Source organism: Geomonas agri (assembly GCF_020179605.1).
Classification (GTDB): Bacteria; Desulfobacterota; Desulfuromonadia; order Geobacterales; family Geobacteraceae; genus Geomonas; species Geomonas agri.
In genome coordinates this window covers 1-114454 of record NZ_JAINZO010000003.1, presented here as the reverse complement: position 1 = coordinate 114454, position 114454 = coordinate 1, and the positions used below count along the sequence as shown (strand labels likewise).

Genomic DNA, 114454 nt, shown 5'->3' with positions numbered 1-114454 from the left:
GGGGCGCTGGACGCAGGTAACGTCGACCTGGAGCGGATCACGCGGCAGATGGTGGACCAGCATCCGGTCCGTTGCGGCAACCCCGCCATGAGCCAAGCCATGGCCGACCTGATCGCCCAGGTGAAAAGCCGGGACGATTCAGTCGGGGGGACCGTCTGCTGCGTCTGCCGCAACATTCCCGCCGGGCTGGGCGAGCCCGCTTTCGACAAGATGGAGGCCCTCCTCGCGCACGCCATGCTCTCCATTCCCGCCAGCAAGGGGTTCGAGATCGGCTCCGGCTTCAGTGGCAGCCGCATGCTGGGCAGCGCCCACAATGACCCCTTCGTGGACAAGGGGGGACGACTCGGGACGGCGACCAATTACTCCGGAGGGGTACAGGGGGGGATTTCCAACGGGGAGCCGGCTTACTTCCGGGTGGCCTTCAAGCCGCCGGCGACGGTGGCCCTACCGCAGAAGACGGCGCGCTTCGACGGCAGCGAGACGGTGCTGGAGGCGAAAGGACGCCACGACCCGTGTATCGTGCCGCGGGCGGTACCGGTCGTGGAGTCGATGGCAGCGCTGGTCGTGATGGACTTGTTGTTGAGGCAGGAGTACCGCAAGAGGTAGCTGCGGCTAGGGCTGGCAGGCCTGCTGCAGGACCAGTCCCATGCGCGTGTCGGGTGGCAGGTATTGCCACTGGGTGGCGGCGGCGAGGTCGCTAGTCTTGAGAATGTTGCCGTTGCTATCGAGGTGGCTGACGCCGAGCAGGTGCCCCTCGTGTTCTTCGCAGTTGATCTCGTAGCTGTACAGGGTTTCGTGCAAGACCGCCGACTGCGGCAGCCCTTTCACCATCTTGAGGGCTTCCTGCCGCCCCTGTTCGCTGTAGACCACCCGCGTTCTGACCTCGATCACCCCTTCCCGGACCTTGTTGTTGCCGTTTCGGTCGTAGTAGAAGCTGGAGTCCTGGTTCTGGTCCAGGAGAAACCAGTCCGGCGCCGCGCACCAAGCAGCGGAAGAGTAGAGGGCTCCGGCGCATAACGGGGCAAGAAAGATCCTTCGCATCTGCTCACCCCCTCGAGTCCGATTCCTCCGCCCTCATCTTCACCTTCTGCATCTCCGTTTCCAGGTCGGTGAGGATTTCCTCTTCCCCCCGGACCACGCCCTGCACCTTCAGGGACTTGCGCAGCAGGTCCAGGTCGTACTCAAGATACAGCGGAGCGACCGGGCTCTGCCGGGCTGATTTCACGATCTTCCTGACGATGAAGCCGGTGAACTGCGGGTGCTCGATCAGTTCGTGGCGCAACTCCCCGTCGTAGGGGCGCGCCAGCACCCGTTCTTTGACCCTTTCGCCGTGGAGCGTCATCTCGGAGATGAAGACATCGCGGCTCTCTTCGGTGAGCCGTGCCTCGGCCACCCCCTGCATGTAGCGCTCCGGGTGCTGCAGCCTGTCCATCAGCATGTTCCACAGCGTCTTGTGCTCGCAATGTACCACCACCTGCAGGGTGCGGACCAGCATGGGAGCCTCCTGATGTCTGTTGCGCTGCTGCCTGGAAATGACCGTGCTAATTATAAAACGCTCTATTACGTGGTCAAGCGGCCGGTAGTAAGGAAAAGCCCAGAGTTGTGGCCCCTTCCACCTAAATTGACAGTGGGACGGCGGGGGCTACAATGGGGAAATTGCCCGGACCGGCGGCAAAATCAAACAATTATGCAGGCTCGAAGGAGGCTGCCATGTTCAGGGAGCGCCAAGGAGTTGGGAAACCATGTCGCCTGGACGGCGGCGGCCGAACTGGTACACCGGGTGGCGGGAGAGAGATCGTGAAGGACTCCGTCTCGAGCGTACGGCGCCAGGCGGTGAAAGGGGAGTAAAGTATGTCCTGTCGAAGAGATCGTCTGAGGGGGGAGCTCCCCGGGTGGCTGAACGCGGCATTGATAGTCGGAACGGTTGCCGTGGTGGCGGCCATGGAGATGAGGCGCCCGCTCCGGAAGGAAAGGGACGACAAGCTGCGGCGCAACACGCGTAACGCCACTTTTGCGGTCGTAGCTGCCGCCACGGTGGGGCTCGCCGAGAAGCCGGTGGTGGGGCCGCTCGCCCTGCGGGTGCACTCCAAGCGCCTGGGACTGTTGAAGCTTTTGGGCCTCCCCGCCTGGGCGGAGGTGGCGCTGTCGGTCTTGCTCCTGGACTACACGCTCTTCATCTGGCACGTGCTGACCCACAAGGTCCCCCTGCTCTGGCGCTTCCACAGACCGCACCACGTCGATCGCGACCTCGATGCCAGCACCGCGCTTCGCTTCCATTTCGGGGAGCTGCTCCTCTCGGTCCCGTGGCGCGCGGCCCAGATCCGCCTGATCGGCGTATCCCCCTTCGCCCTTGCCCTGTGGCAGACTCTGACCCTGGTGGAGATCCTGTTCCATCACTCCAACCTGAGGCTCCCGCACCGGGTCGAGCGGCGTCTGTGCCGCGTCATCGTCACCCCGCGCATGCATGGAATCCACCATTCCGTGGTGAAGGAGGAAACCGACTCCAACTGGTCCACCATCTTCTCCTGGCCCGATTACCTGCACGGCACCATTCGCCTTAACGTGCTGCAAGACTCTATCGACATCGGGGTTGCCGGTTACCAGGACCCGGAGCAGTTGACCCTCGGCAGGGTGCTGGCGATGCCGTTCACCCCACAGGAAGAAGCGCAAGCCCCCAAGCGCGAACCGCTGCCGGTGCCGCCGACGGTGCTGGCGGTCTGACTGTCTCCTCCCGAAACGCAAGAGACCCACCGGGATTTTCCGGTGGGTCTCTTTTTTTGTCCGGCGCCCGGAGACGCTTCAGGCCAACGGTCCCCGCGGCGGGTCTTTGGGACGGGTCTTCACCACGCCGGTCAGGATGCCGATGCCGAGCAGGATGATGGAAACGATGGCGATCTTGAACATGGCCACACCTGCCGTGACCAAGGCCCAGGCGATGCCGGAAATGACCAGAATGAATCCGATGATGTAGAGCGCGAACGACATGGGATCCTCCTTGTGCCAGGTTGGGTAGGTGGTGATTTGTTGGCATGTGTTAATTTTTAACAGTGTTAAATGCTAGCGGCAGGGGGGGCGTTGTCAATGGCGGGGAGGCGCTGCTCAGGCTTCCTGATACAGCGGGCCGAAGGCGTCCAGGTGGGTCAGGTACACCCTCATGTCGAACTCGAGCTGGTGGTAGCCCGGTTCCATGTACTCGCAGAGCTGGTAGAAGGCCTTGTTGTGCTCCTTCTCCTTGAGGTGGGCCAGCTCGTGCACCACGATCATGCGCAGGAACTCCACCGGGGCGGTCTTGAACACAGTGGCAATGCGGATCTCGTGCTTGGCGGTGAGCTTTACCCCCTGGACGCGGGACACGAAGGAGTGCAGGCCGAGGGCGTGGTTGATGACGCTGATCTTCGGGTCGTAGCTCACCTTGCTGAGCGGCTGGGACTTGCGCAGGAATTCATTCTTGAGGTTGACGGTGAAATCGTAGAGCGCCCGGTCAGTCCTGACCTGGTGCGGGGTAGGGTACTTGGCCAGCAAAACGCCCCCCAGCTCGTTGTTCGCCAGGAGGCGCTCCACCTTCGAGGTGATTTGTTCGGAGTATCCAGCCAGGTATTTCAATCCGCGCATTTCTTTTTCCCGAGACGACGTGATACGAGCAACCGCGAAAGTAGCATAACGCCGCGGGAAGTGCAAACCGCGAACCGGCGTCACAACCGCAAGGGCATCCGGCTGGAGTGCTCGGCCACCCGCTGCATCATACCGCCCAGGTAGCGCGAACCGAGCTCGCTGGCCGCGAGCTTCTGTTTCACCGCCGGGAGCCTGAGGATGGCCCCGACCAGTGCCGCCATGGCGCGATGGTTGAACATGGCCCGGTTGTCCCAGATCAAGTGCTGCAGCTTGCCGCGTTCCAGCGCCATCAGCACCAAGCGGTGCGCGTTGTCGACCGGCGTCACCACCCGCTTCGCCCTGGGGATGAGCACCAGCGAGTTGGTACGGCACACCCTGACGCAGATGCCGCAGCCGAGGCAGCGCTCCTGGTCCTGCACGCACCTGCGCTGCCAGGGATGCTGCGGGTCGTTGGCGGAGACCAGCCGCATCGCTTCGGCGGGGCAGGCATCGACGCAGCGGCCGCAACCGCTGCAGCGCTGCGGCTTGAGTTCGGCCACGTAGTTGGTGCTGCAGACCGGCTGCAGGTTGCAGAACTTGCGGGCCCTGATCAGGGTTTCGCAGCAGCAACTGCAGCAGTTGCAGATGGAGCTGACGCCGAACTGGGCGTTATCCGCTACCTGGACCAGGTTCTGATCCCTGCTTTGCTGCAACAGTTCCAGGCATTGCTCGATGCTGCTTTCCCGTGCGTGGCCGTGCCGGATCAGCGAATCGGCCAGGTCGTCGAAGACCATGCAGGTCTCCAGGGCTGCCGAGCACGCCCTGCCGATGTGCCTCATCTTGTGGCGGCAGCTGCAGGTGCCGATGCCGATGCGCTTGGCCCCCTGGATCACTTCGCTGGCCCGCTCGTAGTTGAACAATCGCGCCAGGTTGGAGGAGGGGACTTGTTCCTCGTCCACCATGATCCTGGTGCTGGGGGTGCTGCCGCCGGTGTACAGGTCGCGGATGGACTCCTCTTCCTGGTTCAGATACTGGTCGAGCAGCCGGCTCAGGGCCGGTTGGTCCACATCCTTTCTCACCCGCATCAGCACGAAATCGAGGAACCCCGCCATAGGAGGGGGCAGGATGTAGAGCTTTTCCCCCTCGTGCTCCGTGTCCAGCAGCAAGCCCCGCTCCGCGAGCCCTTCCAGGGTGCGGTATGCCTCGACCTCCCTCACTCCCCAGACGTGGGCCGCCCGCGCCGGCGAAAACGGGTGCATGGGGAGTTGCCCAACGAGCTTCGCCTCCTTTTCGGTGAAGAGCAGGGCGAGTATCTTGGCGAACAATTCTGAGGGGGGAGCTCCCTGCGGGAATCTTTCCAGGCGCTCCATCAAGGAAGTGTATCCGTTGCGGTTTTGGAGATGCGGCATGGCGGCTCTCCTGCTGGTCTTACCGGTGGTTGTAGCAGTTGAAACAGGGTTTGCAGATTAGAAAAAACTTTAAGAGTATATCCCGCTTCGGGAGGCGCGCAAATTCGGGTGGGGGATGCATGGTGCCTGCCGCTTGGAGTTTTCTCTTTGCAGATCAAATGCATAGGTTAAGGTGTATGTAATTGTCAACCGTTGCTGGTTCACCGGTTGACGAACCAGGGCGGCTGTGCTAATAACAAGGGCTCCGCTATCATCCCGGCATGGAAAGGAGAAGCTGTGCAGACATTCGCAGAAGAACTGGACCAGTTGCGATCCCAAGGGCTTTACCGCAGCATGAGGGAAATAGAAGGGGCGCAGGGGAGCCACGTTGATCTGGACGGCAAACGGGTGCTCCTGCTTTGTTCCAACAATTATCTCGGACTGGCCGATCACCCCGCTCTGCGCCGGGCCGCCGTGTTTGGAGCGGCTTTGGGGACCGGGAGCGGTGCCTCCCGCCTGGTCTCCGGCACTATGTCGCTGCATGTTGAGCTGGAGGAGCGTATCGCCCGCTTCAAGGGGACGGAAAACGCCCTCGTCTTCAACTCCGGCTATGCCGCCAATACCGGGATCATCTCCGCCATTGTGGGACGTGGCGATGCCATCTTTTCGGACAAGTTGAACCATGCCAGCATCGTCGACGGCGCCCTGTTGTCGCGGGCGAATTTCCACCGCTACCCGCATCGGGACATGGCGGCCCTGGAGCGAATGCTGCAGGACAAACCGGGCAGCGGGCGGCGCCTGATCGTCACCGACGGTGTCTTCAGCATGGACGGCGACATCGCTCCTTTGCGGCAGATGGTGCAGCTGGCCCGTCAGTACGATGCCCTGCTCATGGTCGACGATGCCCACGGCACCGGTGTCCTGGGGGCGACTGGGCGCGGTACGGCTGAACTCTTGGGGGTGATGGACGGCGTGGACATCCACATGGGGACGCTGGGCAAGGGGCTGGGGAGCTTTGGCGCCTATGCGGCGGCTTCGGCAGAGATCTGCCAGTACCTCGTGAACAAGGCGCGCAGCTTCATCTTTTCCACCTCGCTGCCTCCGGCGGTTTTGGCTCCGTCGGTCGCGGCGCTGGACTTGGTCGATTCCCAGGAGGGAAAGGAGTTGCGGGAGCGGCTGGCGGCGAACGTGGCACTGTTCAAGGACAAGTTGGCCGCCGCCGGCTTCGATACCATGGGGAGCGAGACCCAGATCGTACCGATCTTCGTTGGGCCAGCCGAGGCGACCATGCAGTTCAGCCAGGAGCTTTTGGAAGAAGGGATCTTCGTGCAGGGGATCAGGCCTCCCACCGTTCCGGCTGGGAGCTGTCGTCTGCGCTGTACCATCATGGCCACCCACGACCCCGCTGATCTCGAAGCCGCAGCGGATACCATCGCGCGGGTCGGCAGGAAGCTCGGGGTAGTTTAAACAGAAAAGCGGAACACAGAGTACACGGAGGAAAAGCCGGAGCGGAGCACAGAGGACTTCTCTTTGAAGTAAAAACCTTGTCCTGTTCTCTGTGCCCTCTGTGGACCTCCGAGACCTCTGTGTTCGACTTTTGAGGTTTTTTATGACTTTGCATTTTCAGGAAACAGGTGCCGGGAGGCCGGTTGTTTTCGTCCACGGCTGGGCCATGTCCGGCCGTGCCTGGCGTTTCCAGCAGGATATGCAGGACGCGGGGCGGCTCATATTTGTGGACATGCGTGGCCACGGCCATTCGCCGCCGGCCATGTCCTACACCATCAACGACTATGCCTCGGACCTGGCCGCTTTCTTCGAGGAGCTGGCCTTGCACGACGCGGTACTGGTGGGGTGGTCGATGGGAGTGCAGGTGGCACTGCAGGCTTTCCCGGCCCTGCGCTCGCCTCTGGCTGGCATGGTGCTGGTGGGGGGCAACGCCCGGTACGCCAGCTGTGACGACTATCCGCACGGCAAGGCGCCGGTCGAGGTAAAGGGGATGGGGCTGCGCCTGCGGCGTGACCACCAGAAGACGATGGGCGATTTCTTCAAGGGGATGTTCGCGGAAGGGGAGCTGGATCATGATCTCTACCAGCGCATCGTGCACGAGATCGTGCTGGGGGGGCGCTCCGCGGACCGCGAGGCGGTCATGCAATCGCTGAACATCCTTTCCACTGCCGACCTGCGCGAGGGGCTGCCGCAGGTGGACCGACCGGTGCTGGTCATCCACGGCGAACAGGATACCGTCTGCCCCGTCGCCGCCTCGCAGTACCTGGCGCAACACCTCCCGATGGCGCAGCTGGAGATATTCCAGGGGTGCGGTCACGCCCCCTTTATGACCAGGCCCGAGCGGTTCAACGCGGTGCTGCGCGAGTTCCTGGCAGAACTTTAGCTTCAGGCGCACTATTCAAGTTCCTCCCCCCGGAGGGGGGAGGCTAGGAGGGGGCAAGTGCATCCTTTTCCCCCTCCCTAACCCTCCCCCTCCGGGGGAGGGGGAAATTACGGGTAAGGTATCGATGGCGGCAGAGATAAACAGAGACAAGGTGCGCGAGTCGTTTCACCGGCAGGCGACCGATTACGACCGGCACGCCGTGGTGCAGGGGCGCGTGGTGGACAAGGTGCTCGGCCTGCTGCAGGCGGAGCGGGTGGTGCCGGCGTCCCTGATCGACATCGGTGCCGGGACTGGAAGGCTGCTGGCGCGCTTGACCGAGCTCTACCCGGAGATGGATGCCGTTGGCGTCGATCTCGCGCCGGGCATGTGCGAGACCGCGGCCCGCACTCTTGCCGGCAGGCGGGTGCGCATGGTGAACGCGGACGCCGAGTCGCTCCCCTTTGAGTCAGAGAGCTTCGACGTTGTGCTCTCGACTTCGACCTACCAGTGGCTTGCCACGCTCGATACGGCGTTCGCGGAGGCGTGGCGCGTGCTGAAGCCGGGCGGCGTGTTCTGCTTCGCCCTCTTCGGCGAGCGCACCCTCTACGAGCTGCGCGAGTCCTACCGGGCGGTGCTGGAGGGCGGCGATGACCGCACCCATAGTTTTTTCACCAATGGCGAGGTGGCGGCCGCGCTGGAGCGGGCCGAGTTTGCAGCGCCACGGGTCTGCTCGGAGCTCGAGGTGGAAATGCACTCGGACGTGCCGGAACTGCTCCGCTCGCTGAAGAGGATAGGGGCGGGGAGCACGGCGCCGGCCAGCGGCAAGGGGCTCTCCGAGCGGCGGGTGATGCTGGAGATGATGGCGAGCTACCGCAAGTGCTTTGGCAGGGAGGACGGCGTGCCCGCCACCTACGAGGTGGTGTACGGCGTGGCCCGCAAGAAGACGCGGCCGGAGTCGGACTAGTCGGACGAAAAGCGGGAACTGAAAACAAGAAGGGGGCGGCCGATTTTCGGCCGCCCCCTTTTTACTTGCTGCCTGCGCCGTTAGGCGCGGGTCAGCTGACGGTACCTGATGCGGTGCGGCTGGTCGGCCGCGGTGCCCAGACGGGCGTGGCGGTCTTCCTCGTACTCTGAGTAGTTCCCCTCGAACCAGACCACCTTGCTGTCCCCCTCGAAGGCGAGGATGTGGGTGGCAATCCTGTCCAGGAACCAACGGTCGTGGGAGATGACCACGGCGCAACCGGCAAAGTTCTCCAGCGCTTCTTCCAGTGCACGCATGGTGTTGACGTCGAGGTCGTTGGTCGGTTCGTCAAGCAGGATGACGTTGCCGCCTTCCTTGAGCATCTTGGCCAGGTGCACGCGGTTACGCTCACCGCCCGAGAGCATGCCCACCTTCTTCTGCTGGTCGGCGCCGGAGAAGTTGAACCGGGCCACGTACGCGCGGGAATTCACCAGCTGCTTGCCGAGCTGCAACTGTTCCTGCCCGTCCGAGATCACCTCCCAGATGGTCTTGTCGGGATCGAGGGCATCCCTGCTCTGGTCCACATAGGAAAGCTTCACGGTCTCGCCGGTCTTGAAGCTGCCGGAATCCGGTTTCTCCTCGCCGGTGATCATACGGAACAGGGTGGTTTTGCCGGCGCCGTTGGGGCCGATTACGCCGACGATACCGCCCGGCGGGAGCCGGAACTCCATCCCCTCGATGAGGAGCTTGTCGCCGTACCCCTTGCTGACGTTGTCCGCCTCGACCACCACTCCACCCAGACGCGGCCCGGGCGGAATGAAGATCTCCAGGTCCTTGGCGCGCTGCTCGCTCTCAGTGTTCAGCATCTCCTCGTAGGAATTGATGCGCGCCTTGCCCTTGGCGTGACGCCCCTTGGGCGACATCCTGATCCACTCCAGCTCGCGCTTCAAAGTCTTCTGGCGCTCGCTCTCGGTCTTCTCCTCCTGGGCCAGGCGCTTCTCCTTCTGCTCTAGCCAAGAAGAGTAGTTCCCCTGCCACGGAATCCCCTGGCCGCGGTCGAGCTCCAGGATCCAGCCTGCCACGTTGTCCAGGAAGTAGCGGTCGTGGGTCACGGCGATGATGGTGCCGGCGTAGCGCTGCAGGTGCTGCTCCAGCCAGGCGACGCTCTCGGCGTCCAGGTGGTTGGTCGGCTCGTCCAAAAGGAGGATGTCCGGCTTCTGCAGCAGCAGGCGGCACAGGGCCACGCGGCGCTTTTCACCGCCGGAGAGGTTGGCGACGTTGGTCTCGGGCGGCGGGCAGCGCAGCGCGTCCATGGCGAGTTCGAGGCGACTGTCCAGGTCCCAGGCGTCCAGATGGTCCAGCTTCTCCTGCACCTTGGCCTGGCGGTCGCACAGCTTCTCCATCTCGGCGTCGGTCATCTCCTCGCCGAACTTCATGTTTATCTCATTGAACTCGTTGACCAGGTCGACCACTTCCTGCACGCCTTCCTCGACGCACTGGCGCACAGTCTTACTCGGGTCGAGATTCGGCTCCTGCTCCAGGTAGCCGACGGTGTAGCCCGGGGAGAGGATGGTCTTGCCGTTGAATTCCTTGTCCACGCCAGCGAGGATCTTCAACAGGGAGCTCTTGCCGGAGCCGTTCAGGCCGAGCACGCCGATCTTGGCGCCGTAGAAATAGGAGAGGTAGATGTCTTTCAGCACCGGTTTCTTGTCGTAAAACTTGCTCACACCAATCATCGAGTAGATGACCTTATTCGGCTCGATAGCCATGACTGCCTCCGTATTGTTTTATTAAGCTTTGTATCGTTTTGTAAAAGGGCCATTATTACATGCAACTACCGCGGCATGTCAACTGCCATCCCCCGGAGTCCGTCCTTGACATTCCCTTTTATGTATAGTTAAATCCGCCGGATTGAATTAACCATCAAGGGGTCTCTCATATGCAAAATTGCAGGCGTTTCAGGCTTTTGATCTGCGCCGGGCTTCTTACTGCCGCCCTCTCCGGTTGCGGCGGCTCCTCTACCAACGACCACATCCCTTCTACAGTTACCATCTTCTACAGCCACAGTGTGGTCTTCAGGAACCACAGTACCTTCACCATGGGGTACAACGGTTTTGGCCAGCTCGGTGACGGCACCCTCACCAAGCGCGAGATTGCGGTCCACGTGCCGGGGATGGACAACATGGTTCTGCCGGGTGCCAAGGCCGCAGCGGGCAACGAGCACACCATGGTGTTCGGCAACATGTCGAGCCTCATCTCCACCTGGGGGTACAACCTGTTCGGCCAACTCGGCGTGGGGAGCCAGGTTTCCACGAACTATCCCGATGCCTACAGCCCGAAGCCGGTATCGGTATGGATGCACGCGACCGTCTCCGACATCGCTGCAGGGGGGTACCATTCCCTCGCCGTCGCCGGCGACAGGCTCTACGCCTGGGGCTACAACGGCTACCACCAGGTTGGCGACGACACCACGACCAACGCGACGTCCCCGGTTCTGATAATTACCGGCCGTGACGGAGAAGACCTCACCCAGTTTCAGGCAAAGCAGGTCGCCGCTGGGGGGCTGCATTCGCTGGCGCTGTTGACGACAGGAGGAGCCACCCCCGTCAACTACGTCTACGCCTGGGGCGGCAACGCCTATGGCCAGGTCGGGTTCGGCAAAACCAGCTTCGACACGTACTCCGCGAGCAGCACCCGTCCTAAAAGGATGACCTTCTCTGAGGCGACCGGCACTATCGAGCAGATTGCAGCCCTGGGCAACGCGAGCCTCGCCCTCGAAGTGCAACGCGATATCCTCGGCACCATCACCTCCGAGACCCTGTGGGGCTGGGGCTACAATGATGCCGGCGAACTCGGCACTGGTATCGCTGCGTTAAAGAGCAGTTCCGTGCCGGTGAAAGTGACAACCTTTTCCGCCGTTGACGGCAACAGCCTCGTCATCAAGAAGATTGCCACCGGGACCAACCACATTCTCCTGCTCCTCGGACCGCGCGACAGCGTCGCGAGTGACGGACGCTGGACGGTTCAGGCAATAGGTAACAACTTCTACGGGCAGCTCGGCGACGATACCTTCACCAACTCCAGCACCCTCGTGCAGCTCCTCGGCCTATCCGGGCTGGTTCAACCGCCGGTGATCACCGACATCGCCGCATTCGGCACGAGCTCGTTCGCCCTCATCAACGGCACTTGGTATGCCTGGGGCAACAACAACATGGGACAGCTCGGCAATACGGTGGACACGACGTCGGGAGTCCCCTACTTCAAGACGCCGGTCACCGTCAAGTTCTAGTAGCACATTTTGTCAGAAGGGATACGGCTTTAGCCTTGCATCACCAGGCTCAGCCGTACCCCTTTTCCCTTGACTTGATTGACGCAAATAGTTTAGTTTGACGGATTGTTTCACAGCCCAACGCGGTAAAGAAAGGTTGCAGATAACATGGAAGAGTTGAGCGAACTGCTGCTGCAGAGAAGACGCAAGGTAGATGCATTGTGGGAGGCGGGGATCAACCCGTACCCGAACGATTATAAGCCTCAGCATACCTCGGCCGATGTGCGCGACGCCTACGGCGACAAGGAAGTGATCGAGGACGATCCGCAGACCTTCGTGGTCGCCGGGCGTATCATCATGCGTCGCTCCTTCGGCAAGGCCGCTTTCGTGCAGGTGCAGGACCGCAAGGGTCGCATGCAGCTGTACCTGAAGAAGGACAGCCTGGGCGAGGAACTCTTCGCCGAGTTCGAAAACTACGACATCGGTGACATCATCGGCGCCACCGGCACCCCGTTCCGCACCAAGACCGGCGAGCTTTCCCTGGCCGTCTCCACCGTCCGTCTCTTGACCAAGTCGCTGCTGCCGCTGCCGGAGAAGTTCCACGGTCTGACCGATGTGGAAACCCGCTACCGCCAGCGCTACGTCGACCTGATCGTCTCCCCCGAGGTGCGCGAGGTCTTCTACAAGCGCTCCAAGGTCGTGCATCTTATCCGCGAGTTCATGACCAAGAACGACTTCCTGGAAGTCGAGACCCCGATGATGCACCCGATCCCCGGCGGCGCCACCGCGAAGCCGTTCGTGACCCACCACAACGCGCTGGACATGGAACTGTTCCTGCGCATCGCTCCGGAGCTCTACCTGAAGCGCCTGGTGGTGGGCGGCTTCGAGCGCGTCTTCGAGATCAACCGCAACTTCCGTAACGAAGGTATCTCGGTGCGCCACAATCCCGAGTTCACCATGATGGAGTTCTACCAGGCCTACGCGACCTTCGAGGACCTGATGAACTTCACCGAGGAGCTCCTCTGCCACGTGGCCCAGGAACTCCTGGGGACGCTCGACTTCACCTACGGCGGCGAGCCGATCAGCTTCCAGCGCCCCTGGAAGCGGTTCACCGTGAAAGAGGCAATCCTCGAGTACGGCGACATCGACGCCAAGTCCCTCGAGGACCGCGACCTCGCCTACGCCTACGCCCAGAAAATCGGGCTGGAGCTTCCCGAGGACATCGGCTACGGCAAGCTGATCACCGAGATCTTCGAGGAGGTCGCCGAGACCAAGCTGATCCAGCCGACCTTCATCACCAACTACCCGACCGAGGTGTCGCCGCTGTCCAGGAAGAACGACCACGATCCGGAGTACGTGGATCGTTTCGAGTTCTTCTGCGCCGGCCGCGAGATGGCCAACGCCTTCTCCGAGCTGAACGACCCGCGCGACCAGAAGGAGCGCTTCCTGGCCCAGGTGGCCGCCAAGGACAAGGGCGACGAAGAGGCGCACTACATGGACGAGGACTACATCCGCGCCCTCGAGTACGGCCTGCCGCCGACTGCGGGCGAGGGGATCGGCATCGACCGCCTGGTCATGCTCCTCACCGACTCGCCGTCGATCCGCGACGTCATCCTGTTCCCGCAGCTGCGCAAAGAGGGGAAATAATGCCCTTTGAGCTCTTCATAGGGCTGCGCTACCTGAAGGCGAAGCGCAAATCGACCTTCATCTCGCTGATCACGCTGATCTCGGTCGCGGGGGTGGCGCTGGGGGTAATGGCCCTCATCATCGTGCTGGCCGTGATGACCGGTTTCGAGGAGGACCTCAAGGACAAGATCCTGGGGACCAACGCGCATATCGTGGTCCTTAACAGCATTGGTGCGGTGCAGGACTACCCGCAGGTAATGAAGAAACTGGAAGGCATAGACGGCGTGGTCGCGTCGACCCCGTTCATCTACAACCAGGTCATGCTCTCCACCGGCAAGAACGTTTCCGGGGTCGTGCTGCGCGGCATCGACGTTGACACCGACGCCAAGGTCACCAACCTGCACAAGTCGATGGTGGAAGGGGACCTGAAATCGCTGGATAGCGAGGTGGGCAAGACTCCCGGCGTCGTCATCGGCAAGGAGTTGGCCAAGAACCTGGGGCTCTTCCTGGGTGACACGGTGGACGTGATCTCCCCGATGGGGAACATCACCCCCTTGGGGATGATGCCCAAGCTGAACCGGTTCCGCATCACCGGCATCTTCAACACCGGCATGTTCGAGTACGACTCGACTCTCGCCTACGTCTCCCTCAAGGAAGCCCAGCAGTTCCTGGGACTTGGGGACGTGGTGACCGGAATCCAGTTGAAGGTGCGCGATGTCTACAAGACCGGCGAGTTGGCCCGCCACATCGACCGCGAACTGGGTCCCCCGTACCATGCCCGCGACTGGATGCAGATGAACAAGAACATCCTGTTCGCGCTGAAGACCGAGAAGAGCGTCATGTTCATTATCCTGACCCTGATCGTGTTGGTGGCCGCCTTCGGCATCGCCTCCACGCTGTTCATGGTGGTCATGGAGAAGACCCGCGACATCGCCATCCTCAAGTCGATGGGGGCGACCAGCCGCAGCATCATGCGCATCTTCGTCTTCGAGGGGCTCATCATCGGCGTGCTGGGCACCGTCATCGGGGTCCTGGGGGGACTGCTGATCGCCCTCAACCTGGAGCCGATCGTCTCGGTGATCCAGAAGGTGACCGGCTTCGAACTGTTCAGCAAGGACATCTACTACCTGGACCACTTCCCGTCCCAGGTGGTGGCTTCCGACGTGGTGCTGATCAGCGTCACCGCCGTGCTCATCTCCTTTGCCGCGACGCTGTACCCCTCCTGGGCCGCTTCGCGCATGGCCCCGGCCGAGGCGCTGCGCTATGAGTAGCCTGCTCGAGGTTAAAAACCTGTTTAAGTCCTACGGGACTGGCGAGGCCAAAGTTGATGTGCTCAAGGGGATCGACCTCACCGTGGCGGCGGGCGACACCATCGCGCTGGTAGGGCCGTCCGGCGCCGGCAAGAGTACGCTGTTGCACGTGATGGGAACCATTGACCGTCCCACCTCCGGCGAGGTGCTCTTTGACGGCGAGAAGATCTTCAACCTTGCCGACCAGCCGCTGGCTGCCTTTCGCAACCGTTGCATCGGCTTCGTGTTCCAGTTTCACCACCTGCTGCCGGAGTTCTCGGCGCTGGAAAACGTGATGATGCCGCTGCTCATCGGCGGGGAGAAGCGCTCCCGCTGCGAGGGACGGGCGCTCAAGCTTTTGAAGGACGTGGGGCTTTCCCACCGCGTCACCCATCGCCCGGGGGAGCTTTCCGGCGGCGAACAGCAGAGGGTGGCCATCGCGCGTGCCCTCGTGCGCGAACCGAAGCTCCTTCTGGCCGACGAGCCGACAGGTAACCTGGACATGAAGACCAGCGAAGAGGTGCACGCGCTCCTGTACGAGATCCAGCGCAACACCGGCATCTCGCTTGTGATTGTGACCCACAACGAACAACTCGCGGCCGGCATGGCGCGCACCGTCAGGATGGTCGACGGTAAGGTAGTCGAGGCGGTCTGAGCACGCCTCCCTTTTCATTGATGATTATTTTCTTTGGCTTTTTCGGGGGACCCTTTGCTGCGTAAATCGTTATCTACCCTGCTTGCCGCACAGCTGATGCTTTGTCTTACGGTTTCCGCCCAGGCCAAGCAGGCTGCTGCCGGGAAGGCCACCGATACCACCTCCGCGGACAAGGCCGCAGCGGACAAGGCTGCCGCCACTAAGGCTGCCGGCACCAAGGCTGCCACTGAGCAGGCGGCCAGCGACAAGATCGTGGCGATCAAGATCAGTGGCAATCACCGCATCGAGACGGCAGCCATCCTCCCGGCGGTGCGTTTGAAGGCCGGAGATGTGGTCACGCCCGACAAGGTCGACGCCGACATCAAGGCCATCTACAAGCTGGGCCACTTCACCGACGTCAAGGCGCAGAGCGAGGCCAAGGACGGGGGCGTCGTCCTCGAATACGTGGTCACCGAAAAGCCCATCGTGCGCGAGGTGAAGATTGAGGGGGCCAAGGAGCTTTCCGCAGACAAGGTGCGCGAGGCGATCGAGATCAAGCCGAACACCGTCTTCTCCGCCAAGGACCTGCAAAAGAGCATCAAGAAGGTGAAGAAGCTCTACTCCGACGAGGGATACTACCTCGCCGAGGTCTCCGGCGACCTGAGCATGCGCTCCGATACCGACGTTCACGTCATCTTCCGCATCAAGGAAGGGGACAAGGTTCTGATCCAGAAAATCGAGTTCGAGGGCAACCACGCCTTCCCGGACAAGAAGCTGAAGAAGACCATGGAAACCGGGGAAAAGTGGTTCCTGTCCTGGCTCACCGGCGCCGGGACCTACAAGGAAGAGGTGCTGAAGAACGACGTCAACCTCCTCACCGAACACTACATGAATAACGGCTACGTCAACGTGAAGGTTGGCGAGCCCAAGGTGGAACTGCTCCCCGACCGCAAGGGGCTCAAGGTGAGCATCGGTATTACCGAAGGCGAGCAGTACCGCATCGGCAAACTTGGCTTCAAGGGCGACCTGTTGGAAACTGAGACGGTGCTCAACGACAAGCTCAAGGAGAAGCCGGGCCAACTCTTCAGTCGCGCCGACCTGCGCAGCGACGTCTTCGGCCTGACCGACTTGTACGCTGACCAGGGGTACGCCTTTGCCAACGCGAACCCGCTCACCAAACTGAACCAGGACAGCCACACCATCGACATCACCTTCGACATGGAGAAGGGACAGAAGGTCACCATCGACCGGGTCAACATCTCCGGCAACGTGAAGACCCGTGACAAGGTGGTGCGCCGCGAGCTGAGGCTCGACGAGGGTGACCAGTACAGCTCTACCGCACTGAAAAAGAGCAAGCAGAACCTGATGAACACCGGGTTCTTCGAGGAAGCCAACCTGGCCACCGCCAAGGGGAGTGCTGCCGACAAGCTCGACCTGAACGTCGAGGTCAAGGAGAAGCCGACGGGCACCTTCAGCATCGGTGCCGGCTATAGCTCGCTGGACGGCATCATCGGCCAAGGCTCCGTACAGCAGGCGAACTTCCTGGGTCTGGGCCTCAAGATGACCGCTGCCGCATCGCTGGGTAGTAAGTCGCAGACCTACAACCTCGGCCTCACCGATCCGTACTTCATGGACACCAAGTGGACCCTGGGCGGTGACATCTACCGCAACGAGCGCAAGTACCTCGACTATACCCGCAGGGCCACCGGCGCCGATATCAAGGCGGGCTACCCCCTTTCCGATACGGTGAGCACCTTCTGGTTGTACAAGTACGAGATTAAGGACATCTTCGACGAGTCCGAAGACCTGCGCTTGAACATCCTGAACGGGACGGTGCTGGCGCCGGACACCAAGTCCACCACCAGCGCCATCGTCGGCAGTATCTCCAGGAACACCACCGATTACCGGCTGGACCCCTCCACCGGCATGCTGAACACCCTTTCCGTCGAGTTCGCCGGCGTGGGTGGCGATAACCGCTATATCAAGTACATCACCGAGCACACCCTGTTCCACCCGCTGTTCTACGGCGTTGGTTCCGTGCGTGGCACCGTGGGCTACGTCCAGTCCTACGGCGGCAAGGAAATTCCCATAGACGAAAAGTTCTACCTTGGCGGCATCAGCTCGCTGCGCGGCTACTCCTCCAGGACCGTCAGCCCCAACAGGACCACCCCGGTCCCCGTCTCCGGCATCGGTGGTCTTACCGGCACCCAGGACAACCGCGTCTACCTGGGCGGCGACGTCGAGGCTGTGGCCAACGTGGAATGGAACTTCCCGCTGTTGAAGGAGGCCGGGCTCAAAGGGGTGCTCTTCTTCGACGCAGGCAACTGCGACAACAGTTTCAACAAGACCTTCAGCAATGTGCTCACCAGCTACGGTGGAGGCTTCAGGTGGTACTCCCCCATCGGACCGCTGAGGCTGGAATACGGGGTGCCCATCAACCCCAGGGAAGGGATTGACAGCAAAAGTGGCAAATTCGAATTCTCGATCGGCAGCATTTTCTAAATCCATGCACTGCAAGGAGCAAGTCATGAAACGTTTCATCGTGGCAATTTCGCTGGTTCTGGCACTTCCGCTTTCGGTACTGGCCGCCGACGGTTCCAAGATCGGTTCCGTTGACATCCAGAAGGTGCTGTCGCAGTCCGACGCAGGTAAAGAGGCGAAGGACCAACTGATGCAGAAGGCTACCAAGTACGAGGCCGAAAAAGCCGCCAAGGAAGCTGAGCTGCTCAAACTGAAGGGCGAACTGGAGAGCCAGGGGACGGCGCTGCTCAACGAGTCCGCCCGCAGCGCGAAGGATCGTGACTACCAGAAGGGAATGAAGGATTACCAGCGTTTCCTGAAGGATGCCCAGGACGACCTGCAGCTGAAGAACGCCGAGTACACCAACAAGATCCTGGACGAGATCGGCAAGGTGGTGCAGGAGTTCGGTCGCAAAAGCGGCTACACCGCCATCTTCGGCAGGGAGACCATGGTCTACATCGATCCCTCTGCCGATGTCACCGACGCGGTGCTGAAGGCTTTCAACGAGAGCAGGAAAAAATAACACCCGTTCAACGTTCGATGTTTGACGTTAAGACCCTCCCCCCTTGCCAAAGGGGGGCAGAGGGGACTGCAACCCGCAACGGCGCGGCGCACTCTTCCTGCCCTCTCGAGCTCGGGGGAGTTGTCGTTTTTGAGAGGGAGACGTCACGCGGCACGCTCCCTTACGGCAAGCGCGTTGTCACCGTCGAAGGTGGAGCGTTGAACGTTTTTTGAGGTTTCCATGAAAAAGACACTTCGCGAGATCGCAGAATACCTGGGCGGCACCGTCTCCGGGGACGGCGAGACCCTGATCGGCGGGCTGGCCACCCTGGATGATGCAGGGGAGGGGCAGCTCACCTTCCTCGCCAACCCCAAGTACGCCGGCAAGGTGGCCACCACCAACGCTTCGGCCGTGCTCATGGGTACCGGCGGGAACACCCACGGCAAGAACGCCATCTTCCACGCCAACCCCTACCTGGCCTTCGCCAAGCTGCTGACCCTCTTCTACACGGCGCCTCCCCCGCGGCTGGGCGCGTTGCCCGGGTCCTTCGTGGCTCCCGGCGCCAAGATCGGGGCGGACGTCACCATCTATCCCGGCGCCAGCGTGGGCCCCGGCGTGACCGTCGGCGATCGTGTCACCCTGTACCCGGGCGTGGTGCTCTACCCCGGCGCTAGCGTGGGCGACGACGTCACGCTCTACGCCAACGTCAGCATCCGTGAGCGCTGCCGCATCGGTAACCGGGTTACCATCCACGACGGCACCGTCGTCGGTTCCGACGGCTTCGGCTACGCCCCCGACGGCAGCGCCTGGTACAAGATCCCGCAGATTGGCATCGTGGTGATCGAGGACGACGTCGAGATCGGTTCCAACGCGGTCATCGACCGCGCCGCCCTCGAGGTCACCCGCATCAAGCGCGGCACCAAGATCGACAACCTGGTGCAGATCGCTCACAACTGCGTCATTGGCGAGGACTGCATGATCGTGTCCCAGGTCGGCATCTCTGGCAGCACCCAACTCGGCAAACACGTCGTCCTCGGCGGCCAGGTCGGGGTGGCGGGCCACCTGAAGATTGGCGACAACGTCATGATCGGCGCCCAGTCCGGCGTGCCGGGTAACGTGGAGCCGAACCAGGTCCTTTCCGGGACCCCGGTTATGCCGCACCGCGAATGGCTCAAGAGTTCCACCCTGGTCCCCAAGCTCCCCGAGTTCAGGAAGACCCTGTCGGCCCTGGAGAAGCGCGTGGCCGAGCTGGAAGAGAAGCTGGCGCAGACGAAAAACGACTAGAATGCAATTACTTCGGCTCAAGCCTGCAGGGCTTTACGCCGATGCGAGGAGAGAATCAACATGCTCGACATAGTCCAGATTATGGAAATCCTGCCCCACCGTTACCCGTTCCTCCTGATCGACAAGGTGCTCGAACTCGAGCCGGGCAAGCGCGTGGTCGCCATCAAGAACGTCACCATGAACGAGCCCTTCTTCCAGGGGCACTTCCCGGGCTTCCCGGTCATGCCGGGGGTCCTCATCATCGAGGCCATGGCGCAGTCCGCGGCCATCCTGGCCTACACCGCCATGGGCGACGACGCCAAGGAGAAGGTCAGCTACTTCATGGCCATCGACAACGCGCGCTTCAGGAAACCGGTCAAGCCGGGCGACACCCTGAGGATCGAGGTGGAGACCCTGTTCAGCAAGCGCGGCATCTGGAGCTGCGCCGCCAAGGCGTACGTCGGCGACACCCTGATGACCGAGGCGGAACTGAAGGCAACGCTGGGCGACAAGTAGCACACGGAGAACGTTATGATCCACAGCACCGCAATAGTCCACCCGGGCGCCAAGATCGCCGAGGGTGTCGAAATCGGCCCGTACGCCGTCATCGGCGAAAACGTGAGTATCGGCAAGGGGACCAAGATCGGTCCGCACGCGGTCATCGACGGCTGGACCGAGATCGGCGAGGCCAACACCATCTTCCACATGGCGTCGGTGGGCGCTGTGCCGCAGGACCTCAAGTATCACGGCGAGAAGACCTGGCTCAGGATCGGCAACGGCAATACTATCCGCGAGTTTGCCAGCCTGCACCTGGGTACGGTCACCGGCGACGGCGAGACCACTGTCGGCGACAACAACCTGTTCATGGCCTATTCGCACGTGGCGCATGACTGCCACATCGGCAACAACGTGATCATGGCCAACTCCGCGACGCTTGCCGGCCACGTCACCATCGAGGACTACGCCATTCTGGGCGGGCTCTGCGCGGTGCTCCAGTTCATGCGCGTCGGTGCCCACGTTATGGTGGGTGGGATGACCTCGGTCCCGATGGACGTTCCGCCGTACACCATCATCACCGGCGACCGTTCCGAAAGCCGGCTGCGTGGCCTGAACCTGATCGGACTGAAGCGTCGCGGCTTTTCCGACGAGACCATCTCGAGCCTCAAGAAGGCTTACAAGCTCCTCTCCATGTCGGGGCTGAAGCTCTCGGAAGCGGTCGAGAAGATGAAGTCCGACGTGCCCAAGTCCCCCGAGGTGGACCACTTCATCGAGTTCATCGAGAGCTCCAAGCGCGGGGTCGCACGGTAAAAGGCAGGTTAAGGTTAAGGTTGAGGTTAAGGAAGACGCTTTTCTCAACCTTAACCTCAACCTCTGCCTGTCTTTAAGAGGTTCTTTTGCACGACAAGAAACAATCAGTGATGATCGTCGCCGGGGAGGCTTCCGGCGAGATGTACGGCGCGCAGATCGCTAACGCTATCCGCGCGCTGTCCCCCGAGACCCGCTTCTTCGGCATGGGGGGCAACTGCATGCGCGAGGCCGGGGTCGATACCCTGGTCGACGCCAACGTGATGGCCGTGATGGGACTGGTCGAGGTGGTGGCGCATCTGCCCACCATCGTGCGCGGCTTCACCACCCTGAAGAAAAAGCTCCACACCGATCCCCCCGACCTGTTGATCCTGATCGACTACCCCGACTTCAACCTGCGGCTCGCCAAGGTGGCCAAGAAGGCCGGCATCAAGGTTCTCTACTTCATCTCGCCGCAGGTCTGGGCCTGGAGAAGCCACCGCGTGCACGGCATCGGCCGGGTGGTGGACATGATGGCGGTGCTCTTCCCGTTCGAGGTCCCCTTCTACAAGAAGGCGAGCGTGCCGGTCACCTTCGTGGGGCATCCCCTGCTGGACCTGGTCAAGCCGACCATGAAGCGGGACGAGGCCCTCGCCTCGCTGGGGCTCGACCCGCAGCGGCGCTGCATCGGCCTCTTTCCGGGGAGCCGCCGCTCTGAACTCCAGAAACTCCTGCCCGTGATCCTGGAGTCGGCGCGGATCCTCAAGGAGCGCATGCCGGACCTGCAGTTCGTGCTGCCGCGGGCGACGTCGCTCAAGGACGAGGACCTGGCCCCGTACCTGGCCGGCACCCGGCTCGAGGTGAAGGTGGTGGCCGGGAGAAACCACGACGTGATGAGCGGCTGCGACGCGGTCATCGCCGCCTCGGGAACGGTGGTCATGGAGCTCGCCCTGGTGGGAGTCCCCCACGTGATCATCTACAAGATGTCCACCCTTACCTACGAGGTGGGCAAGCGGGTGATCAACGTGCCACACATCGGCATCAGCAATATCGTTGCGGAAAAGCGCATGGTGCAGGAACTGCTGCAGCACGAGGCGGAGCCGGTGCCGATCGCCGACGAGATCGACGCCCTGCTGAACCGGCCGGGGTATGCGGCGCAGATGCGTGAGGATTTCGCGGCCATGAGAGTAAAGCTTGGTAACGGCGGGGCCCTGGGCCGTGTGGCCCGACTCGCCTTGGAGATGATGAAATGAGCAGTGCAGCACCCGTGCAGAACAAAAATGTATTCAAAAGGCTCTTGGCCTACAGCCGCCCCTACTGGTGGCGCATCGTTCTGGCCGCAGTGGGATCGGTCGGCGTCGGCGGCATGGACGGCGCCATGGCCTACCTGGTGGAGCCGGTCCTCAGGAGGATCTTCTCCGGCAAGGACACCGCCATCTTCTACCTGCTCCCGATCGGCATCGTCTTGCTCTACGCCCTGCGCGGCGTCTGCCGCTATACCAACGACTTCTTCATCAGGAGCGCCGGTCAGCTCGCGGTGCAGGATGTGCGCAACGACCTGTACGAGAAGAACATGAGGCTCGGCATCGGCTATTTCCATCGCCACGAAACCGGCACCCTCATGTCGCGCGTCCTCTCCGACGTGAGCCTGATGCAGGAAGGGGTGGGGCAGGTCATAACCGGCCTGTTCCGCGACGGCCTCTCCGCCATCGCGCTTTTGGGGGTCATCTTCTACCGCGACTGGCAGCTGGCACTGATCTCCTTTGTGGTCATCCCGCTCACCGTGGTCCCGGCCCGCAGCATCGGTAACCGCATTAAGCGCGTGGCGCGCCAGGGGCAGGAGAAGATGGGGGATCTCGCCAGCATCCTCCAGGAGACCTACTCCGGCATCAAGGTGGTCAAGGCCTTCGGCCTGGAGGGGCGCGAGATCGAGCGCTTCAAGTCCCGCAACCGCGACTTCTACTACTTCACCCGCAAGAACATCAAGTACGAAGGGCTTTCCACCCCGATCATGGAGTTCATTACCTCCTTCGGCATCGCCGCCGTGATCTGGGTCGGCGGCAGCAACGTCATGCACGGCACTAAGAGCGCCTCGGAGTTCTTCTCTTTCATCACGGCCATGGTCCTGGTGTTCAACCCGGTCAAGAGGCTCCTTGCCGCCTTCAACAGCGTGCAGCGCTCCATGGGTGCCGCCGAGCGGGTCTTCGAGGTCATGGACGAGAAACCGGAGATCGTGGACGCCCCCGCTGCCCGCGACCTGGGCAAGGCGCGCGGCGAGGTGGAGTTCCGCAACGTCAGCTTCAAGTACGAGGACGACTACGTGCTGCAGGGGGTGAACCTGACCGCGAAGCGGGGCGAGGTGATCGCCCTCGTTGGTCCCTCCGGCGGCGGCAAGACCACCCTGGTCTCGCTGATCACCCGCTTTTACGACCCGACCGGCGGCCAGGTGCTCATGGACGGCGTGGACATTCGCGAGCGCACCGTGAAGAGCCTTCTGGAGCAGATCGCGCTGGTGGACCAGGAAACCATCCTGTTCAACGACACCATCGCCAACAACATCCGCTACGGCAGGATGATGGCGACCGATGCCGAGGTCGAGGCCGCGGCGCGGGCCGCCTTCGCCCACGACTTCATCCAGGAACTGCCCGAGGGGTACCTGACCAACATCGGTGACCGCGGCGTGCGCCTTTCCGGCGGCCAGCGCCAGAGGCTCTGCATCGCCCGCGCCATCCTCAAGGACGCGCCCATCCTGATCCTGGACGAGGCGACCAGTGCGCTCGACACCGAGAGCGAGCAGATGGTGCAGCAGGCCCTCAACAACCTGATGGAAAACCGCACCACCTTCGTCATCGCCCACCGTCTCTCCACCATCGCCCACGCCGACCGCATCGTCGTCCTGGAGAAGGGGACCGTGGCCGAGACGGGGACCCACGACGACCTGCTCAAGGCGGAAGGGATCTACAGCCGGCTGCACGGCATGCAGTTCCGGTCGTAGGAGAGGTGGCCGCATGTTGTTGAAGCTGCGCTGGCGTCTCGAAACGATATTTTTCTTGGTGATTTCTTCCACCGTCGCGCTCCTGCCTGGCGCTATCGCGCTGTCGCTGGGACGGCTCTTGGGGAGGATCGCCTTCGCGCTGATCGGGGGAAGGCGCCGCATCGCCATAGCCAACCTCGAGTTGTGCCTTCCCTACCTCGAGCGCCAGCCGGGATGGCAGGGGGGGAGCGCGCAGGACCTCGCCCGTGGCGTCTTCGAAAATCTCGGCTGCTGCATCGTCGAGGTCTGCAGGATCTACGGCGGCCGCGGCCGTCAGCTGATCGACTCGGTCGAATTCCGCGGTATCGAGAACTTCGACAGGGCCTTCGCCAAGGGGAAGGGGGTCGCGTTCATCACGGCTCACAGCGGCAACTGGGAGCTTTTGGCCCTCGCTTTCGGGGTGCGCCGCCACGAGATCTCGGTGGTGGCGAGACGGCAGGACAACCCGCACCTGAACCAGATGATCGAGCGCATCCGCAAGCGTTACGGCAACGGCGTCATCTACCGGGAAGGTGCGCTCAGGGCCATGTTCTCCGCGTTCAGGAAAAAGGAGGTCGTCGGGGTCCTGATCGACCAGGCGGGTGGTGAGGACACCGGCGTGCTGATCGACTTCCTGGGACGCCCGGCCTGGACCATCCTGATGCCCGCGGTGATCGCGCGCAAGAGCGGGACTCCGCTGCTCCCCGCCTTCATCCATCGCGAAGGGGACCGGAACATCATCACCATCCATCCCGAGTTCGAGGTATGCGCCGACCCCGACCCGGACGTGGCCGCGGTGGAAGACACCAAGGGGCTGACGCGCTACATCGAGCAGTACGTGGTCCAGCACCCGACCCAGTGGTACTGGATTCACAACCGGTGGAAGAACGTCCCGCCGGACGCCGCCAGCCGCTAGGCACGCTCCCCGCCCGCTTTCGGGGGAGCCATGTTCAAGGACTTTTTCTGCGATGATCGGTGTTATTTACAACCTGCTTTTGTGGCTCGCATTGCCATTGTTGCTACCCTACCATGCCTACCGCTCCCTGAGCCGCGGGCGCAGGACCGCTTTCCTGGAGCGCTTCGGCCGCATTCCGGCGCAGGAGCTGGACCTTGTCGGCAACGGGGGGACCATCCTGGTCCATGCCGTCTCGGTCGGCGAGACCAACGCGGCACTGCCGCTCCTGAAAGGGATCCGCAAGCGCTTCCCCGGCAAGAAGATCGTCATCTCCAACGTGACCGAGACCGGCCGCAGCGTGGCCCAGAAGAGCAACGCCGCCGACCTCTGCATCTACTTTCCCTTCGACTACCCCTTTGCCGTCCGCTCCATCCTCAAGAGCATCGACCCGGAACTCGTGGTGATCATGGAGACCGAGATCTGGCCCAACTTCATCGGGGTGGCGCGCGACATGGGTATCCCGGTGCTTCTTGCCAACGGGCGCATTTCGGATCGCTCCTTCGGCCGCTACCTGCGCCTGTCCTGGTTCTTCCGCCCGGTGCTGCAGCGCCTTGCCGCGCTGTGCATGCAGACCCCGGTGGACGCCGAGCGCATTTGCGCCATCGGTGCCCCCTCCAGCGCCGTGCATGTCGGCGGCAACCTCAAATACGACATCCCGGTCCTCAAGGCGGACCAGCAGCAGGTGGCAGCGATCAAGGAGAAGTACGGCATTCCCGCGGACTGCTTCGTCTTCGCGGCGGCGAGCACCCACGAGGGGGAGGAGGCGCAGGTCCTGGCCGCCTACCGCGAGCTGGTGCGGCAAACACCGCAGAGCTTCCTGATCCTGGCGCCACGCCACCCCGAGCGCGCCGCGGGTGTCGGCGAGCTGGTGAAAAAGGAGGGCTTCCCCTTCCGGTTCCGCTCCGCCCTGAAGGACTCTGAGCGCCTTGTCGCGGGGGGGATCCTGCTGCTGGACACGGTGGGGGAACTGGCCGGGCTCTACCGCGCCTGTGACCTCGTCTTCGTGGGGGGGAGCCTCGTTCCCACCGGAGGGCACAACCCGCTGGAGCCGGCCGCGTGCATGGTCCCGGTCCTGTTCGGACCGCACATGGAGAACTTCCGCGAGATCGAGGGGCTCTTCCTCAAACACGGCGGGCCCGAGGTTCAGGTCGCCGATGCCCAGGGGCTCACGACCGCATTGCTCCGCCTCGCCGCCGACCCTTCCGGCCGGGAAGAGGCCGGGCGCCGGGCCGCGGGCATCCTCCTGGAGAGCGCCGGAGCCACGGAGCGTCACCTCGACGTCATGGCCGGTTTACTGGGGGAGGGGAGGCAACGTGGCTGATCTTGAACGGTACTACCAGGACCTGCTGGCAGGCAAGTGCGCCCGCCTCCGCGACAAGGCACTGCTGGGGCTGTTGCGCCTCGCCTCCCGCCCCTACGCGCTGGTCATGAGGCAGCGGGCACTCTGTTACCGCCTGGGCATTTTCCGCTCGCACCAGTTGCCCCGGCCCGTCATCTCAGTGGGCAACATAGCTGTCGGCGGCACCGGCAAGACCCCGACCGTCGCCTGGATCGCGTCCTACCTGATGGCGCAGGGCAAGAAGGTCTGCGTCCTGAGCCGGGGCTACGGTGGGAGTGAGGAAGGGCGGGTCCGCATCGTGAGCGACGGCGCCAGCCTCCTGCTTACCCCGGAGCAGGCGGGGGACGAGCCGTGCCAGCTGGCGGGGATGCTGCCGGGGCTCATGGTGGTCATCGGCTCGGATCGGTACCGGGCCGGCCTGCACGCCCTGGAGCGGCTGAACCCGGACATCTTCATCATGGACGACGGGTACCAGCACCTGAAACTCAGGCGCGATCTCAACATCCTGCTCCTCGATGCTGTGAACCCGTTCGTGGATCTGAACCAAGGGTCCGGTGCCGCGCACGACGCTGGCTCAACATCCGGAACCTACGGGTCCGGCCTGACCCTGCCGGGGGGGCTGCTGCGCGAACCCCGCTGCGCTGCAGGGCGCGCCGACCTCGTAATCTGCACCCGCACGCCGCAGGGGAACGGACGGGTGGCGCCGGTGCCCGGAAAGCCTATCTGCTGGACAAAACACAAGCTTTCTGGCATAGTGCCGCTGCTCGGCGGGGCTCCTGCCGGCTTCGCAACGGCACAGAATGTTCGCGTCATGGCCTTTTCCGGCATAGCCGATCCCGAGGCGTTCTTTGCCGGTCTGGAGGCCGTCGGCGTCAGGCCGGTGACCACGCTCTCATTCCCGGACCACACCCGTTACGATGAGCCCGAGGTCGCGGCGATCCTGCGGCTCAAGACCGCCTCGCGCTCGACGGTGCTCCTGACGACGCAGAAGGACGCGGTGAAGCTGCTGCCCCATGCGGAACAGCTTCCCGGTTGCCACGCGGTTGTGCTGGAACTCGAGTTTGACGACGCCCGGCCGCTGGAGGAAGCCCTGGCCCGGCTGCTGTGACCCCCGCGGGCTACCCGCACGGCAAGAGGTAGTGTGACCCTTGGCGCCCATGGAAGGCGTTGCGAGTGAAACTTAGATGAGAGTACTGATCATAAAAGCCTCCGCGTTGGGAGACATCATTCACGCCCTCCCCGTCCTTGACTACCTGCACCAGGCAAAGCCCGGCATCGAGGTTGACTGGGTGGTCGAGGAGCCCTTCCGGCAGATCCTCGAGGGGAACCCCCTGATCAGCAAGCTGCACCTGGTGCGGACCAAGGTCTGGCGCAAGCGCCCCTTCGCCGCCCAGACCAGGCGCGAGATTGCCGAGCTGAAGGAGGCTCTGGGGGAGCGCCGTTACGACCTGGTCTTCGACATCCAGGGGAACCTGAAGAGCGGGCTGATCTGTGCCATCTCCGGGTGCCCGGACCGGATCGGCTTCGACCGCGCTGAACTGCAGGAGTCGGTGAATGCGCTGTTTACCCGCCGGCAGATCCCTTTGCGCCGTGAGGACTACCACATCACGGACAAGTACCTGCGCTTGGTGAGCGTCCCGTTCGCCAAGGACTTCCGCGCCATGCAGCTCACCACCAGTATCCAGACCACGCCCGAGGAGGATGCCAACGCCGAGGCGCTGCTGGCCACGCTTTCCGACGGTCTGGTCTTTTTGTTCCAGTATGGCACCACCTGGCAGACCAAGTTCTGGAGCGTCCAGCGCTGGATCGAGCTGGGCAAGGAGGTGCTGGACCGCTACCACGACGCCTCCATCCTCTTCCCCTGGGGCAACGACTCCGAGCGCGAGGCGGCCTTCACCATTGCCGCCGGCATCGGGCGCGGAGCCCGGGTGCTGGAGCGCATGACCCTTAAGGAGCTGACCGCCGTCCTCAAGAAGGTGGACCTCGTCGTGGGCGGGGATACCGGCCCGGTGCAGCTCGCGGCGGCGGTCGGGACGCCGACGGTCTCCTTTTACCGGGCCTCCGACGGCAAGCGCAGCGGCCCGCGCGGCGAGCACCACGTCGTGGTGCAGTCGCCGATGCACTGCACCCGCTGCTTCAGGACCAACTGCGACAAGGACGCCCAGTGCCGCGACAGCATCAAGCCGGAGATGATCCTCGCCGGGATAGAGCGCCTGATCCCCCGATAACAACAGTGAGAAGACATGAAAGTTACCGCAATAGTGCCGACCTACAACCGGCCCAAGGCTCTCGTGCTTTGCCTGCAGAGCCTTGCCCTGCAGTCAAGGCTCCCGGACGAGGTCGTCATCGCAGATGACGGTAGTGGCGCGGAGACCCGTGACACCATCGAAGCCTTTCGCACTGCACCGAACTGCCCCTTCGAGATACGTCACGTGTGGCAGGAAGACGACGGCTTCCGCAAGCCGCGCATCCTCAACGAATCGGTGCGCCAGGCCACCGGCGACTACCTGGCCTTCATCGATGGCGACTGTCTCGCCCATCGTGACTGGCTGCACCATCACGTACGCCTTGCCGAGCCGAACGCGATGCTGGGAGGGAAGCGGGTCGACCTGGGGCCGCGCCTGACCGAGGCATTCACCAGTCAAGGACGGCTGGTCAACACAGCCGGTCTCGGCCTCTTGCTGGATTCCCTGCGCAAAGGGGGCTCGCGCAAGGTCGAGGAGGGACTGGTCGTCTCGTCGCCTTTGCTGCGTTCCCTCGCCAAGATGGACCGGATCACCGACGACGGTATCTGGGGGTGCAACTTCAGCGTCCACAAGGAGCTCTTCTACCGGATCAACGGCTGTGACGAGGACTTCAAAGACGGCTCCATCGAGGACAACGACCTCGGCATTCGCGTGCTGAACAGCGGCGGCAAGCTGAAGTCGGTCCGCTTCCTCGCCAATGTCTTCCACCTCTGGCACAACTCCTCCTGGAGCTTCACCAGTGACAAGTACCTTGAGAACCGGCGCATCATGCAGCAACGGATCGAGCTCAAGGAACCGCGCTGCCGCAACGGCATCACCAAAGAGTAGGAGCGGCACGTGAAGATACTGTTGGTCAACAACGACAAGGGGTGGAGCGGAGGGCAGGAACACCTCTCCGACCTGTCCCGCGAGCTCACCCGCCTAGGCGTGGAGGTGCATTTTGTGGTCCGGGAAGGGGGGAAGTCGGAATCCCGCTTCCGTGCCATGGGGCACACGGTCCATGCCATGCCCCGGCACGGTGTTGCCGACGTCCTGGCTCCCTTTCAGCTCGCCTCGGTGATGAGGCGTGAGCGTTTCGACGTCGTCTCGGTGAACCGTGAACACGACCTGCTGCTCACCGCGCTCGCCTGGCACCTGGCTTTCCCCTTCAAGAAGAAAGGGCGCTTCATGATGAGCTACCACACCGCCACCAAGAGGCGGCAGCTCATGCTCAATACCGCGGACGCCGTTCTGTGCATCTCTGAGCACGTGAAGGTGGAACTTTTGAAGCAAAACCAGGAGTGCGCTGCCAAGCTCGAGGTGGTCCACTACGGCATCGCGCTCGGTGACGCACCCGGTGCCGCCAAGTTCGACCGCGACCGGCCCCGCCGTTTCTTCACCGGGGTGGGCTTCCCTCTCATCGGCATGGTGGGCGAGTTCTGGAAGAACCAGGAAGAGCTGGTGCGCATGATCCCGGCCCTGCGGGAGGCCTTTCCAGGCATCAAGGTCGCCTTCGTTGGCGACGATTCCGACCGCACCCTGGTCGACCCGCTGCAATCGCTCGCGCGCCAGCTCGGGGTGGATGACGCGCTTATCTTCACCGGCCGCATCCCCCGGGATCGCATCCCGGACGTCTTTTACGACTTTGACCTTTCGGTGACCACCCATCGCAACGAGGGATTCGGCATCGTGCACCTGGAAAGCCTCGCCGCAGGCACCCCCGTCGTGACCTATGACGAGGGGGGGATGGTGGACATCTTCCGGGGCGAGGACGCCGGCGTTGTTGTCACTGGCGCGGAGCGGGAGTTCGCCGCGGCAGTCATCGCCCTCTTGCACGACGACCAGCGGCGCTTCGCCATGGGGAGCGAGGGGTACCGCCTGGTTCAGCGCAAGTATTCCCTTCAGGCGATGGGGCAGCGTTACCTCGATTATTACCACAGGCTCCTGGCCGGCAGGAGTTGACGCGCAACGTCCGTACCCGCCTTTTTGCCGCGGGACGGGCATCGGTACCGGAAACACCCCGGCAGGAACGAGGAGAGCTATGTCTGCAAACCGCAGCGGTAAGAGGATCCTGGTATTGCGTTACCGGTTCATCGGGGACACCATCCTCACCGTGCCGTTTCTGCGCAACCTGCGCTACGCGGAACCGGATGCCCACATCGCCTGGGTGGTCGCGCCGGGTTCCACCGACGTGGTCCGTGACATTCCCTACGTGGACGAGTTCATCGACTGGGACCCGGTGACCAGCTTCGCGGACTGCCGCGGCAAGCACCGCACCTGGGCCGACAAGTACGGCTTCATCCAGGAGCTGCGCGCCCAGCACTTCGACAAGGTGTACGTGCTGAAACGCTCCTTTTCCAGCGCCGTCATCGCCTGGCTCACCGGGGCGCGGGCACGCATCGGGTTCAACACCGAGGCCCGGGGCTTCCTGCTCACCCGGCGCGTCCCTTACCGGAACGACCAGCACGAGGTGCAGAATTTCCTGGACGTCTTGCGCGCGGACGGGGTGCCGGTCCTGGACGACTACCTGGAGGCGTGGCTCAGCGATGAGGAGCAGGCCTTCGCGGAGCAGTTTTTCGCCGCCAACGGCATTGCCGCCGGCGAGCCCGTGATAGGCATCCACCCCTTCGCGGCCAACCAGAGCCGGGCCTGGCACCACGATAACTTTGCTGAGGCGGCCAATGAGCTGCAGCGACGCTACGGCGCCCGCATCATCGTCTTCGGCGGGCGCGGTGACGTCGAGTTGGGGCAGACCCTCAGGGAGCGCATCACACCGGAGCCGGTGCTCGCGGTCGGCACCACCTCGCTGCGCCAGACCATGGCCATCATCGCGCGCTGCAACGTGATGCTGTGCAACGACAGCGGCATCATGCACGTGACCGCGGCGCTGAACACCCCGCTGGTGGCGCTGTTCGGCCCCCAGTCGCCGGTCAAGTTCGGCCCATGGGGCAAGCGGTGCAAGGTTCTCTACAGCGCCTTCCCGTGCAGTCCCTGCAAGCAGAAGTTCTTCGAGGAGTGCTCCCCGTCGCCGCGCATGAAGCCCCAGTGCATGGAGTCCATTTCCGTCCAGCAGGTCCTGGACGCGGTAGAACAGTTTGAAGGAGTTTCCTCACTTGAGCGCAGAGCATAAGATATCTCCCTTTGTCATCACCAAGAACAACGAACAGAAGATAGGGGGGCTGCTCGCCTCGCTTTCCTGGGCCGACGAGGTCGTGGTGGTGGACGATTTCAGCTCCGACGCCACGCCCGAGATCTGCCGCAGTTTTGCCAACGTCAGGTTCTTCCAGAACAAGTTCGAGGGGTTCCAGGAGCAGAAGGTGCACGCCATGAACCTGACCCGCAACGACTGGGTGCTGAAGATGGACGCCGACGAGGAGGTCTCGCCGCTGATGCGCGAGAGCATCCAAGCCTTAAGCGACGAGGACTTCGCCACCTACTCCTGCTTCGAGTTCAAGCGCCTCACCTGCTTTTGGGGCAAGTGGATCCGGCACGGTTCCTTCTACCCGGATTACAACCCGCGCCTGTTCCACAAGGGGCAGGGGGCCTGGGGGGGGATCAACCCCCACGACAAGTTCATGACCAACGGGCGCACCAAAAAGGTGGACGGCGACATCCTGCACTTCCAGAACTGGGACCTGTTCACCTACGCCTACCGGACCATCCTCTACTCCAGCATCTCGGCCGAGGAGTACTTCAAGCGGGGACGGCGCGCCAAGTGGCACAACTACACCGTGCGCCCGCTCTGGACCACCTTCTACCGCTACGTAATCCGCCTGGGTTTCCTGGAGGGGGTGCGCGGTCTGGTGATTGCACTCATGGGGGGGCTGGGCACCTTCGTGAAGTACGCGAAGCTCCTCGAACTGGAGAAAAAGTACGCATCGGCGCAGCACATAGGTGAGATCAAGTGACGGGGGGGCACGGCTCCGCAGCGGCACCGGCACCCGCCAACATACTGATCATCAAGCCCGGCGCCATCGGCGACCTGCTGCACATGACGCCGGTGATCCGGGCGCTCAAGGGTATCTACCCGCACGCCTCCATAACCATCATGGTCAGCGCGCGCGTCACGGCGCAGTTGTTCGCGGATAACCCCCTGGTGGACGAGGTGGTCATCTTCGACAAGAAGGGGGAGCAGCGCACCTGGGGCGGGGTGTTTAAGCTGTGGAAGCGGCTGCGCCCCAAGCGCTTCGACCTGGTGCTCAACTACCAGCGCAGCAACCTGAAGGCGTGGGCCCTGGTGGCAGCCGCCATTCCGTGCCGGGTGCTCGTCTACCACAAGACCCGCACCAGGACCATCCACGCCATTTTGGATCACCTGCGCCCCCTGAAGGCACTGGGCATCGACCCGGAGACCGCGGATCGGACCCTCGATTTCTTCCCTTCGGAGGCGGACCACGCTTTCGCAGCCCGCTTCATAGCGGACAACGTCCTTGCCGGAAAGCGCATCGTCGCCTTCAACCCCGGCACGAGCAGCGCCAACAAGTGCTGGCCCATCGAGCGCTTCGCCGAGCTCGGGGACCGGCTGGTGGCGCAGCACGGCGCCGCGGTGGTAGTCGTGGGGAGCAGGGACGAGGCCCCGCTGGCCGATGCCATCCGCGCGGGGATGCAGCGGGAGATGTACGACCTGTGCGGCTGTTCGCTGGGCGAGCTGGCCGCCCTGCTCGGGCACTGCGAGCTCATGGTGACCGGGGACACCGGGCCGATGCACATCGCGGCCGCGGTAGGCACCCCCGTCCTCGCCCTGTACGGGCCGATCTCGCCGGTGCGCAGCGCTCCCTTGGGGGAGAAACACCGGATCGTGATGCACGACGAATTGGAGTGCTGCCCCTGCAACAGCTTCAAATGCAAGATCCAGAGCTTCCGGCTCTGCATGGAGATGATAACCGTGGACGAGGTGGCCCGGACCGCGGCGGAAATGCTCTCAGACAACACGAGGTGAATCGAAGATGCATGCAAAGGAACTGAAACTGGCGGGGCTCGCCGAGACGTTTGACCGGCTGATCTCCTTCTGGCACACCGACCCCGCTGATCATGCGGCCGAGACTGGTGGGCTCAACCCCACCGCCCTGGAGCTTGGCTGGCAGAACTATTCGCTGTGGCACGAAGAGGACAAGGCGCGCAGAACGGACGTCGAGGACAGCGCCATCGCCCAGGTGAAGCGCAACATCGACCGCTTCAACCAGCGGCGCAACGACCTCATCGAGAAGCTGGACGAGGAGATCCTGGCCTGGCTCACCCCGCAGGTTGATTTCACCCGGGAACTGCCGATCAACTCGGAGACCCCCGGTTCCATCGTGGACAGGATCTTCATCATGTCGCTCAAGGTGTACCACATGAACGAGGACACCGAGCGCACCGACATCGACGACGAGCACCGCAGGCGCTCGCTGCACCGGCTCGCGGTCCTCAGGGAGCAGCGCTGCGACCTCGAGCGGGCCTTCAACCTTCTCCTTGACGACTACCTCGCCGGTGTTAGAAAGATGAAGGTGTATCGCCAGTACAAGATGTACAACGACCCCACCCTCAATCCCGAGCTGTACCGGCAGAAGGGGTAGGACACGTGCCGCGAGACGGCGCTCCGGCACACGCCTGAAAAACCCAAATTCCAACGGAGGTAGGCATGGCTAAGATACTGGTTACCGGCGCAGCTGGCTTCATCGGATACCACCTCTCGGAAAAGCTTTTGGCAAAGGGGCACGAGGTGGTGGGCCTGGACAACGTCAACGATTACTACGACGTGGGGCTCAAGGAGGCGAGGCTGGCCAGGCTGGAAGGAAAGCCCGGATTCAGGTTCGTGCGCATGAGTCTCGAGGACCGTGATGGCTGCGCGGCGCTGTTCGCCGCGGAACGCTTCGACAGCGTGGTCAACCTGGCCGCCCAGGCGGGGGTCAGGTACTCCATCCAGAACCCCTACGCCTACATCGACAGCAACATAAGCGGTTTCATCAACATCCTGGAAGGGTGCAGGCACAACAAGGTCGGCCACCTGGTGTACGCCTCGTCCAGCTCGGTTTACGGCGCCAACACCTCGATGCCCTTCTCGGTGCACCACAACGTGGACCACCCGGTGTCGCTCTACGCGGCGACCAAGAAGGCCAACGAGCTCATGGCGCACACCTACTCGAGCCTGTACGGCCTTCCCACCACGGGACTGCGCTTTTTCACTGTCTATGGCCCTTGGGGGCGTCCGGATATGGCGCTGTTCCTGTTCACCAGGGCCATCCTGGAAGGGCGCCCCATCGACGTGTTCAACCACGGCAAGATGCAGCGCGACTTCACCTACGTCGACGACATCGTCGAGGGGGTGACCAGGGTGGTGGACCGGGTGCCGGCCGGCGACCCGGCGTGGCAGGGGAGCCACCCCGACCCCGGCACCAGCTACGCACCCTACCGCATCTACAACATCGGCAACAACAACCCCGTCGAGCTGCTGCGTTTCATCGAGGTGCTGGAGCAGGCGCTGGGCAGGGAGGCCAAGAAGAACTTCCTCCCTATCCAGGCCGGCGACGTGCCCGCCACCTACGCCGACGTGGACGACCTGATCCGGGACGTCGACTTCCGTCCCGCCACCTCGATCGAGGAGGGGATCGGGCGCTTTGTCTCCTGGTACCGTGAGTTTTATAGGATCTGAGGCGGCCCGCAGGGCCGCCGGCACCACATCCAGGCAGTGGAAAGGATCACCGTGAAGCACCGTCCTCTCGATTTTTCTGGCGTCAGCACGTACCCCATCGCCAACAGGAAGAACAAGATGAACGTCCGGGAGCACCTGGCCGGTCCGGTGCGCCCCGGCATGACCGTGGCCGAGCTCCTCGCGTCCCTCCCCGACCAGCTGGGCGCCCAGGCGCTGAACCGGATCATCGACGCCGTGGTCGCGGCCCGTGCCAAGGGGAAACCCGTGGTCATGGCCATGGGGGGGCACGTCATCAAGTGCGGCCTGCAGCCGGTCATCAAGTCCCTGATCGACGCCGATGTGGTCACCGCCGTGGCCTTGAACGGCTCGGGCTCCATCCATGACTTCGAGATCGCCCTGATCGGGGCCACCAGCGAGGACGTCGGCGCCGTTCTCCATGCCGGCAACTTCGGCATGGCGGAAGAAACCGGCGCCCAGATCAACGACGCGCTCAAGCGCGGCGTCGCCCAGGGGCTCGGGCATGGCGAAGCGCTGGGGCGCATGATCCTCGAGCGCGAGCTCCCCTACCGGGAGCGGAGCCTGATGGCCGCCTGCGTGGCGAAGGGGATCCCGGTAACGGTGCACGTTGCCATCGGTACCGATATCACCCATCAGCATCCCTCCGCCGATGGCGCTGTCCTGGGCGCTGCCAGCTTCACCGATTTCCGGATCTTCACCTCGGTCGTTTCAGGACTCGGCGACGGCGGGGTTTACCTGAACATCGGCAGCGCCGTGCTCCTGCCCGAGGTTTTCCTGAAGGCCCTTTCCATCGCCCAGAATCTCGGGCACCACGTCGATCGCTTCACCACCGCCAACTTCGACATGCAGCAGCACTACCGGCCGCTCACCAACGTCGTCAGGCGTCCCACCACGGGCGACAGCCAGGGTTTCACCGTCACCGGGCACCACGAGATCATGATCCCGCTCCTCGCCGCGGGCATCCTGGACCGGATCGCCTGAACCGCGGCGCACTTTTCCGACCTGCCTGGCCCAGCAGCGCGGCCGCAGGCGCAGCACCTTCTACATCGCAACAGCTTGGAGATATTGAATGGAAAGACGTGAAATAGAATCCCTTTTTGAACGCGCTACCTCGGTGCGGGCCCTCGTGGTCGGCGACCTCATGCTGGACGAGTACCTGCTCGGCAAGGCGGAGCGGATCTCGCCGGAGGCCCCGGTGCAGGTGGTCGAGGTCTCCCGGGAAGAGTTGCGCCTGGGAGGCGCGGGGAACGTGGTCAACAACCTGGTTGCGCTTGGCTGCCAGGTGGCGGTCTGCTCGGTGATCGGGACTGACGAGAACGGCGACGTGCTGCGCCGGACCCTGGACGAGAAGGGGGTCGTTCTCGCCGGGCTGATCCAGGACCCGCAGCGCAGGACCAGCAAGAAAACCAGGGTTCTCGCGGCGCACCAGCAGATCGTGCGCATCGACCGGGAAACCAAGGCGCCCATCGGTGGCGTCAGTGAACAGGCGCTGCTGGTCTACCTCGACGCGCACCTGGGCGAGTTCGACGTCATCGTGGTCTCCGATTACCTGAAGGGGGTGCTGACCCCGGCACTCCTCGCCGCGCTCTGCCGTAAGGGGCGGGAACTCGGTATTCCGGTTGTGGTCGATCCCAAGGGAGACGACTTCTCCAAGTACCGGGGCGCCACGGTGCTCACCCCCAACCGGAAGGAGGCCGAAGTCGCCTCGGGAGTAGCCATCACCGACCAGGAGTCGCTGGAGCAGGCGGCCGGCCGGATGCTCGCCACCCTGGAGCTCGACGCCTTGCTCATAACCCGCAGCGAGGCGGGTATGTCGCTCTTCCCGGTGCGTGGGGAGGCGGTGCACATCCCGACCGTGGCCCGCGAGGTCTTCGACGTGACCGGTGCCGGCGATACCGTCATCTCGGTCCTGTCGGTAGGACTTGCCTGCGGCCTGTCGCTGGCGGACGCGGCCTGGGTCGCCAACATCGCCGCCGGCATCGTAGTTGGCAAGCTGGGTACCTCCACCGTGTCGCCGCGGGAGGTGATCGAGGAGGTCGGCCACGCCCTGCGCGACAGCGATGCCAAGATCAAGAACCTGGACGTCCTAGAGCATCTCATCGCCCGCGAGCGCAACCGTGGCAGGAAGGTGGTTTTCACCAACGGCTGCTTCGACCTGTTGCACGTCGGACACGTGAAGTACCTGCAGAAGGCGCGGGAACTGGGCGACCTCCTGGTGGTCGGTCTGAACACCGACGCATCGGTGAAACGGCTCAAGGGAGAGGGCCGGCCGCTCATCGAGGAGAAGGAGCGGGCGCATATCCTGGCCGCCCTGGGGTGCGTCGACTACGTGGTGCTCTTCGATGAGGATACGCCGCTCAGGCTGATCGAGGCGCTCTGCCCGTCCATCCTGGTCAAGGGGGGGGACTACAACATCGACCAGGTCGTGGGGCGTGAAGTGGTCGAATCGATGGGGGGACGGGTCGAATTGATTGAGTTCGTCGATGGCCGTTCCACCAGCCGCATCATCGACAAGATCCTCTCCACCAAATAAAGTTTCAGCGCTCCGGGTTGCCATACGGCCGCCGCATGTTATTCATTATTGGATCAAATTTAATGGAGGCCTCATGAAGAAGGCATTTATCACCGGCATCACCGGCCAGGACGGCTCCTACCTCGCCGAACTCCTGCTTTCCAAGGGGTACGAAGTGCACGGCATGATCCGCCGTTCCTCCTCCTTCAACACCGGCCGCATCGACCACATCTACCGTGACCCGCACGAAGCTGACACGCGGTTGTTCCTCCATTACGGCGACCTCAACGACGCGAGCTCTATCAACCGCCTGCTGCGCGAGATCCATCCCGACGAGATCTACAACCTGGGCGCCCAGAGCCACGTCCGCGTCTCCTTCGACGTCCCCGAGTACACCGGCGAGGTGGACGCCCTGGGGGCGGTGCGCATCCTGGAGGGGATCCAGGAAGCCGGCATCACCACCCGCTTCTACCAGGCCTCCTCTTCGGAACTGTACGGCAAGGTGCTGGAGACGCCGCAGAAGGAAACGACTCCCTTCTACCCCCGCTCGCCGTACGCCTGCGCTAAAGCCTATGCCTTTTACATCACGGTGAACTACCGGGAAAGCTACAACATGTTCGCCTGCAACGGCATCCTCTTCAACCACGAGTCGCCGCGCCGCGGCGAGACCTTCGTGACCAGGAAGATCACCCGTGCCGCCGCCCGCATCAAGCTGGGACTGCAGGACCGGCTCTACCTGGGCAACCTGGAGGCCAAGAGGGACTGGGGCTTCGCCGGCGACTACGTCGAGGCGATGTGGCGCATGCTCCAGGCGGACCGCGCCGACGACTACGTGGTGGCGACCGGCGAGACCCACAGCGTCCGCGAATTTGCCGAGCAGGTCTTCGGCAGCCTGGGTATGGAGCTCACCTGGAAAGGGGAGGGGGAGCAGGAACAGGGCATCGACGTCAAGACCGATAAGGTGCTGATCGAGATCGACCCGCGCTACTTCCGCCCGGCGGAGGTCGACCTGCTCCTGGGCGATGCCACCAAGGCCCGGCGTGAACTCGGCTGGGAGCCCAAGACCAGCTTCTCGCAGCTGGTGAAGATGATGACCGAATCCGACCTCGCCATCGCCGAGAGGGAACTGAGAGCCGATGGAAAGTGACGCCAGGATCTTCGTGGCCGGGCACCGCGGCCTGGTCGGTTCCGCCCTGGTGCGGCAGCTGGAGCGCGCGGGGTACCACAACCTGGTACTGCGCAAAAGCTCCGAGCTCGACCTGCGCGACCAGGCGGCGACGCGGGCGTTTTTCGAGGCGGAGCGCCCGGAGTACGTCTTCCTGGCGGCGGCCAAGGTCGGGGGCATCGTGGCCAACAACAGCTTCCCCGCCGACTTCATCTACGATAACCTGATGATCCAGAACAACGTGCTGCACTCTAGCTACCTCACCGGGGTCAAGAAACTGCTGCTTTTGGGTTCCACCTGCATCTATCCTAAGCTCGCGCCGCAGCCGATTAAGGAAGAGGCGCTGCTCACCGGCCCGCTGGAGCCGACCAACGAGCCCTACGCCATCGCCAAGATCGCCGGCATCAAGATGTGCCAGTCCTACAACCGCCAGTACGGGACCCGGTTCATCAGCGCCATGCCCACCAACCTCTACGGTCCCAACGACAACTTCGACCTCACCACCTCCCACGTCCTCCCCGCCCTGATTCGCAGGTTCCACGAAGCCAAGCAGTCCGGAGCGAAGAGCGTCACCATCTGGGGAACCGGGACCCCGTACCGCGAGTTTGTCCACGTGGACGACGTCGCCGGGGCCTCCCTGTTCCTGATGGAGCGTTACGAGGGGTGGGATCCGGTCAACGTCGGCAGCGGCGAGGAACTCACCATCGCCGACTTGGCCCGCAGGATAGCGGCGGTGGTGGGCTTTGCCGGCGAGATCCTCTTTGATATCTCCAAGCCGGACGGCACCCCGAGAAAGCTCAGCGACGTAAGCCGAATCCACGAGCTGGGGTGGCACCACAAGATCGAGCTTGACCAGGGGCTCAAAGACACCTACGCCTGGTACCTCGCCAACCGCTGCTGATCCCGTTTCCTTTCCCGACACTTCCCCGCGCTGCCGGTCCCGTTTACAGCCTGGACCGGAGGGTGCATTTAAGCTGCCGAATTCTCATGAATAACTCTGTCAACCACAATTTTGCGCCTTCTTCAATCTTTGTGCCAAAATTTTAGAGTTCCACTAAAATGCGCTTTACAGTGATTTTTTTAGATGCTATACTTCCTGCGAAATCATGCATAACTTCAATAATTTCAAGCGATTCCTAGGCGTCCTGGCAGTTGTTGCCTCCCTGTTGGTGATTGCCACCATAGTCTTCCGTATGCAGCAGGAAGTGGCCCCGAAGTTGTCGGTGCGCAAGCTTCCGCTCCAGGTGGATGTCTCCCTGCACAATTTCCATTACACGGAAACCAAACAGGGCATCAAGCACTGGGAGCTCAGTGCTACCCGGGCCGACTATAACAAAGCGGCCGACATCTCCTACCTCACCGGCGTGCGCATGGTGGTGCATGGGGCGGGGGGGCTGGGCGAGCTGGTGATCACGGCGGACACCGGGCAGTACCACAACGGGACCAGGGATATCGCCCTAGTTGGCAACGTGCGGGGGAAAAGCAGCAAGGGCTACGGCTTCTCGACCCATCGCGTCAACTACGTCGCGGCACGCAGCATGTTGCAGACCACGGAGCGGGTCGAGTTGACGGACATCGGAAGCCAGTTGGAAGGGACAGGTATGGAGTACTATACGCAGACTCGGAAGTTCAGGTTGTTGAAGGATGTAAGCGCCGTGTACCGGCAGGGGGGGGAGTGATGCGCCGAATCGTCTCCTGTCTCTCGCTGCTGCTTGCCCTGGCCACGACGGGCCACGCCGCGCAGGGCACCAGCAATAAAGAGCCTTTAAAGGTAAAGTCGGACACGCTCAATACCGATAACGAGAAGAAGACGGCAACCTTCGAGGGGAAGGTGGTCGCCCGCCAGGGTGACATGACCCTCTACACGGACCGTCTGGTGGTCAGCTACGGCGGCCCCAACAACGAGGTGTCGCAGGTCGAGGCATTCGGTAACGTGCGCATCGTGCAGGAAGAGCGCCAGGCGACCGGCGCCCACGGGGTCTACGACCCCAAGCTGGCGCGCATCGTCCTGGACGGCAACCCCAAGGTGGTTTCGGGCGAGGACGTGGTGACCGGCAAGATCATCACCTACTACGTCAACGAGCAGAAGAGCGTGGTTACCAGCGGCCCCAAGGAACGGGTGGAAGCGGTCATCCATCCGGGAGGAAAGAATGTCGGTGCCAAGCCGTAGCACCCTCTACACCAAGGGACTGCAAAAGGGTTTCAACAAGCGCATGGTGGTGAAGGGGGTGGACCTGGAGATCTCCTCGGGAGAGGTGATCGGGTTGCTGGGTCCCAACGGTGCCGGCAAGACCACTACCTTCTACATGGTGGTGGGGTTGACCCGTCCCGACCAGGGACAGGTCTTCCTGGACGGCGAACCGATCACCGGGCTCCCCATGTACCAGAGGGCGCGTCGCGGCATCAGCTACCTGCCGCAGGAGCCATCGGTGTTCCGCCGCCTCACCGTGCGGGACAACCTGATGGCCGTGCTGGAGACCATGGACCTGGAGCCGGTTCGGCGCAGGGAGCGGGTGGAAGAGTTGCTGGCGGAGTTCCGGGTCGAGCACATTGCAGGGAGCCGCGGCTACGCCCTTTCTGGCGGTGAGCGGCGCCGCGTCGAGATCGCCCGGGCCTTGGCCACCGATCCCAGCTTCATCCTGCTCGACGAGCCCTTCGCGGGTATCGACCCGATCGCGGTGATCGATATCCAGAACATCATCAGGGCGCTGAAGGAGAAGGGGCTGGGGGTGCTGATCTCCGACCACAACGTGCGCGAGACCCTCGGTGTCTGCGACAAGGCCTACATCATGAACGCCGGCGAGGTGCTCGAAGTGGGCGACCCGGTGCAGATTTCACAAAGCAAGAAGGCACGGGAAATCTATCTGGGTGACAAGTTCAGGCTGTAAAGAAAAATTACGTTCTATGTTCTTGTCGCTGCGCTCCACATTAAAATGCGAAATCAAGGTCGCCAAAGTTCGTTGCTCACGCTATAATGAGAACAAAGAGAACAGTTACTCCATGAACATCGGGACGTTCCATTCTCATACAGCTCGCATGATCATCAATTACACGGTTTATCAATAGGTTCCCGGTTTTTTATGTAGAACAACCAGGCAGAACGCAGAACGGTTTTCAAGGGTTTGTGAGGACTTATGGCAATAGAGATGCGCCAGCAGATGAAAATGAGTCAGCAACTGGTGATGACCCCCCAGTTGCAGCAGGCCATCAAGCTGCTTCAGCTCTCCCGGCTGGAGTTGCAGGACGTAGTGCGGCAGGAGCTTGAGGAAAATCCCATCCTGGACGAGGTAATCGAACAGGAGGAGATCCGCGAGCCCGAGCAGCTCGAACTGCGCGAGAAGGAAGCGGAGCCGGAGAGTGCCGCCAATGACTTCCAAGAGGTCCGTGCCGGTGAAGAGACCCGGGACACCGACTGGGACTCCTACATCGACGGCTACAACTACAGTTCCGGCGAGCAATACTACGACGACGAGGACCGCCCCTCTTTTGAAAACCTCCTGACCAAGAAATCTACCCTGTTCGACCACCTGATCTGGCAGCTGAGCCTCACCCGCCTCACTGAGCGCGAGATGGTGGTTGGCGCAGAGATCATCGGCAACATCGACGAGGACGGCTACCTGCGCGCGAGCCTCGAGGATATCGCGTCGGCCTGCGTCCAGGCGAGCCCCTTCCTCGAAGAGGCCCTGGAGTGGGCTGGGCTTCCCGCCGACGCCTCCGAGGATCAATCGACCGAGGCGGCGGACGGTTTCGCCGAGAGCGTGTTGACCCCGCTGGTCGAGGGGGTGCTGAAGCGGATCCAGGAGTTCGACCCGGTCGGCGTCGGCGCCCGCGACCTACGCGAGTGCCTGCTGATCCAGGTGGCGAGCCTGGGTATGGCGGGGAGCCTGGTCGAGGCGCTGTTGCGCGACCACCTGAAGGATCTGGAGAGCCACAAGTACAAGCAGGCGGCCAAGGTGCTCGGGGTGGACGTTAACGATATCCTGGCGGCGACCCGCATCATCGCCGAGCTCGACCCCAAGCCGGGCCGCGTTTTCGGCAGTGACGACGTGCAGTACATCTCCGCCGACATCTTCGTGCACAAGGTAGGCGACGAGTACGTGGTGATGCTCAACGACGAGGGGATGCCCAACCTCAGGATCAACCCGATCTACGCTCCCGAAGCCAAGTCAAGCCGCGCCGTGGACAAGGTGGCCGAAGACTACATCGGTGAGAAGATGCGCTCCGCCATCTGGCTCATCAAGAGCATCCAGCAGCGCCAGCGCACCATCTTCAAGGTGGCCAAGAGCATTGTCAAGTTCCAGCGCGACTTCCTTGACCGCGGCATCGAATACCTGCGCCCGTTGGTGCTGCGCGACATCGCGGAGGACATCGGCATGCACGAGTCCACTATCAGCCGCGTCACCACCAACAAGTATATGCAGACCCCACAGGGGCTCTTTGAGCTGAAGTACTTCTTCAACTCGGGGATCTCCACCGGCGAGGGGGACTTCATCGCCTCCGAGAGCGTCAAGAGCAAGATCAAGGAACTGGTGGACAACGAGGATCCCAAGCGCCCCTACTCGGACCAGCGCCTGGCGGAGATGTTGTCCGACCACAACATCGTCATTGCACGGCGCACCGTGACCAAGTACCGCGAGATGCTCCGCATCGGTTCGTCCTCGGAGCGCAAGAAGCATTTCTAAACGCGGACACCGCCGTGTGGCGGGCGCTTCGCGTGTATTGACAATAAAGGGAGGTACTTCGTATGCAGATAACCACGACTTTCAGGCACATGGAACCGAGCGAAGCGCTGAAAAGCTACGCAGAGGAGAAGCTGGACCGGGTTAAGAAATATATAGACGAGCCGATTGTCGTCCAGGTATTTTTGACCGTTGAGAAGATCCGTCACATGGCCGAGGTGACCATCAACGCCAAGGGGATCACCATCAAGGCCGCGGAAGAGACCAACGACATGTACGCCTCCATCGATGCAGTGTCCGACAAGATCGAGCGCCAGTTGCGCCGCTTCAAGGAGCGCATCAAGGCCCACAAGCCGGCTTCCGACGCGCGCGAGCGCCAGGTACAGAAGGCGATCGTGCAGGCCCAGGGGATCGAGGAAGGAACCCAGGCCCCGGTCATCATCAAGACCAAGAGCTTCACCATGAAACCGATGTCCGTCGAGGAAGCGGTGATGCAGATGGAACTTTTGCACAAGGACTTCCTGGTCTACACCGAGTCCTCCACCGAGACCATCAACGTGGTTTACCGCAGGAAAGACGGCAACTACGGCCTGATCTCCCCGGAGAACCCGTAGCGCTCTTTTGAGCTGAACAAAGGACCCGGAGCCCCAGTCCCGGGTTGAAAAATGCGGATGGGAGGCGTCCCCGTGGCGTCTCCCATCGCGATAACGGCCCCTTCTGGGGCTGTTCGCGTGCACGGGGGAAAGGTCGCAGCATTGACAAGCATGAGCCTCAGCATCAAGGACCTGTTGGAAGACAAGGCTTACGGCCTCGACCTGCAGCTTCTGGGCGGTGAAGCGGGCCTCAGTAACCGGCTCTACAGCTCCCGCATCCAAAAGCCGGGCCTGGCCCTCACCGGCTACACGGAACACCTGCATCCGGACCGGGTCCAGGTGCTGGGTAACACCGAGATCTCCTACCTGAGCCAGATACCCGAAGAAGTCGGTTCCCGGCACATCGAGAAGCTGTGCAGCTACCCCATCGCCTGCTTCATCGTCACCAAGGGGCTCGATCCCCCGGAGTTCCTGAAACGCAGCGCCGAGGCTGCCGGTATCCCGCTCCTGGTGACCCACCACCAGTCCTCCACCTTCATCAGCCTGATCACCAAGTTCCTCGAAGAGAGCCTGCTTCCCTCGACCCATATCCACGGCGTGCTGGTCGACGTCCTCGGTGTGGGCGTGCTCCTTCTGGGCAAGAGCGGCATCGGCAAGAGCGAGTGCGCACTCGACCTCGTCATCCGCGGCCATCGCCTGGTGGCGGACGACGTGATCCACATCAAGAAGAAGATGCCGGCGGCGCTGGTGGGACAGGCGGGCGAGACCATCCAGTACCACATGGAGATCCGCGGCCTGGGCATCATCAACATCAAGGACCTGTACGGGGTCTCCTCGATCCGCGAGAAGAAGATCATCGACATGGTCCTCGAACTCATGGAGTGGGACGCGAACCAGGAATACGAGCGGCTGGGGATCGACGAGCCGGTCAAGACCATCCTGGGCGTCGACCTGCCCCACGTGAAGATACCGGTCCGACCGGGCCGGAACCTGACCTCGATCATCGAGGTCGCCGCCAGGAACTTCCTCCTGAAGGGGATGGGGTACCATTCCGCCCGCGAGTTCCACGAGAAGCTCCTGGCCCGCCTGGAGTTCCGCCCCTTGGGCAACGAGGTGGAATAGCATGCGCATCGTCATCATAACCGGCCTCTCCGGCTCGGGAAAATCGACGGCGGTGAAGGCCTTGGAGGACGAAGGCTTCTTTTGCCTGGACAATCTGCCGGTCTCGCTGGTGAGCACCTTCATTGAGCTGGTGGAGCACTCCCGCGAGGACATCAAGGACGTGGCCCTGGTGATGGACATCAGGAGCCGCGACTTCATCAAGGGGTACGACCAGGTATTCCAGGCCATCGCCTCGGCCGGGCACAGCGTCAAGATCTTCTACTTCGACGCCACCGACGAAGTGCTGATCCGGCGCTTTTCCGAGACCCGTCGCCGCCACCCCGCCCTGGAAGGGGCGAGCGTCCCGGAGGGGATCCGCTTCGAGCGCGATCAGCTGGCGGGCCTTCGGCGCATCGCCACCGCCATCATCGACACCTCGGAGATGAACGTGCATCGCCTCAAGGAGGTGGTGATCGGGCTTGTCAAGGGGGGGGAGGGCGCCCTGGAGATGCAGGTGAACCTGCAGTCCTTCGGCTTCCGCTACGGGCTCCCCCTGGAGAGCGACCTGGTCATGGATGTGCGCTTTCTCCCCAACCCTTACTTCGTGCCCGAGTTGCGCCACTTCTCCGGCCTGGAGCCGGGGGTCCGCGAGTACGTCTTGAAGCAGAAGGAGACCGTCGTGTTCCTGGAGCGGTTCCGGGACATGCTGGAGTTCCTGCTGCCGGGGTACCGCAGGGAAGGGAAGTCCTACCTGTCGGTTTCCATCGGCTGCACCGGCGGCAGGCACCGCTCGGTGGCCATCGCAGAAGAGCTGTACCACTACTTCCGTCAGCGGAACGTGAACATAAAAATTTCCCACAGGGATATAGAGAAGGGGCTGGGATGATAGGACTGCTTTTGGTAGCACACGCCGGCGTGGCCAGTGAGCTTTTGACCGCGGCGGAGATGATAGTAGGGAAGCTGGAACTGGCCGAGGCGGTGGGCATTGCTCCCGATGCATCGGCCACCGATGTCATGAACGACATCAAGGAGGCCGTGGCGCGGGTTTCCGGCGACGGTGCCATCATCATGACCGACATGTTCGGCGGCACCCCGTCCAACATGAGCATCTCCTTTCTGCAGGAAGGAAAGGTCGAGGTGCTGACCGGGGTGAACCTCCCGATGCTGATCCGTTTCACCCAGGAGCGCAACCGCTGCAGCGTCTCGGAACTGGCGCTGAAGCTCAAGGAGAGCGCGCAGGAAGGGATCACGGTAGCCGGAGATTTCCTTAAAAAGTAAGCGAAAAGGATGGTTTACCCAGCGGAGCCTTAGCGCAGACTCTGGACAAGTAACATAAGGAGGGTTTATCCACCGAAGCCTTCGGCGTAGGAGGATGAGTGCACATATGATAGAAGGCGAATTCGTAATACCGAACAAGCTGGGGCTGCACGCCAGGGCGAGCGCGCTCCTGGTGAAGACCGCCAGCGGTTTCTCCTCCGAGATCAGGATCGAGCGCGAGGGGGTCGAGGTGAACGGCAAGAGCATCATGGGGATCATGATGCTGGCGGCGGCCAAGGGGAGCACCATTACCTTGAAGGTCGAGGGGACGGACGAGGTCGAGGCCTACGCCGCCATCGGGGAGCTGATCCGGAATGGATTCGGAGAAGAGTGAGTCGAGACAGTTGAAGGGGATCGGCGCCTCCGCCGGCATCGCCATCGGGCAGGTCCGCATCACCGACCGGCGCCGCGTAGCGGTCACCGAGGTGCTGGTGGCCAACGAGGAGATCCCGGGGGAACTGGACCGCTTCACCCGAGCCATCGAGCGCGCCAAGGGGGAGCTCTTCGACCTGCGCGAGCAGCTCTCCAGCACCCACGGTCCCGAGCACCTCTGCGTCATCGACGCCCACTTGATGCTGCTGGACGACACTATGCTGGTCGGGGAGACCACGCAGTACATCGAGCGGCTCGGCATCAACGCCGAGGGCGCTCTGAAGAGGACCCTCGGGCGCTTCAAGGCCTTCTTCGACGGCGTGGACGACGAGTACCTGCGCGAGCGCGGCAACGACGTGGAAACTGTAGTCGAACGCGTGCTGCGGCACATGGTGGGGCAGAAACAGGAGCCCCTGGACAGCATCGAGGGGAAGGTTATCGTGGTGGCCCACGACCTCTCCCCGGCCGACATCCTGCAGATCGACAAGAACAAAGTGATGGGCTTCATCACCGATCTCGGGGGGAAGACCTCCCACTCCTCCATCCTGGCGCGGGCCTTCGAGGTCCCCGCGGTGGTGGGGCTGGAGCGGGCCACCGGGGAAGTCTGTGAAGGGGACACCCTGATCATCGACGGCGCCGCCGGCGTGGTGATCATCAATCCCAGTGCTGAGGAATTCAAGGAGTACCTGCAGAAGAAGCAGCGCTACGAGTACGTGGAGCGGGAGCTGTTGAAGCTGCGCGACCTGCCGGCCCAGACCCTGGATGGGCATCGCATGCGCCTCAAGGGGAACGTGGAGTTCATCGAGGAGGTTGCCTCGGTGCACAAGCACGGCGGCGAGGGGATCGGCCTGTACCGCACCGAGATGCTCTTTTTCAACCGCAGCAAGCTCCCCACCGAGGAAGAGCAGTTCGAGGCTTACGCAGCTCTGGTGAAGAAAATGGCGCCGCAGCCGGTGACCATCAGGACGCTCGACATCGGCGGTGACAAGTGCCTCACCGATCTCGACCTCTCCGACGAGATGAACCCGGCGCTGGGGGTGCGGGCGATTCGCCTGTCGCTGCGTCAGCCCGAGGCCTTCAAGGCGCAGTTGCGGGCGATCCTGAGGGCGAGCGCTTTCGGCGAGGTGAAGCTCTTCTTCCCGATGGTATCCGGAGTGGCCGAGGTGCGGGCCGCCAAGGCCCTCTTGGAGCAGGTGAAAGAGGAACTGCGCGGCAAGCACCCCTTCGACGAGCAGGTGCAGGTCGGCATCATGATTGAGATCCCGTCAGCCGTGGTTATCGCCGATCTGCTGGCAGCGGAGGTCGACTTTTTCAGCGTCGGTACCAATGACCTGATCCAGTACACGCTGGCCATCGACCGCACCAATGAGCACCTCTCCTCGCTGTTCCAGCCGCTGCACCCGGCCGTGCTCCGGTCGCTGAAGACCATCGTCGACGCGGCCCACGCGGCGGGGATCGAGGCGTCCATCTGCGGCGAGATGGCGGGGGACCCCGAGTACCTCCCGATCCTGTTGGGGCTTGGCTACGACGAGTTGTCCATGAATGCAGTCTCTATCCCGCGGGTCAAGAAGATCCTGCGTCGCTGCACCGTGCAGGAGGCGCGCGAGGTGGCCTTGAAGGCGCTCAGCTTTGCCACCGCCGCCGAGGCGGACGCCTACCTGAAGGGGATGATTGCCGCCCGTTTCTCCGAGAGCTTCGACTAGGGCAGGGGTTACCGCGTCAGCGCCTGCAGCGCGAGCTCGACTGCCAGTGCCAGCCGTTTTCCCGCCCTGCGTGAATTCCCCGCCAGCCTGATCAGTTGTGGAATCAACAACGGCCGCTTTGCGATGGTCCACGCCACCCGCCAGGGGGTGAGGTGCAGATCGGCGTCGCAGAACTCCTCGATGGCAAACCCGAGCTCCTCGTCGGCCGCATCGCTCACTCCCCGGATCGCCACCAGCGGTATCCCTGCAGCCTGTGCCTGTTCGAGTACCGCCGCCGTTTCCATCTCGAGCAGCGGCAGCGGCGTGCTCCCGCCGAGCCGGCTCGCCATCTCGGTCTTGTTCCTGATGCCGCAGGCGGTGATGAAGCCACCGCGCCGTACCTGCAGCCCCACCTTGGCGCAGTAGTCCTGCACCAGGGACACCAGGGGGGCGTCGGGTTGCGGGAGTTCGCGCAACGTCCCCTGGTCCAGGTGAAAGACGCGGTCCGCCAGCACCAGCTCGCCGACTTCGAGGCCGGCCAGCACGGCGCCGCCGAAGCCGAAATTGAGGATGGCATCCGGGTTGGCGTGCCTGATCAGCGCCCTGGTCGCCGCCGCGGCCTGCGCCGGCCCCATGCCGGACTCGATGAGGTAGACCAGGCTGCCGTTGACGGGGAAGCGGTACAGGTTGCGCCCGTCGATGTTGCCCCGGGCATATCCTTTTATGCGCGCCAGCACCGGCGCGATCTCCTGGGGCATGGCAGCTACGACACCCAGGCTTTTGTTTTCCTTGGCCATTTTGGTTCTCCCTTTCGACCGGTCACTTTATCAGAGGGGAGCCGCCACCGCAACGCTTTCCCGGACTTGGGGGCGGTTCACCTTGACAAAAAGTGGCCGCCGTCTTATAGTCAGGATTCTTTTTTTAGTGTGACGCTATTAATCTGGAGGGGTGTATGAAGCCGTTGTTTTTGAACCCGCCGACCTTTGAGGATTTTGACGGGGGTGCTGGTGCCCGCTACCAGGCCTCGCGCGAGGTGACCTCTTTCTGGTTCCCCGGCTGGCTCACCTATCCGGCCGGGATGATAGAAGGCTCCCGCGTGGTCGACGCGCCGGTACAGCGCTTGGACCTCGATGCGTGCCTTGATATAGCCAAAGATTACGACATGGTGGTGATGTACACCTCCACCCCGACTCTGGCCATCGACGTGGAAACCGCGCGCCGGGTCAAGGCGCAGAAGCCGGGGACGGTGACGGTACTGACCGGCCCCCACGTGAGCATCCTCCCCGAGGAGAGCCTCCGCTTCGCCGCCGGTGCGGTTGACATCGTCTGCCGCGGCGAATTCGATTATTCCACCAAGGAACTGTGCGAAGGTAAGCCGTGGGAAGAGGTGGACGGCATCAGCTTCATGAAAGACGGCAAGGTGGTGCACACCAAGGACCGCCCCCCCATCGCCGACCTGGACGCGCTTCCCTTCGCCAGCAAGGTTTACCAGCGCGACCTCCCCATCGACGAGTACGTGATTCCGCATTTCCGGCATCCCTACGTCTCCATCTACGCCAGCCGCGGCTGCCCCTCGCGCTGCATCTACTGCCTCTGGCCGCAGACCTTCTCCGGGCGCACGCTCAGAAAGAGAAGTCCGCAGAACGTGTACGAAGAGGTGAAGTGGATCAAGGAGAACCTTCCCTACGTGAAGGACATCTCCTTCGACGACGACACCTTCACCGCCGATAAGCAGCACGCCATCGCCATCGCCAGGCTGATCAAGCCCCTGAACGTCTCCTGGGTGATCAACGCCCGCGCCAACTGCGACTACGAGACCCTGAAGGAACTGCGCGAGGCGGGGATGCACCACGTAGTGGTCGGCTACGAGTCCGGCAACGAGCAAATTCTCAAGAACATCAAGAAGGGGGTCACCAAGGCGCAGGCGATCGAGTTCACCAAGAACTGCAAGAAGCTCGGCATCACCGTGCACGGCGCCTTCGTGCTGGGGCTTCCCGGCGAGACCCGCGAGACCATCAAGGAAACCATCGCTTACGCCATCGACCTCGACCTCACCTCGATCCAGGTGTCCCTGGCTTCCCCGTACCCGGGGACCGAGTTCTACCAGATGGCCAAGGAGAACGGCTGGATCGCCTCCGACAGCTTCCTCGACGAGACCGGTCACCAGAAGTGCGTCATCAACTACCCCGATCTCACCAACCAGGAGATCTTCGATGCGGTGGAGCTGTTCTACAACAAGTTCTACTTCCGCCCCCGCTACATAGCGCGCAGCATCTTTAGCATGCTGGTCGACTCCCAGGTGCGCCGCAAGCTCCTCAAGGAAGGCGCCCAGTACCTGAGCTACATGAGAAAGCGCAAGCAGGCCGCCTGCTAGCCGCATTGCAATGAAAGAAGTCATCTTCAACGCCGACGATTTCGGACTGAGCGCCGGGGCGAACCGCGGCATCATCACGGCCTGGCAGGAGGGGATGCTCACCAGCACCTCGCTCATGGTTGGTGGCGACGCCTTCGAGGAAGCGGCGGCCTTCGCCCGCGCCAACCCCGCTCTGCAGGTGGGGCTGCACCTCACCTTGGTCCAGGGGAGCGCGGTCCTGGCGCAGGGGGGATTGCCCGCCCTGACCGATGCCGGGGGGGAGTTCACTGACGACCCGGTGCAGGCGGGGATGCGCTACTTCTTTCTCAAGGGCCTGAGGAAAAAGCTGCGCCTGGAGATCGACGCGCAACTGGCCAGGTGCCGCGATGCCGGCGTCGAGCTGTCCCACGTCGACGGCCACCTCAACATCCATATGCACCCGGTGGTGTTCGACATCCTCTGCGAGCTGATGCCCGGCTACGGCATCAAGAGCTTTCGCCTCACCAGGGAAAACCTTCCGGCGAACCTCGCGCTGGATAAGACGCGGCTGGTGGGCAAATGTGCCGATGCCTTCATCTTCGCGCGGTTGGCCGATCGCTGCCGCCCTCGGCTTGAGCGACTCGGCATCCGCTACGCGCACGAGGTGAAGGGGCTGTTGAGCTCCGGGCACATGACCGAGGCGTATCTGCTGCGGGCGCTGGACGGTCTGGGGGAAGGACTCACCGAGATCTACTTCCACCCAGGCTGTCATCCCTGCGCTACGCTCACGCGACGCATGCCCGATTACCAGCACGAGGCGGAACTGGCGGCGTTGACCAGCCCCCGCGTAAGGGAGAAACTGGCCGCAGCCGGCATCAGACTGAGAAACTATCGCGGAGAGGAAAAGGCGTATGTTTAAAACCGTAGTGGTCATGCTGGCGGCGGTCACGGCAGGAACCATCGGGGACCTGTTGTTGGCCAGCGGCATGAAGGAGCTGGGAGACATCTCGACCATGAACCTGAAAGGGATCATGCGGGTCGCCGTGCAGGCGCTTACCACCCCTAAGCTGGTGTTCGGCACCGCCATGCTGGCCGTCTTCTTCTTCCTGTGGCTGGCCGTCCTCTCCTGGGAGGATCTCTCCGTGGCCCTGCCGATGCAGGCTCTGAACTACATACTGGTTGCCTTCCTGTCCCAGTACTTCCTGCACGAGGTCGTAAGCCCGCTGCGCTGGGCGGGGACCGTGCTGGTTGCGATCGGCGTCATCATGATCACCAAGAGCAGCGGGGCTTGATAGATTGTTTGAAATGTCTAAGGTTAGGAAATGCCTAAGCTTTTTCCCTTGATAAAAAATATCGCCAGGGGCTAATCTGTGGACATGAAAATTTCAGCCATATTGTCTTTTTTCGCAGTACTCATAATCTCCGCACTCCCTGCCCACGCCATGAGTCCCAACGAGAAGCTGGTCTACGATGTCAGCTGGACCGGGATCAAGGCTGGGACCACCACCCAGGAAGTCAGCACCAAGGGCAACGAACTCCACATCGTCACCATAACCCGATCACTGCCATGGCTGGACACCTTCTTTCGAGTGGAGGACCGTGCCGAATCGGTTGTAGTGCGCGGCAGCGGTGACAGGTTCGGTTCCCCCAGGTTCTTCCGCAACAAGATCAATGAGGGAAAGCACAGGCGCCTTAAGGAGGCGATATTCGACCAGCAGCGGCTCAAGGTAGAGTCGAAGGACCTCCTGGGTAAGACCCAGCGCGTGGACGATATCAGTGCCGTCACCTATGACCCGCTTTCCATCGTCTATTACGTCCGTACCCTTGAACTCGTTCCCGGTCATTCGCTGTTCGTCGACATCTATGATTGCAACAAGCTCTGGAATACCGAGGTGAAGGTTCTTAGGCGTGAGGAGATCGAGACGCCGGTGGGGAGATTTAAGACCATCGTGGTGCAGCCTTTGATGAAAGCCGATGGATTCTTCGCCCGTACCGGCGAGGTCAAGGTCTGGCTTACCGACGACGCTCTCAAAATACCGGTTATGGTTTCGACCAAGGTGAAGATCGGCAAGATCAAGGCCGTGCTGAGCGGCGGCAGTTACTGGCCGCAGGCGGCGGCAAAAACAGATTAAGGTTGAGGTTGAGGAAACCCTGAAACAACAAAAGGCAAAGGCTATTACAGCCTTTGCCTTTGCTTTTTCTCAACCTTAACCTCAACCTGCTTCTACAAGCCTCTAGAACTCCGCGTGCCTCGGCGTCCTGGGGAAGGGGATGACGTCCCTGATGTTCTCCATGCCGGTGAGGTACATGATCAGCCGCTCGAAGCCGAGCCCGAAACCGGCGTGCGGCGTCGAGCCCCAGCGCCTGGTGTCGAGGTACCACGACAGCGACTCCGGTGCGATCCCCGTTTCCATCATGCGCTGTTCCAATAGCTCCAGGCGCTCCTCGCGCTGACTCCCGCCGATGATCTCGCCGACCTTGGGTACCAGGAGGTCCATAGCGGCGACCGTCTTGCCGTCCTCGTTCTGCCTCATGTAGAAGGCCTTGATGTCCTTCGGGTAATTGAGGATGAAGACCGGTCCCCCCACCACCTGCTCGGTCAGGTAGCGCTCGTGCTCGCTTTGCAGGTCAAGCCCCCATTCCACCGGGAACTGGAACGACACCGGCGCCTTTTTGAGCCGCTCAATGGCCTCGCCGTAGTCCATGCGTGCGAAAGACGCCTGGGCCACCGCTTCGATCCGTTGGATCAGCCCCTTGTCGATCTGCGTGTTGAAGAAGTTCATGTCTTCGCCGCAGTGGTCGAGGGCGAAGCGGCACAGTCGCTTGAAGAAGGCCTCGGCGAGGTCGGCGTCATCGGCCAGGTCGGCGAACGCCATCTCCGGTTCGATCATCCAGAACTCCGCGGCGTGGCGCGCGGTGTTCGAGTTCTCCGCCCGGAACGTCGGCCCGAAGGTGTAAATGTCGGAGAAGGCCTGGGCGAACAGTTCCCCCTCCAGCTGGCCGCTCACGGTGAGCCCGGTGGCGGTGGCGAAGAAGTCCTTGGAGAAGTCGATGGCACCGTTCTCCAGCGGCGGGTGGGCGAGGTCGAGCGTGGTGACCCGGAACAGCTCGCCGGCACCCTCGCAGTCGTTGGAGGTGATGATCGGGGTGTGCACGTAGAGGAAGCCGCGTTCCGCGAAGAAGCGGTGTACCTCCTGGGCCAGTGCCGAGCGCACACGGAACACGGCACCGAAGGTGTTACTGCGTACCCTCAAGTGGGCGATGGTGCGCAGGTACTCGAAGGTGTGCCGCTTCTTCTGCATCGGGTATTCTTGGTCGGCACCTCCGACCACGTCGATGTGCTGCGCCTTCAGCTCCAGTGCTTGGCCGGCGGCCGGTGAGTCCTGCAGCAGACCGGTGACCGCAAGCGCGCTGCCGGTGCCGATGCCGGTAATCTCCTCGTAATTCTCCAGATCCGGCTCGACAACCACCTGGATCCCGGAGAGGCACGAGCCGTCGTTCAAGGAGATGAAGGTGACCCCCTTGCTGTTTCGGACCGTGCGTGCCCACCCTTTGACGAGGATGGTGCTGCCGGCTTTACCTGTTTCCAGCGCCTGTTTCACTTTGGTTCTAGCAGTCATGTGAACACCCCAGTGGTGGATTTTAAAGCATCATTTATAACATAGAGGGGTTAGCACGGCAAAAGCATAGTTGACAGCCGGGGTGGCTCTCGTATAACTTCACTGGCCATGATCAAGACCCTGTTGGCCATACTGCTCTTCGTCCTGTTGCTCCTGCCGGCCTCCGGCCAGGCTGCCGCCGTTTTCGGTGGGGTCGGCATCGACGGCGTACCCAGGGCCGACGGTACCATCGTGGTGCGGCAATTGGTTGCCGGTGGACCGGCCCATCTGGCCGGGGTCAAGGCTGGTGACATCATCACCCAAGTCGACGGCACTCCGACCGCCGGCAGCGATTTCAAATTCATCGTGGAGCGGCGCCTGCGCGGACGGGCCGGTACCCCGGTCCTGATCCTGGTGCGGCGTCCCGGCAACCCGAAGACGCTCAGTTTCAAGCTGGTCCGGCGGCAGCTCAAGGTAGCCGGTACCGCCAAAAAAGAAGCAAAGGGGGAGTGAACATGCGCATCCTGCTGACTGCAATCCTGGCCGTATCCCTGCTGGCCCCGGCCGCCGGGGTCGTCGCCGAGCAACTCCCGCAGAGCCCGCTGGGCAGCCACAGCGTGCAGACCAAGTATCCCAAGATAGTGCTGTTTTCCACCTCCTGGTGCCCCCATTGCCGGGCCGCCAAGGAGTACTTCACCAGGAACAACATCCCCTTCATCAACCGGGACGTTGAAATCGACAGTGCGGCCATGGAACTCGTGACGGGGAAGTACAAGAGCCAAGGGGTTCCCGTCATCGTAATCGGGGAGGATGCCAAGGTGCTGAAGGGGTTTGACCAGGCGCGTTTCGAGAAGGCCCTGGACGAGGTCCGGAAGAAAAAATAACGGCCCGGATGGGCCGTCGGTAAGGGGGGAGCATCTTCGATGCTCCCTTTTTTTATGCCTCTAGATTTCCGTAGGCTGGTCCTCGGCCAGCAGGAAGAAGAGGGTCTGCACCAGCTTGGGGTCGAGATTGGAGCCGCTCATCCCCTTCATGGTCCACATCACTTCCTCGCGGTTGAACCCTTTGCGGTAGGGGCGGTCCATGGTCAAGGCATCGCATATATCGGCAGTGGCCACGATCTGCGCCTCTATCGGGATCTTGCTCCCTTCCAGCCCGTAAGGGTACCCCTTGCCGTCGAACCGCTCGTGGTGGTAGAGCACGATGTTCTGCACTGTCTTGGACAGGTTCGCCTTCCTCACCACTTCGCACCCCCACTCGGGATGCTTCATGACGATCTTGAACTCCTCCGGCGTCAGCGCGCGCTCAGCATTGAGGATCGCCTCGGGAACCCCTATCTTGCCGCAGTCGTGCAGCCAGCTTCCGTACCTGATCTCCTGCTGGACATCTTCCGGGACGCCGAGCTTCGCTGCCAGCCTCAGGGCCAGGGTGGCGACCCGGTCGCAGTGCCCCTTGGTGCAGGCATCCTTCAGTTCGATGGTCTGCGCCAGCGAGTGCAGGATAAACTCGTCCTCCCGCTTGATGGCCTGCAGCACCCGGTAGCGGCGGATACCGTCCTTCACGGCCCGCAGCATCTCCGCCTTTTTCCACGGTTTCAGGACGAAGCGGAACACTTCGCCGCTGTTGATGGCGGCCAGCGTCGTGGAAAGGTCGGCGCTCCCGGTCATCATGATCTTCACCGTGTGGGGTGAGACCTCCTTGATACGAGAAAGAAGCTCGATGCCGCGCATTCCTGGCATCTCGTTGTCCGAGACCACCACGGCCACCGACTGGTGCTCAACGATCTGCAGCGCCTCCATAGCTGAAGACGCAGTCAGAATGTTGAGACCCCTGTTCTCGAATAGGTCGCTGGTATAGGCCAGGTAGCTTTTCTCGTCGTCCACGAATAGGACGGTTTCGCGCTGTGGTTCCTTGTTTTGCATGTCCCTCTCCATGGGCTACTCATTAAGTAGCCGCCGTACTCTTATCGGCACAATCCCCGCACAGAATAGTAAAAAATGCTCTTACCGAAAAAGTTAATCGTTTTGCGGTGCTACGGCGCGGCCCTGCTTGACATGGTAGGCATAAGCGGTACCATCCAACGGTGGAACTGTAATTAAAACCGAGGCACCTGCGCTCTTTATTAGCAGCGGACGCCTCAGCTCCGGGTGGGACCGAAGCGAAGGAGGTTGATCATGCTGGTAGCTAAGACCTGGTACACCCCGGCCGAGGCCTGTGAGAAATTCGGCGTCGAGATGGAGCGTCTGCAGGTATGGATTGACGAGGGGGTGATTCGTACCGAAGAAGACAATGGACAGGTGGTACGGGTGAACGGCGACGATTTGGAACTGAAGATCGAGGAACTGACGGGGATCTAGGTGATTTTTGGCACAGGCCCTAAAGCCGGCGGAGAAAGTGACGAAAAGAGAGACTAGAACCAGTGATCGAGGTTCTCATTGTCAATCGTCCATTGTCAATTATCCATTGAGTGAAGGGGGTTGCCTTGAGCAACAGCATAACGTTCGAAGAGATCATGTTCACCATCATGTCCGCCACGCAGGACACCTTCAAGAGCTACATGAATACCGACATCTATGCGGGGAAGGTGGAAAAGAAGATCAACCCGCTGCACAGCGATGTGGTCGGGATCGTGGGGGTCGCGGGAGATCGCGTCGGCTACATCATCTTCGCCACCGAGAAAGGGCCGGCCGAACAGATTGCCAAGGACCTCCTGATGCTGGACGAGGCTGACGACGAGGCGATCAACGACGCAGTCGGCGAGGTGGCCAACAACATCGCGGGTGTCTTCAAGACCAAGTACCATGAACAGTACGGCAGCGTGGCCCTGGGGCTTCCGCTGGTCCTCTCCGGGCGTCTGCGCCCGATGACCGATCCCCCCGAACAGTCCACCATGGACGGGAGCATGAGCGTGCAGTGCAAGGGGGTCACCATCCCCTTCACCACCATGGACGGCAGGCTCCACTTCCGGGTCATGGTGTACATGTAACGGCAGGCAACTAGGGGTTGGGGACTAGGGGCTGGTAAAACCTATTCCTGCTCATGGTCTTATCCCGGCTGCTCCAGTTATCCCATTGAAACGACGAAGCCCCCGCTGCCATACGGCAACGGGGGCTTTTTACATCCAGCGCTTACTATTCCTTAGATACCCAGCTGTTTGAAGAAGTCGTTCCCCTTGTCGTCCACCAGGATGAACGCCGGGAAGTCCTCGACTTCGATCTTCCAGACCGCCTCCATCCCCAGTTCGGGGAAGTCAATGCACTCGACCTTCTTGATGTTCTCCTCGGCGAGGATCGCGGCCGGGCCGCCGATGGAACCGAGGTAGAAGCCACCGTGCTTCTTGCAAGCGTCGGTTACCTGCTGCGAGCGGTTACCCTTGGCGATCATGACCATGGAGCCGCCGTTGGCCTGGAGCAGGTCGACGTAGGAGTCCATGCGGCCGGCGGTAGTGGGGCCGAAGGAGCCGGACGGCTTTCCTTTAGGGGTCTTGGCCGGGCCGGCGTAGTAGATCGGGTGGTTCTTCAGGTACTCCGGAAGCGGCTTACCGGAATCGAGGATCTCCTTGAACTTGGCGTGGGCGATGTCGCGGCCGACCACGATAGTGCCGGAGAGGAGCAGCGGTGTGGAGACCGGGTGCTTGGAGAGCTCGGCCAGGATGTCCTTCATGGGCTGGTTCAGGTTGATCTTGACGCCGTGCTCGTGTTTGCCGCGGAAACGCTCGGGGATGAGGCGACCCGGGTTCTCGTCCATCTGCTCGACCCAGATCCCTTCCTTGTTGATCTTCGCCTTGATGTTGCGGTCAGCAGAGCAGGAAACGCCCATGCCGACCGGGCAGGAGGCACCGTGGCGCGGCAGGCGGATGATCCGCACGTCGTGTGCGAAGTACTTGCCGCCGAACTGGGCGCCGATGCCGGACTCCTGGGCCGCCTTCAAGAGCTCCGCCTCGAGGGCGAGGTCGCGGAAGGCCTGGCCGTGCTCATTGCCGCTGGTCGGCAGCGCATCGAGATACTTGGCGCTGGCAAGCTTGACGGTCTTCAGGCAGGCCTCGGCGCTGGTGCCGCCGATGGCGAACGCCAAGTGGTAGGGGGGGCAGGCTGCGGTGCCCAGGGTCTTCATCTTGGCCACCAGGAACTTGATCAGGCTGTCCGGGTTGAGGAGCGCCTTGGTCTCCTGGTACAGGTAGGTCTTGTTAGCGGAGCCGCCACCCTTGGCCATGAACAGGAACTTGTACTCGGCACCCTTGGTGGCGTACAGGTCGATCTGGGCCGGGAGGTTGGTGCCGGTGTTGGTCTCCTTGTACATGTCGAGGGCCACGGTCTGCGAATAGCGCAGGTTTTCCTCGGTGTAGGTCCTGTAGACCCCCTTGGAAAGGTACTCCTCGTCGTTGGCTCCGGTCCAGACCTGCTGGCCCTTCTTGCCCATGACGATGGCGGTGCCGGTGTCCTGGCAGATGGGGAGCTCGAAGTTGGCAGCAACCTCGGCGTTTCTCAGGAAGGCGAGGGCAACACCCTTGTCGTTCTGGGAGGCTTCCGGATCGGTCAGGATCTTGGCGACCATCTCGTTGTGCTCCGGGCGGAGCAGGAAGGAGAGGTCCTTCATGGCGGCATTGGCCACCACGGTAAGGGCCTCAGGGGCTACCTTGAGCACCTCCTGCCCTTCGAAGTTGGCGACCGAAACGTACTGCTGGGAGTCCGGGATGAGGCGGTACTTGGTGGTGTCCGGCCCGAGCGGGAAAGCTTCCTGGTACTTGAACTCTGGAGTTGCCATCGGTTCTGTTCTCCTTTGCGTGGGATTGATGGTGACTGGTATCCGTAACCGTGCGGACGGCACGGTAAAAAAATGTATACACGATTGGCGGAATATATTGCAAACGACCAATTTTGTCGAGAGCTAAGTTTAGGTGGGGAGTACCTGCAAAGTAATTGGGGGAGGGGGCCTGGGTAGCGCGGGCAGTGCCGACTGGGTAGCGGGCCCCGCCTGAGATGGCGGGGCCCGGCTGGATCAGGACGGAGAGGCGAAGAGCCGCGACACCGGCGCCGGGATGACCCGGTAGGGCGGCAGTGACGGCAGGGCGCGGCTTGTCTTGGGTAGCGAGGCGGAGACGACGGTGGGATCGATCACCAGCCCGGTGCGGACGAAGTAGAACATCTGCCGCTGGCCCAGGAGGAAGCTCTGCGGCGAGGTGACCGGGTCGATGAGGAACCCGTGGGTGACATCGGGCTGGTCGAACTGGAAGTACCCTTCGCGCGGCCCGCTTGCGGCAGCGTCTCCCGCAGCGGGGGCGAGCTTTGGCACCTCGGTGCCGCCGGCAATCGTCAGCATGAATGGGGCGGGGACACGGCCGGAGAGGTAGCTCAACTGGTCGAAGCCGGACGCCACCGCGAGGGCCTCGGGTGTGCCCAGGACACCCCGCCCTCCCAGGGCGTTGCCCAGGTAACGGGTGCTCCAGTTGGGAATGACCAGATCGCCGTTGGTCGGGCGGCCGTTGGCGTCGAAGGCGGTGCTGGTAGCCTCCTGGATCAACACCCTGCCGGATAGCCGTGAGGGAAGCGCGCTCCCGGTACGCAGGTCGGGCAGCGGCGTGGTCATGGTGGCGGGGTCGACCGGGTCGAACACCGACTGGGTGAGTTGGAAAAACTTTTCGTAGCTCGGCGTGCCGGCGGGTATTCCGGCCCGGGTGAGGCCGGCGTTGATGCTGGGGCCGAAATCGACGCTGTCGCGCAACAGGTAGGCGATGCGCGCACCAGGCACGCTCAGGAGCCCCTTCATGTCGGCGTCGAGGGTGGCCTGCGTATAGGGAGGGGGGGCCGCAGCCGCGGAGAGGGTGGTGTTGCCGGCCAGGTAGTAGGTCCCGACGATGGCCCCGAGGCTTACCCCCACATACTTCGGTTTCAGTGCCGGGTTGGGCGCGTTGGCCCCCAGTGAGGCGAACCCCTGTGCGGCGAAGGCGGGGTTGAACGACGGTGTCGCCAGCACCAGTTCGAGCCGGTCCAGGTTGAAGGCGGCCTGTTGGACGTTGGTGCGCGCGGCTAGCGGCGCTCCCAGCGCGATGAAGTCCTCACCCCAGACTGTGCCGGTGAGGTGCCCCGGCAGGGCGAGGGCGCCGTGCAGCGGGAGGTCGATGGCGACTACCGCGTACCCCGCGGCGGTGAGGGTGCTGGCCACGGCGATTGCTTGCTCCTTGCTGCCGTTGATGGCGTGCTGGTAAATGACCAGGGGCCATCCACCTACCGGAGCCGTCCCCGCAGGGGCGAAGTAGACGAAGGGTATCTGCCGGTCGCTGTGGTAGAAACCGGTGAGCCTGCCGGTGCCCGCATCGCGGAAGGGGAGCAGCACGGCGCTCGCGGCGCTGTAACTGCCGAAGACGAGGTTCTGGTTCATGACCGGGTTGCCCCGGGCAACGACGGGGTTCATAGAGATGTCGGCACTGGCGATGTTACCAGTGATCACCGCGCCGACGCTGGCCGGCGCCACCGCCGGGATGCCGGTCCCGGCCAAGGCCGCACTCCAGTAAGCTGACGGCGCCAGCGTGGCAGTAATGGTAGCGACATTCAACCCGGCGCCGAGCCAGTTCTTGCCGGGAAGACCGCCGGGGAGGCCGCTTCCGGCGGCAAAGGCCCGCAGCGCACTCTCCACCGGGACCAGGCTTCCGGTCGGGTCGGCCGGGTCGGTGGCCACGAAACCCGCCGCCGTTGTGTTGAAACGCCCCAGAAGGACGATGTGGCTGCGGCTCGACACGCTGGACGCCGACGGCGCCGCGGTCAGGTCGTTCATGACCTTGGCGTAGCCGGAGAAGAGTACGTTGCCGCTGCCGTCGAGCGTGTTCGCTCTGATCTGCTCGAGCGGCGCGAAGGGCCCCTGCAGGGGAAGCTCCGACTTCAAGGCCGCGAAGTAGACCGAGCTACTCACCGAGCCGCTGCTGCCCGCGTCCTTGACCCGGTCGGTCACCAGGTACAGGTAGCGACTGCCGGGCTGGAGCGGGAAGATCGGGAAGAGCGACAGGTCGCTACGCCCGGGGGTATAGCTGAAGCTGAAATTGGCGGTCACATCGCTGAACGTGAGCGGGTTGTTCTCCGTTGCCGTCGGCGACGCGCTGTCGGCCCCTATCTGAAACACCTTGATGTTGTTGCCGTTCACCGTCGCGGGCTGCAGCGGGCGTGCGAAACGGAGGTAGATGGGGGCGTTGACCCCGGCCACGGCATTGCTGCCGCCGACCTCGTAACGGTTCACGTAGGAGAGGGACTCCTGCGGATTCATGGGGCGGTTGGCGGGCCTGAGCCCCACCGTTCCCGTGCCGGGGTCGGTGTACTGGGTGATGGGGTCCCGGGCCGCGGCCGTCGCCAGCACGTTGGGGAGCGGTACCTCCCCGGTGGTGGGGTCGAAGAGGGCGGTGTTGGGGCTCACCGACTGGCTCATGCCCGAATCCGAGCCGCAGCCGCCCAGGGACAGGAGGAACAGCAGGATACCGAACAGGTGTAACAGGTGCTGGTTCATGGTTTTCCTCCGCAGCCGCTTAGGTGTCAGAACTTGATGTTCAGGTTGGCGGCCAGCAGGTAGGCGTCGCTCTTGAAGACGCCGTTTGCCCCCCGCAGGGTGGTCATGTCCTGGTTGTGCACCGTACGGTCCACGAAGTGTACCCACATATAGGCGAGGTCGACTGTCCCCACGGTATTGCCGATGCCGGCGCCCACCGAGAAACTGTGCCGGTCAGCGTCAGGGAGCAGCGGGTCCACGGTTTCGTTGGGGACCGGCGATTCATCGAAGGAGTAGCCGGCGCGCAGGGCCAGGCGCGGATTCATCTGGTACTGGGCGCCGAACTTGTAGCTCCAGACATCGCGCCAGTTTCTCGGGTCAAGCTGGTTGTTGAAGGCGGCGAACTGAGGGGAGTCGAAGTTGATCTCGAGCTTCTTGAAACTGCTCCAGCCGGTGCGGGTGGCATCGAATTCGAGGGTGACCTTTTCGGTCGGGCGCCACGCCACCGCGACATCCAGCGTGTCCGGAAGGGTGATCTTGGTGGAGGCGCTGCTACTGGCGCGGGCCCTGGTGTAGGGGAAGACGGCCGAGTCGGCCAGGCCGATGGCCCCCATCCCGGTCGGGGTCGTGGCAAGGAAATTGGCATCGCCCTCGATGTCGAGCGTGATCTTGCTCCGGTAGGCTAGGCCAAAGTTCAAGTCGCTACGCGGCTTCCAGAGGAGCCCGAAGTTGTACCCGAGGTCGGTGGCCGTACCGTCCACGCCGAGGGAGCCCACTTCGTAGGCGCCGAATGGGGGCGCTGGCGCGGTAGGGTCGATGACCGGCGAGTAGAGGGATTTCTGTAGCGAGACCTGTGCATAGGTGACGTCGATGCCGGCCGCGACCCCTACATTGAGTTCTTCGAAGCGGTAGGCGATAGTGGGCTGGAAGTTGATGGGCTTGATCGAGGCGATCTGTACCTGGTTCCGGAAGACGCTGGAGTCGTCCCAGGACTTGGACAACGGATAGATCGCGTTGATGCCGAGGCCGAAGGAGAGAGGGAGGCTTTCGAGCGCGTAGGTAGCGTACAGGGTGGGGGCAATGAGAATGTCGCGCCGGGAGCGCTCAGTGACCGTGGTGGCCCCCGTGTCCAGCGGCGGGGTGCCGGACAGGGGGGTGGTGCCCTGGAACTCGGTCTGGGGCACGATAATCCCCAAAGCGCCTAGATTCACCTGGATGCCGGGCAGGAAGGCAATGCCGGCGGGGTTAAAGTACAGGGCGCTCGGGTCGTCGGCTTGGGCGGCGAAGGCGTTCCCCATTGCCATCGCCTTGGATCCCTGCTCGCTGACCTTGAAGCCTGCTCCGTGACAGACACCGCGCAGCCCGGGAAGGGCGCAGAGCATCAGGACCCACCACAGCCACCTTCTCATTGGTCTCCCCCCTGCCGATCCTGCTTCAAACCTCCTGGCGCGAACTCTGCCGAAGGTGGCAAGGTCGCGTCATCCGGAGGATTTTGGCCCGAGGGGAGCAGAGCACCGTGGTAGGCTAGTCTGCGTGTGAACCTCGATGGATCGGTAGTAATTAGCACTCGCTAATGCTACCGTCCGTGAGGTTGAAGTCAAGCAGCGGAGAGTGGGTTCTCAGTGCACGGTCTTTTCCTTCATCATACCTTCCAGCATCCGGCGCAGGGCGTCCTCTTCCACGAAGCAGAACAGGGCGCTGTTACCGAAGGCGACCTCGACTGAGCCCCTTCTCCTTTTCAGGGTGACCTCGACTTCGTGCACGCCATTGCCCAGGAGTCCGTGGTAGACCTGCTGGAAGGACTTGCCGGTGCGCAGTGCTTCCTTGCCCCGCATTTCGAAGTAAACCGCTTGGTCCAGCGCATCGTTGGTTAGGTAGATCATGGTGCACCTCCTGTTTTTCTATAGGAAACCACAGGTGCGCGACAGAGAATGTCGCTGATGCCAGCCGGTGTCGACTCGGCGCGAAGGGAGAGGTGGCGAGGGAAACGTGGCCTGTCGCGATGTGAGTGGGAAAGGCTTGACAAACGCACCGAAAATAACGAATTTGGGCTCTACTTGAGCAAGGGTAGGGGGGGAGGATATGGAGTCTGATCGCGTCAAATGGGACCAGCGTTACAGCGGCCCGGAACATTTCTTTTCTTTCGCCCCTTCGCGGCTGTTGGCCAATTCGTTGGAACGCATCATGTCCCTGGTCCCGGGGCGGCGGAGCCTCGACTTGGCCTGCGGCGAGGGACGCAACTGCATTTACCTGGCGCAGCACGGCTTCGATGCCACGGGCGTGGACATCTCGCCCCGGGGGCTGGAGCGCGCCAGGAAGCGGGCGGCCGAGGTCGGCGTCACCGTTGAGCTCATCGAGGCGGACCTGGAGTGCTGGCGACCGCAAGGGGAGTACCACCTGATCCTCAACTTCAACTTCCTGATGCGGGATCTCATCCCGGCGCTGGTGCAGGCGCTGGCCCCGGGAGGTGTGCTGCTCATGGAGACCATACTGGACGCGCCGGGGATGCCGGGGGAGCACCGCAAGGATTTTCTGCTGCAGCCGGGGGAGCTTGGACGCATCTTCGGCGGGTATCCGGGGCGGGTCCTGCTGCTGGAAGAGGAGGTCGATGCGCCGGAGATGCCGGTGGCGCGGGTGATGTTTCAGAAGCAGGTGTAGGTTGAGGTTGAGAAGAAATCGCCGTTAAAGGCAAATCCCCCCTGCCCCCCCTTCGCAAAAGGGGGGGCGCGAGGGCTCGTGCAGCGCTTCGTGGGTACAGATTGCTGCCTCCTAAGGTAGTGCTGTCAGCTTCGGAAGCCGCTGTCGGCGGGGTGTGGACGGTGCCGGCGGGTAGTGCCACTAGCATGCGAAAGTTGAGCGAGAGACAAAAGAAAAGGCTGCGGTCATGGACCACAGCCTTTTTTTAACCTTAACCTGCTTCTACTTTGTTCCGACGTAGACGGTGGCGATGCCGCCGGTGAGGTCGAAGTGGTGCACGTCCTTGAAACCGACCTGCTCCATCATTCCCTTGAACACCTCGCGCGAGGGGAACTCGAGGACGGAGTCGGGTAGGTATTGGTAGGCGCTGAACCGGGAGAAGGCACCACCGATCTTGGGGAGCACCTTCAGGAAGTAGAAGTGGTAGATGTTCTTGAACACCGGCATGGTCGGCGTGGAGAACTCGAGGATCACGATCTTGCCGCCGTCCTTGAGCACCCGGCGCATCTCGGTCAGCCCCTTGAAGCGGTCGACGACGTTCCTGATGCCAAAGGAGATGGTGGCGGCGTCGAAGCTGCCGTCCTGGTAGGGGATGTCCTCGCAGGGGGCCACCTCCAGCGTGATGCGGCCGGCGTGACGCGACTCCTGCACCTTGACCCGCCCGAGTTCAATCATCTCCGGGGTGAAGTCGATGCCGACGATGTTCACGGAAGCGGGGGTCTGGGTCGCTATCTCGAGGGCCACGTCGCCGGTGCCGGTTGCCACGTCAAGCACAAGCCCGGGGCCGCGCAGGCCGATCTTGCCCACGGCGAAACGGCGCCAGCGGCGATCAATGCCGAGCGACAGCAGCCTGTTCAAAAGATCGTAGCGCGGAGCTATGCTCCCGAACATGGCGCGGATGCGCTCACCCTTTTCCGACAATGCGTACATATTTTCCTACCTTTTTGGCGCCTGAAATGCTATAAATTTTGACCGCTTCCCGTATCGGGGAGCCCTTTTGCAAGGCTTGATTTTTAGCACAAAGCGCCACGGCTTGCCAGCAAAAAGCGGCCCCGCCACGTTTTAACGCCGCCCGCTCCGGCTCCCGCCCGCGCCGTTCCCCAAGGAGGCAACCGTTGTTCCCGCAAATCAGGCCTCAGGATATTGCCGATATCCTGATCATGACCTTCCTGCTCTACCAGCTCTACAGCTGGTTCAAGAACTCCAAGGCGCTCCAGGTGGTGTTAGGCCTCTTGTTCCTGGGCGTGATCTATTTCGTCACCAAGGGCTTGGGGCTCTTCATGACCAGTTGGATCCTGCAGGAACTGGGGACGGTGCTCCTGGTCCTGCTGATCGTGGTGTTCCAGTCCGAGATCCGGCAGGCCCTATACCGCCTGAGCCTGTTGCGCAACCTGTTCGAACACCAGGAGAGCGTGGTGCGCCTCGACCTTCTGGAATTCTCCTCCACTGTCTTCTCACTTGCTTCTCAGCGCATTGGGGCCCTGGTCGTGTTCCAGCGCGAGGAACTCCTGGACGATTTGATCCTGCACGGCGTCCCGATGGACTCGCTGGTCAGCGGCTCCCTGGTCACCAGCATCTTCATGCCCGGCTCCCCGCTGCACGACGGTGCGGTGTTGGTCAAGGACGGCCGCGTGGCTCTTGCTTCCTGCCACCTGCCGCTGTCGGTGAGCGCCGACGTGCCGCAGCACCTGGGCACTCGCCACCGCGCCGCCCTCGGCCTTTCCGAGCGCTCCGACGCAGCGATCGTGGTCGTTTCCGAGGAGCGGGGGGAAGTCTCGGTGTCCGTGCAGGGGGAGCTTGAGGTTGTGGCGTCGCAGGCGCAGTTGCACGAGCGGCTTACCTCGCTGTTGCAGCCGCTGTCCCGCGAGGAACAGCGCGTCGGGATATTGAAGCGGCTCTTCTCCAACTTCTGGCCCAAAGTTGCGATTTTCTGCGTCGTGGTGGTGAGCTGGCTTTTGATCACCTACCGGCAGGGGGAGATCCTCACCGTGACCGCTCCGGTCACCTTCCACAACCTTCCGGACAACCTCACCCTGACCCGCAGTTATCCGGACGAGGTGGACCTGCAACTGAAGTCCTTCTCCAACCTGGTGGCATCCCCGAAGAATCTTGACATCGTGGTGGACCTGGACCTGTCCAAGGCCAAGGAGGGGAACAACAACATCCAGATCAGCAAGGATCTGATCCGGCTTCCGCCCGGTGTGGTGGTAGTGAACCTGGATCGGTCCCTGGTACGGGTAACCGTGGAAAAGAAACAACCGAGGTCTTCGACTCGTAAAGGTAAGTAGCTGAAAATAAAGGGCCTACCTTCCCTTATTGTTTCAGAAAAGGTCATTAGCGTTGACAGGGTGCGTCTTTTGTTATATAAATTGACGCACCCGCTTTTTTTTCTAAAACAATGAAGGAGGACTCATGATAAGAAGCCTGAAGCTCTTTACCCTGTGCATCGTCATGCTCTCCGTACCTTCGCTCGCCTTCGCCGCAAAGACCCATCGCGTAAAAAAGCACGAAACCTTATACACACTCGCCAAAAAATATAACGTCACCGTCGAAGAGCTGAAGGCTGCCAACAACTTGGTCGGCAACAGCGTAAAGCCGCGCGTGCTCCTGGTCATCCCCCCCCGTTCCGTCTCCGAGGGGAAGAGCGCGTCGGCCGCCGACACCAAGGTGTACAAGGTTAAGAAGAGCGAGACCCTTTCCCGTATCGCCAAGAAGACCGGCGTGTCGGTCGCCGAACTGAAGCGACTCAACGGCCTCACCAGCAGCAGGGTGAAGGCGGGAAAGGTGTTGGTACTCAAGGAAAGTGCGCCTGCGGACGAGCCGAAGGTCAAGGTTACCAAGAAGCTGCAGCTGCGTCACCCCGATCTCTTCAATGAGAAGGACTACGAGCAGAGCATCCAGGAACTCGCCTCGCTCGAGCCTGAGCACAATGTCGATCTTTCCAAGAACACGGAACTCAAGGCAGACAGCATCAAGGAACTGAAGAAGTCGGCCTATGGCTTCCTCGGCACCCGCTACCGCTTCGGCGGCAGCTCGCGTTCCGGTATTGATTGCTCCAGCTTTGTCCAGCACGTTTTCAAGGAACTGGAAGTATCCCTGCCGCGCACCGCACGTGAGCAGTTCGAGGTCGGCAACGTTGTGGCGCCGGGCGACCTGCAGAGGGGCGACCTGATCTTCTTCGCCACCTATGCCTCCTACCCTTCCCACGTCGGCATCTACCTCGGCAACAACAAGATGATCCACGCCTCCTCGCGTGACCGCAGGGTCGTGATTTCCTCGCTGAACACCTCCTACTACCGTTCGCGCTTTTTAGGCGCCAAGCGGATAGCCAAGGTCAACCCGGATGTCTTCAAGCTCGACGACCTGATCCTTGGTGTCGAGGAGGACAACTCCGAAAACTCAATGGAAGAGGACGGCCTGACCAGCAACTAGGCTGACTCCCCATCTATCGATAACGAATCCGGCCCTCGGGCCGGATTTTTTTATGGGCTGCGCATGAAGATTCTCCTGGCGTACAAGTGTCATCCCCAAGGGGCCAAAGACCCGTTCACCTCGCTGTTGCCGGTCGGCCTGCTCTCCCTGCACGCGGTGCTCAGACAGGCCGGGCATCGGGTTACCCTGGCCAACCTCTCCCGCTTCTCGTGGGCGCAGGTGCGCGAACTGCTGCAGCGCCTCTCGCCGGAAGTGGTCGGTATCTCCCAGTTCACCCATAACCGTTCCGAATCCATCCGCTTGGCCTCCCTGGTCAAGGAGATTGATCCTGCGTGCTGCGTTGTCCTCGGCGGTCCTCACGCGACTCATTCGTGGCAGGAGCAGTTGGAGCGGCACCGCGAGGTGGACGCTGTGGTGTTGGGGGAAGGGGAGCAGGGGCTGCTGGAGCTGGTCCAGGCGCACACCGACGGGCGGCCGCTATCCCAGGTGCCTGGCGTGGCCTGCCGGGATAGGGGGGCGATAGTGCCGGGAACACCTCGCGCAGCTGTCGCCGACCTGGACCTGCTTCCCCTGCCAGGCGAGGATCCCGGCGACACCATCGGGGTCGACCTGCGCCGCCAACTCGAGTTCGTGATCACCTCGCGCGGCTGCCCGGCCAGCTGTCTGTTCTGCTCGTCGCCGCTGTTCTGGGGGCGGGGCGTTCGTTTTCGCTCCCCGGCCTCGGTGGTCGAGGAGTTGCGCCTGCTGAAGGAGCGTTACGGTCTCATTTACTTCTCTTTCCGTGATGACACGTTTACCGCTAACCGCGCACGGGTGCTGGAGATATGTCGTCTGATCGAGGAACAGCGGCTGCACATCCTGTGGAACTGCCAGTCTCGCGTCAACGCGGTGGACCAGGAGATGCTGGTGGCGATGAAGCGGGCCGGGTGCGAGTGCATCCAGTTCGGCGTCGAGTCCGGTTCACCGGAGATGCTCAAGGCGTTGGGGAAAAAGATCCTGCCTGCTGACGTGGAGCGGGCCGCGACCGCGGTGCGCAAGGCGGGTATCAATCTCTCTGTCTACCTGATCACCGGTATTCCGGGTGAGGGCGACGAGGACCTGCAACAGACCGTGCGCCTCATCGACCGGATCCGGCCGCAGGACGGGCAAGTTTCGCCCTTGGTCTACTATCCCGGCACCGAGCTGCTGCACGGCGCGGTGCGGCGCCATGAAGTGCCGGCCGATCTGTTCGAGGAAAAGGAGGGGGAGGGGTTCCTGGTGCGCCGCGACCCCTTCGTGGAGCGTTCGCGTCAGTCCATGATGAAGGCGCTGCAAAAGGCGGGCAAGAAGGCCCGCTTCACCCGTGCCGATTTCGCAGCGCAGCGGGAGTTGGTGGGGTACAGCTTTGTGACTGAACTGCTGCAGGCGGAAGCACTGGAGCAGGAGGAGGACTGGGAGGGGGCCATCAAGCTGTGCCGCGACATGACGCGGCAGGAGCCGGACAACCCGTGGGGATGGCTGCAAATGGCGGGGGTGCAGGAACGGATCGGCGACTTGGCCGGCGCCACGCGCTCTTACCAAAAGCTGGCGCAGTTGGTTCCCAAGCATCTGCCCGCCTTCCTGGCATTGGGCGAATTGGCACTGGCCCAGGGAGACCGTGCTGCCGCGGCGCGTCACTACCAGAGGGCCCTGGCGCTTGACCCCAATGATGAGGCCGCGCTGGAGGGCATCGCACAGGCCGGCCTCGGACGTGGCAAGCCCGGTGGCAAAGCGGGGGGCAAAGCGAGGCACCCGAAATAAGCCTCCCCGTTTGTGCGATCCCGGTGCCCTGAGGCCCCCCCCTGTGCGAAAGGTGGGATTTGCCTTTGCTCTTAGCTGCCCCCCCAAAATCAAATCCGCTCTGCCTCCCCTTCGCAAAGGGGAGGGCGCTGGTCCGCCTGCTGCGCTTCGTGGACAACACGTAACAGTTGGTGAACTCTCTGATGAACAAACAAAAAAGGCGCCTCCCTTGCGGGGGGCGCCTTTTTTTATCTCTGCTGCGGGGAGTGGCTTACTTGTTGACGGCCAGGCCCGGTGCGAAGATGATCTTGTCGAAGGTGCGCTTCAGAGTCTTGCTCTGGAAGTTGATCATCGGCGGGGAATCCGGGAACTCGATGGTGTCGCCGACTTTAACCGGGGTCTGCATGGAGGCAACCCACAGCTTCTCACCTTTCTCCTCGATCAGCGCGTAGGTGTACCCGCCGGAGTCCATGGTCTCGAGGACTTTACCTTTGTGACCTGCGCCCGGCTTAACTTCCTGCGGCTTCAGGCCAGCGTGGGGATCGGTGCCCGGAGCCACTGCGGGCATCTGGGAGGTGGGGGCTGCAGCCGGTGCCTGGGCGGGGGCCTGCGGAGCTTCTTCTTTCTTTTTGCAGCCGGCAGCTGCCACGGCAACGATTGCCAACATAATAACCAAAGTCTTCTTCACAGTTTCCTCCGTGTTGGATGAATTTAAGAAAGCACAGCAGAGAGAAAATAACATAACCATCGCTGGCTTTACAACAAAAAAAACAATGATATGCGCCCCTCGTAAGGGCTCGACTTCAGCGCCCTATGATGACCTCTCCGGTGTCGGTGATCAGGCGGGCGGGAAGCTCGAACACCCGCTTGAAGATGTTGAAGACCCCTTTGGCCAGCGACTTGACCGGCACCGCGGTCACCTGCGGGTCCTCGATACGCCCTTTCGCCTCGAAGTAGGTGGTGATGAGAGACTTGTCCTTCCCGGTCAGGATCCAGCCGAAGATGGGGATCTTGCTCACCACCTTGTCCACCGTCTGCAACGGCTGCACCCCCACGTTCAGGTCCATCTCGTCCCTGGCGAGATCCATCTTGCCCACCGCCGATATGTTCATGGCATTGCTGTCCACGAACAGGTTCTGGGTCGAGGCGACGCCGTTGTTGAAGGCGATGTCCCCGGTGATCTTGTTGAAGGGCATGCCGCCCGAAACCATGTCGGGAAGCTCACCCTTGAAGAGCTGCGATACGTTCAGGATCGAGAAGATCTTGGAGAGGGTGGAGAACTTCCTGATGCTGCCGCGCTCGATCCTGAGCTTTACATTCCCCTGGATGCTCCGCTTGAAGTCGGCGGCGCTCTCTCCGCGCACGGCCAGGTCGCCCTGCAGTGACATCGCGCCGGTGACCTCCTGCCTCTTCACCCCTAGCGAGTGCAACAGCGCGGCCGCTGACACCTTCTGCGCGGTCACGCTGAGGGTGTGGCGCGCCGGCGTGGTGAGATCGCTGCGCAGCCTGCCGGTTACCTCCCCATCGAAGGAGTTGAACTCGAAGGGAAGCAGCTGCAGCACGCGGTTATCGTAGAACACGGTGGTCTTCAGGTGCTGGAAGGGGAAATCCTTCAGCTTTCCCTCCGTTGCGGTCACGTGAGCGTGCAGTGTGAGCTCCCCGTCCCCACCCGTCCCTCCGAACAGCGGCATTATGTCGTCGGGGTTAAGGTACGGGGAGGTTACCATCAGCTCCGCCTGCGTGTGCTTCTGCTGCAGGTCTTTAACGCTCCCCTTCACCTGAAAGGAGCTCTTGCCGAGCGAGCCGAAAAGTGAGGCGATCTGCAGGTTGTCTTTCTGGTAGCTGATGATCCCCTGTACCCGCTCCACCCGTACCGGCGCGCCGCCGGTCGGGAAGCCGATGTCCGCCGGGTCGACCGATGGGGAGCTGAAATTCAGCTGCCAGCTTGGATTCTGCAGGCCGGTGACCACACCGCGTCCGTAGATGCTGGTGCCGCCCAGTCGAACCTGGAGCTGCGAAGTCTCGAACGTCTCGCCGTTCACCTTCACCGTGCCGTTCACCCCGGTCAACGGTTTGATCTTGTCCCCCGGTTTCAGCGTCACGCCGGAGAGCCCCACGCTGCCGCTCCAGGTGAGGCGGTCCATGTCGGGCCCGTTGGCGCGTAGCAGGAGCTGGACCAGGCCGGTCGGATGGTACTTCTTCACCATGGGGACCAACTGCCCTACCTCGGTGCTCTGGAACTGGTTGGTCTTGATGTCGAAGGTCACCGGGCCGTCGTAGCGGCTGACCGCGGCGGCGGTGAGGGACGCAGGGGGAAGCAGGTAGTGCAGCGAGGTGATGCGGAACTGTTCCTTGTCGAACTCCATGCTGAAGGAGACGCTGTTGGTGCGTCCGGCCGGCTTGGCGACCAGATCCTTGAAACCGTAGGCGGCGGTGGCGAGGTCGCTGTCGCCCGAGAGCTTGTAAAGGGAGGTCCCTCCTTCTCCCTTCAGGTTGAGAACGGAGTTGGTGGTGAAGGAGCTGATCCCTTTTCCTAAAAGCCAGACCACCTCGGGCTGCCTGGGTTGCACCTTGGCGGTGAAAAGGTACTGGCACGGGTGATCGAGCGGGTAGTCGGTGATACGCCCCTCCAGCGTGAGGGGGGATGTGCCGAAGCGTCCCGTCATCCCCTTAAGCAAGAAATCCTTGCTGGCCAGTTCCAGCTGCCCCTTGATGCCGGTGAAGATCGGTATGCCGGAGCCGTAATTCACCACACCATCTTCGACGTGCGCCTTGATGTAAAGGATGTTGTAGTTCTGGCCCCGCTCCATGTGCAGGATCTGGCTTACCCGCCCGTCCAGTCGCCCCTGGTCCAGCCGGTAAACCCCGCCGGTAATTTTCTGTTCGATGAAATGTGCGGTGTCGTCGACGATGATGCCGTAGGGGATGTACTGGCGGTAGTCGCGCAGGTTGAAGCTGTTGCTGCTGGCGGTGGCGGTGATGCGCAGGTCGCCGGAGTGCAGATCCGAAAGCTTCACCTTGCCGCTCACCTTGTACCCGTCCAGATCCACCTTGATGTGGTCGATGTCGAGGTCGCGGTCGGTAAGCTCCAGGGCACAGGAGCCCTTGAAGGATTTCGGTGTGAGCTTGGCGTGGAACACCTGGGGGTAATCGAGGTTCAGCCTGGTGAAGTGAAACTCGGTTTTTGCCTTGAAGGCGTTCAGGTGTCCCTTGATGCTGGAATCGAGCTCTAATTGGCCGGAGAGGCTTTTGAACGGTACGAAGCGGCTGTAGTAGGGCCAGAAATGGCCGACGTCGATGGGGCCGGTCTTCACCTTGCCGTGCACCGCCATCGAGGTCCAGGGAGCCCCGGCTGCCGGGATCCCTGCCACACCGGAGAGGTGGATGGGAACCTTGGTCCGTCCCGAGGCGAGCTGGCCGTTCAGCTTGAAGTCGCAATCCCGGCCGCGGGTGATCCGGCTCAGGAACAGGTCTGTGTCCGAGAGTTCGGTGACCACCGGCTGCTCCGAAAAGGCGTAATCGGTGAAGAGGATCTGGGCCTTCTCGAGCTGAACCCCGTGTATGCCTGGGGCTTCTCCGCCGCTGGGGGTGAGGATGTCGGCGATGTTGAGCACCCCCTGGCGGTCACGCCACAACTTGAGGGTCGGGCGTTCCAGTTCGATTCGGGAGAGCACCAGTTTGCGACGCAACAGGGGGAGGATGGCGATCCGGACCGTGAGCCGGTCGGCGGTGGCGAAGTTGGTTGCCCCGTCCTTCTCCTTGATGGTCACGCCGGTGAAGGTAAAGGCGGGGGTGAGCCGCATGGTAAAGGAGCCGGCCTGGTACTGCAGGTCGCGCTTGAGCGAACTTTTCACCTGGGCCAGGATGTCGGCCTTGTAGGTGTCGAGGTCGATCAGGCGAGGGATGAGGCTGGCCCCAAGGACCACCACAGTCAATATCGTCGCCAAAAGCGGCAACAGCCAGGCACGTATTCTTTTCAGCTGCATAACTCTATCCCGTCAAGGAGCCTGCTCGTCGCGGTGCGCGTTCCGGCAGGCTACTGCATGTTGTTCTAGATGCCCGAGTCTCAACCTTAACCTTGACTCGACCTTACCCTGGATTTCAGGCGTCGGCGGGGAGCTCGATGATGAAGCGGCTCCCCTTGGGGAAGTTCTCCTTGGCGCGGATGAAGCCGTGGTGGTCGGAGATGATGGTATTGACGATGGCGAGGCCAAGGCCGGTGCCGCTCTTCTTTCTGGAGAAGTACGGCTCGAAGAGCCGGGGGCGGTCTTCGGCCGCGATGCCGTGGCCGGTGTCGGATACGGTGAAGGTGGCCATCTTCAGTGTGCTGTCGTAGCAAGTGGCCAGTTCGATCTCGCCCTCGCCCTCGATGGCGGCTACGGCGTTGTCCAGGAGGTTGATCACCACCCGCTTGATCTGGTCGCGGTCCAGCATTATGGCCGGCATCTGCTCGTCGGCGTTCAGCGTGAAGCGGATATGGCGGTGTGCCTCCACGTAGAGGGTGAGCGCCTCCTTGAGGATGTCGTTCAGGTCGTTGGGCTTCGGGACCGAGGCCGGCATGCGGGCGAAGTTGGAGAACTCGTTCACCAGCCCCTTCAATTCGTCCACCGACTTGATGATCATGTTGGTGCACTGGTCGAACACCTCTTCCTCCCCCTCGAAACGGGACAGGTAGCGCTTTCTCAGTCGTTGCGCCGAGAGCTGGATCGGGGTGAGCGGGTTCTTGATTTCGTGCGCGATCCTGCGTGCCACCTCGCGCCAGGCCGCCATCCGCTGCGCCTTGATCAGCGAGGTGAGGTCGTCCAGCACCACCACCATCCCCATGAAAGCGTCGTTCTCGTCCTTCAGGACGGTCAGGTTGGTGAGCAGGGTCAGCTCGCCGTCGCGCATCGGGATGGTCACCTGGCGCACGATGGCGTCGTGCTTGTCGAGCACCATGTCGCGCAAAAGCCCCTTGACGATATCCAGGTGCTCGGCCTGCAGCACCTCGCGGAAGTTCTTGCCGGTCACCTTGTCGCTGTTGATGAGCAGGAGCTTCTCCGCCGACTTGTTCACGGTGGTGAGCAGGCCCCCCTTGTCCACCGAGATGATGCCGGCAGTGACGTTGGCCAGCACCGCCTCCATGTAGCGGCGCCGCTGCTCCAGCTCCATGTTGCTCTTCTGCAGCTCCTCGTTGGTGTGCTGCAGGGCGAGCTGGTTCTCGCGCAGGTCCTCGGTCATCCGGTTGAACGAGGCGATCAGCATGCCGATCTCGTCGCCGCCCCCCTCGCCCAGGTGCACGTCCAGGTTCCCCTCGGCCACCTGGCGGGTCGCCTCGGCAAGCTCCTGGATCGGGATGGTGAGGCTTCGGGCCAGGTAGACCCCGAACCAGACCGCGAGGAAGACGATCACCATGGTGATCAGGAACAGGGTCAGGATGTAGCCAGTGGCGATCGGGTGCTTCATGATCTTCAACTGGCGGAACTCGTGGTACGACGCGGAGATCTCCCGCATCTTCGAGACCAGGGAGTAGGGGACGTAGTAGTTGACCACGATGACCCCGACCACGTCCTTGTCATTGAAGTTGCTCCGGATGGGGACGATGCCGCGGATCAGGTCGGCCTTGCCGATGGCGTTGACCCGGGTCAGTTTCTGGCCGGCGAGTCCAACGTTGATGTCCTCGGAGGACGGGTTGGTGAACTCGCCAAGGGGGAGCTTGGGGTTGCCGGCGCGGAACAGCTCTTCGCGCTGCGCGGAAAAGACCTCGACCACGCCGAGGTTGTACTCCTTCTGCTTCTGGCGCACCAGGGCCTTCAACTGGGGCAGGTTCTCCTCGTTGAGGAGCTTCCTCTCCTTGATGGCGTCGCTGATCTGCTCGCCGTAGTAGAGCGAGTTGGCGGCGGAGGTCTTGTAATAGACCTGCGCCACCTCCATCGACTCGTTCAGGGAGGTCTCTACCTGCTTATTGAACCAGTTCTGGATGCTGTTGGTGATGAAGCCTGCGGAGACGAAGAACAGCAGCATGGTCGGCACCAGCGACAGGGTGACGAAGGCGAGAACCAGCTTGGTGCGCAGCTTGGCGCCGGGAGTGTTCTTGCGTCGCTCAAGGGAGAGCTTGGTGATGTTCCTGAACACCAGGTAGACCAGGAGGATGATGAGCAGGATGATGACGTTGATGATGGCGAAGATGACGATGTTGCTCCCCATCGGCACCTCGGAGGAGAGGCGCGACAGGTGGATCTCGAGGTAGGTGAGGAGCACGATCATGAGCAGCGACACGCAGACGATGATCGCCTCGCGCTTGCGCTTCCTGATCTCTCCGGCGGGTAGTTCGCTACCCTGGATGTGCGGGGGGAGCCCCCCTTTATGATCGGACGTCGGCATCAGGCCACTCTATACGAACGGGTGAGGAGTTTCAAGCACTTCCATGCTGTGCGGGGACGAAAAAAAGCAGTCCCGCGAAGGGGACTGCTTTGGATTTTCCTTAACCTCAACCTTGACCTTAACCTGCTTGTTACGCCTCCAGCCAGGCCAGTTCCGGCAGGGCGAGGTTGAAGGGGGCGTTGAAGGCCTGCGGAGTGAACTCGATCAGGGTGTAGCAGTCCGGGCGCTTGAGCAGTTCCATGACCAGCTTGTGGTTCAGGTCGTGGCCGGACTTGGTGGCCTTGACGTGACCGATGAGCCTGTGACCGGCGAGGGAGAAGTCGCCCACCGAATCGAGGATCTTGTGGCGCACGAACTCGTCCTGGAACCTGAGCCCCTCGGGGTTCAGAACGCCCTGATCGCCGATGACCACTGCGTTCTCCAGGGAGCCGCCCAGGGCCAGGCCGTGTGCCTTCATCATTTCCACTTCGGCAAGGAAGCAGAAGGTACGGGCGGCGGCGAACTCGTCGGTGAAGCTGGTCTGGCTGAACTCCAGCGACCGGTGCTGCTTCATGACGGCCGGGTGGGCGAACTGCATATCGAAGGAGATCTTGTAGTGGCGCGACGGGATGATGGAAGCCTTCTTGTCGCCCTCGGTCACGCTGACCGGTTTCTTGATCACCAGGTACTTGCGGGGCTTCTTGGACTCCTTGATGCCGGCCTTGACGATGGCGGACACGAAGGGGGCGGCGCTGCCGTCCATGATCGGCACTTCCGGGCCGTTGATGTCCACGTGCGCGTTGTCGATGCCGCAGCCGTACAGGGCCGCCATGAGATGCTCTATGGTGGAGACGCTTGCTTCGCCGCGGCCGATGGTGGTGGAGAGCCTGGTGTTGACCACGTTCTGTGCGTGCGCTTCGATGGAGACAGCCGGGGTGAGGTCAACCCTGTGGAAGACGACGCCGGTGCCGGGCTCAGCCGGACGCAGCGTGATGGTGATCGTCTTGCCGGTGTGCAGGCCGATGCCGCTGAAGGTTACCTTGTTGCCCAAAGTCTGCTGGAATATCATCTGCTTGCTCCTGATAGTCAGTATGCTTACTATCAAGCAAATAGTACGCCAATAGCGGCTGCATACCTCTCATTGGAAAAAAGCGTGCTGCTTCGAGGGTGTAGGCAGGATCGTCTCGGGGAGAGGGGCGGGGCGGGGGTGTGGTAATTTTGCCGCTGTGGTGCCAGCGCAACGAGGGGTGTGTCTTTTTTGCTACAGTCTCCCGGAGCGGAGGATGGCCACCATCCACCAGACCCCGACGATGCCGGCGCAGCTGTAGCCGAAGAAAGCGAAGGCGGGAAAGCCGAACAGCATGGGGCCGCGGTTGCCCTGCATGGCGATGGAGGAACCGATCAGGAGGGCGGCGATGATCAGGGAGAGGCAGAGTCGGTTGGCGGAGCGGTCAAGTTCCTTGGAGAAGCGGTCCAGGCCGCGGTGCTCCAGGTCGATGCGGAACTTGTTGCGGTTGATCTTGTTCAGGATTTCCCTGATGTCGCGCGGCAGGTTGCGCGCCAGGGTAAGGTACCCCTCGACCCCCTGCTCCATCTCGTGGAACAGGCGTCCCGGGGAGCGCTGCTGGCGGAACTCGCGCTCCAGGAAGGGGCGCAGGTGTCCCACCATGTCGAAGTCGGGGTCGAGCTTTCTTCCCATCCCCTCCACCACCACCAGTACCTTCACCAGCATGGTCAGGTCGGGGTGCACCTTGATGCGGTGCGTGGAGATGAGGTCGATGAACTCGAGGAGCATGCGCCCCACCTCGATCTCCTTGAGCGGGATTTCGAAGTAGCTGTCCATGAACTCGGCGAGCGCCTTCTTCAGGGCCTGCATGTTCACCGTCTCGCTGGCGTCGCCCGCCTCCACTATGACATAGGCCAGCCCCTCCACGTCGCGGTTGATCACCGCCACCAGGACGTCGGTCAGGTAGCGTTTCACCGCCGGGTCGAGCCTGCCAACCATGCCGAAATCGAGCAGGCAGATGACGTTGTCCTTGAAGATCAGCACGTTGCCGGGGTGGGGGTCGCCGTGGAAGAAACCGTGCTCCAGCACCATCTTCAAAAAGGCGCGGGCCCCGCGCCGGGCGATCTCGCGACGGTCCAGCCCGGCCTCCTCGATGGCGCAGATATCGCTGACCTTGATCCCCTCAACGTACTCGGTGGTAAGCACCCCCTTCGCGGTCGCCTCCCAGTACACCTTGGGGAAATAAAGGTTGGGATCCCCCTTGAAGTTGTCGCGGATCTTTTCGATGGCGTGGCCTTCGCGGGTCAGGTCCATCTCGCGCCTGATAGTGTAGGAGAACTCCCGCACCACCCCGACCGGGTCGTAAATGTCGCTGCGGGCCATGTGGCGCTCCAGTAGGAGCGCCACCCCCATCAGGATGTCGATGTCGGTTTCGACCGCTTCTACCACGCCGGGGCGGCGTACCTTGACCACCACGTCCTCGCCGGTGATGAGCCGGGCACGGTGCACCTGGGCGATCGATGCGCCCGCGATGGCCTCATGCTCCACGTACAGGAAGCGGTGTTCGAGAGGGACCCCCAGCTCGTGCTCGATCTGCACCTTGATCTCCTCGAACGGGAGGCAGGGAATCTTGTCCTGCAGGTGGGCCAGTTCCTGGACAAACGAGGCGGGAATGATGTCGGCGCGGGTCGAGAGGAGCTGCCCCAGCTTGATGAAGGTGGTGCCCAACTCCTCCAGGGCCAGACGCAGGCGCTCCGGCGGCGTCAGGTGCTCCGCCTTGGCGCTCCTGGGCCTGAACACCCGGCGCGAGAAGTCGACCACCTGCCCGAAGTTGAGGTACTCCAGCAGGTGCCCGAGCCCGTACCCTCCCAGCACCGTGATGATCTGGCGGTAGCGCCGGATGCTCCTGACGTTGCGGTTTATGTTTACTATCCTAAGCACTCATCCTCCGGCTGGGAGGTGACGCTTTCGGCGGCCAGCGCCTCCAGTGCCCTCACGCGCCGTTCCAGCTTCTCGTAGTCATCGCGCGACACCAAGCCCATCCGGTCCAGGGCTTTCTTTACCTCGGCCTCGGCCACTTCGGCGGTCTTTTGCTGCCCGGTGCGCGCCATCTCCTGGATGCGGTCCAGGAAGGCACGTCCCTCCTCCTCGCTGATCTTGTAGCGGGACTTCATCTCCTGGATCAGCTCCTCACCTTTTTTCTGGGTAAGCGCCGCCGCACCGAGTGCCGTGAGCACAGCCTTCTCGAACAGTTCGAACATGGTATCCCTCCTCCTCCAAACGGTAGTGGCACGCCTCCATTATAGGCGCTATTTAATGATACTGGCGAGGCGTCCATTGTCAAACTTGCACCTCCTTGACATCACTATGTTTCTCACCGATAATCGCATACTTCTTCCCATTAAAAGGTTACACCATGCAGAAAAAGAAGATGGTAACCATCAAGAACGTGGCCCAGATCCTCCTGCAGCGGGGACTGATCGACCAGAAGCAGTTCGACGAGCTGCTGGACAAGGGGGAGGCGCATGCCCACCGGCTGGCGGGCGCGCAGCAGGCGGGGTATTCCCGGCGGCTGCAGCAGACGCCGGAAAAGCCGTCCCCCGCCGAGATCATCGCCTCGATGAACCTCGAAGTCACCGGTTCCGGCGGCAAACTCCTCACTGAAGACGCCATCACCGAGGTGCTCGCCGCCGCAGTGGGGCTGCCCTACCTGAAAATCAACCCGATGAAGCTCGACCTTGATCTGGTAACCGCCCACATCTCCCGGCCGTTCGCGCTGAGGCACCTGATCGTTCCGGTGGCTTATGAAGACGGGGTGGTCACCCTGGCGGTCGCCGATCCCTTCAATGACGAGGTGATCGAGGAACTGAGGGCCGTGAAGAGGATGGAGTTTCGCCGGGTGCTTGCCTCGCGCAACGACATCCTCAAGATCTTGAGGGAGTTCTTCGGCTTCCGCGCCTCGGTTCAGGCGGCTGAGAGCGAGATGGCCACCGCGGTGGACCTGGGCAACCTCGAGCAGTTCGTGCGCCTGAAAAGCGGGCACGAGATCGAGGGGACCGACCGCAACATCATTTCAGCCGTCGACTTCCTGCTGCAGTACGCCTTCGACCAGCGCGCCAGCGACATCCACATCGAGCCCAAGCGGGAAAAATCGCTGGTGCGACTGCGGGTGGACGGGGTGCTGCACAACGTGCACGTGGTTCCCAAGCAGCTGCATCCACCCATCGTTTCCCGCATCAAGATGCTGTCCCGCATGGACCTCGCCGAGAAGCGGCGCCCCCAGGACGGTAGGATCAAGACCAGCCACGACGGGCGCGAGGTCGAACTGCGCGTTTCCACCCTGCCGGTCGCCTTCGGGGAGAAGGTAGTGATCAGGATCTTCGACCCCGACGTCCTGATGCAGGAGCTTGACACGATCGGCTTCTATCCGCGCGAGTACCAGCTCTACAGTTCCTTCCTGCGCCGACCCAATGGGATCATCCTGGTCACCGGCCCCACCGGCAGCGGCAAGACCACCACACTCTACTCATCGCTCAGGACCCTTTCCTCGCCGGAGGTGAACATCGTCACCGTCGAGGATCCCATCGAGATGGTGATGGAAGAGTTCAACCAGGTGGGGGTGCAAAGCGGCATCGGGGTCACCTTCGACAAGGTGCTCAGGAACGTGCTGCGGCAGGATCCGGACATCATCATGGTGGGCGAGATCCGGGACAAGGAGACTGCCGAGAACGCGGTGCAGGCCGCGCTCACCGGGCACCTGGTGCTTTCCACGCTGCACACCAACGACGCCCCCTCGTCCGTGACCCGGTTGCTCGACCTCGGCGTCCCTTCTTTTCTCATTTCCTCGACGGTGATCGGCATTATCGCCCAGAGGCTGTTGCGCAGGATCTGCCCCAACTGCAAGCGAGAGAGCCAGCTGAGTGCTGAGGAGTTGGAGTACCTGGGGCTGAAGCGGCCGGCCCGGGTATGGGCCGGGGAGGGGTGTGCCGAATGTCGTGGCACCGGCTACAAGGGGAGAACCGGTATCTTCGAGGTGCTGGATGTGACCGAGACCATCAAGGCCGTGATCGGAGAGCGGGTCGACCTGGCCGAGCTGCAGGCCGCGGCCCGTAATGATGGCTTGGTGACCCTGCGAGAGCAGGCCGTGCGCAAGATGCTGGAAGGGATAACCACCTACGAGGAAGTTATCGCGGTGACGGGCTGACCGACCCGGACCTGTCGGAGGGCCGCGCGAAGGAGGAACCATGGAGAACTGTGCAACCGACTCTCGCACCGAAACCGCCATCTTTGCCGGGGGGTGCTTCTGGTGCATGGAGCCGGTATTCGACAAGATGCCCGGGGTGCTCTCAGTGCTCCCCGGCTATACCGGCGGCACCACGCCCAACCCCAGCTACCGGGAGGTCTGCGAAGGGGAGACCGGCCACGTAGAGGCAGTAGAAATCGTCTTCGACCCGGCGCAGGTGAGCTACCGCGAACTGTTGCAGGTGTTCTGGCGCAACATCGACCCCACCACCAAGAACCGCCAGTTTTGCGACTACGGCAGCCAGTACCAGACCGCGGTCTTCTACCTAAACGAGCAACAGAAAAGGGAAGCGGAAGAGAGCAGGGAGGAGGCGCAGCGCGAGAACCGCCTCGGCGCCGCCGTGGTCACCGAGATCAGGCCGGCCGCGGAGTTCTACCCGGCTGAGGAGTACCACCGCCAGTACTACAAGAAGGAGCCCTACCACTACCAGCGCTACCACGACGGCTGCGGCCGGAACTGGAGATTGAAGGAACTGTGGGGACGGGAAACGGAGTAGGCGCGGGCGCCGGTCACGGCTTGGACAACACACGCTCCATGGCCTGCTGCAGCTCATCGCAGCGGTAAGGCTTGACCACGGCGGCGCAAAAGCCGTAGTCGGCATGTTCCGCCATGACCGGATCGTTGGAGTAGCCGCTCGACACGATGAGCCGCGCGCCCGGGTCCAGCGCCAGGATCTGCTGCGCCGCCTCTTTGCCCCCCATACCGGCCGGAATGGTTAAGTCCATGATGGCTACCGCGAAAGGTTTCCCCTCCCCGGCGGCCTCCCGGTACAGCCTCACTGCCTCTTCACCGTCGGCGCACGTCACCACCTGGTACCCCAGGTACTGCAGCATGTCCCGCGTCAACGTCCTGATCGCCTCTTCATCGTCCATCACCAGCACCGTACCTTCACCCGGTTTTCCAGAACGCTCCGGTTGCGGCGGCACCTCGTCCGGCACCGCTTCACCGGCGGAGGGAAGGTAGAAGGTGAGGGTGGTCCCTGCGCCGGGGGCGGACGCAACCTCGACCCTGCCGCCATGTTTGATGACGATGGAATGTACGGAGGCGAGGCCGAGTCCGCTCCCTCCGGGTTTGGTGCTGTAGTAGGGGTCGAAGATGAGCTTCTGGTCCTCGTAGCCGATGCCGCACCCCTGGTCGGTGAAGGATACCTTGACGTAATCGCCGGAAGGAAGCCCCTGGTCGTTGTTGGCCTGCAGCCGTGCGTTCTGCGCAGCAACGGTCAGCACCCCTCCGCCTGGCATCGCCTGGCAGGCGTTGATGATGACGTTGCTGAACGCCTGGTTCATCTGCCCCTCGTCCGCTTCGATGGCGTGCAGCCCTTCCTGGAGTTCCAGCCGGGTCTGTACCTTGGTGCCGTGCAGGGACAGGGCGAGGGATTCCTCGATGAGCCTCCCCAGCGGGACCACCTTCTTGATGGGCTGTCCCCCCTTGGAGAAGGTCAGCAGCTGGTGCGCCAGTTCGGCCGCGCGCTGCGACGCCTTCCCGGCGTTCTTTACCGCACCCTGTGCCGGGTGTTCCGGGTCGAGCAGTAGCTCGGCAAAGGAGAGATTTCCGAGGATGCCGGTGAGGATGTTATTGAAATCGTGGGCGATGCCGCCGGCGAGAACACCCAGGGATTCCAGTTTCTGGGCCTTCAGCAGCTCCTTTTGCATCGCCTCCCATTTGGTGATGTCGGTCAGGGTGAACAGGATGCGGTGGTGAACCAGACGGGTGTTGAGGATGATGTGCTTTGACGATCCGTCGGCGCACGAGATCTTCGCCTCCTGCGGGGTGACCGGCACGTCGCTCTCGAGGGTTTTCGCGATCTCTTCGCGCCAGGCGGCCAGGACCTGGTCGCGGTAGGCACGGTCGGGGAGGGCGCGCTCCATCAGCTGTTCCAGGGTAGGGTGGTCGTCGGAAACGTAGCCCAGCCAGTCGCTGACGTAGCTGTTGAGGTACTGGATTCTGCCGCTTTCGTCGGCCCATCCCACCCCCGCCGGCATCTCCTCCATGAGAACCTTGAGGATCTCTTCGTTTTGCTGCAGGGCCTCCTCGATCTGGTGGCGCGCCGTGATGTCGCGTACTAGGACGATGATCCGGTCGCTGCCGCCGATGTCGGCACGGCGCAGGCTCACCTCGGACCAGAACAGGGAGCCGTCCTTTTTCCTGCTGCGCCACCGCACCGTCATGGGCGGGCCCGTCGCCGCCTGGCGCAACAGCTGTAGCGCGTCTTCCTCCGCGTAAGGAGGCTCCCCCAGGCTCAACTCCGACACGGTCAGGCCCAGGGCCTCTTCCGGTCTGTAGCCGAACATCTCGCACATGGTGCGGTTTACGTCCACCAGTTCGCCGGTGGCGGCATCGTGGATAAAGAGGGCGTCGTTGACGTTGTGGTAGATGGCCTGGAAGCGTGCCTCGCTCTCCTCGAGCCTGTCCACCGACTCCGCGAGCCGCCGGACGAAGCGGGAGATCAGCTGGTAGAGCAGCGCCGAGGTGACCATGATGAACATGAGCCCCTTGTAGACCTCGATCTGCTCGGCGATGTGACGGTCGGAAACCAGCCAGATCAGGGCGTAGCCGGAAAGGTAGATCCAGGCGCTGCCAAACAGGGCGTAGACCCCGACGATCTTGTTGATCTCGCGCCTTTGGTTGCGCTTCGATACTGCCCGCATGCGTGCTCCCGCCTTTTGGGGCGACTGGCTGCGGTGGCCGGGGTGTCTGTTGCCGTTGCGAAGTTCATGGGCGGCGCAGCCGCCCGCCTTACTTGGCTTCCGCCATCGATACCACGACGATCCCCGATTCGGTGACCCGGTACCCCTTGGCCCGGTCTTCATCGTGGTCGTAGCCGATCTCGGTGCCGTCCGGGATGACGACGTTCTTGTCGATAATGGTGCGCTTGATCTTCACGTGGCGCCCGACGGTGACGTTTTCGAAGAGGATGGAATCGTCAATCTCGCTGTAGCTGTTCACCTTGCAGCGCGGGCCCAGGATGGTGCGGCGCACCGTGGCCCCGCTGGTGATGCACCCGGCGCAGACGTAGGAGTCGATGTTCATGCCGCGGCGCCCTTCCTCGTCGAAGACAGTCTTCGCCGGGGGGAGGTTGCCCTGGTTGGTCAGGATGGGCCACTTGTAGTTGTAGAGGTTCAGCTGCGGTGAGACGTGGATCAGGTCCATGTTTGCCTCGTAGTAGCTCTCGATGGTCCCCACGTCCTTCCAGTAACCTTTCTCCTCCGCCTTCATGCCGGGGATGATGTTGTCGTTGAAGTTGTAGGCGAACACCTTGTCCTTCTTCTCCAGCATCATCGGGATGACGTGCTTGCCGAAGTCGAGGTCCTCGTACATCTTCTTCCCTTCCTGTAGCACCTCGATCAGTTTCTTGGTGGAGAAGATGTAGTTCCCCATGGAGGCAAAGCAGGTGTCCCGGCCCGGGATGCTTTCCGGGTCTTTTGGTTTTTCAGTGAAGGCGGTGATCTTGTAGTCTTCGTCGACCGAGAAGACTCCGAAGCGGCTCGCCTCCTGGACCGGTACCTCCAGGGCCGCGACGGTCAGGTCGGCGCGGTTTCTGCGGTGGTAGTCGATCATCTGGCTCACGTCCATCTTGTAGATGTGGTCGCCGCCGAAGATGGCGACGTAGTCCGCGTCCGATGACTCCACAAAGCGCAGGTACTGCAGGATGGCGTCCGCTGTCCCCTTGAACCAATCCTCGTTCTCGGAGCTGGTCTCCGGCGAGATGGCCACGAAGAACTCGCCCAGACCGGTCCATTTGCCCCACGACTCCCTGATGTGCTTGTTGAGGGAGTAGGCGCGGTACTGGGTCAGAATGTAGACCTTCTTGATCCCGGAGTTGAACAGGTTGCTCAAAACGAAGTCGATGATCTTGTACTTGCCGCCGAACATGACGCTCGGCTTGGCCCTTCGGATGGTGAGGGGGCTGAGGCGCTCTCCCTTGCCACCGGCAAGCACCATGGCGATGGTGTTTCCAACATTACTCAAGGCATACATATAGTCTTAATCCTCCGGGAATACGGTCGGGGGCGTCCCCGGCCGGGATCAGGGCTTGCCGTGCTTGGGTGCCTCTCCAGCCTTGAATACTACTTCGAGGTTCATAACCTCTCCGTTTCGCTCCAACTTCAGCGTGGACTTGTCCCCCTCGTGCTTCTGTTTCACGCCGTAGATCAGGTCGAGGCTGTCCTTCAGTGGCTCGTTGTCCAGGGCCAGCAGCAGGTCACCATTCTGTACACCGGCGCGGGCGGCGTTGGAGTTGGGGACCACGGTGTTCACCACCAGGCCACGTCCCTTGACATCCGGCTCGAACATGACGCCGAGTAGCACGGCAGGCTTGGGGAGCCCCTCGTAGGCGTAGTACACCAGGAAGTCGAAGGAGAGGTTGGGGAAGTTAGGCACTTCCACGTCCATGGTCTCCGGTTTCTCGGCGCGCTGTACCGCAACCTCGAGGCCGCCGATGGTGGCGTAGGAGGTGGGGAGGCGGCGGAAGACACGGCGCGGGATGCCGAAGCCGTGACTGATGTGGTTACCACCGGCGACCACCAGCAGGTGGCGCTCCTTCCCCTCGGGGCTGGTCAGGTAACGCACGGCGGATTCCGCCATGGTCTCGTCCCACAGCGTCTGGACCTGGATGAAACCGTCGACGGCAATCTTGCCGTGGCTGTTGTGCCCGGAGAAGATGCTTTCGGTCTGGGCGCGCTGGTAGGGGTCGGTAAGGTCCATCTCCGGCAGCTGCGCCTTCTGCTCCGGTGTGAGTTCCTCCAGGGGCTTGCTGCCTACCGCCTGCACCAGGTCTTTCTCGGCATTGAGCGCGATGACGGGGATCCGCTTTTCCTTGGCGTAGAGGAGCAGGTCGCGGTAATAGGCGAAATCCATCTTCCAGTTGTCGTACCAGCGCGAAGCCTTGAGGAAAGCCTTTTCGTCCAGTTCGCCCGCCACCCAGCGGTCCAGGACCGGCTGCTGCGACTTCACGAACATTTCCATCCCCACCGCGACCTTGCCGGGATAACGCTGTTCCAATGCCTTTAGGGTGTCCAACTCCAGCCGGTGCGCGGCCGGGTTGTCATGCGTTTCACCGACGTAGACCACGCGGGCGTCGGTCACCACGTCGAACATCTGCTTCGGGGTCACCAGCGTCCCGGTGGGGAGGTGTGTGATGTCGCCTATCTCCGGTGCCTTCTGGCGGGGGTACGGGTTCTCCGGGTTTCCGATCAGGCGCCTGCCGGCCTGGGGTGTCGTGCAGGCGGTCATGGTGAGCAGGGATAGCACAGCGGCACACTGTGCAAGACGAGCGATGGATAGCATATCTTCTCCTGAAAATATGATGTTCCCTTGGGGGATCTGGTCATGTCGGTCGCGGCTCCATCAAGAAGGGGGCTGCTTCGCACTGGCCAGGAAATGATACCTACTCTAATGAATTTGTCCAGCCGTCGCTTCTCGTTAAGGCTTCTATGCGGGAGGGTGCGAGCGGCGGCGCTTCTGGAGCAGGATCGACTGGCCGAGGTTCTGGTGAATGTAGCACAACACCTCATGAAGATAAACTGAAAGTTTTATTATTCTCTAATAAAAGTCATAGTCAAGGCTCCATTTTGCGCAGGGACTGAACCAGTTAGCGAGGCATTAACTCATAGTCATGGTTTGGGGCGCTAAACGTATGTTTGACGGCCTTTTTTATGTTGACAATATTACTGTCTCGCAAATAGAATCGCTAATTTAATACATATCGGAGGTTGTGCAATGGGACAGCTTTTTAAAGTGGCAGTGCTGCCGGGCGACGGCATCGGTCCGGAAGTTATGGCGGAAGCACTGAAGGTTCTGGACGCGGTCGAGAAAAAGTATGACGTCAAATTCGAACGCACCCACGCCAACGTGGGCGGCGCAGGTATCGACCTGGAGGGGCGCGCCCTTCCCGAGACTACCGTAAATATATGCAAGGCTGCCGACGCCATCCTGTTCGGTTCGGTGGGCGGCCCCAAGTGGGAGACCCTGCCCCCGGATGAGCAGCCCGAGCGTGGCGCCCTGTTGCCGCTTCGCAAGATCTTCGGCCTGTACGCCAATCTCCGTCCCGCCATCATCTTCCCGTCGCTGACCAGCGCCTCCTCTCTGAAGGAAGAGGTGATCGCCGGCGGTTTCGACATCCTGGTGATCCGCGAGTTGACCGGCGGCATCTACTTCTCCCAGCCCAAGGGGATCGACGGGGCCGGCCGTGACCGCGTCGGCGTGGACACCATGCGCTACAGCGTGCCCGAGATCGAGCGCATCGCGCATGTCGCATTTCAGGCCGCCCAGAAGCGCGGCAAGAAGGTCTGCTCCATCGACAAGGCTAACGTCCTCTCCACCTCGGTGCTCTGGCGCGAGATCGTGATCAACATCGCCAAGGAATACCCGGACGTCGAACTGTCCCACATGTATGTGGACAACGCGGCGATGCAGTTGGTAAAGTGGCCCAAGCAGTTCGACGTCATCCTGTGCGAGAACATGTTCGGCGACATCCTCTCCGACGAGGCCGCCATGCTGACCGGTTCCCTGGGGATGCTTCCGTCCGCGTCGCTGGCCGAAGGGACCTTCGGCATGTACGAGCCCTCCGGCGGCAGCGCCCCGGATATCGCGGGGCAGGGGATCGCCAACCCGATCGCCCAGATCCTCTCCTCCGGCATGATGTTGCGCTACTCCTTCGGCATGGTCGAGGCGGCCGACGCCATCGACAACGCCGTCGCCAAGGTGCTGGACCAGGGTTACCGCACCCGTGACATCTACCAGGAGAAGGCCGGCGAGAAGCTGGTCAACACCAAGGAAATCGGCGACGCGATCATCGCCAACCTGTAACAACAACACGGTAGAGGCGGGGGAGACCCCGCCGCACATCCACCTAATATAAATAGAAAGGAAGGTCGCCTATGAAAGTCGGAATGGTCGGTTGGCGTGGCATGGTTGGCTCGGTTCTCATGCAGCGCATGCAGGAAGAGAATGATTTCGCAGGTGTTGAGCCGGTATTCTTCACCACTTCGCAGGTGGGGCAGCCCGCTCCGCTCAACGCGGGTACCCTGAAGGATGCGTCGGATATCAACGAGCTGAAGAAGCTGGACGTGATCATCACCTGCCAGGGGGGCGATTACACCAAAGCCGTCCGTCCCGAGCTGAAGAAGGCCGGCTGGAACGGCTACTGGATCGATGCGGCGAGCACCCTGCGCATGGAAGACGACGCGGTCATCATCCTCGACCCGATCAACCGCAACGTCATCGACGCGGCCCTCTCCAAGGGGATCAAGGACTACATCGGCGGCAACTGCACCGTGAGCCTGATGCTCATGGGCCTGGGCGGTCTCTTCAAGGCCGGCGTGGTCGAGTGGCTCTCCTCGATGACCTATCAGGCGGCCTCCGGCGCCGGCGCTCCCAACATGCGCGAGCTCCTCTCCCAGATGGGCGTGCTGCACGGCTCCGTGGCCGAGCAGTTGGCCACCCCGGGCTCCGCGATCCTCGAGATCGACAAGAAGGTAACCGCCACCCTGAGAAGCGCCGAGATGCCGACCAAGGAGTTCGGTTTTCCGCTGGCCGGCAACGTGCTGCCGTGGATCGACCGCGAGGTCGAAGACGGCCAGAGCCGCGAGGAGTGGAAAGGGTACGCCGAGACCAACAAGATCCTCGGTGCCGCCAACCCGATCCCCGTTGACGGCCTCTGCGTCCGCGTGGGCGCCATGCGCTGCCACAGCCAGGCGATCACCATGAAGCTCACCAAGGACATCCCGATCGCCGAGATCGAGGACATGATCAAGAACGACAACCAGTGGGTGAAGTTCGTGCCCAACAACAAGGCCGACTCCCTGGCGGGGCTCACCCCGGCAGCCGTGTCCGGCTCCCTTACCGTTCCGGTGGGCCGCGTGCGCAAGATGAAGATGGGGCCGCAGTACCTCTCCGCTTTCACCTGCGGCGATCAGCTCCTCTGGGGCGCCGCCGAACCGCTGCGCCGCATGCTGCAGATCTTGAAGGAGCGCTAAGCCTAGGTCCGCCCGTCCCTAGCGGGAGGGGGCTTCGGTCGAAGTTGATAGTAGCTAGTTCACAACGGAGCGCGTCGCCCGGCTTTCTTTCATGGGTGGCGCGCTCCCGTTTTTGTCTTGAGGAGATGTAACGAGTATGAAGAAAACGTGGAATGTAGCAGTGGTGGGCGCGACCGGCGCCGTGGGTACCCAGATGATTGAATGTCTGGAGGAGCGCAACTTCCCGGTGGGGCAGATCAAGTTCCTGGCCAGTGCAAGAAGCGCGGGGCAGGTGCTTGAGTTCAACGGCAAGCCGGTGACCGTGGAGGAGCTGAAGCACGACTCCTTCGAGGGGATCGACATCGCCCTTTTCTCTGCCGGTGGCGCGCGCTCCGAGGAGTTCTGCCCCTCCGCGGCCAAGGCTGGAGCGGTCTGCATCGACAATTCAAGCGCCTGGCGCATGGACTCGGACGTGCCGCTGGTGGTTCCCGAGGTGAACCCGCACGCCATCGCCGACTACCGTAAGAAAGGGATCATCGCCAACCCAAACTGCTCCACCATCCAGATGGTGGTGGCGCTGAAGCCCCTGCACGATTTCGGCGCCATCAAGAGGATCGTCGTTTCCACCTACCAGGCCGTCTCCGGCACCGGCAACAAGGCGATTGACGAGCTGCGTGTCCAGACCGGTGAACTCCTGAACGGTCGTCCGCCCAAGAACGAGGTCTACCCGCACCGCATCGCCTTCAACTGCCTGCCGCAAATCGATTCCTTCTGTGACAACGGCTACACCAAGGAAGAGATGAAGATGGTCAACGAGACCAGGAAGATCATGGAGGCGGATATCGCCACCACCGCGACCTGTGTCCGCGTCCCGGTCTTCTACGGCCACTCCGAGTCGGTCAACATCGAGACCGACAAGAAGATTACCGTGGCCAAGGCGCGCGAGCTCCTGGAAGACGCGCCGGGCGTGGAGTTGGTAGACAACCCCGCCAACGGCGAGTACCCAATGGCCATGGACGTGGCCGGTGAGGACCTGACCCTGGTCGGTCGCATCCGCGAGGACGCAACCATTAAGAACGGCCTGAACCTCTGGATCGTCGCCGACAACCTCAGGAAAGGCGCCGCTACCAACGCCGTGCAGATCGCGGAGATTCTGGTGGAGAAGTATCTGAAGTAGAGGCCACACACCCTCTCCCGGTGGGTGAGGGTAGCCAGTGGACGGGCGGTATCTTTCAACTATGCGCAACATAAAGCTAATAATAGAATACGACGGCACAGCCTACGCCGGCTGGCAGGTGCAGCCCAACGGGCTCACCATCCAGGAGGTCATGGAAAAGGCGCTGGCCAAGATGCTCGGGGAACACACGACCCTGCACGCCTCCGGCCGCACCGATGCGGGGGTGCATGCCCGCGGCATGGTGGCCTGCTTCAAGACCGAGCGCACCATGCCGCTGCGCGCTTTCCGCGAGGGGCTGAACTCGCTGCTCCCCAACGACATCGCCGTGCGCGACGCCGTGGAGGTGCCGCTCGACTTCCATCCGCGCTTCAATGCGCAGGCGAAGCACTACCGCTACACCATGCTGCTCGACGACCTCCGTTCGCCACTGGTGCGCCACACCGCCTGGCGCGTCAAGGGCAAGCTTAACATCGAGGCCATGCGGGAAGCCTGCAAGCTCTTCGCCGGTGAGCATGACTTCGCCGCCTTCCGTGGCGCCAACTGCGCCGCCAAGACGACCGTGCGCCGCATCTACAGCATGGAACTTGTGCAGGAAGGGCGCCTGCTGCACCTCGACATCAATGGCAGCGGTTTCCTGAAGAACATGGTGCGCATCATCACCGGCACGCTCATCGACGTGGGGCAGGGCAGGTTGAGTGCGGCCGATGTGGCGCGCCTGCTCAAGGGGGGCGACAGGCAGAACGCGGGAATGACAGTTCCGCCGCAAGGGCTCTGTCTTATGCAGGTTTTCTACCCGGCACAGAGCGGGGAATGATGCCTCTTTAATAACGCGTTAATTCTCTCCCTGGTTTTTTGTCTTGACATGAACGGACGAATCGATTAAATTCTCAATCTTCTGTAAGTTAATGTGCTAATTCCAGATAGCTGTGAGGTTTCAATGAAGACGCAAGTTGCCAAAAAAGAAGAAGTGACCAGGGATTGGTACCTGGTTGATGTGGATAATAAGGTCCTCGGCCGTGTAGCGACCGAGATCGCCAACGTGCTGCGTGGCAAGAACAAGCCGACCTTTACCCCGAGCGTTGACACCGGCGACTTCGTCATCGTCGTGAACGCGGAGAAGATCGCCCTCACCGGCAAGAAGTTTTCCGACAAGACCTACTACAGCCACTCTGCTTTCCCGGGCGGCCTGAAAGAGATCACTGCCGGTAAGCTCCTCGACAAGAAGCCGGAAGATCTGATCAAGAAAGCCGTGAAAGGCATGCTGCCCAAGAACAAGCTTGCCCGCCACATGATCAAGAAGCTGAAGATCTACAGCGGCAGCGCTCATCCGCATGCGGCTCAGAATCCGAAGAATCTGAACATTTAATTCGTTCATCAGGAGATAGAAAATGGCAGCAAGCTTTTATGCAACCGGGAAAAGGAAGTCTTCCATCGCCAGGGTTTGGATCAAGCCCGGCAATGGCGAGATCATTGTAAATACCAAGACTCTTGACAGCTACTTCGGCCGTGAGACCTCCAAGATGGTGGTCATGCAGCCCCTCGAGCTGACCGAGAATGTCGGCAAGTTCGACATCTTCTGCACCGTCAAGGGCGGTGGCGACTCCGGCCAGGCCGGCGCCATCAAGCACGGCATCACCAAGGCTCTCATCGAGGCCGATGCCGACCTGCGCGGTACCCTGAAGAAGGCCGGGTTCATCACCCGCGACTCGCGCATCAAGGAAAGAAAGAAGTACGGCAAGAAGGCGGCACGCGCCAGCTTCCAGTTCTCCAAGCGTTAATCCGCTACTGGGAACAATTGCTGTCTGTATTGCAAAGGAGGAGCCCGTCAGGGTTCCTCCTTTTGCTGTTTCAAAACCGTTCACATCGAGAACGTCTGAGGAAATCAGGGTAAAAGCAAAAGCCGGAGAAAAGCTTATGCCGTTCTCCTGTTTTTCTCAGATGTCCTCAGATTTCCTCCTTGTTAATGGTTTTGTTGTGCTAACATCAAACTCCTATTTCTTTCAGATGTAAGTAGAGGAGGCCTTTATGATCAAGGTTGCCATCGTCGGTGCCAGCGGCTATACCGGCGTCGAACTTATCCGTATCCTGCATGCCCACCCGGAAGTCGCCGTTACCTGCGTCACCTCGGAACAGAGCGCCGGGCGCCCGGTGAGCGACGTGTTCCCGACTCTTCGCGGCAGGTGCGACCTTGTCCTCGAACCCCTGGAGCCGGTCCGGGTTGCCGAGCAGGTTGACGTGGTCTTCACCGCGCTGCCGCACAAGGCGGCCATGGCGGTCGTGCCGATCTTCCTGAAAATGGGCAAGGACGTGGTCGACCTTTCCGCCGACTACCGTCTGCATGACGCCGACGTGTACGGCACGTGGTACGAAAAGCACCTGACCCCGGAGCTCCTCTCCCAGGCGGTGTACGGTCTGCCCGAACTGCGTCGCGACAAGATCCGCGAAGCGAGCCTCATCGCCAACCCGGGCTGCTACCCGACCAGCGTCATCCTCGGCCTGGCCCCGCTGCTGAAAGGGAAGGTAATCGACCCCAAGAGCATCATCGTGGACGCGAAATCCGGGACCTCTGGTGCCGGGCGCAGCGCCAAGGTGGATAACCTCTACTGCGAGGTCAACGAAGGCTTCAAGGCTTACGGCGTGGGTGGCGTGCATCGTCATATCCCGGAGATCGAGCAGGAACTCTCGCTGCTGGCTAGTACTCCGCTCACCATCTCTTTTACGCCGCACCTGGTTCCGATGGACCGCGGCATTCTCTCGACCATCTACAGTGTCCCGACCGGGAAGGTTAAGGCGGCGGAGCTGATCACCCTGTACGAGACCTTCTATGAGGGGGAGCCGTTTGTCAGGATGCTTCCCGAGGGGGTGCTGCCCTCGACGGCGCACGTCAGGGGCTCCAACTTCTGCGATATCGGCGTCGTGGTGGACGAAAGGACCGGAAGGATCATCGTGGTCTCTGCCATCGACAACCTGGTGAAAGGTGCGTCCGGTCAGGCGGTGCAGAACATGAACCTCATGTGCGGCCTTCCCGAAACGCTGGGGCTCGATTTCCTGGGGATCTTCCCGTAACAGCTGTTTCCACACCCTCTCCCTCCGAGGAGAGGGCAGGGTGAGGGCGCCGCAGCCAGCGGGCTTTCGCGAAAGGCATCGCCCTCACCCGCCCTTCGGGCACCCCTCTCCCGGGGGGAGAGGGGTGACGGTACAAGGTTTATATGAAACAGGCACGACTCAAGCAGTCTCCTTCCCGGTTTATCCCTATCTCCCTTTCCGAAGCAAAGGCTCGCGGCTGGAACGAGCTCGATGTGATCTTCGTCTCCGGCGACGCCTACGTGGACCACCCTTCTTTCGGCGTGCCGCTCCTGGCTCGACTCCTGGAGTCGAAGGGGCTCCGTGTCGGCATCATCCCGCAGCCGGACTGGCGCAGCAAGGAGCCCTTTATGGCGCTGGGCCGCCCGCGCCTGTTCTTCGCCGTAGCTGCCGGGGCCATGGATTCCATGGTCGCCCACTACACACCGGCCCGTAAGCTGCGCCGGGACGACGCCTACACTCCCGGCAACCGCCACGGTGCGCGCCCCAACCGCGCCACTATCATCTACACCTCGCGGTTAAAGGAAGCCTATCGGGATGTTCCGGTGGTGATCGGCGGCATCGAGGCGAGTCTCCGCCGCTTTGCGCACTATGACTTCTGGGAAGACAAGGTGCGCCGCTCCGCGCTCTTTGACGCCAAGGCGGATCTGCTCATCTACGGCATGGGGGAGAGCCCGCTCCTGGAACTGGTGCAGCGGCTGCAAAAGGGTGAGACCTTCGCGTCCATCCGCGACATCCGCGGCACGGCGTATCCCACCTCGACCCTGCCGGACGCGGGTGGGGACGTTGTGGAACTGCCGAGCTACGAGGAGGTGTCGACCGACAAGGGCGCTTACGCGAAATCGTTCCGTCTGCTGTCGGGAGAACAGAACCCCGGCTGTGCCAGGACCGTGATCCAGCGCCACGCCCAACGCTATCTGGTCTGCAACCCTCCGGCGTGGCCGCTTAGCGAGCAGGCGCTGGACGCGATCTACGCGCTCCCCTTCATGAAGGCGCCGCACCCGAGCTACAAGGAGGCCGTCCCGGCTTACGAGCAGATCCGAAACTCCATTACTACCCACCGCGGCTGTTTCGGCGGCTGCGCCTTCTGCGCCATCACTCATCACCAGGGGAAGACTATTCAATCCCGCAGCGAACATAGCGTGCTGCAGGAACTGGAACAGCTGGCGGCTTTGCCCTGGTTTCGTGGCAGTGTGAGCGACCTGGGCGGCCCGACCGCTAACATGTTCGGCCTCTCCTGCGGCAACGCCGAGGCTGGCGCCAAGTGTCGCCGCGAAAGCTGCCTGTACCCCAAGATCTGCAAGAATCTGGTTACCGATGACGCAGGCAGTTCCCGGCTCCTCGCCAAGGCACGCCGCGTTTCCGGCGTTAAGCACGTCGCCGTTTCGTCGGGGGTGCGCTATGACCTGATGGAACGCCAGCCCCGCTACCTGCGCGAACTGGTCTCGAACCATGTAAGTGGTTTGTTGAAGGTGGCCCCGGAGCACCTCACCGATCGCGTCACCTCGGTGATGCGCAAGCCCGGGCACGACTGCTTCGACCGTTTCAGGGATTCCTTTCAGAAAGAGAGCGCCAAGGCGGGCAAGAGGCAGTACATCGTGCCGTATTTCATTTCCGGGCATCCTGGCTGCACGCTGTCGGACATGGTGGATCTCGCGCTGATGCTGAAGCGCTGGGGGATGCGGGTGGAGCAGGTACAGGATTTCACCCCCACGCCCGGGACTCTGTCGACCTGCATCTACCACACGGGGGTGGATCCATTTACCGGAGAGAAGGTTTACGTGGCGCGGACGGATAAGGAGAAGGGGCTGCAGAAGTCGCTACTTTTGTACCACGTACCGGAAGAGAGAAAGAATTGTCTGGCGGCACTGAAGGAGTGCGGCCGTGAGGATGCCGCAGCTGAATTGTTCGGGCAGAACAACAGGAGGTAGCCATGCACTATCTGTTGCTGTATGAAGTCGCTCCGGATTACCTGGAGCGCAGGGGCGAATTTCGCGGGGCTCACCTGGCGTTGGCCTGGGAGGCAGCGCAGCGCGGCGAGTTGATTCTCGGTGGTGCTCTCACCGATCCGGCCGATGGCGCCGTCCTCCTCTTCAAGGCGGAGTCGCCGGAAGTGCCGGAGGCGTTTGCCAAGGCCGATCCTTACGTCTTGAACGGGCTGGTGGCGAAGTGGACCGTGCGCGGCTGGTACACCGTGGTCGGCGACCAAGCCCACGCACCGGTTCGCCCGTAGTATTTTCTCTAGAGGGGGCGTGGCAGGAAAGGTCCCGCCGGCTGCGCGGCCAGCGCGGACCTGCTTTCCTGTATCACGCCAGCTGCTCTCATCTGCAGTTCTGCTGCTTCGAGAGCTTCCATCAGCGCCGACTCTCCCCTGGTCAGCTCAAAGCTGTTCCCCCGGCGCACGAGGTAATCCCTGCCGTCTCCCTTGGTAAGCCAGATGGTTCCGGTGAGACAGCGCAGCATGAGCCCGTGCGCTCCCCCCGTCAGGCTCAACAGTTCCCCTTTTCCTAGCGAGCATTCCATAGCGTCCTCCGTTTACTTTAGGTGAGTCAACTATAGCGGTGCCCGGTCAATGAGTACAGACACAGGAAAAGTGATTTGTAGCCATGACAATTGCGCGAGATTGCCGCTGTAACTGCTGGAAAGCCGGGGAACTGTACCCGTGCATTGTCAGGACGGCGGGGAGAGGGTGCCTGCAGGAGCGGGAAATGGCGCAGTTGCAACGTAATGGAAGAATGAGGTTGCATTGAGAAAAAACTGCTGCTATAGTCTCGGTTTCTTGCCTGCCCCGGCGGCAAGTCTATGTAACGATTGAGTTGTATATGTTGCCCTCGGAAAAATAAATTCGCACGCGGAAAAAAAGATGTTGACACCGAACTCCTTTTGCTTTAGAACAGGGATTCGCTTCGCAACACAAGGGCGCGGCGAAATGGTAGCGGATGGTAGCGAATCAGCTGGCGTAGCTCAATTGGTAGAGCAGCTGACTTGTAATCAGCAGGTTGCGGGTTCGAGTCCCATCGTCAGCTCCAGATTGAAAAGTTAATAGCACCACTTCTGTCTGGAGGGATTCCCGAGCGGCCAAAGGGAACAGACTGTAAATCTGTCGTCATCGACTTCGGAGGTTCGAATCCTCCTCCCTCCACCATACAAACTTCAGATGAGATGAGCATCTGCTCAAATCAGGAGATCTTAGCGGGTCGCTGGTACTGGTTGAGTGGAGCGCAAGTCGAGTCAAAAAACTTCAGAGCAGGGAATTGGCGGGAATAGCTCAGTTGGCTAGAGCATCAGCCTTCCAAGCTGAGGGTCGCGGGTTCGAGTCCCGTTTCCCGCTCCAAAAAAGAATACGCCCACATAGCTCAGTAGGTAGAGCACTTCCTTGGTAAGGAAGAGGTCACCGGTTCGAATCCGGTTGTGGGCTCCATCCCTTCTAGAAAAAGCATTCACATAACAGCTGTAGTAGATACATCAGGGAGGATTCCTCATGGCTAAAGCTAAATTCGAAAGAACTAAACCGCATGTGAACATAGGGACCATCGGTCACGTCGACCACGGCAAGACCACCCTGACCGCAGCTATCACCAAGGTGCTCGCCGGCAAAGGCCAGGCTGAGTTCAAGGCGTTCGACCAGATCGACAACGCACCGGAAGAGCGTGAGCGTGGTATCACCATCGCCACCGCACACGTCGAGTACGAGACCGACAAGCGTCACTATGCTCACGTCGACTGCCCGGGCCACGCCGACTACGTAAAGAACATGATCACCGGTGCAGCGCAGATGGACGGCGCGATCCTGGTTGTTTCCGCAGCTGACGGCCCGATGCCGCAGACCCGCGAGCACATCCTGCTTGCACGTCAGGTTGGCGTCCCCTACATCGTCGTGTTCCTGAACAAGGCCGACATGGTGGACGACGAGGAGCTCCTCGAGCTGGTCGAGCTGGAAGTTCGCGAACTCCTCTCCTCCTACGACTTCCCGGGCGACGATATCCCGATCATCAAGGGGTCCGCTCTGAAAGGCCTCGAGGGCGATGCAGGCGAGCTGGGCGAGCAGGCCATCATGAAGCTGATGGACGCCGTCGACGCCTACATCCCGGAGCCGCAGCGCGCTATCGACAAGCCGTTCCTCATGCCGGTCGAGGACGTGTTCTCCATCTCCGGTCGTGGTACCGTTGCTACCGGTCGTGTTGAGCGTGGCATCGTGAAGGTCGGCGAGGAAGTCGAGATCGTCGGCATCAAAGCTACCACCAAGACCACCGTTACCGGCGTCGAGATGTTCCGTAAGCTCCTCGACGAAGGCCGCGCTGGCGACAACATCGGCGCGCTGCTGCGCGGCGTGAAGCGTGAGGAGATCGAGCGTGGCCAGGTTCTTGCCAAGCCGGGCTCCATCACCCCGCACACCAAGTTCAAAGCCGAAGCCTACATCCTGTCCAAGGAAGAGGGCGGCCGTCACACCCCGTTCTTCAACGGCTACCGTCCGCAGTTCTACTTCAGGACCACCGACGTTACCGGCGTGGTTGACCTCGAGGCCGGTGTCGAGATGGTTATGCCGGGCGACAACGTCTCGGTAACCGTGAACCTGATCACCCCGATCGCAATGGACGAAGGTCTGCGCTTCGCAATCCGCGAAGGCGGCCGCACCGTCGGTGCAGGTGTCGTTGCCTCCATCATCGAGTAGGACCTGACGGGGCCTTTGAGTTCCGGAAGGATTGGGACACGAAAATAGTTTGAAAAGGACGAAAGAAAATGCCTAGAGACATCATCACCCTTGGGTGCACCGAGTGCAAACAGCGTAACTATACCACCACGAAGAACAAGAAGAATACGCCTCAGAAGCTGGAGTTCAACAAGTACTGCCGCTTCTGCCAGAAGCACACGCCGCACAAGGAAACCAAATAGTTTGATTTGGGGTTCCCGGAACTGTCCGGGAACCTCCGCCGCAGGCCAGTAGCTCTAACGGCTAGAGCACCGGTCTCCAAAACCGGGTGTTGGGGGTTCGAATCCCTCCTGGCCTGCCATTTTTTTTATCTTCACGAAGTGGGGAGTGACAAGTGCTCGCGAAAGCCAAGACTTTTTTCGAGGATGTACAGGCGGAGCTTGCCAAGGTGACTTGGCCGACGCGTAAAGAGACCTTCTCTACTGCTCAGGTGGTTGTCGTCATCATCGTGATCATCTCACTTTACCTTGGCGTCTGCGACGTGGTCCTTACTAAGCTCATCAAGTCGATTCTCCGCTAGAGGACTCATCAAATGGCACACAAATGGTACGGCGTACATACCTACTCCGGTTTCGAGAACAAGGTGCGGCTCTCTCTGGCAGAGCGCATCAAGAACCTCGAGATGGAGGAGTTCTTCGGCGAGATCCTGATCCCGTGCGAAACCGTCGTCGAACTTAAGAAGGGGGAGAAGAAGACTTCTTCCAGGAAGTTCTTCCCCGGATACATCCTGGTGAACATGGAACTGAACGACGACACCTGGCACGTGGTCAAGGAGACCGCGAAGGTAACCGGGTTCGTCGGTGGCAATAATCCCTTCCCGATCCCGGACGACGAAGTCAACAAGATCACCAAGAGGATGGAAGAGGGAGCCGAAAAGCCCCGTCCCAAGGTCCTCTTCGAAGTGGGCGAGACGGTCAGGGTCATCGACGGTCCCTTCCTCAACTTCTCGGGTGTGGTCGAGGACGTCAAGCCGGACAAGGGGAAACTCAAGGTCATGGTCAGCATCTTCGGGCGCGCGACCCCGGTCGAGCTCGAATTTATGCAGGTAGAAAAGCAGTAGGGAAACCACTGTTGCCGATAAGAAGCTTCAGGCAGTTCGAAGGAATGAAAAAGGAGTAGGAAAATGGCGAAAAAGATCACCGGTTACATAAAGCTGCAGGTACCCGCAGGGAAGGCAAACCCGTCTCCTCCGATCGGTCCCGCACTCGGTCAGCACGGCGTCAACATCATGGAGTTCTGCAAGGCTTTCAATGCGAAGACCCAGGCGGACGAAGGGACCATCACCCCGGTCGTCATCACTGTCTACGCTGACAGGTCCTTCACCTTCATCACCAAGACCCCGCCGGCTCCGGTCCTCATCAAGAAAGCTCTCGGCCTCCAGAGCGGTTCCGCTACCCCCAACAAGACCAAGGTGGGCAAGCTGACCAAGGAGCAGGTCCGCGAGATCGCTACGAAGAAGATGCCCGACCTCAATGCCGCGAGCCTTGAGGCTGCCATGAAGACCATTGAAGGTACCGCGCGCAGCATGGGCGTTGAAATAGCTTAAGTTAAAGAGAGGGTTATCAGAAATGTCTATGACAAAAAAGCTTAAAGAGGCTCGCGCCAAGGTCGACAGGACCAAAACCTATCCCCTGACCGACGGCCTTGAGCTCGTGAAGAGCGCGGCTTATGCGAAGTTCGACGAGACTGTCGACCTGGTGGTGAAGCTGGGCGTTGACCCGCGTCACGCCGACCAGATGGTCCGCGGCGCCGTCGTGCTCCCCAACGGTCTCGGCAAGGACGTGCGCGTCTTGGTCTTCGCCAAAGGCGAGAAGGAGAAGGAGGCCCGCGAGGCCGGTGCTGATTACGTCGGTGCCGACGACCTGGTCGCCAAGATCCAGGAAGGGTGGTTCGAGTTTGACACCGCCATCGCTACCCCGGACATGATGGGTGTGGTCGGTAAGATCGGTAAGCTCCTCGGTCCCCGCGGCCTGATGCCGAACCCGAAGGTCGGAACCGTTACCTTCGACCTGGCTCGCGCCATCAAGGAGTCCAAGTCCGGTAAGGTTGAGTTCCGCGTCGAGAAGGCCGGTATCATCCACGCTCCGGTAGGCAAGGTTTCCTTCACCGCAGAAACCCTGAAGCAGAACGTCGTCGCCCTGGTGGAAGCCCTCCAGAAGGCGAAGCCGGCTGCCGCCAAGGGCACCTACATGAAGAAGGTCTCCGTGTCCTCCACCATGGGCCCGGGCGTCACCATCGATCTCGCTGACATCAGCGCGGTCTTGAAATAAAGAGCAGTATCGCTGTAAAGCCAAAGTCAAAGACAGTGGGTGTGCCAGTAGCATCGTCGGCGCTTAAACGCTTCCAGGCGGCCAACCGAGACTTGCAGATGTTGCGCGAAAAAGCATGTTCCGCAACTTCCTGACTTTGGCGGGGTTCCGTACCCGTATACCAAAAGAAAGGAGGAAGGCGCTTGAATAAGGAAAACAAGCAAGAACTTGTTGCCGAGATGCACGACAAGCTCCAGAGGGCGCAGGCGGTATTCCTCGCGGATTTCCGCGGGATGAACGTCGGCCAGGCCACCGAGCTCAGAAACGAGCTCAGGAAAGCCAACGCGGAGTACAAAGTCGTCAAGAACACCCTGCTCGAGATCGCTTCCAAAGGGACCGACAAGGAAGGTCTGTCGCAGTACTACGCAGGCCCCACTGCCATCGCCCTTTGCTACGACGATCCCGTCGCGGCAGCCAAGGTGCTGTCCCGCTTCAACAAGGAAAACACTAACCCGTTTACCTTGAAAGCTGGCGTGCTCACCGGCAAGACCATCAACGTGGCTGAGATTCAGGCTCTGGCAGACCTGCCGAGCCGCGAAGTGCTTATCGCCAAGATGCTGGGCAGCATGCAGGCACCGGCAAGCAACTTCGTACGCGTTCTCGCGGCTGTCCCGGGCGGTTTCGTACGCGCGCTGGAGCAGATCAGGATCCAGAAGGCTGCCTAGTCGCAGTCACCAACAATTTTCGCTTTAAACATCTAACAATATTCTCTGGAGGAGAAAGAAATGGCTATCACCAAAGAAGAAGTAATCAGCTTCATTGAGAACATGTCCGTCCTCGAACTTGCTGGCCTCGTGAAAGAGCTCGAGGAGAAGTTCGGCGTTTCCGCAGCCGCTCCGGTTGCTGTCGCTGCTGCTGGCCCGGCTGCTGGCCCGGCTGAAGCTGCTGAAGAGAAGACCGAGTTCGACGTCATCCTGAAGTCCGCTGGCGCCAACAAGATCGGCGTCATCAAGGTCGTTCGCGGCCTGACCTCCCTGGGCCTCAAAGAAGCCAAGGACCTGGTCGACGGCGCTCCGCAGCCGGTCAAGACTGGCATCTCCAAAGAAGAAGCTGCCGACGCACAGAAGCAGCTGGTCGAGGCTGGCGCAGAAGTGGAAGTTAAGTAAGCAGCTTCGCACCGATCTTTACCAAAGCCAAGGTCGCTTTTTGCGGCCTTGGCTGTTCTATTTTAGTTTGAGGCCGCTTCACCCCGCAGCCCCGTCCGACCAGAACAGCAGGAAATTCAAGGGGGTGGAGGTCTTCCAAGGCGTTCACCACAAGGAGAAGATATGGCTTATTCAATCGCGAATAACCCCCTGTTGCGCAAGAACTTCGCCAAGATCCACAAGATCATCGACATACCGAACCTCATCGACATCCAGAAAAATTCCTACAAGAGATTCCTCCAACTCGACACTCCCGTAGACGCACGCAAGAACTCCGGCCTGGAAGCCGTGTTCCGCAGCGTGTTCCCGATCAGGGACTTCAGCGACACCGCCTCGCTTGAGTACGTTTCGTATTCGCTGGGCGCGCCGAAGTACGACGTGGAGGAGTGCCACCAGAGGGGGATGACCTTTGCCGCACCGATGAAGGTGAAGGTAAGGCTGGTTGTGTGGGACGTGGCGAAGGACCCCGGTACCAGATCGATCCGCGACATCAAGGAGCAGGAGGTTTATTTCGGCGAAATCCCGCTGATGACCGACAACGGGACCTTTATCATAAACGGCACCGAGCGCGTTATCGTGAGCCAGCTGCACCGCTCGCCGGGCGTGTTTTACGACCACGACAAGGGCAAGACCCACTCCAGTGGCAAGGTGCTCTACTCGGCCCGCGTGATCCCGTACCGCGGTTCGTGGCTTGACTTTGAATTTGACCATAAAGACATCCTTTATGTTCGCATAGACAGGCGTCGCAAGATGCCGGCCACCGTGCTCCTGAAGGCCCTTGGCTACTCCAACGACGCGCTGATCAACTACTTCTACAAGTCTGAGGAAGTGAAGGTCGGCGAGAACGGCGCCATGACCAAGCTGGTGGACGCGGACCTCCTCTCCAACCAGAAGGCCACCGCGGACATCGTGGACCCGGGCACCCAGGAAGTCATCCTCAAGGCGAACCGCAAGTTCACCAAGGCGGCGCTCCGTAAGATGGCCGAGCACGGCATCAAGGAGATTCCCATTGCCGAGGAGGAGGTGGTCGGCAAGGTCGCTTCCCACGACATCTACGATCCCGCTACCGGCGAAATCGTGGTGGAGTGCAACGAGGAGATTACCCAGGCGAAGCTCGAGGAGATGACCCAGAAGGGGATCACTTCCTTCCAGGTGCTCTTTATCGACAACCTGCACGTCACCTCCAGCTTCCGCGACACCATCCTGATCGACAAGATCGGCTCCACCGACGAGGCGCTGATCGAGATCTACCGCCGTCTGCGTCCGGGCGATCCGCCGACCCTGAAGAGCGCGCTGGTTCTCTTCGAGAACCTGTTCTTCAACGCAGAGCGTTACGACCTCTCCGCCGTAGGCCGCTTGAAGCTCAACTACAAGCTGGGCGTGGACGTGCCGCTTGACTGCATGACCCTCACCCGCGAGGACATCCTCGAGGTGGTGCGCTACCTGATCGAGCTGAAAAACGGCAAGGGCAACATCGACGACATCGACCACCTGGGCAACCGCCGCGTGCGCGCCGTGGGTGAACTCCTCGAGAACCAGTACCGCATCGGCCTGGTGAGGATGGAGCGCGCCATCAAGGAGCGCATGTCGCTGCAGGAAGTCGAGAACCTGATGCCGCACGACCTGATCAACTCCAAGCCGGTTTCCGCCGTCGTCAAGGAGTTCTTCGGTTCCTCGCAGCTGTCGCAGTTCATGGACCAGACCAACCCGCTCTCCGAGGTCACCCACAAGCGTCGTCTCTCGGCCCTTGGACCGGGCGGTCTTACCCGCGAGCGCGCTGGCTTCGAAGTCCGCGACGTACACCCGACTCACTACGGCCGCGTCTGCCCGATTGAGACCCCTGAAGGCCCGAACATCGGTCTGATCGCGTCCCTGTCCACCTACGCCCGCATCAACGAGCACGGCTTCGTCGAGACGCCGTACCGCGTGGTGCGCGATGGCAAGGTGACCGACGAGGTCCGCTTCTTCTCCGCACTGGAAGAGGAAGGCCACGCCATCGCCCAGGCCAACGCCGACATCGACGAGACCGGCCGCTTCGTCGCCGACTACATCTCTGCCAGGAAGTCCGGCGAGTTCGTGCTGGTCGGTCGTGACGAGCTGGAGCTCATGGACGTCGCCCCGATGCAGCTGGTGTCGGTCGCGGCCTCGCTGATCCCGTTCCTCGAGAACGACGACGCGAACCGTGCACTCATGGGTTCCAACATGCAGCGCCAGGCGGTACCGCTGCTGCGCGCCGACTCCCCGCTGGTCGGTACCGGCATGGAGCGCGTCGTGGCACGCGACTCCGGGGTTTCCTCGGTCGCCCGCCACAACGGCGTGGTCGAGAGCGTCGACGCATCCCGCATCGTCGTCAAGATCGACGAGGACCAGTACGATGCCACCGGCACCGGTGTCGACATCTACAACCTGATCAAGTTCGCCCGTTCCAACCAGAACACCTGCATCAACCAGAGGCCGGTGGTCAAGGTGGGCGACCATGTCAAGGCCGGCGACATCATCGCCGACGGTCCTTCGACCGACATGGGTGAGCTGGCTCTGGGACAGAACGTGCTGATCGCGTTCATGCCGTGGGGCGGCTACAACTACGAGGACTCCATTCTCATCTCGGAGCGCCTGGTAAAAGACGACCGCTACACCTCGATCCACATCGAGGAGTTCGAGGCCGTGGCCCGCGACACGAAGCTCGGCAAGGAGGAGATCACCTCCGATATCCCGAACCTGGGCGAAGAGACCCTCAAGGACCTCGACGAGTCCGGCATCATCAGGATCGGCGCCGAGGTTCGCCCGGGCGACATCCTGGTCGGCAAGATCACCCCGAAAGGCGAGACCCAGCTCTCCCCGGAAGAGAAGCTCCTCAGGGCCATCTTCGGCGAGAAGGCAGGCGACGTGCGCGACACCTCGCTCAGGGTTCCGCCGGGGGTAGAGGGCACCGTCATCGGCGCCAAGATCTTCTCCAGGAAGGGTGCCGATAAGGACGCCCGTACCGAGATCATCGAGAAGGCCGAAGAGCAGCGCCTGCGTAAGGACGAGCAGGACGAGATCCGCATCATCCGCGACTCGGCTATCGGCAAGCTGAAGAAACTGTTGGTGGGCAAGACCGCCGCAGTGAAGATAGAAGGTACCGACGGCAAGGTACTGATCCCGAAAGGGGCCGTCATCACCGAGGAGATGCTGAAGTCGTTCTCCATGGACCGCTGGGACGAGATCTCCATCGCCGATGACGATACCATCGACGAAAAAGTGGCCCAGACCCTGTCCACGCTGAACCAGCAGATCGACATCATCAAGTACGTCTTCGACGACAAGGTGCAGAAGCTGCGTCGCGGCGACGACCTGCCGCCGGGCGTCATCAAGATGGTCAAGGTCTACATCGCCATCAAGCGTAAGCTCCAGGTGGGCGACAAGATGGCGGGGCGCCACGGTAACAAGGGCGTCGTTTCCAGGATCCTCCCGGAAGAGGATATGCCGTACATGGAAGACGGCCGTCCGGTAGAGATCGTGCTGAACCCGCTGGGCGTACCTTCCCGTATGAACGTGGGGCAGATCCTCGAGATGCACCTCGGTTGGGGCGCCAAGGGTCTTGGCTGGAAGATCGAGGAGTTCCTCGAGAAGAACGCCCCGCACGATGAGATCAAGAGGTTCCTGAAGGGCGCGTACGACAACCCGGAAATGGACCGCTTCCTCGACACCCTGGAAGGGGAGGAGCTTCTCAACGTGGCACGCCGCCTCAAGCGCGGCATCCCGATGTCGTCGCCGGTATTCGAGGGGGCGAGCGAGGAGTCGATCCAGTCGATGCTGACCCACGCAGGCTTCAGCACCACTGGCCAGGTCACGCTCTACGACGGCAAGAGCGGCGACAAGTTCATGCACCAGGTCACCGTCGGCATCATGTACTTCCTGAAACTGCACCACTTGGTCGACGACAAGATCCACGCCAGGAGCATCGGTCCCTACTCCCTGGTCACCCAGCAGCCGCTGGGCGGCAAGGCGCAGTTCGGTGGTCAGCGACTCGGGGAGATGGAGGTCTGGGCGATGGAAGCCTACGGCGCCGCGTACGCGCTGCAGGAGTTCCTCACCGTCAAGTCCGACGACGTGGCCGGCCGCACCAGGATGTACGAGGCCATCGTCAAAGGGAAGCACACCCTGGAGCCGGGCCTGCCCGAGTCGTTCAACGTCCTCATCAAGGAACTGCAGTCCCTTGGTCTCGACGTGGAACTGCTGGAGACCGAAGAGGACTAGGACGCTTTGTCTGACCGGTCCGACTAGCCTGACTAGTCCGACCGGTCAGACTGTCCGACGAACTGCTTGAAACAGATAACGTAACTCCTACCGCCAAGGAGGAAAATACTTTGGAAGATATTTTCAATTTTTTCGATAAGCCGAAAGATCCGCTCCACTTCTCGTCCATCAAGATCTCGATCTCCTCGCCGGACAAGATCCGCGAGCGTTCCTTCGGGGAAGTGAAGAAGCCGGAGACCATCAACTACCGCACCTTCAAGCCGGAGCGCGACGGTCTTTTCTGCGCCAAGATCTTCGGCCCGACCAAGGACTACGAGTGCAACTGCGGCAAGTACAAGCGCATGAAGCACCGCGGCATCGTCTGCGAAAAGTGCGGCGTCGAGGTCATCCCGTCCAAGGTGCGCCGCGAGCGCCTGGGCCACATCGACCTCGCCACTCCGGTGGCGCACATCTGGTTCCTTAAGTCCCTGCCGTCGCGTATCGGCAACCTGATGGACATCACCCTGAAGGACCTCGAGAAGGTGCTCTATTTCGAGGCCTACGTGGTGACCGACCCGAAAGAGACCGGCATGCCCTTTGGCACCGTGCTCTCCGAGGACCAGTACCAGAAGGCCCTCGAGGAATATAACTACGGCTTCGAGGCCGGCATGGGTGCTGCGGCAATCCGCACCTGCCTGACCTCGATGGACCTGGACCAGCTCTCCGAGCAGCTCCGCATCGAGATGCAGGAGGCGACCAGCGAGGCGAAGCGCAAAAAGACCGCGAAGCGTCTCAAGGTCATCGACGCCTTCAAGAACTCCGGCAACAAGCCCGAGTGGATGATCCTCGAGTGCATCCCGGTGCTGCCGCCGGAACTGCGCCCGCTGGTACCGCTCGACGGCGGCCGTTTCGCGACCTCCGACCTGAACGACCTGTACCGTCGCGTCATCAACCGCAACAACCGCTTGAAGCGCCTGATGGAACTGCAGGCCCCCGAGGTCATCATCAGGAACGAGAAGCGCATGCTGCAGGAGGCGGTCGACGCACTGTTCGACAACGGCCGCCGCGGCCGCGCCATCGCCGGCCCCAACAAGCGTCCGCTCAAGTCGCTCTCCGACATGCTCAAGGGCAAGTCGGGCCGCTTCCGCCAGAACCTTCTGGGTAAGCGTGTCGACTACTCCGGCCGTTCCGTTATCGTCGTCGGTCCTGAACTCAGGCTGCACCAGTGCGGTCTGCCGAAGAAGATGGCCCTTGAGCTCTTCAAGCCGTTCATCTACAACAAGCTCGAGGAGCGCGGTTTCGTCACCACCATCAAGAGCGCCAAGAAGATGGTGGAGAAAGAGAAGCCGGAGGTCTGGGACGTTCTCGAAGAGGTCATCAAGGAGCACCCGGTCCTGCTGAACCGCGCACCGACCCTGCACCGCCTCGGCATCCAGGCCTTCGAGCCGGTCCTCATCGAGGGCAAGGCGATCCAGCTCCACCCGCTGGTCTGCACCGCCTTCAACGCGGACTTCGACGGTGACCAGATGGCGGTCCATCTCCCCCTCTCGGTAGAGAGCCAGGTGGAGGCACGCGTCCTCATGATGTCGACCAACAACATCCTGTCGCCGGCGCACGGCAAGCCTATCATCGTGCCGTCGCAGGACATGGTCCTCGGCATCTACTACATGACCCGCGAGAAGCACTTCGCGCAGGGCGAAGGGAAGATATTCGCCTCCCCGGACGAAGTGTCCATCGCCTGGGATGCGACCGAGGTGCACCTCCAGGCCCGCATCAAGGTCAGGATGAAAAACCTCGTCTCCGACGAAAAACCGACCCTGGTCGAGACCACCGTCGGCCGCGTGCTGCTGCGCGAGATCCTGCCGGACGCGGTACCCTTCTCAGCCATCAACAAGGTGATGACCAAGAAGGAACTCTCCAACCTGGTCGACACCTGCTACCGTCTGGCTGGCAACAAGGAGACCGTCATCCTCGCCGACAAGCTGAAGTCGATCGGCTTCCGCTACGCGGCCAAGGCGGGCATCTCCATCTCCATCAACGACATGGTCATCCCGGAAGGGAAGCCGGCCATCATCAATCGTGCCACCGAAGAGGTGCAGGAGATCCAGAACCAGTACACCGAAGGTCTCATCACCGACGGCGAGCGTTACAACAAGGTCATCGACATCTGGGCGAAATCGACCGAAGACATCGCGAAAGAGATGCTGGACAACCTCTCCCGCGACACCATCACCGACCCGGAAGGGAAAGAAGTGAAGGTACCGTCCTTCAACGCGATCCACATGATGGCCGACTCCGGCGCAAGGGGTAGCGCCCAGCAGATCCGCCAGCTGGCGGGGATGAGGGGACTCATGGCTAAGCCGTCGGGCGAGATCATCGAGACCCCGATCACCGCGAACTTCCGCGAAGGCCTCACCGTGCTCCAGTACTTCATCTCCACCCACGGTGCACGTAAAGGTCTGGCCGACACCGCACTCAAGACGGCGAACTCCGGTTACCTCACCCGCCGTCTGGTCGACGTCGCCCAGGACGCCATCATCACCGAGGAGGATTGCGGCACCATCGACGGCCTGACCGTCTCCTCCCTCACCGAGGGTGGCGAGGTCATCGAGCACATCGGCGACCGTATCCTCGGCCGTGTGGCCCTGGACGACATCCTCGACCCCGTCACCGGCGACGTGCTGGTAGCAGCCAACCAGGAAATCGACGAGACCCTGGTCTCGAAGATCGAGGCGGCAGGCCTTGAGAAGGTCAAGATCCGCTCGGTGCTCACCTGCGAGAGCCGTCGCGGCATCTGCGCCAAGTGCTACGGCCGTGACCTGGCACGCGGCCACCTGGTGAACCGCGGTGAGGCGGTTGGCGTCATCGCCGCCCAGTCCATCGGCGAGCCGGGCACCCAGCTGACCATGCGTACCTTCCACATCGGTGGTACCGCATCCCGTCGCGCCGAGCAGACCTCCATGGATGCGAGGAACGAGGGCTACGCCAAGTTCATCAACCTGCACTACGTAACCAACTCCGAAGGGCACCACATCGTCATGAACCGTAACGGTGAACTGGCCATCGTGGACGAGACCGGGCGCGAGCGCGAGAAGTACGGCATCGTCTACGGCGCCAAGATCAAGGTCAGCCCTGAAGAGAAGGTCACCCAGGGGCAGTCGCTGGCCGAGTGGGACCCGTACACCATGCCGATCCTCACCGAGATCTCCGGCCGCATCAAGTTCGGGGATGTCATCGAGGGCGTCACCATGGAGGAGCAGGTCGACGAAGTCACCGGCCTCTCCAGGAAGGTCATCATCGAAACCCGCGACGCCGACAAGCGTCCGCGCATCACCATCAAGGACGAGTCGGGCAAAACCGCCAAGATCGGTGAGAGCATGGCGCGCTACTACCTGCCGGTGGGCTCCAACATCAACGTGATGGAAGACACCGTGGTTGCCGCAGGTGACGTGATCGCCAAGATCCCGCGCGAAACCACCAAGACCAAGGACATCACCGGTGGTCTGCCGCGCGTCGCCGAGCTCTTCGAGGCGAGGAAACCGAAGGACTTCGCGGTCATCACCGAGATCGATGGCGTGGTCGCCTTCGGTAAGGACGCCAAGGGCAAGCGCAAAGTAATCGTCACCCCGGAAGTAGGCGAGCCGAAGGAATACCTCATCCCCAAAGGGAAGCACATCAGCGTCCACGAAGGGGACCATGTCCGCGCCGGCGAGGCGCTCATGGACGGCTCCTCCAACCCGCATGACATTCTGCGCGTACTGGGCCAGAAAGAACTGGCCAAGTACCTGGTCGACGAGGTCCAGGAGGTCTACCGTCTCCAGGGCGTCAAGATCAACGACAAGCACATCGAGACCATCGTACGTCAGATGCTGCGTCGCGTCAGGGTGAAGGATGTTGGCGATACCAACCTCTTGATCGATGACCAGATCGAGCGCTGGGTCTTTGAGGAAGAAAACGAGAAGGCGATGGATAAGGGCGGGCGTCCTGCCACGGCAGAGTCCCTGCTCCTTGGCATAACCAAGGCATCGCTCTCCACTGAGTCATTTATTTCTGCTGCTTCCTTCCAGGAAACAACAAAAGTCTTGACACAGGCATCAATTGAAGGTAAGGTCGACAGTCTGCGTGGTCTGAAGGAAAACGTGATCATGGGCCGCCTGATCCCGGCGGGTACGGGATTGGCTCTTTACCGCAACCTGCGCATGGTTGCTGAGGAGCCAGTAATCATTCCGGAGCCAGTTGAACCGGAAGATGAAGAGATCTACGAAGAAGAAGCCTAGTCCAGTATCCGGCCAGTGAGAGCGGGTTCCTCGCTTCACTGGCCGGCGTCTCACTTTTATCAAATAAAACTTGACAAGCACGTACGTTGTTGCTATTTTCGTCGCTTCCGCGCGCGGGGTACGTCTGTGCGTGGAGAAGAAACGCGTGAGAGGAATGTATGCCAACTATTAATCAGCTTATTCGTCACGGTCGGGAGTCAAAGGGTGAAAAATCCACTGCTCCGGCACTCAGGAGCTGCCCGCAGAAGAGGGGCGTTTGCACCAGGGTTTACACCACAACCCCGAAGAAACCGAACTCTGCGCTTCGTAAAGTCGCCAGGGTTAGGCTTACCAACGGCGTCGAGGTTACCTCCTACATTCCGGGTGTTGGTCACAACCTCCAGGAACACTCCGTTGTCCTGATCAGGGGCGGCAGGGTAAAGGACCTTCCGGGTGTTCGTTACCACATCGTCCGCGGCACGCTCGACTCTGTCGGCGTCAAGGGTCGTATGAAGAGCCGTTCCAAGTACGGTGCGAAAAGGCCCAAGTAACCGTACGGTGCAAAAAGACCCAAGTAACCGATTTTAAGTGAGAGGTTAAGACATGCCAAGAAGAAGAGAAGTAGCAAAGCGGGTGATCCTCCCGGATCCGAAATACGGTGACAGGGTGGTTGCCAAGCTGATCAATATAATCATGCTGGACGGCAAGAAGTCCACCGCCGAGAAAGCTCTCTACGGTGCCCTCGAGATCGCGGCCGGCAAGGCTGGCGACGAGCCGGTCAAGGTGCTCAAGAAGTGCCTGGACAACATCAAGCCGATGCTGGAAGTCAAGTCCCGCAGGGTCGGCGGCTCCACCTACCAGGTTCCGGTCGAAGTCCGTCCGGAGCGTCGCATGTCCCTGGCTATGCGCTGGCTGGTGAAGTACTCCAACGCCCGTAGCGAGAAGACTGTCACCGACAAGCTCGCCGGCGAGATCCTCGACGCGTACAACAACCGCGGTTCCGCGGTCAAGAAGCGTGAGGATACCCACAAGATGGCCGAGGCGAACCGCGCCTTCGCCCATTACCGCTGGTAGTTCACGGCGGCACCCATTAAGGCTTAGAAAGCAACTCGGAGGAACAGTAAGTGGCACGTCAGGTTTCGTTGGAAATGACCCGTAATATCGGGATCATGGCTCACATAGATGCAGGGAAGACCACCACCACGGAGCGTATTCTCTATTACACCGGTGTTTCCCACAAGATCGGCGAGGTCCATGACGGCGCCGCTACCATGGACTGGATGGAGCAGGAGCAGGAGCGCGGTATCACCATCACCTCCGCGGCTACCACCTGCAACTGGAAAGACCACCGTATCAACATCATCGACACCCCGGGTCACGTCGACTTCACCATCGAGGTCGAGCGTTCCCTGCGTGTTCTCGACGGCGCTGTCGCCGTCTTCTGCTCGGTCGGCGGCGTTGAGCCCCAGTCCGAGACCGTATGGCGCCAGGCTGACAAGTACCGCGTTCCGCGTATCGCGTTCATCAACAAGATGGACCGTATCGGCGCAGACTTCTTCCGCGGCATCGCCATGATCAAGGATCGCCTCAAGGCGAACCCGGTTGCCCTGCAGATCCCGATCGGTTCCGAGGAGAACTACAAAGGCCTCGTCGACCTGATCGAGATGAAAGGGATCGTCTTCAACGACGAGACCATGGGTGCGGTGTACGACGTGGTCGATATCCCGGCTGACCTGGTCGACCAGGCCAACGAGTACCGCGAGGCCCTGATCGAGGAAGTCGCTTCCCACGACGACGCGCTGATGGAGAAATACCTGGGCGGCGAGGAGATCTCCAACGCCGAGCTGAAAGCGGCCATCCGCCAGGCAACCCTCGACATCAAGATCTGCCCGGTCATCTGCGGCTCCGCCTTCAAGAACAAGGGCGTGCAGCACCTGCTTGACGCGGTTCTCGACTACATGCCGGCCCCGACCGACATCCCGGCTATCCAGGGCGTCGACGCCAACACCGAGGCTCCCATCGAGCGTCATGCGTCCGACGACGAGCCCTTCTCCGCACTGGGCTTCAAGATCATGACCGACCCGTTCGTGGGGCAGCTCTGCTTCTTCCGCGTCTACTCGGGCGTGATCCAGTCCGGCTCCTACGTGTACAACGCCACCAAGGGCAAGCGCGAGAGGATCGGCCGTATTCTGAAGATGCACGCCAACAAGCGTGAAGAGATCAAGGAAGTCTACGCCGGCGACATCGCCGCGGCGGTAGGCCTTAAATACACCACCACCGGCGACACCCTGTGCGACGAGAACCACGCGGTCATCCTCGAGTCCATCGAGTTCCCCGAGCCGGTTATCTCCATCGCTATCGAGCCGAAGACCAAGGCTGACCAGGAGAAGCTGGGCCTGTCGCTTGGCAAGCTCGCTTCCGAGGACCCGTCCTTCCGCGTCAAGACCGACGAGGAGACCGGCCAGACCATCATCTCCGGCATGGGCGAGCTGCACCTCGAGATCATCGTGGACCGTCTGTTCCGCGAGTTCAAGGTTGAGGCGAACGTCGGCAAGCCGCAGGTTGCTTACCGCGAGACCATCACCAAGAAGGTCAAGGCGGAAGGGAAGTTCGTGCGCCAGTCCGGCGGTCGCGGTCAGTTCGGTCACGTCTGGCTCGAGATCGAGCCGCAGGAGGCCGGCAAGGGCTACGAGTTCGTCGACGCTATCAAGGGCGGCGTCGTACCCCGTGAGTACATCCCGGCGGTCGACAAGGGCATCAAGGAGTCTCTCGATAACGGCGTCATGGCCGGTTTCCCGGTGGTCGACGTCAAGGTCACCCTGGTCGACGGTTCCTACCACGAGGTCGACTCCTCCGAGATGGCGTTCAAGATCGCAGGTTCCATGGGCTTCAAAGAGGGTTGCGCCAAGGCCGCCCCGATCATCCTGGAGCCGATCATGTCCGTCGAAGTCGTGGTTCCGGAAGAGTACATGGGCGACGTCATCGGCGACCTGAACTCCCGCCGTGGCCGCATCATGGGCATGGAAGGGCGTGCAGGCGCGCAGGTGGTCAACTCGATGGTGCCGCTGGCCCAGATGTTCGGCTACTCCACCGACCTGCGTTCCGCAACCCAGGGTCGTGCGACCTACTCCATGACCTTCGATCATTACGAGCCGGTACCGAAGTCGGTTGCCGAGGAAATAGTCGCGAAGGCCAAAGGCTAAATTAATCCAATTTCCCTACTAGGAGGATTCCGAAATGGCAAAAGCTAAATTTGAAAGAACCAAGCCGCATGTAAACATCGGTACCATCGGCCACGTCGACCACGGCAAAACCACCCTGACCGCAGCGATCACCAAGGTGCTCGCCGGCAAAGGCCAGGCTGAGTTCAAGGCGTTCGACCAGATCGACAACGCACCGGAAGAGCGTGAGCGTGGTATCACCATCGCTACCGCACACGTCGAGTACGAGACCGACAAGCGTCACTACGCTCACGTCGACTGCCCGGGCCACGCCGACTACGTAAAGAACATGATCACCGGTGCAGCGCAGATGGACGGCGCGATCCTGGTTGTTTCCGCAGCTGACGGCCCGATGCCGCAGACCCGCGAGCACATCCTGCTTGCACGTCAGGTTGGCGTCCCCTACATCGTCGTGTTCCTGAACAAGGCCGACATGGTGGACGACGAGGAGCTCCTCGAGCTGGTCGAGCTGGAAGTTCGCGAACTCCTCTCCTCCTACGACTTCCCGGGCGACGATATCCCGATCATCAAGGGGTCCGCTCTGAAAGGCCTCGAGGGCGATGCAGGCGAGCTGGGCGAGCAGGCCATCATGAAGCTGATGGACGCCGTCGACGCCTACATCCCGGAGCCGCAGCGCGCTATCGACAAGCCGTTCCTCATGCCGGTCGAGGACGTGTTCTCCATCTCCGGTCGTGGTACCGTTGCTACCGGTCGTGTTGAGCGTGGCATCGTGAAGGTCGGCGAGGAAGTCGAGATCGTCGGCATCAAAGCTACCACCAAGACCACCGTTACCGGCGTCGAGATGTTCCGTAAGCTCCTCGACGAAGGCCGCGCTGGCGACAACATCGGCGCGCTGCTGCGCGGCGTGAAGCGTGAGGAGATCGAGCGTGGCCAGGTTCTTGCCAAGCCGGGCTCCATCACCCCGCACACCAAGTTCAAAGCCGAAGCCTACATCCTGTCCAAGGAAGAGGGCGGCCGTCACACCCCGTTCTTCAACGGCTACCGTCCGCAGTTCTACTTCAGGACCACCGACGTTACCGGCGTGGTTGACCTCGAGGCCGGTGTCGAGATGGTTATGCCGGGCGACAACGTCTCGGTAACCGTGAACCTGATCACCCCGATCGCAATGGACGAAGGTCTGCG

Annotated in this window: 102 protein-coding genes and 5 tRNA genes (1 of these 107 cut by a window edge); 83 read left to right on the top strand and 24 right to left on the bottom strand. The window is 61.8% G+C overall.

Annotated features, from left to right (window positions below; translation table 11 throughout):
• Positions 1–606 carry the 3' portion of a chorismate synthase gene (gene aroC / locus K7R21_RS19755; RefSeq protein ID WP_224985018.1) on the top strand. It extends 477 nt beyond the left edge of the window, so 606 of the gene's 1083 nt are visible here — the last part of the coding sequence; its start codon lies beyond the left edge, outside the window; the stop codon is at positions 604–606.
• 6 nt (positions 607–612) lie between these two features.
• Here the strand turns inward: aroC and K7R21_RS19750 are convergent, their stop codons facing one another.
• Together K7R21_RS19750 and K7R21_RS19745 are read right to left on the bottom strand one after the other, a co-directional pair.
• Positions 613–1041 carry a surface-adhesin E family protein gene (locus tag K7R21_RS19750; protein ID WP_224985017.1) on the bottom strand — a complete coding sequence of 143 codons (429 nt, stop codon included), beginning with the start codon at positions 1039–1041 and terminating at the stop codon, positions 613–615.
• Between the two features lie 4 nt (positions 1042–1045).
• Positions 1046–1495 (bottom strand): hypothetical protein, encoded by a 450-nt coding sequence (locus tag K7R21_RS19745; RefSeq protein WP_224985016.1) that lies wholly within the window; start codon positions 1493–1495, stop codon positions 1046–1048.
• Between the two features lie 356 nt (positions 1496–1851).
• Between K7R21_RS19745 and K7R21_RS19740 the strand changes: the two genes are divergently transcribed.
• A complete protein-coding gene (locus tag K7R21_RS19740; RefSeq protein ID WP_224985015.1) occupies positions 1852–2721 on the top strand; it encodes a sterol desaturase family protein in 870 nt (289 codons plus the stop codon).
• A gap of 78 nt (positions 2722–2799) precedes the next feature.
• On the opposite strand, the gene K7R21_RS19735 is transcribed toward K7R21_RS19740, so the two are convergent.
• From K7R21_RS19735 to K7R21_RS19725, 3 genes are all read right to left on the bottom strand, one after another.
• On the bottom strand, positions 2800–2985 hold the full coding sequence (locus tag K7R21_RS19735) for a hypothetical protein (RefSeq protein WP_224985014.1): 186 nt from the start codon (positions 2983–2985) through the stop codon (positions 2800–2802).
• A 114-nt stretch (positions 2986–3099) separates the two neighbouring features.
• The gene (locus K7R21_RS19730; protein ID WP_224985013.1) at positions 3100–3612 is read right to left on the bottom strand and encodes a M48 metallopeptidase family protein; all 513 of its coding nucleotides are present in this window, start codon (positions 3610–3612) and stop codon (positions 3100–3102) included.
• Positions 3613–3692: 80 nt separating this feature from the next.
• Entirely contained in the window at positions 3693–5000 is a 1308-nt protein-coding gene (locus K7R21_RS19725; RefSeq protein ID WP_224985012.1) for a 4Fe-4S dicluster domain-containing protein, read from the bottom strand.
• A gap of 276 nt (positions 5001–5276) precedes the next feature.
• Between K7R21_RS19725 and bioF the strand changes: the two genes are divergently transcribed.
• From bioF to K7R21_RS19710, 3 genes are all read left to right on the top strand, one after another.
• Positions 5277–6446 (top strand): 8-amino-7-oxononanoate synthase, encoded by a 1170-nt coding sequence (gene bioF / locus K7R21_RS19720; protein ID WP_224985011.1) that lies wholly within the window; start codon positions 5277–5279, stop codon positions 6444–6446.
• Between the two features lie 142 nt (positions 6447–6588).
• Positions 6589–7368, top strand: coding sequence for an alpha/beta fold hydrolase (locus K7R21_RS19715; RefSeq protein ID WP_224985010.1), 780 nt, complete (start codon positions 6589–6591; stop codon positions 7366–7368).
• 124 nt (positions 7369–7492) lie between these two features.
• Positions 7493–8311: a methyltransferase domain-containing protein gene (locus K7R21_RS19710; protein WP_224985009.1), complete on the top strand. Its 819-nt coding sequence runs from the start codon at positions 7493–7495 to the stop codon at positions 8309–8311.
• 80 nt (positions 8312–8391) lie between these two features.
• Here K7R21_RS19710 and ettA read toward each other — a convergent pair whose 3' ends face one another.
• Positions 8392–10077 carry an energy-dependent translational throttle protein EttA gene (ettA, locus tag K7R21_RS19705; RefSeq protein WP_224985008.1) on the bottom strand — a complete coding sequence of 562 codons (1686 nt, stop codon included), beginning with the start codon at positions 10075–10077 and terminating at the stop codon, positions 8392–8394.
• Positions 10078–10247: 170 nt separating this feature from the next.
• On the opposite strand from ettA, the gene K7R21_RS19700 reads away from it, so the two are divergent.
• From K7R21_RS19700 to ptsP, 36 genes are all read left to right on the top strand, one after another.
• The gene (locus K7R21_RS19700; RefSeq protein ID WP_224985007.1) at positions 10248–11597 is read left to right on the top strand and encodes an RCC1 domain-containing protein; all 1350 of its coding nucleotides are present in this window, start codon (positions 10248–10250) and stop codon (positions 11595–11597) included.
• Between the two features lie 147 nt (positions 11598–11744).
• Positions 11745–13223: a lysine--tRNA ligase gene (gene lysS, locus K7R21_RS19695; protein ID WP_224985006.1), complete on the top strand. Its 1479-nt coding sequence runs from the start codon at positions 11745–11747 to the stop codon at positions 13221–13223.
• Positions 13223–14473 (top strand): lipoprotein-releasing ABC transporter permease subunit, encoded by a 1251-nt coding sequence (locus K7R21_RS19690; RefSeq protein WP_224985005.1) that lies wholly within the window; start codon positions 13223–13225, stop codon positions 14471–14473. The genes lysS and K7R21_RS19690 overlap by 1 nt, the downstream gene beginning before the upstream one ends.
• The gene (locus K7R21_RS19685; protein ID WP_224985004.1) at positions 14466–15146 is read left to right on the top strand and encodes an ABC transporter ATP-binding protein; all 681 of its coding nucleotides are present in this window, start codon (positions 14466–14468) and stop codon (positions 15144–15146) included. Before K7R21_RS19690 ends, K7R21_RS19685 begins: the two co-directional genes overlap by 8 nt.
• 54 nt (positions 15147–15200) lie before the next feature.
• Positions 15201–17627, top strand: a complete 2427-nt coding sequence (bamA, locus tag K7R21_RS19680) for an outer membrane protein assembly factor BamA (RefSeq protein ID WP_224985003.1) — start codon at positions 15201–15203, stop codon at positions 17625–17627.
• Between the two features lie 25 nt (positions 17628–17652).
• A complete protein-coding gene (locus K7R21_RS19675) occupies positions 17653–18168 on the top strand; it encodes an OmpH family outer membrane protein (RefSeq protein ID WP_224985002.1) in 516 nt (171 codons plus the stop codon).
• Between the two features lie 219 nt (positions 18169–18387).
• Positions 18388–19431 (top strand): UDP-3-O-(3-hydroxymyristoyl)glucosamine N-acyltransferase, encoded by a 1044-nt coding sequence (gene lpxD / locus K7R21_RS19670; protein ID WP_224985001.1) that lies wholly within the window; start codon positions 18388–18390, stop codon positions 19429–19431.
• Between the two features lie 60 nt (positions 19432–19491).
• Positions 19492–19926, top strand: coding sequence for a 3-hydroxyacyl-ACP dehydratase FabZ (gene fabZ, locus K7R21_RS19665; protein WP_217287308.1), 435 nt, complete (start codon positions 19492–19494; stop codon positions 19924–19926).
• Between the two features lie 15 nt (positions 19927–19941).
• Positions 19942–20718, top strand: a complete 777-nt coding sequence (gene lpxA, locus K7R21_RS19660) for an acyl-ACP--UDP-N-acetylglucosamine O-acyltransferase (protein ID WP_224985000.1) — start codon at positions 19942–19944, stop codon at positions 20716–20718.
• Between the two features lie 110 nt (positions 20719–20828).
• Positions 20829–21947 (top strand): lipid-A-disaccharide synthase, encoded by a 1119-nt coding sequence (gene lpxB, locus K7R21_RS19655; RefSeq protein ID WP_224985033.1) that lies wholly within the window; start codon positions 20829–20831, stop codon positions 21945–21947.
• Complete coding sequence (msbA, locus tag K7R21_RS19650; protein ID WP_224984999.1) at positions 21944–23689, top strand: lipid A export permease/ATP-binding protein MsbA; 1746 nt, start codon at positions 21944–21946, stop codon at positions 23687–23689. Before lpxB ends, msbA begins: the two co-directional genes overlap by 4 nt.
• Before the next feature lie 13 nt (positions 23690–23702).
• Complete coding sequence (locus K7R21_RS19645; RefSeq protein WP_224984998.1) at positions 23703–24623, top strand: lysophospholipid acyltransferase family protein; 921 nt, start codon at positions 23703–23705, stop codon at positions 24621–24623.
• Between the two features lie 52 nt (positions 24624–24675).
• Positions 24676–25983 carry a 3-deoxy-D-manno-octulosonic acid transferase gene (locus K7R21_RS19640; protein ID WP_224984997.1) on the top strand — a complete coding sequence of 436 codons (1308 nt, stop codon included), beginning with the start codon at positions 24676–24678 and terminating at the stop codon, positions 25981–25983.
• Positions 25976–27109, top strand: a complete 1134-nt coding sequence (lpxK, locus tag K7R21_RS19635) for a tetraacyldisaccharide 4'-kinase (protein WP_224984996.1) — start codon at positions 25976–25978, stop codon at positions 27107–27109. The genes K7R21_RS19640 and lpxK overlap by 8 nt, the downstream gene beginning before the upstream one ends.
• Positions 27110–27185: 76 nt before the next feature.
• Entirely contained in the window at positions 27186–28229 is a 1044-nt protein-coding gene (gene waaC / locus K7R21_RS19630) for a lipopolysaccharide heptosyltransferase I (protein WP_224984995.1), read from the top strand.
• 15 nt (positions 28230–28244) lie between these two features.
• Positions 28245–29075 carry a glycosyltransferase family 2 protein gene (locus K7R21_RS19625; protein ID WP_224984994.1) on the top strand — a complete coding sequence of 277 codons (831 nt, stop codon included), beginning with the start codon at positions 28245–28247 and terminating at the stop codon, positions 29073–29075.
• Between the two features lie 9 nt (positions 29076–29084).
• Positions 29085–30188, top strand: coding sequence for a glycosyltransferase family 4 protein (locus tag K7R21_RS19620; RefSeq protein WP_224984993.1), 1104 nt, complete (start codon positions 29085–29087; stop codon positions 30186–30188).
• A 79-nt stretch (positions 30189–30267) separates the two neighbouring features.
• Positions 30268–31356: a lipopolysaccharide heptosyltransferase II gene (gene waaF / locus K7R21_RS19615; protein WP_224984992.1), complete on the top strand. Its 1089-nt coding sequence runs from the start codon at positions 30268–30270 to the stop codon at positions 31354–31356.
• Positions 31340–32134: a glycosyltransferase family 2 protein gene (locus tag K7R21_RS19610; protein ID WP_224984991.1), complete on the top strand. Its 795-nt coding sequence runs from the start codon at positions 31340–31342 to the stop codon at positions 32132–32134. Before waaF ends, K7R21_RS19610 begins: the two co-directional genes overlap by 17 nt.
• Complete coding sequence (locus tag K7R21_RS19605) at positions 32131–33165, top strand: glycosyltransferase family 9 protein (protein ID WP_224984990.1); 1035 nt, start codon at positions 32131–32133, stop codon at positions 33163–33165. The genes K7R21_RS19610 and K7R21_RS19605 overlap by 4 nt, the downstream gene beginning before the upstream one ends.
• A 7-nt stretch (positions 33166–33172) precedes the next feature.
• Positions 33173–33781: a DUF4254 domain-containing protein gene (locus K7R21_RS19600; RefSeq protein WP_224984989.1), complete on the top strand. Its 609-nt coding sequence runs from the start codon at positions 33173–33175 to the stop codon at positions 33779–33781.
• A gap of 65 nt (positions 33782–33846) precedes the next feature.
• Positions 33847–34857, top strand: coding sequence for an NAD-dependent epimerase (locus K7R21_RS19595; protein WP_224984988.1), 1011 nt, complete (start codon positions 33847–33849; stop codon positions 34855–34857).
• A gap of 51 nt (positions 34858–34908) precedes the next feature.
• The gene (locus K7R21_RS19590; RefSeq protein ID WP_224984987.1) at positions 34909–35856 is read left to right on the top strand and encodes a hypothetical protein; all 948 of its coding nucleotides are present in this window, start codon (positions 34909–34911) and stop codon (positions 35854–35856) included.
• 88 nt (positions 35857–35944) lie between these two features.
• Positions 35945–37408: a bifunctional D-glycero-beta-D-manno-heptose-7-phosphate kinase/D-glycero-beta-D-manno-heptose 1-phosphate adenylyltransferase HldE gene (hldE, locus tag K7R21_RS19585; protein ID WP_224984986.1), complete on the top strand. Its 1464-nt coding sequence runs from the start codon at positions 35945–35947 to the stop codon at positions 37406–37408.
• Between the two features lie 73 nt (positions 37409–37481).
• Positions 37482–38534, top strand: a complete 1053-nt coding sequence (gene gmd / locus K7R21_RS19580; RefSeq protein WP_224984985.1) for a GDP-mannose 4,6-dehydratase — start codon at positions 37482–37484, stop codon at positions 38532–38534.
• Positions 38524–39453 carry a GDP-L-fucose synthase gene (gene fcl / locus K7R21_RS19575; RefSeq protein WP_224984984.1) on the top strand — a complete coding sequence of 310 codons (930 nt, stop codon included), beginning with the start codon at positions 38524–38526 and terminating at the stop codon, positions 39451–39453. Before gmd ends, fcl begins: the two co-directional genes overlap by 11 nt.
• A gap of 205 nt (positions 39454–39658) precedes the next feature.
• Entirely contained in the window at positions 39659–40231 is a 573-nt protein-coding gene (lptC, locus tag K7R21_RS19570) for an LPS export ABC transporter periplasmic protein LptC (RefSeq protein WP_224984983.1), read from the top strand.
• Positions 40231–40722, top strand: a complete 492-nt coding sequence (lptA, locus tag K7R21_RS19565; protein WP_263630814.1) for a lipopolysaccharide transport periplasmic protein LptA — start codon at positions 40231–40233, stop codon at positions 40720–40722. The genes lptC and lptA overlap by 1 nt, the downstream gene beginning before the upstream one ends.
• Positions 40703–41440, top strand: a complete 738-nt coding sequence (gene lptB / locus K7R21_RS19560) for an LPS export ABC transporter ATP-binding protein (RefSeq protein ID WP_224984981.1) — start codon at positions 40703–40705, stop codon at positions 41438–41440. Before lptA ends, lptB begins: the two co-directional genes overlap by 20 nt.
• Positions 41441–41686: 246 nt before the next feature.
• Positions 41687–43234 carry an RNA polymerase factor sigma-54 gene (rpoN, locus tag K7R21_RS19555; RefSeq protein WP_224984980.1) on the top strand — a complete coding sequence of 516 codons (1548 nt, stop codon included), beginning with the start codon at positions 41687–41689 and terminating at the stop codon, positions 43232–43234.
• A 62-nt stretch (positions 43235–43296) separates the two neighbouring features.
• Positions 43297–43845, top strand: a complete 549-nt coding sequence (gene hpf / locus K7R21_RS19550) for a ribosome hibernation-promoting factor, HPF/YfiA family (protein ID WP_183349769.1) — start codon at positions 43297–43299, stop codon at positions 43843–43845.
• 150 nt (positions 43846–43995) lie between these two features.
• Positions 43996–44946 carry an HPr(Ser) kinase/phosphatase gene (hprK, locus tag K7R21_RS19545; RefSeq protein ID WP_224984979.1) on the top strand — a complete coding sequence of 317 codons (951 nt, stop codon included), beginning with the start codon at positions 43996–43998 and terminating at the stop codon, positions 44944–44946.
• 1 nt (position 44947) lies between these two features.
• Positions 44948–45811: an RNase adapter RapZ gene (gene rapZ / locus K7R21_RS19540; protein ID WP_224984978.1), complete on the top strand. Its 864-nt coding sequence runs from the start codon at positions 44948–44950 to the stop codon at positions 45809–45811.
• Positions 45808–46203, top strand: a complete 396-nt coding sequence (locus K7R21_RS19535) for a PTS sugar transporter subunit IIA (RefSeq protein ID WP_224984977.1) — start codon at positions 45808–45810, stop codon at positions 46201–46203. The genes rapZ and K7R21_RS19535 overlap by 4 nt, the downstream gene beginning before the upstream one ends.
• A 106-nt stretch (positions 46204–46309) precedes the next feature.
• Positions 46310–46576, top strand: a complete 267-nt coding sequence (locus K7R21_RS19530) for an HPr family phosphocarrier protein (protein WP_224984976.1) — start codon at positions 46310–46312, stop codon at positions 46574–46576.
• Positions 46557–48317, top strand: a complete 1761-nt coding sequence (gene ptsP / locus K7R21_RS19525) for a phosphoenolpyruvate--protein phosphotransferase (RefSeq protein ID WP_224984975.1) — start codon at positions 46557–46559, stop codon at positions 48315–48317. Before K7R21_RS19530 ends, ptsP begins: the two co-directional genes overlap by 20 nt.
• A gap of 8 nt (positions 48318–48325) precedes the next feature.
• On the opposite strand, the gene K7R21_RS19520 is transcribed toward ptsP, so the two are convergent.
• Positions 48326–49093, bottom strand: a complete 768-nt coding sequence (locus K7R21_RS19520; protein ID WP_224984974.1) for a phosphorylase family protein — start codon at positions 49091–49093, stop codon at positions 48326–48328.
• 155 nt (positions 49094–49248) lie between these two features.
• Between K7R21_RS19520 and hpnJ the strand changes: the two genes are divergently transcribed.
• The 4 genes from hpnJ (at position 49249) to K7R21_RS19500 (ending at position 52760) form a co-directional block, all read left to right on the top strand.
• A complete protein-coding gene (gene hpnJ, locus K7R21_RS19515; protein WP_224984973.1) occupies positions 49249–50670 on the top strand; it encodes a hopanoid biosynthesis associated radical SAM protein HpnJ in 1422 nt (473 codons plus the stop codon).
• Between the two features lie 10 nt (positions 50671–50680).
• A complete protein-coding gene (hpnK, locus tag K7R21_RS19510; protein ID WP_224984972.1) occupies positions 50681–51547 on the top strand; it encodes a hopanoid biosynthesis-associated protein HpnK in 867 nt (288 codons plus the stop codon).
• Positions 51540–51920 (top strand): EamA family transporter, encoded by a 381-nt coding sequence (locus K7R21_RS19505; protein ID WP_224984971.1) that lies wholly within the window; start codon positions 51540–51542, stop codon positions 51918–51920. Before hpnK ends, K7R21_RS19505 begins: the two co-directional genes overlap by 8 nt.
• 84 nt (positions 51921–52004) lie before the next feature.
• The gene (locus K7R21_RS19500) at positions 52005–52760 is read left to right on the top strand and encodes a DUF3108 domain-containing protein (RefSeq protein WP_224984970.1); all 756 of its coding nucleotides are present in this window, start codon (positions 52005–52007) and stop codon (positions 52758–52760) included.
• A 102-nt stretch (positions 52761–52862) separates the two neighbouring features.
• Here K7R21_RS19500 and asnS read toward each other — a convergent pair whose 3' ends face one another.
• Complete coding sequence (gene asnS / locus K7R21_RS19495; RefSeq protein ID WP_224984969.1) at positions 52863–54248, bottom strand: asparagine--tRNA ligase; 1386 nt, start codon at positions 54246–54248, stop codon at positions 52863–52865.
• Between the two features lie 108 nt (positions 54249–54356).
• Here asnS and K7R21_RS19490 point away from each other — a divergent pair, with 108 nt between their 5' ends.
• Together K7R21_RS19490 and K7R21_RS19485 are read left to right on the top strand one after the other, a co-directional pair.
• Positions 54357–54740: a S41 family peptidase gene (locus K7R21_RS19490; RefSeq protein ID WP_224984968.1), complete on the top strand. Its 384-nt coding sequence runs from the start codon at positions 54357–54359 to the stop codon at positions 54738–54740.
• Between the two features lie 2 nt (positions 54741–54742).
• Entirely contained in the window at positions 54743–55111 is a 369-nt protein-coding gene (locus tag K7R21_RS19485; RefSeq protein WP_224984967.1) for a glutaredoxin domain-containing protein, read from the top strand.
• Positions 55112–55171: 60 nt separating this feature from the next.
• On the opposite strand, the gene K7R21_RS19480 is transcribed toward K7R21_RS19485, so the two are convergent.
• Complete coding sequence (locus K7R21_RS19480) at positions 55172–56149, bottom strand: HD domain-containing phosphohydrolase (RefSeq protein WP_224984966.1); 978 nt, start codon at positions 56147–56149, stop codon at positions 55172–55174.
• 252 nt (positions 56150–56401) lie between these two features.
• On the opposite strand from K7R21_RS19480, the gene K7R21_RS19475 reads away from it, so the two are divergent.
• Together K7R21_RS19475 and K7R21_RS19470 are read left to right on the top strand one after the other, a co-directional pair.
• A complete protein-coding gene (locus K7R21_RS19475) occupies positions 56402–56584 on the top strand; it encodes a helix-turn-helix domain-containing protein (RefSeq protein WP_224984965.1) in 183 nt (60 codons plus the stop codon).
• Positions 56585–56709: 125 nt separating this feature from the next.
• The gene (locus K7R21_RS19470) at positions 56710–57213 is read left to right on the top strand and encodes a chemotaxis protein CheX (RefSeq protein ID WP_224984964.1); all 504 of its coding nucleotides are present in this window, start codon (positions 56710–56712) and stop codon (positions 57211–57213) included.
• Positions 57214–57365: 152 nt separating this feature from the next.
• On the opposite strand, the gene K7R21_RS19465 is transcribed toward K7R21_RS19470, so the two are convergent.
• The 4 genes from K7R21_RS19465 to K7R21_RS19450 form a co-directional block, all read right to left on the bottom strand.
• A complete protein-coding gene (locus K7R21_RS19465) occupies positions 57366–58991 on the bottom strand; it encodes a fumarate hydratase (protein WP_224984963.1) in 1626 nt (541 codons plus the stop codon).
• Between the two features lie 234 nt (positions 58992–59225).
• Entirely contained in the window at positions 59226–61718 is a 2493-nt protein-coding gene (locus tag K7R21_RS19460; protein WP_224984962.1) for a hypothetical protein, read from the bottom strand.
• 26 nt (positions 61719–61744) lie between these two features.
• Positions 61745–63106: an OmpP1/FadL family transporter gene (locus tag K7R21_RS19455; protein ID WP_224984961.1), complete on the bottom strand. Its 1362-nt coding sequence runs from the start codon at positions 63104–63106 to the stop codon at positions 61745–61747.
• A 210-nt stretch (positions 63107–63316) separates the two neighbouring features.
• Positions 63317–63580, bottom strand: coding sequence for a hypothetical protein (locus K7R21_RS19450; RefSeq protein ID WP_224984960.1), 264 nt, complete (start codon positions 63578–63580; stop codon positions 63317–63319).
• Between the two features lie 199 nt (positions 63581–63779).
• On the opposite strand from K7R21_RS19450, the gene K7R21_RS19445 reads away from it, so the two are divergent.
• Entirely contained in the window at positions 63780–64355 is a 576-nt protein-coding gene (locus K7R21_RS19445; protein ID WP_224984959.1) for a class I SAM-dependent methyltransferase, read from the top strand.
• 261 nt (positions 64356–64616) lie between these two features.
• Here the strand turns inward: K7R21_RS19445 and ubiE are convergent, their stop codons facing one another.
• Positions 64617–65324 carry a bifunctional demethylmenaquinone methyltransferase/2-methoxy-6-polyprenyl-1,4-benzoquinol methylase UbiE gene (ubiE, locus tag K7R21_RS19440; protein ID WP_224984958.1) on the bottom strand — a complete coding sequence of 236 codons (708 nt, stop codon included), beginning with the start codon at positions 65322–65324 and terminating at the stop codon, positions 64617–64619.
• A gap of 185 nt (positions 65325–65509) precedes the next feature.
• On the opposite strand from ubiE, the gene cdaA reads away from it, so the two are divergent.
• The 3 genes from cdaA (at position 65510) to K7R21_RS19425 (ending at position 69605) form a co-directional block, all read left to right on the top strand.
• Positions 65510–66682, top strand: coding sequence for a diadenylate cyclase CdaA (gene cdaA / locus K7R21_RS19435; RefSeq protein WP_224984957.1), 1173 nt, complete (start codon positions 65510–65512; stop codon positions 66680–66682).
• 124 nt (positions 66683–66806) lie between these two features.
• Positions 66807–67826: a C40 family peptidase gene (locus K7R21_RS19430; RefSeq protein WP_224984956.1), complete on the top strand. Its 1020-nt coding sequence runs from the start codon at positions 66807–66809 to the stop codon at positions 67824–67826.
• A 63-nt stretch (positions 67827–67889) separates the two neighbouring features.
• Positions 67890–69605 carry a B12-binding domain-containing radical SAM protein gene (locus tag K7R21_RS19425; RefSeq protein ID WP_224984955.1) on the top strand — a complete coding sequence of 572 codons (1716 nt, stop codon included), beginning with the start codon at positions 67890–67892 and terminating at the stop codon, positions 69603–69605.
• Between the two features lie 250 nt (positions 69606–69855).
• On the opposite strand, the gene K7R21_RS19420 is transcribed toward K7R21_RS19425, so the two are convergent.
• From K7R21_RS19420 to K7R21_RS19395, 6 genes are all read right to left on the bottom strand, one after another.
• Complete coding sequence (locus tag K7R21_RS19420; protein WP_224984954.1) at positions 69856–70272, bottom strand: hypothetical protein; 417 nt, start codon at positions 70270–70272, stop codon at positions 69856–69858.
• Between the two features lie 115 nt (positions 70273–70387).
• The gene (locus tag K7R21_RS19415; protein WP_224984953.1) at positions 70388–73570 is read right to left on the bottom strand and encodes a YhdP family protein; all 3183 of its coding nucleotides are present in this window, start codon (positions 73568–73570) and stop codon (positions 70388–70390) included.
• A gap of 115 nt (positions 73571–73685) precedes the next feature.
• Complete coding sequence (locus tag K7R21_RS19410; protein ID WP_224984952.1) at positions 73686–75947, bottom strand: sensor histidine kinase; 2262 nt, start codon at positions 75945–75947, stop codon at positions 73686–73688.
• A gap of 130 nt (positions 75948–76077) precedes the next feature.
• Complete coding sequence (lpxC, locus tag K7R21_RS19405) at positions 76078–76995, bottom strand: UDP-3-O-acyl-N-acetylglucosamine deacetylase (protein WP_224984951.1); 918 nt, start codon at positions 76993–76995, stop codon at positions 76078–76080.
• Positions 76996–77187: 192 nt separating this feature from the next.
• The gene (locus K7R21_RS19400) at positions 77188–78873 is read right to left on the bottom strand and encodes an ABC1 kinase family protein (RefSeq protein WP_224984950.1); all 1686 of its coding nucleotides are present in this window, start codon (positions 78871–78873) and stop codon (positions 77188–77190) included.
• Positions 78861–79193 (bottom strand): phasin family protein, encoded by a 333-nt coding sequence (locus K7R21_RS19395; RefSeq protein WP_224984949.1) that lies wholly within the window; start codon positions 79191–79193, stop codon positions 78861–78863. The genes K7R21_RS19400 and K7R21_RS19395 overlap by 13 nt, the downstream gene beginning before the upstream one ends.
• Before the next feature lie 155 nt (positions 79194–79348).
• On the opposite strand from K7R21_RS19395, the gene K7R21_RS19390 reads away from it, so the two are divergent.
• Both K7R21_RS19390 and msrA read left to right on the top strand, forming a co-directional pair.
• A complete protein-coding gene (locus tag K7R21_RS19390) occupies positions 79349–81136 on the top strand; it encodes a GspE/PulE family protein (protein ID WP_224984948.1) in 1788 nt (595 codons plus the stop codon).
• A 40-nt stretch (positions 81137–81176) separates the two neighbouring features.
• On the top strand, positions 81177–81731 hold the full coding sequence (gene msrA / locus K7R21_RS19385; protein ID WP_224984947.1) for a peptide-methionine (S)-S-oxide reductase MsrA: 555 nt from the start codon (positions 81177–81179) through the stop codon (positions 81729–81731).
• A 13-nt stretch (positions 81732–81744) separates the two neighbouring features.
• Here msrA and K7R21_RS19380 read toward each other — a convergent pair whose 3' ends face one another.
• The 3 genes from K7R21_RS19380 to K7R21_RS19370 form a co-directional block, all read right to left on the bottom strand.
• Positions 81745–83883, bottom strand: coding sequence for a hybrid sensor histidine kinase/response regulator (locus K7R21_RS19380; protein ID WP_224984946.1), 2139 nt, complete (start codon positions 83881–83883; stop codon positions 81745–81747).
• An 88-nt stretch (positions 83884–83971) separates the two neighbouring features.
• Complete coding sequence (glgC, locus tag K7R21_RS19375) at positions 83972–85213, bottom strand: glucose-1-phosphate adenylyltransferase (protein ID WP_224984945.1); 1242 nt, start codon at positions 85211–85213, stop codon at positions 83972–83974.
• A 48-nt stretch (positions 85214–85261) separates the two neighbouring features.
• The gene (locus tag K7R21_RS19370; protein WP_224984944.1) at positions 85262–86521 is read right to left on the bottom strand and encodes a ChaN family lipoprotein; all 1260 of its coding nucleotides are present in this window, start codon (positions 86519–86521) and stop codon (positions 85262–85264) included.
• 432 nt (positions 86522–86953) lie between these two features.
• Here K7R21_RS19370 and leuB point away from each other — a divergent pair, with 432 nt between their 5' ends.
• From leuB to K7R21_RS19325, 9 genes are all read left to right on the top strand, one after another.
• Positions 86954–88042, top strand: a complete 1089-nt coding sequence (gene leuB, locus K7R21_RS19365; RefSeq protein ID WP_224984943.1) for a 3-isopropylmalate dehydrogenase — start codon at positions 86954–86956, stop codon at positions 88040–88042.
• 71 nt (positions 88043–88113) lie between these two features.
• Complete coding sequence (gene asd, locus K7R21_RS19360; RefSeq protein ID WP_224984942.1) at positions 88114–89211, top strand: aspartate-semialdehyde dehydrogenase; 1098 nt, start codon at positions 88114–88116, stop codon at positions 89209–89211.
• Between the two features lie 136 nt (positions 89212–89347).
• Positions 89348–90367: an aspartate-semialdehyde dehydrogenase gene (locus tag K7R21_RS19355; protein ID WP_224984941.1), complete on the top strand. Its 1020-nt coding sequence runs from the start codon at positions 89348–89350 to the stop codon at positions 90365–90367.
• Between the two features lie 61 nt (positions 90368–90428).
• A complete protein-coding gene (gene truA / locus K7R21_RS19350; RefSeq protein WP_224984940.1) occupies positions 90429–91181 on the top strand; it encodes a tRNA pseudouridine(38-40) synthase TruA in 753 nt (250 codons plus the stop codon).
• A gap of 123 nt (positions 91182–91304) precedes the next feature.
• Complete coding sequence (gene rplM, locus K7R21_RS19345) at positions 91305–91733, top strand: 50S ribosomal protein L13 (RefSeq protein WP_224984939.1); 429 nt, start codon at positions 91305–91307, stop codon at positions 91731–91733.
• 22 nt (positions 91734–91755) lie between these two features.
• The gene (gene rpsI, locus K7R21_RS19340) at positions 91756–92145 is read left to right on the top strand and encodes a 30S ribosomal protein S9 (RefSeq protein ID WP_183349858.1); all 390 of its coding nucleotides are present in this window, start codon (positions 91756–91758) and stop codon (positions 92143–92145) included.
• 247 nt (positions 92146–92392) lie between these two features.
• A complete protein-coding gene (gene argC / locus K7R21_RS19335) occupies positions 92393–93433 on the top strand; it encodes an N-acetyl-gamma-glutamyl-phosphate reductase (RefSeq protein WP_224984938.1) in 1041 nt (346 codons plus the stop codon).
• Positions 93434–93576: 143 nt separating this feature from the next.
• Positions 93577–95382 carry a YgiQ family radical SAM protein gene (locus K7R21_RS19330; RefSeq protein WP_224984937.1) on the top strand — a complete coding sequence of 602 codons (1806 nt, stop codon included), beginning with the start codon at positions 93577–93579 and terminating at the stop codon, positions 95380–95382.
• 2 nt (positions 95383–95384) lie between these two features.
• On the top strand, positions 95385–95684 hold the full coding sequence (locus K7R21_RS19325) for a YciI-like protein (protein WP_224984936.1): 300 nt from the start codon (positions 95385–95387) through the stop codon (positions 95682–95684).
• Positions 95685–95692: 8 nt separating this feature from the next.
• Here the strand turns inward: K7R21_RS19325 and K7R21_RS19320 are convergent, their stop codons facing one another.
• Positions 95693–95974: a DUF2917 domain-containing protein gene (locus K7R21_RS19320; protein WP_224984935.1), complete on the bottom strand. Its 282-nt coding sequence runs from the start codon at positions 95972–95974 to the stop codon at positions 95693–95695.
• 430 nt (positions 95975–96404) lie between these two features.
• Here K7R21_RS19320 and K7R21_RS19315 point away from each other — a divergent pair.
• From K7R21_RS19315 to tuf (K7R21_RS19225), 19 genes are all read left to right on the top strand, one after another.
• Positions 96405–96480: transfer RNA gene (locus tag K7R21_RS19315), tRNA-Thr, on the top strand.
• Positions 96481–96511: 31 nt separating this feature from the next.
• Positions 96512–96596 (top strand) — tRNA-Tyr (locus K7R21_RS19310).
• 112 nt (positions 96597–96708) lie between these two features.
• Positions 96709–96785 (top strand) — tRNA-Gly (locus K7R21_RS19305).
• An 11-nt stretch (positions 96786–96796) separates the two neighbouring features.
• A tRNA-Thr gene (locus tag K7R21_RS19300) sits at positions 96797–96872 on the top strand.
• 60 nt (positions 96873–96932) lie between these two features.
• Entirely contained in the window at positions 96933–98123 is a 1191-nt protein-coding gene (tuf, locus tag K7R21_RS19295; RefSeq protein WP_224984934.1) for an elongation factor Tu, read from the top strand.
• Between the two features lie 68 nt (positions 98124–98191).
• Positions 98192–98344, top strand: a complete 153-nt coding sequence (gene rpmG, locus K7R21_RS19290) for a 50S ribosomal protein L33 (protein WP_183350942.1) — start codon at positions 98192–98194, stop codon at positions 98342–98344.
• Between the two features lie 42 nt (positions 98345–98386).
• Positions 98387–98463: transfer RNA gene (locus K7R21_RS19285), tRNA-Trp, on the top strand.
• Between the two features lie 33 nt (positions 98464–98496).
• Entirely contained in the window at positions 98497–98682 is a 186-nt protein-coding gene (gene secE, locus K7R21_RS19280; RefSeq protein WP_199390446.1) for a preprotein translocase subunit SecE, read from the top strand.
• Between the two features lie 12 nt (positions 98683–98694).
• Positions 98695–99222, top strand: a complete 528-nt coding sequence (nusG, locus tag K7R21_RS19275) for a transcription termination/antitermination protein NusG (RefSeq protein ID WP_183350946.1) — start codon at positions 98695–98697, stop codon at positions 99220–99222.
• 63 nt (positions 99223–99285) lie between these two features.
• Positions 99286–99708, top strand: a complete 423-nt coding sequence (gene rplK / locus K7R21_RS19270; protein ID WP_183350948.1) for a 50S ribosomal protein L11 — start codon at positions 99286–99288, stop codon at positions 99706–99708.
• Between the two features lie 22 nt (positions 99709–99730).
• Entirely contained in the window at positions 99731–100432 is a 702-nt protein-coding gene (gene rplA / locus K7R21_RS19265; RefSeq protein ID WP_224984933.1) for a 50S ribosomal protein L1, read from the top strand.
• A 182-nt stretch (positions 100433–100614) separates the two neighbouring features.
• Positions 100615–101136 carry a 50S ribosomal protein L10 gene (gene rplJ / locus K7R21_RS19260; RefSeq protein ID WP_183350951.1) on the top strand — a complete coding sequence of 174 codons (522 nt, stop codon included), beginning with the start codon at positions 100615–100617 and terminating at the stop codon, positions 101134–101136.
• A 60-nt stretch (positions 101137–101196) separates the two neighbouring features.
• On the top strand, positions 101197–101577 hold the full coding sequence (rplL, locus tag K7R21_RS19255; protein ID WP_217287376.1) for a 50S ribosomal protein L7/L12: 381 nt from the start codon (positions 101197–101199) through the stop codon (positions 101575–101577).
• A gap of 162 nt (positions 101578–101739) precedes the next feature.
• Complete coding sequence (rpoB, locus tag K7R21_RS19250) at positions 101740–105855, top strand: DNA-directed RNA polymerase subunit beta (RefSeq protein ID WP_224984932.1); 4116 nt, start codon at positions 101740–101742, stop codon at positions 105853–105855.
• A 110-nt stretch (positions 105856–105965) separates the two neighbouring features.
• Complete coding sequence (rpoC, locus tag K7R21_RS19245; RefSeq protein WP_224984931.1) at positions 105966–110111, top strand: DNA-directed RNA polymerase subunit beta'; 4146 nt, start codon at positions 105966–105968, stop codon at positions 110109–110111.
• A gap of 158 nt (positions 110112–110269) precedes the next feature.
• Positions 110270–110641, top strand: a complete 372-nt coding sequence (rpsL, locus tag K7R21_RS19240; RefSeq protein WP_015719175.1) for a 30S ribosomal protein S12 — start codon at positions 110270–110272, stop codon at positions 110639–110641.
• Between the two features lie 52 nt (positions 110642–110693).
• A complete protein-coding gene (gene rpsG, locus K7R21_RS19235) occupies positions 110694–111164 on the top strand; it encodes a 30S ribosomal protein S7 (RefSeq protein ID WP_129128342.1) in 471 nt (156 codons plus the stop codon).
• A gap of 50 nt (positions 111165–111214) precedes the next feature.
• On the top strand, positions 111215–113293 hold the full coding sequence (gene fusA, locus K7R21_RS19230) for an elongation factor G (RefSeq protein WP_224984930.1): 2079 nt from the start codon (positions 111215–111217) through the stop codon (positions 113291–113293).
• Between the two features lie 34 nt (positions 113294–113327).
• Positions 113328–114454: elongation factor Tu (tuf, locus tag K7R21_RS19225; protein ID WP_224984929.1), on the top strand; the 1127-nt coding region annotated here is incomplete at its 3' end.

Excerpts from the sequence above, each read along its gene's own strand:
- hpf (WP_183349769.1), top strand. The coding sequence starts at position 43,297 with ATGCAGATAACCACGACTTTCAGGCACATGGAACCGAGCGAAGCGCTG.
- ettA (WP_224985008.1), bottom strand. The coding sequence starts at position 10,077 with ATGGCTATCGAGCCGAATAAGGTCATCTACTCGATGATTGGTGTGAGC.
- K7R21_RS19475 (WP_224984965.1), top strand. The coding sequence starts at position 56,402 with ATGCTGGTAGCTAAGACCTGGTACACCCCGGCCGAGGCCTGTGAGAAA.
- nusG (WP_183350946.1), top strand. The coding sequence starts at position 98,695 with ATGGCACACAAATGGTACGGCGTACATACCTACTCCGGTTTCGAGAAC.
- K7R21_RS19600 (WP_224984989.1), top strand. The coding sequence starts at position 33,173 with ATGCATGCAAAGGAACTGAAACTGGCGGGGCTCGCCGAGACGTTTGAC.
- K7R21_RS19535 (WP_224984977.1), top strand. The coding sequence starts at position 45,808 with ATGATAGGACTGCTTTTGGTAGCACACGCCGGCGTGGCCAGTGAGCTT.
- waaC (WP_224984995.1), top strand. The coding sequence starts at position 27,186 with ATGAGAGTACTGATCATAAAAGCCTCCGCGTTGGGAGACATCATTCAC.
- rpsL (WP_015719175.1), top strand. The coding sequence starts at position 110,270 with ATGCCAACTATTAATCAGCTTATTCGTCACGGTCGGGAGTCAAAGGGT.
- hldE (WP_224984986.1), top strand. The coding sequence starts at position 35,945 with ATGGAAAGACGTGAAATAGAATCCCTTTTTGAACGCGCTACCTCGGTG.
- K7R21_RS19530 (WP_224984976.1), top strand. The coding sequence starts at position 46,310 with ATGATAGAAGGCGAATTCGTAATACCGAACAAGCTGGGGCTGCACGCC.
- lpxD (WP_224985001.1), top strand. The coding sequence starts at position 18,388 with ATGAAAAAGACACTTCGCGAGATCGCAGAATACCTGGGCGGCACCGTC.
- waaF (WP_224984992.1), top strand. The coding sequence starts at position 30,268 with ATGTCTGCAAACCGCAGCGGTAAGAGGATCCTGGTATTGCGTTACCGG.
- K7R21_RS19455 (WP_224984961.1), bottom strand. The coding sequence starts at position 63,106 with ATGAGAAGGTGGCTGTGGTGGGTCCTGATGCTCTGCGCCCTTCCCGGG.
- K7R21_RS19370 (WP_224984944.1), bottom strand. The coding sequence starts at position 86,521 with ATGCTATCCATCGCTCGTCTTGCACAGTGTGCCGCTGTGCTATCCCTG.
- leuB (WP_224984943.1), top strand. The coding sequence starts at position 86,954 with ATGGGACAGCTTTTTAAAGTGGCAGTGCTGCCGGGCGACGGCATCGGT.
- K7R21_RS19490 (WP_224984968.1), top strand. The coding sequence starts at position 54,357 with ATGATCAAGACCCTGTTGGCCATACTGCTCTTCGTCCTGTTGCTCCTG.
- K7R21_RS19445 (WP_224984959.1), top strand. The coding sequence starts at position 63,780 with ATGGAGTCTGATCGCGTCAAATGGGACCAGCGTTACAGCGGCCCGGAA.
- msrA (WP_224984947.1), top strand. The coding sequence starts at position 81,177 with ATGGAGAACTGTGCAACCGACTCTCGCACCGAAACCGCCATCTTTGCC.
- K7R21_RS19595 (WP_224984988.1), top strand. The coding sequence starts at position 33,847 with ATGGCTAAGATACTGGTTACCGGCGCAGCTGGCTTCATCGGATACCAC.
- hprK (WP_224984979.1), top strand. The coding sequence starts at position 43,996 with ATGAGCCTCAGCATCAAGGACCTGTTGGAAGACAAGGCTTACGGCCTC.
- K7R21_RS19690 (WP_224985005.1), top strand. The coding sequence starts at position 13,223 with ATGCCCTTTGAGCTCTTCATAGGGCTGCGCTACCTGAAGGCGAAGCGC.
- ubiE (WP_224984958.1), bottom strand. The coding sequence starts at position 65,324 with ATGTACGCATTGTCGGAAAAGGGTGAGCGCATCCGCGCCATGTTCGGG.
- asd (WP_224984942.1), top strand. The coding sequence starts at position 88,114 with ATGAAAGTCGGAATGGTCGGTTGGCGTGGCATGGTTGGCTCGGTTCTC.
- K7R21_RS19640 (WP_224984997.1), top strand. The coding sequence starts at position 24,676 with ATGATCGGTGTTATTTACAACCTGCTTTTGTGGCTCGCATTGCCATTG.
- rpoN (WP_224984980.1), top strand. The coding sequence starts at position 41,687 with ATGGCAATAGAGATGCGCCAGCAGATGAAAATGAGTCAGCAACTGGTG.
- K7R21_RS19735 (WP_224985014.1), bottom strand. The coding sequence starts at position 2,985 with ATGTCGTTCGCGCTCTACATCATCGGATTCATTCTGGTCATTTCCGGC.
- lpxB (WP_224985033.1), top strand. The coding sequence starts at position 20,829 with ATGATCGTCGCCGGGGAGGCTTCCGGCGAGATGTACGGCGCGCAGATC.
- lpxC (WP_224984951.1), bottom strand. The coding sequence starts at position 76,995 with ATGATATTCCAGCAGACTTTGGGCAACAAGGTAACCTTCAGCGGCATC.
- rapZ (WP_224984978.1), top strand. The coding sequence starts at position 44,948 with ATGCGCATCGTCATCATAACCGGCCTCTCCGGCTCGGGAAAATCGACG.
- glgC (WP_224984945.1), bottom strand. The coding sequence starts at position 85,213 with ATGTATGCCTTGAGTAATGTTGGAAACACCATCGCCATGGTGCTTGCC.
- K7R21_RS19700 (WP_224985007.1), top strand. The coding sequence starts at position 10,248 with ATGCAAAATTGCAGGCGTTTCAGGCTTTTGATCTGCGCCGGGCTTCTT.
- K7R21_RS19395 (WP_224984949.1), bottom strand. The coding sequence starts at position 79,193 with ATGTTCGAACTGTTCGAGAAGGCTGTGCTCACGGCACTCGGTGCGGCG.
- K7R21_RS19485 (WP_224984967.1), top strand. The coding sequence starts at position 54,743 with ATGCGCATCCTGCTGACTGCAATCCTGGCCGTATCCCTGCTGGCCCCG.
- asnS (WP_224984969.1), bottom strand. The coding sequence starts at position 54,248 with ATGACTGCTAGAACCAAAGTGAAACAGGCGCTGGAAACAGGTAAAGCC.
- K7R21_RS19730 (WP_224985013.1), bottom strand. The coding sequence starts at position 3,612 with ATGCGCGGATTGAAATACCTGGCTGGATACTCCGAACAAATCACCTCG.
- K7R21_RS19390 (WP_224984948.1), top strand. The coding sequence starts at position 79,349 with ATGCAGAAAAAGAAGATGGTAACCATCAAGAACGTGGCCCAGATCCTC.
- K7R21_RS19725 (WP_224985012.1), bottom strand. The coding sequence starts at position 5,000 with ATGCCGCATCTCCAAAACCGCAACGGATACACTTCCTTGATGGAGCGC.
- msbA (WP_224984999.1), top strand. The coding sequence starts at position 21,944 with ATGAGCAGTGCAGCACCCGTGCAGAACAAAAATGTATTCAAAAGGCTC.
- K7R21_RS19380 (WP_224984946.1), bottom strand. The coding sequence starts at position 83,883 with ATGCGGGCAGTATCGAAGCGCAACCAAAGGCGCGAGATCAACAAGATC.
- K7R21_RS19715 (WP_224985010.1), top strand. The coding sequence starts at position 6,589 with ATGACTTTGCATTTTCAGGAAACAGGTGCCGGGAGGCCGGTTGTTTTC.
- lpxA (WP_224985000.1), top strand. The coding sequence starts at position 19,942 with ATGATCCACAGCACCGCAATAGTCCACCCGGGCGCCAAGATCGCCGAG.
- ptsP (WP_224984975.1), top strand. The coding sequence starts at position 46,557 with ATGGATTCGGAGAAGAGTGAGTCGAGACAGTTGAAGGGGATCGGCGCC.
- K7R21_RS19355 (WP_224984941.1), top strand. The coding sequence starts at position 89,348 with ATGAAGAAAACGTGGAATGTAGCAGTGGTGGGCGCGACCGGCGCCGTG.
- K7R21_RS19415 (WP_224984953.1), bottom strand. The coding sequence starts at position 73,570 with ATGCAGCTGAAAAGAATACGTGCCTGGCTGTTGCCGCTTTTGGCGACG.
- rpsI (WP_183349858.1), top strand. The coding sequence starts at position 91,756 with ATGGCAGCAAGCTTTTATGCAACCGGGAAAAGGAAGTCTTCCATCGCC.
- K7R21_RS19750 (WP_224985017.1), bottom strand. The coding sequence starts at position 1,041 with ATGCGAAGGATCTTTCTTGCCCCGTTATGCGCCGGAGCCCTCTACTCT.
- rpoB (WP_224984932.1), top strand. The coding sequence starts at position 101,740 with ATGGCTTATTCAATCGCGAATAACCCCCTGTTGCGCAAGAACTTCGCC.
- rplK (WP_183350948.1), top strand. The coding sequence starts at position 99,286 with ATGGCGAAAAAGATCACCGGTTACATAAAGCTGCAGGTACCCGCAGGG.
- K7R21_RS19320 (WP_224984935.1), bottom strand. The coding sequence starts at position 95,974 with ATGGAATGCTCGCTAGGAAAAGGGGAACTGTTGAGCCTGACGGGGGGA.
- K7R21_RS19330 (WP_224984937.1), top strand. The coding sequence starts at position 93,577 with ATGAAACAGGCACGACTCAAGCAGTCTCCTTCCCGGTTTATCCCTATC.
- K7R21_RS19740 (WP_224985015.1), top strand. The coding sequence starts at position 1,852 with ATGTCCTGTCGAAGAGATCGTCTGAGGGGGGAGCTCCCCGGGTGGCTG.
- lptA (WP_263630814.1), top strand. The coding sequence starts at position 40,231 with ATGCGCCGAATCGTCTCCTGTCTCTCGCTGCTGCTTGCCCTGGCCACG.
- K7R21_RS19710 (WP_224985009.1), top strand. The coding sequence starts at position 7,493 with ATGGCGGCAGAGATAAACAGAGACAAGGTGCGCGAGTCGTTTCACCGG.
- tuf (WP_224984934.1), top strand. The coding sequence starts at position 96,933 with ATGGCTAAAGCTAAATTCGAAAGAACTAAACCGCATGTGAACATAGGG.
- hpnK (WP_224984972.1), top strand. The coding sequence starts at position 50,681 with ATGAAAGAAGTCATCTTCAACGCCGACGATTTCGGACTGAGCGCCGGG.
- K7R21_RS19505 (WP_224984971.1), top strand. The coding sequence starts at position 51,540 with ATGTTTAAAACCGTAGTGGTCATGCTGGCGGCGGTCACGGCAGGAACC.
- rplA (WP_224984933.1), top strand. The coding sequence starts at position 99,731 with ATGTCTATGACAAAAAAGCTTAAAGAGGCTCGCGCCAAGGTCGACAGG.
- K7R21_RS19675 (WP_224985002.1), top strand. The coding sequence starts at position 17,653 with ATGAAACGTTTCATCGTGGCAATTTCGCTGGTTCTGGCACTTCCGCTT.
- K7R21_RS19450 (WP_224984960.1), bottom strand. The coding sequence starts at position 63,580 with ATGATCTACCTAACCAACGATGCGCTGGACCAAGCGGTTTACTTCGAA.
- K7R21_RS19645 (WP_224984998.1), top strand. The coding sequence starts at position 23,703 with ATGTTGTTGAAGCTGCGCTGGCGTCTCGAAACGATATTTTTCTTGGTG.
- K7R21_RS19465 (WP_224984963.1), bottom strand. The coding sequence starts at position 58,991 with ATGGCAACTCCAGAGTTCAAGTACCAGGAAGCTTTCCCGCTCGGGCCG.
- K7R21_RS19425 (WP_224984955.1), top strand. The coding sequence starts at position 67,890 with ATGAAGATTCTCCTGGCGTACAAGTGTCATCCCCAAGGGGCCAAAGAC.
- lysS (WP_224985006.1), top strand. The coding sequence starts at position 11,745 with ATGGAAGAGTTGAGCGAACTGCTGCTGCAGAGAAGACGCAAGGTAGAT.
- truA (WP_224984940.1), top strand. The coding sequence starts at position 90,429 with ATGCGCAACATAAAGCTAATAATAGAATACGACGGCACAGCCTACGCC.
- fcl (WP_224984984.1), top strand. The coding sequence starts at position 38,524 with ATGGAAAGTGACGCCAGGATCTTCGTGGCCGGGCACCGCGGCCTGGTC.
- K7R21_RS19410 (WP_224984952.1), bottom strand. The coding sequence starts at position 75,947 with ATGCCGACGTCCGATCATAAAGGGGGGCTCCCCCCGCACATCCAGGGT.
- fabZ (WP_217287308.1), top strand. The coding sequence starts at position 19,492 with ATGCTCGACATAGTCCAGATTATGGAAATCCTGCCCCACCGTTACCCG.
- K7R21_RS19685 (WP_224985004.1), top strand. The coding sequence starts at position 14,466 with ATGAGTAGCCTGCTCGAGGTTAAAAACCTGTTTAAGTCCTACGGGACT.
- gmd (WP_224984985.1), top strand. The coding sequence starts at position 37,482 with ATGAAGAAGGCATTTATCACCGGCATCACCGGCCAGGACGGCTCCTAC.
- K7R21_RS19745 (WP_224985016.1), bottom strand. The coding sequence starts at position 1,495 with ATGCTGGTCCGCACCCTGCAGGTGGTGGTACATTGCGAGCACAAGACG.
- K7R21_RS19430 (WP_224984956.1), top strand. The coding sequence starts at position 66,807 with ATGATAAGAAGCCTGAAGCTCTTTACCCTGTGCATCGTCATGCTCTCC.
- rpmG (WP_183350942.1), top strand. The coding sequence starts at position 98,192 with ATGCCTAGAGACATCATCACCCTTGGGTGCACCGAGTGCAAACAGCGT.
- argC (WP_224984938.1), top strand. The coding sequence starts at position 92,393 with ATGATCAAGGTTGCCATCGTCGGTGCCAGCGGCTATACCGGCGTCGAA.
- K7R21_RS19325 (WP_224984936.1), top strand. The coding sequence starts at position 95,385 with ATGCACTATCTGTTGCTGTATGAAGTCGCTCCGGATTACCTGGAGCGC.
- rplL (WP_217287376.1), top strand. The coding sequence starts at position 101,197 with ATGGCTATCACCAAAGAAGAAGTAATCAGCTTCATTGAGAACATGTCC.
- lptC (WP_224984983.1), top strand. The coding sequence starts at position 39,659 with ATGCATAACTTCAATAATTTCAAGCGATTCCTAGGCGTCCTGGCAGTT.
- K7R21_RS19480 (WP_224984966.1), bottom strand. The coding sequence starts at position 56,149 with ATGCAAAACAAGGAACCACAGCGCGAAACCGTCCTATTCGTGGACGAC.
- K7R21_RS19500 (WP_224984970.1), top strand. The coding sequence starts at position 52,005 with ATGAAAATTTCAGCCATATTGTCTTTTTTCGCAGTACTCATAATCTCC.
- lptB (WP_224984981.1), top strand. The coding sequence starts at position 40,703 with ATGTCGGTGCCAAGCCGTAGCACCCTCTACACCAAGGGACTGCAAAAG.
- hpnJ (WP_224984973.1), top strand. The coding sequence starts at position 49,249 with ATGAAGCCGTTGTTTTTGAACCCGCCGACCTTTGAGGATTTTGACGGG.
- K7R21_RS19625 (WP_224984994.1), top strand. The coding sequence starts at position 28,245 with ATGAAAGTTACCGCAATAGTGCCGACCTACAACCGGCCCAAGGCTCTC.
- K7R21_RS19520 (WP_224984974.1), bottom strand. The coding sequence starts at position 49,093 with ATGGCCAAGGAAAACAAAAGCCTGGGTGTCGTAGCTGCCATGCCCCAG.
- K7R21_RS19460 (WP_224984962.1), bottom strand. The coding sequence starts at position 61,718 with ATGAACCAGCACCTGTTACACCTGTTCGGTATCCTGCTGTTCCTCCTG.
- rplM (WP_224984939.1), top strand. The coding sequence starts at position 91,305 with ATGAAGACGCAAGTTGCCAAAAAAGAAGAAGTGACCAGGGATTGGTAC.
- rpsG (WP_129128342.1), top strand. The coding sequence starts at position 110,694 with ATGCCAAGAAGAAGAGAAGTAGCAAAGCGGGTGATCCTCCCGGATCCG.